Source organism: Pantoea jilinensis (genome assembly GCF_019104105.1).
Classification (GTDB): Bacteria; Pseudomonadota; Gammaproteobacteria; order Enterobacterales; family Enterobacteriaceae; genus Pantoea; species Pantoea eucalypti.
The window spans coordinates 1-114,129 of sequence record NZ_CP077748.1 but is presented as its reverse complement, the minus strand read 5'-3'; the positions used below and the strand labels follow the sequence as shown (position 1 = coordinate 114,129).

Annotated in this window: 109 protein-coding genes, 4 pseudogenes and 1 riboswitch (1 of these 114 only partly in view); of the genes and pseudogenes, 47 read left to right on the top strand and 66 right to left on the bottom strand. The window is 52.4% G+C overall.

What is annotated here, in order from left to right:
• From ascF to KTJ90_RS19980, 6 genes are all read left to right on the top strand, one after another.
• Window positions 1–1,083, top strand: partial view of a PTS cellobiose/arbutin/salicin transporter subunit IIBC gene (gene ascF / locus KTJ90_RS20005; protein WP_187513424.1) — the 3' portion only. 366 nt of this gene lie to the left of the window's left edge; only the last 1,083 of its 1,449 coding nucleotides appear in the window; its start codon lies off the left edge, out of view; the stop codon is at window positions 1,081–1,083.
• A gap of 35 nt (window positions 1,084–1,118) precedes the next feature.
• A complete protein-coding gene (locus KTJ90_RS20000) occupies window positions 1,119–2,549 on the top strand; it encodes a 6-phospho-beta-glucosidase (RefSeq protein ID WP_003854953.1) in 1,431 nt (476 codons plus the stop codon).
• A 105-nt stretch (window positions 2,550–2,654) separates the two neighbouring features.
• A riboswitch (TPP riboswitch) is annotated at window positions 2,655–2,757 on the top strand.
• 68 nt (window positions 2,758–2,825) lie between these two features.
• Window positions 2,826–3,527: a TenA family protein gene (tenA, locus tag KTJ90_RS19995; protein WP_499026996.1), complete on the top strand. Its 702-nt coding sequence runs from the start codon at window positions 2,826–2,828 to the stop codon at window positions 3,525–3,527.
• Window positions 3,524–4,264 (top strand): ABC transporter ATP-binding protein, encoded by a 741-nt coding sequence (locus KTJ90_RS19990; RefSeq protein ID WP_499026994.1) that lies wholly within the window; start codon window positions 3,524–3,526, stop codon window positions 4,262–4,264. Before tenA ends, KTJ90_RS19990 begins: the two co-directional genes overlap by 4 nt.
• On the top strand, window positions 4,261–5,016 hold the full coding sequence (locus KTJ90_RS19985) for an ABC transporter permease (protein WP_003854948.1): 756 nt from the start codon (window positions 4,261–4,263) through the stop codon (window positions 5,014–5,016). Before KTJ90_RS19990 ends, KTJ90_RS19985 begins: the two co-directional genes overlap by 4 nt.
• Before the next feature lie 23 nt (window positions 5,017–5,039).
• Window positions 5,040–5,975, top strand: a complete 936-nt coding sequence (locus KTJ90_RS19980) for an ABC transporter substrate-binding protein (protein ID WP_003854946.1) — start codon at window positions 5,040–5,042, stop codon at window positions 5,973–5,975.
• A 33-nt stretch (window positions 5,976–6,008) separates the two neighbouring features.
• On the opposite strand, the gene KTJ90_RS19975 is transcribed toward KTJ90_RS19980, so the two are convergent.
• A complete protein-coding gene (locus KTJ90_RS19975) occupies window positions 6,009–7,781 on the bottom strand; it encodes a sensor domain-containing phosphodiesterase (protein ID WP_110411923.1) in 1,773 nt (590 codons plus the stop codon).
• Window positions 7,782–7,932: 151 nt separating this feature from the next.
• On the bottom strand, window positions 7,933–9,159 hold the full coding sequence (locus KTJ90_RS19970; protein WP_140033912.1) for an FAD-dependent oxidoreductase: 1,227 nt from the start codon (window positions 9,157–9,159) through the stop codon (window positions 7,933–7,935).
• Between the two features lie 163 nt (window positions 9,160–9,322).
• Between KTJ90_RS19970 and KTJ90_RS19965 the strand changes: the two genes are divergently transcribed.
• The gene (locus KTJ90_RS19965; protein ID WP_003854940.1) at window positions 9,323–9,631 is read left to right on the top strand and encodes a YicS family protein; all 309 of its coding nucleotides are present in this window, start codon (window positions 9,323–9,325) and stop codon (window positions 9,629–9,631) included.
• A 93-nt stretch (window positions 9,632–9,724) separates the two neighbouring features.
• Window positions 9,725–11,116 carry a H(+)/Cl(-) exchange transporter ClcA gene (gene clcA, locus KTJ90_RS19960; RefSeq protein WP_457171601.1) on the top strand — a complete coding sequence of 464 codons (1,392 nt, stop codon included), beginning with the start codon at window positions 9,725–9,727 and terminating at the stop codon, window positions 11,114–11,116.
• 1,105 nt (window positions 11,117–12,221) lie between these two features.
• Here the strand turns inward: clcA and KTJ90_RS19955 are convergent.
• Entirely contained in the window at window positions 12,222–12,902 is a 681-nt protein-coding gene (locus KTJ90_RS19955) for a type 1 glutamine amidotransferase domain-containing protein (RefSeq protein WP_499026989.1), read from the bottom strand.
• 161 nt (window positions 12,903–13,063) lie between these two features.
• Here KTJ90_RS19955 and KTJ90_RS19950 point away from each other — a divergent pair, with 161 nt between their 5' ends.
• Both KTJ90_RS19950 and KTJ90_RS19945 read left to right on the top strand, forming a co-directional pair.
• Entirely contained in the window at window positions 13,064–13,981 is a 918-nt protein-coding gene (locus tag KTJ90_RS19950; protein WP_003848191.1) for a LysR family transcriptional regulator, read from the top strand.
• A 109-nt stretch (window positions 13,982–14,090) separates the two neighbouring features.
• Window positions 14,091–14,306, top strand: a complete 216-nt coding sequence (locus KTJ90_RS19945) for a YdgH/BhsA/McbA-like domain containing protein (protein WP_003848189.1) — start codon at window positions 14,091–14,093, stop codon at window positions 14,304–14,306.
• A 63-nt stretch (window positions 14,307–14,369) separates the two neighbouring features.
• Here the strand turns inward: KTJ90_RS19945 and KTJ90_RS19940 are convergent, their stop codons facing one another.
• The 7 genes and pseudogenes from KTJ90_RS19940 to KTJ90_RS19910 all read right to left on the bottom strand — a co-directional run bounded on the left by KTJ90_RS19940 (window position 14,370) and on the right by KTJ90_RS19910 (window position 20,981).
• Complete coding sequence (locus tag KTJ90_RS19940) at window positions 14,370–15,572, bottom strand: MFS transporter (RefSeq protein WP_003848188.1); 1,203 nt, start codon at window positions 15,570–15,572, stop codon at window positions 14,370–14,372.
• A 163-nt stretch (window positions 15,573–15,735) separates the two neighbouring features.
• A complete protein-coding gene (locus KTJ90_RS19935) occupies window positions 15,736–16,476 on the bottom strand; it encodes a nitroreductase family protein (RefSeq protein WP_008924582.1) in 741 nt (246 codons plus the stop codon).
• Between the two features lie 380 nt (window positions 16,477–16,856).
• Window positions 16,857–17,107: pseudogene (locus KTJ90_RS19930) on the bottom strand (DUF4113 domain-containing protein); the annotation flags it as partial.
• Window positions 17,073–17,270 (bottom strand): hypothetical protein, encoded by a 198-nt coding sequence (locus KTJ90_RS19925; RefSeq protein ID WP_499026987.1) that lies wholly within the window; start codon window positions 17,268–17,270, stop codon window positions 17,073–17,075. The pseudogene KTJ90_RS19930 and the gene KTJ90_RS19925, both read right to left, overlap by 35 nt.
• 1,603 nt (window positions 17,271–18,873) lie before the next feature.
• Window positions 18,874–19,290: a hypothetical protein gene (locus tag KTJ90_RS19920; RefSeq protein WP_008924579.1), complete on the bottom strand. Its 417-nt coding sequence runs from the start codon at window positions 19,288–19,290 to the stop codon at window positions 18,874–18,876.
• A 29-nt stretch (window positions 19,291–19,319) separates the two neighbouring features.
• Window positions 19,320–19,475: a hypothetical protein gene (locus KTJ90_RS19915; RefSeq protein ID WP_003848176.1), complete on the bottom strand. Its 156-nt coding sequence runs from the start codon at window positions 19,473–19,475 to the stop codon at window positions 19,320–19,322.
• An 18-nt stretch (window positions 19,476–19,493) separates the two neighbouring features.
• Complete coding sequence (locus KTJ90_RS19910; RefSeq protein ID WP_499026985.1) at window positions 19,494–20,981, bottom strand: hypothetical protein; 1,488 nt, start codon at window positions 20,979–20,981, stop codon at window positions 19,494–19,496.
• Between the two features lie 932 nt (window positions 20,982–21,913).
• Here KTJ90_RS19910 and KTJ90_RS19905 point away from each other — a divergent pair.
• From KTJ90_RS19905 to KTJ90_RS19885, 5 genes are all read left to right on the top strand, one after another.
• Window positions 21,914–22,177 carry a hypothetical protein gene (locus KTJ90_RS19905; protein WP_152333553.1) on the top strand — a complete coding sequence of 88 codons (264 nt, stop codon included), beginning with the start codon at window positions 21,914–21,916 and terminating at the stop codon, window positions 22,175–22,177.
• Window positions 22,178–22,250: 73 nt separating this feature from the next.
• Window positions 22,251–22,442, top strand: coding sequence for a hypothetical protein (locus KTJ90_RS19900; RefSeq protein ID WP_033761272.1), 192 nt, complete (start codon window positions 22,251–22,253; stop codon window positions 22,440–22,442).
• A 35-nt stretch (window positions 22,443–22,477) separates the two neighbouring features.
• Window positions 22,478–22,771, top strand: a complete 294-nt coding sequence (locus KTJ90_RS19895; RefSeq protein WP_337028624.1) for a hypothetical protein — start codon at window positions 22,478–22,480, stop codon at window positions 22,769–22,771.
• 442 nt (window positions 22,772–23,213) lie between these two features.
• Window positions 23,214–23,594: a SecDF P1 head subdomain-containing protein gene (locus KTJ90_RS19890; RefSeq protein ID WP_008924575.1), complete on the top strand. Its 381-nt coding sequence runs from the start codon at window positions 23,214–23,216 to the stop codon at window positions 23,592–23,594.
• A 134-nt stretch (window positions 23,595–23,728) separates the two neighbouring features.
• Entirely contained in the window at window positions 23,729–24,046 is a 318-nt protein-coding gene (locus KTJ90_RS19885) for a hypothetical protein (RefSeq protein WP_008924574.1), read from the top strand.
• A 1,024-nt stretch (window positions 24,047–25,070) separates the two neighbouring features.
• Here the strand turns inward: KTJ90_RS19885 and KTJ90_RS19880 are convergent.
• Window positions 25,071–26,447, bottom strand: a complete 1,377-nt coding sequence (locus KTJ90_RS19880) for a glycoside hydrolase family 10-like protein (protein ID WP_008924572.1) — start codon at window positions 26,445–26,447, stop codon at window positions 25,071–25,073.
• 94 nt (window positions 26,448–26,541) lie between these two features.
• Complete coding sequence (gene pdxR, locus KTJ90_RS19875; RefSeq protein WP_187513429.1) at window positions 26,542–28,032, bottom strand: MocR-like pyridoxine biosynthesis transcription factor PdxR; 1,491 nt, start codon at window positions 28,030–28,032, stop codon at window positions 26,542–26,544.
• A 110-nt stretch (window positions 28,033–28,142) separates the two neighbouring features.
• On the opposite strand from pdxR, the gene gabT reads away from it, so the two are divergent.
• A complete protein-coding gene (gene gabT, locus KTJ90_RS19870) occupies window positions 28,143–29,429 on the top strand; it encodes a 4-aminobutyrate--2-oxoglutarate transaminase (RefSeq protein WP_140915636.1) in 1,287 nt (428 codons plus the stop codon).
• 76 nt (window positions 29,430–29,505) lie between these two features.
• A complete protein-coding gene (gene gabP / locus KTJ90_RS19865) occupies window positions 29,506–30,921 on the top strand; it encodes a GABA permease (protein WP_003848167.1) in 1,416 nt (471 codons plus the stop codon).
• 91 nt (window positions 30,922–31,012) lie between these two features.
• Here the strand turns inward: gabP and KTJ90_RS19860 are convergent, their stop codons facing one another.
• Window positions 31,013–31,432, bottom strand: coding sequence for a bleomycin resistance protein (locus KTJ90_RS19860; protein ID WP_008924571.1), 420 nt, complete (start codon window positions 31,430–31,432; stop codon window positions 31,013–31,015).
• A gap of 21 nt (window positions 31,433–31,453) precedes the next feature.
• Entirely contained in the window at window positions 31,454–32,350 is an 897-nt protein-coding gene (locus tag KTJ90_RS19855; protein WP_192377924.1) for a LysR family transcriptional regulator, read from the bottom strand.
• A 146-nt stretch (window positions 32,351–32,496) separates the two neighbouring features.
• Between KTJ90_RS19855 and KTJ90_RS19850 the strand changes: the two genes are divergently transcribed.
• Window positions 32,497–33,348: an MBL fold metallo-hydrolase gene (locus KTJ90_RS19850; protein WP_499026981.1), complete on the top strand. Its 852-nt coding sequence runs from the start codon at window positions 32,497–32,499 to the stop codon at window positions 33,346–33,348.
• Window positions 33,349–33,429: 81 nt separating this feature from the next.
• Here the strand turns inward: KTJ90_RS19850 and KTJ90_RS19845 are convergent, their stop codons facing one another.
• Both KTJ90_RS19845 and KTJ90_RS19840 read right to left on the bottom strand, forming a co-directional pair.
• Window positions 33,430–34,101: a hypothetical protein gene (locus KTJ90_RS19845; RefSeq protein ID WP_140915634.1), complete on the bottom strand. Its 672-nt coding sequence runs from the start codon at window positions 34,099–34,101 to the stop codon at window positions 33,430–33,432.
• Between the two features lie 226 nt (window positions 34,102–34,327).
• Window positions 34,328–35,230 carry a LysR family transcriptional regulator gene (locus KTJ90_RS19840; RefSeq protein ID WP_003848157.1) on the bottom strand — a complete coding sequence of 301 codons (903 nt, stop codon included), beginning with the start codon at window positions 35,228–35,230 and terminating at the stop codon, window positions 34,328–34,330.
• A 97-nt stretch (window positions 35,231–35,327) separates the two neighbouring features.
• On the opposite strand from KTJ90_RS19840, the gene KTJ90_RS19835 reads away from it, so the two are divergent.
• Window positions 35,328–36,386, top strand: a complete 1,059-nt coding sequence (locus KTJ90_RS19835; RefSeq protein ID WP_003848155.1) for an SDR family oxidoreductase — start codon at window positions 35,328–35,330, stop codon at window positions 36,384–36,386.
• Window positions 36,387–36,439: 53 nt separating this feature from the next.
• On the opposite strand, the gene rluF is transcribed toward KTJ90_RS19835, so the two are convergent.
• The 4 genes from rluF to KTJ90_RS19815 form a co-directional block, all read right to left on the bottom strand.
• Complete coding sequence (rluF, locus tag KTJ90_RS19830) at window positions 36,440–37,318, bottom strand: 23S rRNA pseudouridine(2604) synthase RluF (RefSeq protein WP_476158116.1); 879 nt, start codon at window positions 37,316–37,318, stop codon at window positions 36,440–36,442.
• A gap of 103 nt (window positions 37,319–37,421) precedes the next feature.
• Entirely contained in the window at window positions 37,422–37,892 is a 471-nt protein-coding gene (locus KTJ90_RS19825) for a GNAT family N-acetyltransferase (RefSeq protein ID WP_499026977.1), read from the bottom strand.
• Window positions 37,893–38,029: 137 nt separating this feature from the next.
• Window positions 38,030–40,003: an autotransporter domain-containing esterase gene (locus tag KTJ90_RS19820; RefSeq protein ID WP_003848149.1), complete on the bottom strand. Its 1,974-nt coding sequence runs from the start codon at window positions 40,001–40,003 to the stop codon at window positions 38,030–38,032.
• Window positions 40,004–40,209: 206 nt separating this feature from the next.
• A complete protein-coding gene (locus KTJ90_RS19815) occupies window positions 40,210–41,100 on the bottom strand; it encodes a MurR/RpiR family transcriptional regulator (RefSeq protein WP_499026975.1) in 891 nt (296 codons plus the stop codon).
• Between the two features lie 472 nt (window positions 41,101–41,572).
• Here KTJ90_RS19815 and KTJ90_RS19810 point away from each other — a divergent pair, with 472 nt between their 5' ends.
• Together KTJ90_RS19810 and KTJ90_RS19805 are read left to right on the top strand one after the other, a co-directional pair.
• Window positions 41,573–43,693 carry a TonB-dependent siderophore receptor gene (locus KTJ90_RS19810; RefSeq protein ID WP_499026973.1) on the top strand — a complete coding sequence of 707 codons (2,121 nt, stop codon included), beginning with the start codon at window positions 41,573–41,575 and terminating at the stop codon, window positions 43,691–43,693.
• Window positions 43,694–43,727: 34 nt separating this feature from the next.
• Window positions 43,728–44,822 (top strand): ABC transporter substrate-binding protein, encoded by a 1,095-nt coding sequence (locus KTJ90_RS19805; protein ID WP_143756056.1) that lies wholly within the window; start codon window positions 43,728–43,730, stop codon window positions 44,820–44,822.
• Here the strand turns inward: KTJ90_RS19805 and KTJ90_RS19800 are convergent.
• The 11 genes from KTJ90_RS19800 to KTJ90_RS19750 all read right to left on the bottom strand — a co-directional run bounded on the left by KTJ90_RS19800 (window position 44,811) and on the right by KTJ90_RS19750 (window position 57,340).
• On the bottom strand, window positions 44,811–45,794 hold the full coding sequence (locus KTJ90_RS19800) for an XdhC family protein (RefSeq protein ID WP_003848140.1): 984 nt from the start codon (window positions 45,792–45,794) through the stop codon (window positions 44,811–44,813). The two genes, KTJ90_RS19805 and KTJ90_RS19800, sit on opposite strands and share 12 nt — an antisense overlap.
• Complete coding sequence (locus tag KTJ90_RS19795; RefSeq protein WP_499026971.1) at window positions 45,791–46,357, bottom strand: nucleotidyltransferase family protein; 567 nt, start codon at window positions 46,355–46,357, stop codon at window positions 45,791–45,793. The genes KTJ90_RS19800 and KTJ90_RS19795 overlap by 4 nt, the downstream gene beginning before the upstream one ends.
• 95 nt (window positions 46,358–46,452) lie before the next feature.
• The gene (locus tag KTJ90_RS19790) at window positions 46,453–48,762 is read right to left on the bottom strand and encodes a xanthine dehydrogenase family protein molybdopterin-binding subunit (protein ID WP_499026969.1); all 2,310 of its coding nucleotides are present in this window, start codon (window positions 48,760–48,762) and stop codon (window positions 46,453–46,455) included.
• Window positions 48,759–49,751, bottom strand: a complete 993-nt coding sequence (locus KTJ90_RS19785; protein ID WP_003848134.1) for an FAD binding domain-containing protein — start codon at window positions 49,749–49,751, stop codon at window positions 48,759–48,761. The genes KTJ90_RS19790 and KTJ90_RS19785 overlap by 4 nt, the downstream gene beginning before the upstream one ends.
• Entirely contained in the window at window positions 49,748–50,236 is a 489-nt protein-coding gene (locus tag KTJ90_RS19780; protein WP_008924558.1) for a (2Fe-2S)-binding protein, read from the bottom strand. The genes KTJ90_RS19785 and KTJ90_RS19780 overlap by 4 nt, the downstream gene beginning before the upstream one ends.
• A gap of 674 nt (window positions 50,237–50,910) precedes the next feature.
• Window positions 50,911–51,474 carry a hypothetical protein gene (locus KTJ90_RS19775; RefSeq protein ID WP_008924557.1) on the bottom strand — a complete coding sequence of 188 codons (564 nt, stop codon included), beginning with the start codon at window positions 51,472–51,474 and terminating at the stop codon, window positions 50,911–50,913.
• Between the two features lie 248 nt (window positions 51,475–51,722).
• Window positions 51,723–52,661 carry an omptin family outer membrane protease gene (locus KTJ90_RS19770; protein WP_499027087.1) on the bottom strand — a complete coding sequence of 313 codons (939 nt, stop codon included), beginning with the start codon at window positions 52,659–52,661 and terminating at the stop codon, window positions 51,723–51,725.
• Between the two features lie 539 nt (window positions 52,662–53,200).
• Window positions 53,201–54,451, bottom strand: a complete 1,251-nt coding sequence (locus tag KTJ90_RS19765) for an MFS transporter (RefSeq protein WP_110411911.1) — start codon at window positions 54,449–54,451, stop codon at window positions 53,201–53,203.
• A 415-nt stretch (window positions 54,452–54,866) separates the two neighbouring features.
• The gene (gene bhsA, locus KTJ90_RS19760; RefSeq protein WP_008924554.1) at window positions 54,867–55,124 is read right to left on the bottom strand and encodes a multiple stress resistance protein BhsA; all 258 of its coding nucleotides are present in this window, start codon (window positions 55,122–55,124) and stop codon (window positions 54,867–54,869) included.
• A gap of 162 nt (window positions 55,125–55,286) precedes the next feature.
• Window positions 55,287–56,603 carry an ATP-binding protein gene (locus tag KTJ90_RS19755; RefSeq protein WP_499026966.1) on the bottom strand — a complete coding sequence of 439 codons (1,317 nt, stop codon included), beginning with the start codon at window positions 56,601–56,603 and terminating at the stop codon, window positions 55,287–55,289.
• Window positions 56,600–57,340 carry a response regulator gene (locus tag KTJ90_RS19750; RefSeq protein ID WP_110411909.1) on the bottom strand — a complete coding sequence of 247 codons (741 nt, stop codon included), beginning with the start codon at window positions 57,338–57,340 and terminating at the stop codon, window positions 56,600–56,602. The genes KTJ90_RS19755 and KTJ90_RS19750 overlap by 4 nt, the downstream gene beginning before the upstream one ends.
• Window positions 57,341–57,616: 276 nt before the next feature.
• On the opposite strand from KTJ90_RS19750, the gene KTJ90_RS19745 reads away from it, so the two are divergent.
• Together KTJ90_RS19745 and KTJ90_RS19740 are read left to right on the top strand one after the other, a co-directional pair.
• A complete protein-coding gene (locus tag KTJ90_RS19745) occupies window positions 57,617–58,051 on the top strand; it encodes a DUF305 domain-containing protein (protein ID WP_110411908.1) in 435 nt (144 codons plus the stop codon).
• 49 nt (window positions 58,052–58,100) lie between these two features.
• Window positions 58,101–59,558, top strand: a complete 1,458-nt coding sequence (locus KTJ90_RS19740; protein WP_499026964.1) for a YncE family protein — start codon at window positions 58,101–58,103, stop codon at window positions 59,556–59,558.
• 62 nt (window positions 59,559–59,620) lie between these two features.
• Here the strand turns inward: KTJ90_RS19740 and KTJ90_RS19735 are convergent.
• A pseudogene (locus tag KTJ90_RS19735) lies at window positions 59,621–60,247 on the bottom strand (transposase); the annotation flags it as partial.
• A 504-nt stretch (window positions 60,248–60,751) separates the two neighbouring features.
• Here KTJ90_RS19735 and dapC point away from each other — a divergent pair.
• Window positions 60,752–61,954 carry a succinyldiaminopimelate transaminase gene (gene dapC / locus KTJ90_RS19730; protein WP_039661630.1) on the top strand — a complete coding sequence of 401 codons (1,203 nt, stop codon included), beginning with the start codon at window positions 60,752–60,754 and terminating at the stop codon, window positions 61,952–61,954.
• A gap of 282 nt (window positions 61,955–62,236) precedes the next feature.
• Here the strand turns inward: dapC and KTJ90_RS19725 are convergent, their stop codons facing one another.
• The 5 genes from KTJ90_RS19725 to KTJ90_RS19705 form a co-directional block, all read right to left on the bottom strand.
• Window positions 62,237–62,584, bottom strand: a complete 348-nt coding sequence (locus KTJ90_RS19725; protein WP_499026962.1) for a hypothetical protein — start codon at window positions 62,582–62,584, stop codon at window positions 62,237–62,239.
• Window positions 62,585–62,639: 55 nt separating this feature from the next.
• The gene (locus tag KTJ90_RS19720) at window positions 62,640–63,305 is read right to left on the bottom strand and encodes a flavin monoamine oxidase family protein (protein ID WP_499026960.1); all 666 of its coding nucleotides are present in this window, start codon (window positions 63,303–63,305) and stop codon (window positions 62,640–62,642) included.
• Window positions 63,298–63,981, bottom strand: a complete 684-nt coding sequence (locus KTJ90_RS19715) for a cupin domain-containing protein (RefSeq protein ID WP_499026958.1) — start codon at window positions 63,979–63,981, stop codon at window positions 63,298–63,300. Before KTJ90_RS19715 ends, KTJ90_RS19720 begins: the two co-directional genes overlap by 8 nt.
• A gap of 63 nt (window positions 63,982–64,044) precedes the next feature.
• Window positions 64,045–64,389 (bottom strand): carboxymuconolactone decarboxylase family protein, encoded by a 345-nt coding sequence (locus KTJ90_RS19710; RefSeq protein WP_039661650.1) that lies wholly within the window; start codon window positions 64,387–64,389, stop codon window positions 64,045–64,047.
• Between the two features lie 51 nt (window positions 64,390–64,440).
• Window positions 64,441–64,722, bottom strand: coding sequence for a hypothetical protein (locus KTJ90_RS19705; RefSeq protein WP_110411897.1), 282 nt, complete (start codon window positions 64,720–64,722; stop codon window positions 64,441–64,443).
• A 202-nt stretch (window positions 64,723–64,924) separates the two neighbouring features.
• Between KTJ90_RS19705 and KTJ90_RS19700 the strand changes: the two are divergent.
• A pseudogene (locus KTJ90_RS19700) lies at window positions 64,925–65,088 on the top strand (LysR family transcriptional regulator); the annotation flags it as partial.
• Window positions 65,089–65,091: 3 nt separating this feature from the next.
• Here KTJ90_RS19700 and KTJ90_RS19695 read toward each other — a convergent pair.
• Window positions 65,092–65,277, bottom strand: a pseudogene (locus KTJ90_RS19695) (hypothetical protein); the annotation flags it as partial.
• Window positions 65,277–65,801 (bottom strand): GNAT family N-acetyltransferase, encoded by a 525-nt coding sequence (locus tag KTJ90_RS19690; RefSeq protein ID WP_476158097.1) that lies wholly within the window; start codon window positions 65,799–65,801, stop codon window positions 65,277–65,279. The pseudogene KTJ90_RS19695 and the gene KTJ90_RS19690, both read right to left, overlap by 1 nt.
• Window positions 65,802–65,899: 98 nt before the next feature.
• On the opposite strand from KTJ90_RS19690, the gene KTJ90_RS19685 reads away from it, so the two are divergent.
• Both KTJ90_RS19685 and KTJ90_RS19680 read left to right on the top strand, forming a co-directional pair.
• Complete coding sequence (locus tag KTJ90_RS19685) at window positions 65,900–66,805, top strand: LysR family transcriptional regulator (protein ID WP_476158095.1); 906 nt, start codon at window positions 65,900–65,902, stop codon at window positions 66,803–66,805.
• Between the two features lie 401 nt (window positions 66,806–67,206).
• Window positions 67,207–67,503 carry a hypothetical protein gene (locus KTJ90_RS19680; RefSeq protein ID WP_008924502.1) on the top strand — a complete coding sequence of 99 codons (297 nt, stop codon included), beginning with the start codon at window positions 67,207–67,209 and terminating at the stop codon, window positions 67,501–67,503.
• Between the two features lie 209 nt (window positions 67,504–67,712).
• Here KTJ90_RS19680 and KTJ90_RS19675 read toward each other — a convergent pair whose 3' ends face one another.
• Window positions 67,713–68,294, bottom strand: coding sequence for a DUF6886 family protein (locus tag KTJ90_RS19675; RefSeq protein WP_499026955.1), 582 nt, complete (start codon window positions 68,292–68,294; stop codon window positions 67,713–67,715).
• Window positions 68,295–68,665: 371 nt separating this feature from the next.
• On the bottom strand, window positions 68,666–69,580 hold the full coding sequence (locus KTJ90_RS19670; RefSeq protein ID WP_499026953.1) for an alpha/beta hydrolase: 915 nt from the start codon (window positions 69,578–69,580) through the stop codon (window positions 68,666–68,668).
• 256 nt (window positions 69,581–69,836) lie between these two features.
• Here KTJ90_RS19670 and KTJ90_RS19665 point away from each other — a divergent pair, with 256 nt between their 5' ends.
• Window positions 69,837–70,325, top strand: a complete 489-nt coding sequence (locus tag KTJ90_RS19665) for a DinB family protein (RefSeq protein ID WP_003854327.1) — start codon at window positions 69,837–69,839, stop codon at window positions 70,323–70,325.
• 294 nt (window positions 70,326–70,619) lie between these two features.
• Here KTJ90_RS19665 and KTJ90_RS19660 read toward each other — a convergent pair whose 3' ends face one another.
• Window positions 70,620–71,528, bottom strand: a complete 909-nt coding sequence (locus tag KTJ90_RS19660; protein WP_003854328.1) for a LysR substrate-binding domain-containing protein — start codon at window positions 71,526–71,528, stop codon at window positions 70,620–70,622.
• A gap of 152 nt (window positions 71,529–71,680) precedes the next feature.
• Between KTJ90_RS19660 and KTJ90_RS19655 the strand changes: the two genes are divergently transcribed.
• The 3 genes from KTJ90_RS19655 to KTJ90_RS19645 are packed head-to-tail and all read left to right on the top strand — an operon-like array spanning window position 71,681 to window position 73,386.
• Window positions 71,681–72,214, top strand: coding sequence for a hypothetical protein (locus tag KTJ90_RS19655; RefSeq protein WP_008924499.1), 534 nt, complete (start codon window positions 71,681–71,683; stop codon window positions 72,212–72,214).
• Between the two features lie 4 nt (window positions 72,215–72,218).
• Window positions 72,219–72,545: a hypothetical protein gene (locus KTJ90_RS19650; RefSeq protein WP_008924498.1), complete on the top strand. Its 327-nt coding sequence runs from the start codon at window positions 72,219–72,221 to the stop codon at window positions 72,543–72,545.
• Between the two features lie 13 nt (window positions 72,546–72,558).
• Window positions 72,559–73,386, top strand: coding sequence for an MBL fold metallo-hydrolase (locus KTJ90_RS19645; RefSeq protein ID WP_105099600.1), 828 nt, complete (start codon window positions 72,559–72,561; stop codon window positions 73,384–73,386).
• Window positions 73,387–73,596: 210 nt separating this feature from the next.
• Here the strand turns inward: KTJ90_RS19645 and KTJ90_RS19640 are convergent, their stop codons facing one another.
• The 4 genes from KTJ90_RS19640 to KTJ90_RS19625 are packed head-to-tail and all read right to left on the bottom strand — an operon-like array spanning window position 73,597 to window position 77,037.
• Window positions 73,597–74,448 carry a metal ABC transporter permease gene (locus KTJ90_RS19640; protein ID WP_003854336.1) on the bottom strand — a complete coding sequence of 284 codons (852 nt, stop codon included), beginning with the start codon at window positions 74,446–74,448 and terminating at the stop codon, window positions 73,597–73,599.
• Window positions 74,448–75,308 carry an iron/manganese ABC transporter permease subunit SitC gene (sitC, locus tag KTJ90_RS19635; protein ID WP_003854338.1) on the bottom strand — a complete coding sequence of 287 codons (861 nt, stop codon included), beginning with the start codon at window positions 75,306–75,308 and terminating at the stop codon, window positions 74,448–74,450. Before sitC ends, KTJ90_RS19640 begins: the two co-directional genes overlap by 1 nt.
• 2 nt (window positions 75,309–75,310) lie before the next feature.
• A complete protein-coding gene (locus KTJ90_RS19630) occupies window positions 75,311–76,126 on the bottom strand; it encodes a manganese/iron ABC transporter ATP-binding protein (protein WP_008924494.1) in 816 nt (271 codons plus the stop codon).
• Window positions 76,123–77,037, bottom strand: a complete 915-nt coding sequence (locus KTJ90_RS19625) for a metal ABC transporter substrate-binding protein (protein ID WP_008924493.1) — start codon at window positions 77,035–77,037, stop codon at window positions 76,123–76,125. Before KTJ90_RS19625 ends, KTJ90_RS19630 begins: the two co-directional genes overlap by 4 nt.
• Before the next feature lie 399 nt (window positions 77,038–77,436).
• Here KTJ90_RS19625 and KTJ90_RS19620 point away from each other — a divergent pair, with 399 nt between their 5' ends.
• The 4 genes from KTJ90_RS19620 (at window position 77,437) to KTJ90_RS19605 (ending at window position 79,180) form a co-directional block, all read left to right on the top strand.
• Complete coding sequence (locus KTJ90_RS19620; protein WP_231001642.1) at window positions 77,437–77,775, top strand: hypothetical protein; 339 nt, start codon at window positions 77,437–77,439, stop codon at window positions 77,773–77,775.
• Between the two features lie 246 nt (window positions 77,776–78,021).
• Entirely contained in the window at window positions 78,022–78,276 is a 255-nt protein-coding gene (gene ycgZ, locus KTJ90_RS19615; RefSeq protein WP_140034269.1) for a regulatory protein YcgZ, read from the top strand.
• 195 nt (window positions 78,277–78,471) lie between these two features.
• The gene (locus tag KTJ90_RS19610) at window positions 78,472–78,765 is read left to right on the top strand and encodes a hypothetical protein (protein WP_003848275.1); all 294 of its coding nucleotides are present in this window, start codon (window positions 78,472–78,474) and stop codon (window positions 78,763–78,765) included.
• A gap of 160 nt (window positions 78,766–78,925) precedes the next feature.
• Window positions 78,926–79,180 (top strand): biofilm/acid-resistance regulator YmgB/AriR, encoded by a 255-nt coding sequence (locus tag KTJ90_RS19605; RefSeq protein WP_003848273.1) that lies wholly within the window; start codon window positions 78,926–78,928, stop codon window positions 79,178–79,180.
• Between the two features lie 472 nt (window positions 79,181–79,652).
• Here the strand turns inward: KTJ90_RS19605 and KTJ90_RS19600 are convergent, their stop codons facing one another.
• Complete coding sequence (locus tag KTJ90_RS19600; protein WP_003848268.1) at window positions 79,653–79,847, bottom strand: hypothetical protein; 195 nt, start codon at window positions 79,845–79,847, stop codon at window positions 79,653–79,655.
• A 403-nt stretch (window positions 79,848–80,250) separates the two neighbouring features.
• On the opposite strand from KTJ90_RS19600, the gene KTJ90_RS19595 reads away from it, so the two are divergent.
• Both KTJ90_RS19595 and KTJ90_RS19590 read left to right on the top strand, forming a co-directional pair.
• Window positions 80,251–81,267 carry a LacI family DNA-binding transcriptional regulator gene (locus KTJ90_RS19595; RefSeq protein ID WP_008924491.1) on the top strand — a complete coding sequence of 339 codons (1,017 nt, stop codon included), beginning with the start codon at window positions 80,251–80,253 and terminating at the stop codon, window positions 81,265–81,267.
• Window positions 81,268–81,382: 115 nt separating this feature from the next.
• Complete coding sequence (locus KTJ90_RS19590; RefSeq protein WP_008924490.1) at window positions 81,383–81,781, top strand: (R)-mandelonitrile lyase; 399 nt, start codon at window positions 81,383–81,385, stop codon at window positions 81,779–81,781.
• A 19-nt stretch (window positions 81,782–81,800) separates the two neighbouring features.
• Here the strand turns inward: KTJ90_RS19590 and KTJ90_RS19585 are convergent, their stop codons facing one another.
• Window positions 81,801–82,685 (bottom strand): LysR family transcriptional regulator, encoded by an 885-nt coding sequence (locus tag KTJ90_RS19585; protein ID WP_033761324.1) that lies wholly within the window; start codon window positions 82,683–82,685, stop codon window positions 81,801–81,803.
• Between the two features lie 99 nt (window positions 82,686–82,784).
• Here KTJ90_RS19585 and KTJ90_RS19580 point away from each other — a divergent pair, with 99 nt between their 5' ends.
• Window positions 82,785–83,510: an SDR family oxidoreductase gene (locus KTJ90_RS19580; RefSeq protein WP_499026947.1), complete on the top strand. Its 726-nt coding sequence runs from the start codon at window positions 82,785–82,787 to the stop codon at window positions 83,508–83,510.
• A gap of 39 nt (window positions 83,511–83,549) precedes the next feature.
• On the opposite strand, the gene KTJ90_RS19575 is transcribed toward KTJ90_RS19580, so the two are convergent.
• The 4 genes from KTJ90_RS19575 to KTJ90_RS19560 form a co-directional block, all read right to left on the bottom strand.
• Window positions 83,550–84,344: a YoaK family protein gene (locus KTJ90_RS19575; protein WP_008924487.1), complete on the bottom strand. Its 795-nt coding sequence runs from the start codon at window positions 84,342–84,344 to the stop codon at window positions 83,550–83,552.
• A 159-nt stretch (window positions 84,345–84,503) separates the two neighbouring features.
• Entirely contained in the window at window positions 84,504–84,833 is a 330-nt protein-coding gene (locus tag KTJ90_RS19570; protein ID WP_105099602.1) for a DHCW motif cupin fold protein, read from the bottom strand.
• 33 nt (window positions 84,834–84,866) lie between these two features.
• A complete protein-coding gene (locus KTJ90_RS19565; RefSeq protein WP_375150408.1) occupies window positions 84,867–85,559 on the bottom strand; it encodes an aspartate/glutamate racemase family protein in 693 nt (230 codons plus the stop codon).
• A 67-nt stretch (window positions 85,560–85,626) separates the two neighbouring features.
• Window positions 85,627–86,781 carry an MFS transporter gene (locus KTJ90_RS19560; RefSeq protein WP_140915908.1) on the bottom strand — a complete coding sequence of 385 codons (1,155 nt, stop codon included), beginning with the start codon at window positions 86,779–86,781 and terminating at the stop codon, window positions 85,627–85,629.
• 137 nt (window positions 86,782–86,918) lie between these two features.
• On the opposite strand from KTJ90_RS19560, the gene KTJ90_RS19555 reads away from it, so the two are divergent.
• Window positions 86,919–87,434 (top strand): MarR family winged helix-turn-helix transcriptional regulator, encoded by a 516-nt coding sequence (locus KTJ90_RS19555; RefSeq protein WP_033761321.1) that lies wholly within the window; start codon window positions 86,919–86,921, stop codon window positions 87,432–87,434.
• Here KTJ90_RS19555 and KTJ90_RS19550 read toward each other — a convergent pair.
• Window positions 87,431–88,033: an XRE family transcriptional regulator gene (locus KTJ90_RS19550; protein ID WP_033761318.1), complete on the bottom strand. Its 603-nt coding sequence runs from the start codon at window positions 88,031–88,033 to the stop codon at window positions 87,431–87,433. The two genes, KTJ90_RS19555 and KTJ90_RS19550, sit on opposite strands and share 4 nt — an antisense overlap.
• A 43-nt stretch (window positions 88,034–88,076) precedes the next feature.
• On the opposite strand from KTJ90_RS19550, the gene KTJ90_RS19545 reads away from it, so the two are divergent.
• The 3 genes from KTJ90_RS19545 (at window position 88,077) to KTJ90_RS19535 (ending at window position 89,633) form a co-directional block, all read left to right on the top strand.
• Window positions 88,077–88,772: a B3/B4 domain-containing protein gene (locus KTJ90_RS19545; RefSeq protein ID WP_499026943.1), complete on the top strand. Its 696-nt coding sequence runs from the start codon at window positions 88,077–88,079 to the stop codon at window positions 88,770–88,772.
• Between the two features lie 115 nt (window positions 88,773–88,887).
• Window positions 88,888–89,208 (top strand): hypothetical protein, encoded by a 321-nt coding sequence (locus KTJ90_RS19540; RefSeq protein ID WP_008924481.1) that lies wholly within the window; start codon window positions 88,888–88,890, stop codon window positions 89,206–89,208.
• A 47-nt stretch (window positions 89,209–89,255) separates the two neighbouring features.
• On the top strand, window positions 89,256–89,633 hold the full coding sequence (locus KTJ90_RS19535; protein WP_499026941.1) for a RidA family protein: 378 nt from the start codon (window positions 89,256–89,258) through the stop codon (window positions 89,631–89,633).
• 24 nt (window positions 89,634–89,657) lie between these two features.
• Here the strand turns inward: KTJ90_RS19535 and KTJ90_RS19530 are convergent, their stop codons facing one another.
• From KTJ90_RS19530 to KTJ90_RS19520, 3 genes are read right to left on the bottom strand one after another with little or no spacing between them, the layout of a single operon-like run.
• Window positions 89,658–90,185 (bottom strand): DUF4865 family protein, encoded by a 528-nt coding sequence (locus KTJ90_RS19530; RefSeq protein ID WP_110411873.1) that lies wholly within the window; start codon window positions 90,183–90,185, stop codon window positions 89,658–89,660.
• Window positions 90,182–90,571 (bottom strand): tautomerase family protein, encoded by a 390-nt coding sequence (locus KTJ90_RS19525; protein WP_003848242.1) that lies wholly within the window; start codon window positions 90,569–90,571, stop codon window positions 90,182–90,184. Before KTJ90_RS19525 ends, KTJ90_RS19530 begins: the two co-directional genes overlap by 4 nt.
• The gene (locus KTJ90_RS19520; protein WP_039661740.1) at window positions 90,571–90,876 is read right to left on the bottom strand and encodes a carboxymuconolactone decarboxylase family protein; all 306 of its coding nucleotides are present in this window, start codon (window positions 90,874–90,876) and stop codon (window positions 90,571–90,573) included. Before KTJ90_RS19520 ends, KTJ90_RS19525 begins: the two co-directional genes overlap by 1 nt.
• 96 nt (window positions 90,877–90,972) lie before the next feature.
• Here KTJ90_RS19520 and KTJ90_RS19515 point away from each other — a divergent pair, with 96 nt between their 5' ends.
• On the top strand, window positions 90,973–91,866 hold the full coding sequence (locus KTJ90_RS19515) for a LysR family transcription regulator (protein WP_499026938.1): 894 nt from the start codon (window positions 90,973–90,975) through the stop codon (window positions 91,864–91,866).
• Here the strand turns inward: KTJ90_RS19515 and KTJ90_RS19510 are convergent.
• The 3 genes from KTJ90_RS19510 to KTJ90_RS19500 all read right to left on the bottom strand — a co-directional run bounded on the left by KTJ90_RS19510 (window position 91,820) and on the right by KTJ90_RS19500 (window position 95,111).
• Window positions 91,820–92,407, bottom strand: a complete 588-nt coding sequence (locus KTJ90_RS19510) for a TetR/AcrR family transcriptional regulator (RefSeq protein WP_008924471.1) — start codon at window positions 92,405–92,407, stop codon at window positions 91,820–91,822. The two genes, KTJ90_RS19515 and KTJ90_RS19510, sit on opposite strands and share 47 nt — an antisense overlap.
• A 391-nt stretch (window positions 92,408–92,798) precedes the next feature.
• The gene (locus KTJ90_RS19505; protein WP_105099611.1) at window positions 92,799–93,353 is read right to left on the bottom strand and encodes a GNAT family N-acetyltransferase; all 555 of its coding nucleotides are present in this window, start codon (window positions 93,351–93,353) and stop codon (window positions 92,799–92,801) included.
• A 204-nt stretch (window positions 93,354–93,557) separates the two neighbouring features.
• On the bottom strand, window positions 93,558–95,111 hold the full coding sequence (locus tag KTJ90_RS19500) for a methyl-accepting chemotaxis protein (RefSeq protein WP_499026936.1): 1,554 nt from the start codon (window positions 95,109–95,111) through the stop codon (window positions 93,558–93,560).
• 245 nt (window positions 95,112–95,356) lie between these two features.
• Between KTJ90_RS19500 and KTJ90_RS19495 the strand changes: the two genes are divergently transcribed.
• Window positions 95,357–95,974 (top strand): pyridoxamine 5'-phosphate oxidase family protein, encoded by a 618-nt coding sequence (locus tag KTJ90_RS19495; RefSeq protein WP_499026934.1) that lies wholly within the window; start codon window positions 95,357–95,359, stop codon window positions 95,972–95,974.
• A 50-nt stretch (window positions 95,975–96,024) separates the two neighbouring features.
• On the opposite strand, the gene KTJ90_RS19490 is transcribed toward KTJ90_RS19495, so the two are convergent.
• Window positions 96,025–96,417, bottom strand: coding sequence for a VOC family protein (locus tag KTJ90_RS19490; RefSeq protein WP_003848232.1), 393 nt, complete (start codon window positions 96,415–96,417; stop codon window positions 96,025–96,027).
• A gap of 288 nt (window positions 96,418–96,705) precedes the next feature.
• On the opposite strand from KTJ90_RS19490, the gene KTJ90_RS19485 reads away from it, so the two are divergent.
• Window positions 96,706–97,899: an MFS transporter gene (locus KTJ90_RS19485; protein ID WP_499026932.1), complete on the top strand. Its 1,194-nt coding sequence runs from the start codon at window positions 96,706–96,708 to the stop codon at window positions 97,897–97,899.
• Window positions 97,900–98,002: 103 nt separating this feature from the next.
• Entirely contained in the window at window positions 98,003–102,535 is a 4,533-nt protein-coding gene (locus tag KTJ90_RS19480; protein WP_499027085.1) for an ATP-dependent helicase, read from the top strand.
• Here the strand turns inward: KTJ90_RS19480 and KTJ90_RS19475 are convergent.
• Window positions 102,487–103,446: a LysR substrate-binding domain-containing protein gene (locus tag KTJ90_RS19475; RefSeq protein ID WP_003848227.1), complete on the bottom strand. Its 960-nt coding sequence runs from the start codon at window positions 103,444–103,446 to the stop codon at window positions 102,487–102,489. The genes KTJ90_RS19480 and KTJ90_RS19475 overlap by 49 nt on opposite strands.
• A gap of 95 nt (window positions 103,447–103,541) precedes the next feature.
• Between KTJ90_RS19475 and KTJ90_RS19470 the strand changes: the two genes are divergently transcribed.
• Window positions 103,542–104,396: an aldo/keto reductase family oxidoreductase gene (locus tag KTJ90_RS19470; RefSeq protein WP_008924462.1), complete on the top strand. Its 855-nt coding sequence runs from the start codon at window positions 103,542–103,544 to the stop codon at window positions 104,394–104,396.
• A 39-nt stretch (window positions 104,397–104,435) separates the two neighbouring features.
• On the opposite strand, the gene KTJ90_RS19465 is transcribed toward KTJ90_RS19470, so the two are convergent.
• The 5 genes from KTJ90_RS19465 to KTJ90_RS19445 all read right to left on the bottom strand — a co-directional run bounded on the left by KTJ90_RS19465 (window position 104,436) and on the right by KTJ90_RS19445 (window position 114,129).
• Complete coding sequence (locus KTJ90_RS19465; protein ID WP_003848223.1) at window positions 104,436–105,935, bottom strand: alpha/beta hydrolase; 1,500 nt, start codon at window positions 105,933–105,935, stop codon at window positions 104,436–104,438.
• Window positions 105,936–106,263: 328 nt separating this feature from the next.
• Window positions 106,264–107,715, bottom strand: coding sequence for a sugar porter family MFS transporter (locus KTJ90_RS19460; RefSeq protein ID WP_003848221.1), 1,452 nt, complete (start codon window positions 107,713–107,715; stop codon window positions 106,264–106,266).
• A gap of 1,689 nt (window positions 107,716–109,404) precedes the next feature.
• Complete coding sequence (locus tag KTJ90_RS19455; protein WP_003855842.1) at window positions 109,405–110,376, bottom strand: ParB family protein; 972 nt, start codon at window positions 110,374–110,376, stop codon at window positions 109,405–109,407.
• Window positions 110,377–110,383: 7 nt separating this feature from the next.
• Window positions 110,384–111,583, bottom strand: coding sequence for an AAA family ATPase (locus tag KTJ90_RS19450; protein WP_003855844.1), 1,200 nt, complete (start codon window positions 111,581–111,583; stop codon window positions 110,384–110,386).
• A 1,616-nt stretch (window positions 111,584–113,199) separates the two neighbouring features.
• Entirely contained in the window at window positions 113,200–114,129 is a 930-nt protein-coding gene (locus KTJ90_RS19445; RefSeq protein WP_499026927.1) for a replication initiation protein, read from the bottom strand.

Below are 114,129 nucleotides of genomic sequence, written 5' to 3'. Positions count from 1 at the left end.
GGGTCCATGGTGAAACTGCTGGCGATGATTCTTGATATGGCGGGCGTGTTTGAAAAAGGTTCATCAACGCTGGTGATCCTCAACGTCATTGGCGACGGGGCATTCTTCTTCCTGCCGATCATGGTTGCCGCCTCAGCGGCGCTGAAGTTCAAAACTAATATGTCGCTGGCGATTGCCATTGCCGGCGTTCTGGTCCATCCCAATTTTGTTGAGCTGATGGCAAAAGCGGCGCAGGGCCAGCCGGTCGAGTTCGCTTTCATTCCGGTCACCGCGGTGAAATATACCTATACGGTGATCCCGGCGCTGGTGATGACGTGGATCCTGTCACACATTGAGCGAGGCGTGGATCGCATCACCCCTGCGGTCACTAAAAACTTCCTGAAACCGATGCTGATTGTGCTGATTGCAGCACCCATTGCGATTGTGCTGATTGGCCCGATTGGTATCTGGATCGGCAGCGGCATCTCCGCGCTGGTCTACACCGTGCATGGTTATCTTGGCTGGCTTTCTGTTGCGATTATGGGCGCTATCTGGCCGCTGCTGGTGATGACCGGTATGCACCGGGTTTTCACACCAACCATTATCCAGACCATTGCCGAAACCGGCAAAGAAGGCATGGTGATGCCGTCAGAGATCGGCGCCAATCTGTCGCTGGGCGGATCGTCGCTGGCGGTGGCGTTCCGCACTAAAAACCGTGAACTGCGCCAGACCGCACTGGCGGCAGCGGCATCAGCCATTATCGCAGGGATTTCAGAACCGGCGCTGTATGGCGTTGCAGTGCGCCTGAAACGCCCACTGATCGCCTGTCTGATCAGTGGTTTTATCTGTGGCGCGGTTGCGGGCATTGGCGGGCTGGCCAGCCACTCTATGGCCTCACCCGGCCTCTTTACCAGCGTACAGTTCTTCGATCCCACCAATCCCATGAGTATTGTCTGGGTCGGTGCGGTCATGGTGCTCTCGGTGGTGTTGTCATTCGTGCTGACGCTACTGTTAGGCTTCGAGGATATTCCTGAGACAGAACCCGAAAGCGCTGCGCAACCTGCGCCTGCTACCGAACGCGCTAACGCGATCAATAGCCATTAGGAAAAGGGTCAGGCTGACCCAAAAAAGAGGATTGCATGTCTGATTCAAGGTTCCCGCAAGGGTTTTTATGGGGCGGCGCGCTGGCCGCTAACCAGAGTGAAGGTGGTTTTCGTGAGGGCGGAAAGGGCTTAACCACCGTCGATATGATCCCCCATGGCCCAAACCGGATGCCGGTTAAACTGGGTCTGGAAAAACGTTTTGCCCTGCGTGACGACGAGTTCTACCCCAGTCATGACGCTATCGATTTCTATCACCGCTATCCGGAAGATATTGCGCTGATGGCCGAAATGGGGTTCAGCGTGTTCCGCACCTCAATTGCCTGGAGCCGGCTCTATCCTAACGGTGACGAACTGACGCCTAATCCGGAAGGCATTGCGTTTTATCGTGCGGTCTTCGAAGAGTGCCGGAAATACAATATCGAACCGCTGGTCACGCTTTGCCATTTTGATGTCCCGATGCATCTGGTCACGGAATATGGCTCATGGCGCAATCGCAAAATGGTCGATTTTTTTGCCCGTTACGCACGAAGCTGTTTCGAGGCGTTTGATGGACTGGTGAAATACTGGCTGACCTTCAACGAGATCAATATCCTGCTGCACAGTCCGTTTTCCGGGGCTGGCCTGGTCTTTGAACCCGGCGAGAATAGAGACCAGGTAAAATATCAGGCGGCACATCATGAACTGGTTGCCAGCGCGCTGGTTACGCGAATCGCGCATGAAGTGAATCCGGTCAATCAGGTCGGCTGCATGCTGGCCGGCGGCAATTTCTATCCCTGGTCGAGCAAACCGGAAGATGTCTGGGCTGCACTGGAGAAAGACCGCGAAAACCTCTTTTTTATAGATGTACAGGCGCGCGGTGCCTATCCGGCTTACGCTGCCCGCGTGTTCCGTGAAAAAGGTGTGACGCTGGAGATCGCTGACGGTGATGCCGACATTCTGAAAAACAGCGTCGATTTTGTCTCATTCAGTTACTACGCCTCACGCTGCGCGTCGGCAGAGATGAACGAGCAGAACAGTAGCGCCGCCAACGTGGTGAAATCCCTGACTAATCCCCATGTGCCACGCAGTGACTGGGGCTGGGGCATCGATCCGCTGGGGTTACGTATCACGATGAACATGATGTATGACCGCTATCAGAAGCCTCTCTTCCTGGTGGAGAATGGCCTGGGCGCACGCGATGAAGTCGACGCGAATGGCGAGATTAATGACGATTACCGCATCAGCTATCTGCGTGAACATATCCGCGCGATGGGCGACGCCATTGAAGATGGCGTGCCGGTGATGGGTTATACCAGCTGGGGCTGTATCGATCTGGTTGCCGCCTCGACCGGCGAAATGAGCAAGCGCTACGGTTTCGTCTACGTAGACCGCGACGATCTGGGTAACGGCACGCTGGCGCGTACGCGAAAAAAATCATTCTGGTGGTATAAGAAAGTGATTGCCAGTAATGGCGCAGATCTTGAGTGACACTGTCACTTAAAAAGCACATCTGAATGTACTGTTGCTTAGCAGACGTGCCTGAGCATAACACTGACGCATGCGTTGTACTCAGGCACTAATTATCGTATAACGAATGTCTCCGAGGGGTGTCCTGTCATGGGCTGAGATGGCGAAAGCCGAACCCTTTGAACCTGATCTGGGTCATGCCAGCGAAGGGACGGGTCGGCAGATTTTCTGTCACATTTCCTGCACTATCCCCTGTTCCAGACCGTATGCCCGGATCTCCCTTTTAATGGAGATCCCATGTCACATCCGCTTTTCGAGACCGGTTTCTATGGTCGTCTGCGCCAGCAGGCGGGCACGCAATGGCACGCCTATGTAAGGCACGATTTTGTGCAGCAACTCGGTCAGGGTACGCTGCCTCCTGCCGCCTTCCGTCACTATCTCACCCAGGATTATCTCTTCCTGCTCCACTTCGCCCGTGCCTGGGGTCTGCTGATCAGCAAACTCTCTGAGCCTGACGCTCTACGACGCGCTACGGCATCACTTAACGCGATTATCGGTGAACTGCCGCTGCACCTCGCTTACTGCCAGCAATGGGGCATCAGCGAGGCAACAATGGCACGTGAACCCGAAGCAGCGGAAACGCTCAATTACACCCGTTATGTGCTGGATGCCGGTCACACCGGCGATGCACTGGAGCTCATAACGGCGCTGATGCCCTGTGTTGCCGGTTACGCTGAAATCGGCCTGACTTTGCTGGATGATCCTGCGACGCGCATTGAGGGCAACCCTTACGCCGAATGGATTGAAAATTACGGCGATGAAGCCTATCTGGCCGGGGTAGGCTCGTCACTGATACTTTTTGAAACGCTGGCTCAGCAGCGCGCCGGAGAACAACGTTTTGATCGGCTGGCGGAGATTTTCACCACTGCGACCCGGCTGGAAGCGGCATTCTGGCAGATGGGGATAGATCACGCTGCCTATCTTCGGGTCAGACCATGAGCCAGCTGTGCAATGCCACACCGCCAGGTATTTCAGTTCGCCAGCTCAGCCTTACGCTGGGTCAGCAACAACTTTTCAGTCAGCTTGATCTGGAGATCGCCGGGGGTAAATTTACGGCGTTACTGGGTGCCAGCGGTGCAGGCAAAAGCAGCCTGATGCGTGTCATTGCCGGTCTTACGCCACCCAGTTCGGGACAGATTAGCGGCAGCGATGGCCTTCCGCTGACCGGACGCATCGCCTGGATGGGGCAACAGGATTTGCTCTATCCGTGGCTGACGATTGAGCAAAATGTCTGCCTGGCCAGTCGGCTGAAAGGCGAGAAAGCCGATCGCGACTGGGCGCAGTATCTGCTGGCAAGGGTTGGGCTGAGCCAGAGCGCCCGCGCGCGCCCCGCTATACTCTCCGGCGGGATGCGTCAGCGCGCTGCGCTGGCCCGCACTCTCTACACGCGTCAGCCTGTTGTGTTAATGGATGAGCCATTCTCCGCGCTGGATGCATTGACCCGTCATGAGATTCAGATGCTGGCGGCGGAGGTGCTGGTCGGTCACACGGTGCTGCTGATCACCCACGATGCCGCCGAAGCCTGTCGTCTCAGTCATCACCTGCTGGTGATCGGTGCGGCGGGAATCGAAGCCTCTCCACCACTACAGGGCCTGCCGCCAAGGGCAGCCGATGACGCCGGCTTAATACGAAGTCAGGCCGCACTGTTGAAACAGCTAAGCGGAATAGCCAGATGAGCACACGTTTCGTCCGTTTGCGTCGTGGAATTACGCTGTTTGCCGGTCTGATTGCAGCATGGTGGCTGGCCACGCTGACCTGCATTCCCGCCTTTCTGCTGCCCTCGCCCGCTGCAGTCGCTATTGCGCTGTGGCAGAACGCTGACTATCTCAGCTATCACACTCTGATTACCCTGACCGAGATCCTCAGCGGCATGGCGCTCGGCGTGCTGCTGGGTGGTGTGCTGGCGCTTGGCATGACCTATTCACCGTGGTTACAGCGCTGGATGATGCCGCTGGTGATCACCAGCCAGGCGATTCCGGTATTTGCGCTGGCTCCGCTGCTGGTTCTCTGGTTTGGCTTTGGCATGAGCGCCAAAGTCGCGATGGCCGTGCTGGTGATCTTCTTCCCGGTAACCTCCAGCTTTTTTGATGGCCTGCGCCGCGTTACGCCCGGCTACCTTGACCTGGCTCGCACTATGGGCGCTTCCCCTTCAGCACAACTGCGCCATGTCAGGCTGCCAGCGGCGCTGCCTGCGCTGGGTTCAGGGTTACGGATGGCGGCGGCCGTCGCGCCGATAGGGGCAATTATCGGCGAATGGGTCGGCTCAGCGGAAGGGCTGGGTTTCGTGATGCTGAATGCCAATGCCCGGATGCAGAGCGACCTCTGTTTCGCTGCCCTGTTCATTCTGGTGCTGATGACCCTCGCCCTGTGGCTGACTATCGATCGCCTGCTGCGCCGCCTGATTAGCTGGGCTCCTGAGACAATTTGATGACCCTTAAAATGAGAAATCCCATGACTAAACTGCCCCTGTTAACCCTGCTCTTCAGCGCCACCTTAACCACTCAGGTTCAGGCGATGGAAAAACTGACGCTGGTACTCGACTGGTATATCAATCCCGATCACGCGCCAATTATGGTGGCGCAGCAGACCGGCGCGTTTGCCGCTGAAGGACTGGAGGTAAATATCGTGCCGCCTTCCGATCCGGCCCTGCCGCCACGTCTGGTCGCGGCAAAGCAGGCGGACTTAGCCATTACCTATCAGCCTCAGCTGCATTTCTTCGCCGATCAGGGATTGCCACTGATGCGGGTCGGCACGTTGATTGACACGCCACTGAACACACTGATGACGTTAGACAAAACGGTAAAAAAACCGGCGGATTTAAAAGGTAAACGCATCGGCTATTCAGTGAGTGGTATTGAACAGGCGACGCTGGCGACCATGCTGGCCCATGACGGCGTCAAAGCCGATCAGGTCAAATTGATTAACGTTAATTTTCAGCTCACCAGTGCCCTGATGACCGGCCAGGTAGATGCGGTTATCGGCGGCTATCGCAATATTGAAGCGCTGGAGTTGAAACTTGCCGGCAAAGAACCCGTGGTGCTTAACGTCGAGGATTATGGTGTTCCCGCTTATGACGAGCTGATTATCGTCGCCAACCGTGACGAGGCGCACTCGGAGAAGATTCAGAAGTTTCTGCGGGCATTGAAGAAGGGAAATGCGGAGCTGCAGGCGCATCCTGAGGAGAACTGGCTGATCTTTGCCCGCGAGCATCCTGAGCTGAATACACCGCTAAACCATCAGGCATGGCGTGCCACGCTGCCGCTGTTCGCCGCCGATCCGGCAAAACTGGATCGTGCACGCTATCAGGCTTATGAGCAATTTCTGTTTGATAACAAGCTGATTAAAGGCATCACGCCGGTTCAGCGCTACGCTATCGGCAGTGAGTGATAAGCGCCCGCAGCGAGCGCTGCGGGCAGGTTATTAATGAGACTTCTGAAACAACCAGTGTTCAATGTCACTGGCGGGCAGAGGTTTTGAGAAGAAGTAACCCTGAATCTGATCGCAACCGTAGGTTTTCAGTAATCCCAGCGTCGCTTCCGTTTCGACGCCTTCAGCCAGCACGGTATAATTCAGCTCTTTCAGCATCTGGATAATGCATCTGACGATGATTTTCGATGCGTCATCCTCACCCATACGCGAGATCAGTGACCGGTCAATTTTAATCACATCCAGCGGGATATCCTGCAAATAGCTAATGTTGCTGTAACCGGTGCCGAAATCATCCAGTGAGATCACAAAACCGTGAGATTTCAGCGCTTCCAGCCCTTTTATCGCCACATCACTTTTGGTGATCAGTTCATTCTCCAGACACTCAATGCCCAGGATAGCGTTAGGCAACTGAGCGGCCGCGAGTTTAGCCACCAGCTCATCGGCAAAATCGGGCCTGGCGAAATCGCGCTCACTGACGTTGATTGAGACCGGAATCAGATCATATTCGCGATTCCAGCGCGCCAGTTGTTCAACGGTGTGATCGATAACCCAGTTGGTCAGATCGGAAATCAGGTTGGTTTTACCCGCTAACGGAATAAATTCGGATGGAAAGAGCTCACCTCGCTCAGGATGATTCCAGCGAATCAGCGCCTCCAGCCCGACCGTCTTACCAGTTCTGAGGCACACTTTAGGCTGCCAGGCCAGATAGAGCTCTTCATCTTTATTCAGCGCCTGAGCCAGATCGTTCATGATCATAAAATCATCGGTGCGCCGCGAGTCGTAACTCTCGTCAAACGACATTGCATTGATGTTTTCATCAATGGCCTCATGCAGCGCGCTCACGGCCTGACGTATGGTTTCATTCGCATTCATCTGGCCCGGAACAAACTCTGTTTCGCCAGTAAAGACATTCAGATCGAGCGTAATATTTTCCGCCAGGTCGGCCTTCATGCCTTTAAACAGGTCGGGCATATTGTGTGCTGTAAACCGATCCGAATAGGGCTGAACGATGGCGAAACGGCCAGGTGCAAACGAATAGAGTGTTTCATTCTCCGGCAGATTGAGCCGGTTTGCGACATCCTGCGCCATCTGCTTCAGGAGTTTTTCCATCGGCGCAACGCCTACCGCGCGCGTAAGTTCATAAGCGCGAATGATATCGAGACAGTCGATAAGAATCAGGCGAAAACGGCTATGAGGCGCGGTCAGGGTTAGCTGATGAATATCACGAATCAGGCGGGGACGATTCGGCAGATGCGTAATAACGTCGGCAAAACCCGCGTTATTCCAGGCATCCAGAAAAGAGGAAACCAGCGTAGCCAGTGAGCGCAGCGTGACGAGTTTGTCATCCGCAAAGGGATGTGGCTGCGTATCAGTTACACAGAGTGTGCCCAGCACGGCACCGTCGAGGTTCTGCAGCGAAACGCCGGCATAAAAGCGAATATGCGGGTCGCCTTTAACAAACGGGTGAGTAACAAAGCGCTCATCCAGTAAAGTGTCATACACGACCAGGTGCCCTTCACCATCAATAACATGGCGGCAGAGAGACTCATCGCGGGTCGATTGCTTAAGATCAAAGTTACGTGAGGCTTTAATATACTGATTGTGGTCGTCAACAATCGAAATGAAACTGCCTGAAATACCCAGCACCTGGCTGGCGAGATTAACAAATCTCTCCAGCACTTTGTCCCGTGCTTCATCTGGCGACAAAAGTGCCTTAATTGCACTAAGACGTTTTACGTCGCTGCCGTTTTGCTCGTTATGCACTGAAACCTCTCTTATGCAGGCGCAAAAATCGAAATAATTTAGCTTACAAATGCTCAATTAACGCCCAATTATCAGATAAATAACGGCTCAATCTGACAGTACTTTCACAGCGAAACAGTGTCGCACGATATATGATCGCTGTCGAAACCATTTAACGCTCTTCTTTCACGCGCGCAACCTGTGGCGACTCCGGTCTGAAGCCAAGACCAATCAGGCGTCCCAGCACGAAACGCAAGAATGGCAGGCGACGGATAATCGCAGGAATCTTGCTACTGCCCGAGGGTTTTCTATTTGCTTTGTTGCGACTCATTTTAATCTGAAGAAACTGCGTGGCGACGGTAGGGAACTGACGTCGTTTCTGCACATTTTCCAGATCGCGCAGTTGCAGTTCACCCCGCTTCAGGGATTCCGTCAGGAGGTTGGCCGTCGCAACTGCATCCTGAATCGCCAGATTTACACCCACCCCGCCAATTGGCGACATGGCATGAGCCGCATCACCAATACAGAGCACGCCGGGTCTGGCCCACTTATCCAGCCGGTCAATACGTATCGACAGCAGCTTAAACGCCTCCCAGCTCTCGATTTCTGCCATGCGCGTCGCTTCAAAAGGTGATAGTGCCACAACCTCTGCTTTAAACGCGTCGAGTCCGGCAGCCTGTTTCGCTTCAAACTCTCCTTTCGGAATGGTCAGCCCGCACTGCCAGTAATCACCGCGATCGATAACGATAAAGTTCTGACGGGGTCCTTTATGTCCCATCCCAATGTCGGGATCCTGTGGCTGCTTACTTAAGCGGAACCATATAACATCGCGCGCTGCGCCAAATTCCTGTCCCGTCAGCCCGGCCGCTTCGCGCACACGGGAATGGCGGCCATCGGCACCGACCACCAGTTTACATGTGATATGCAGCTGCTGATTCCCACGAGAAGCCGTCACGCCACTGACCGTGCCATTCTCATATTTCAGCGACTCAAACGACGTTGATTGCAGCAGACTGAAGCCGGGATAGCGGATGCTCTGTTCTGCCATGTAGTTCAGGAAATCCCACTGAGGCATAAAGGCAATAAAGCGACACTGAACCGGCAAACGTGAGAAATCAGCCATTGTAATGCTCTGTCCTGCTATCTCCGCCTCCAGCTTTTCAGCACGCTGATGCGGTAGCCTCAGGAAAGCGTCCAGGAGTTCGAGCTGATGCATAATTTCCAGCGTCGAGGGGTGGATGGTATCACCACGAAAATCGTGCAGAAAATCGGCGTGCTTTTCGATCACTATGACACGCAGTCCCGCGCGGGCAAAAAGATAGCCCAGCATTAATCCCGCAGGACCACCACCCACAATACAGCAGTCAGTGGTGAGAATTTCAGTGGAATGTGGCTGCATATCAGCTCCCTGTTGCGCCAGTATTGCTATGATTATTGCGTCAGCCGTGGCGATATGACCGCCACCGGTTGATGGTGCTGTGCTCAGACTAATCACTCAATGCGATTTATTCCAATCGAAGCTGCTGAACGGCCATTATTGATTCAGCAGTGAGGAGATCATCATGAACGTGATCCGCAATACACTTTTTATTCTGCCGCTGTTAAGCCCACTGGTTGTGGTCGCCGCGCCGTATGACACCCTGAAGTTTGCTCTGCGGCAGCAGCAAATAACGGATGATCTGCGCCAGAAGTGTCAGATATTGCCCGCCGTATCTGATGAAAAATTGCGGCAGACGTTTATCAACGATAAACAGAACATGGAACAGAATCAGGCAACATTAAAAGCAGCGGTGCAGGCCCTGAAAAATCATGACAATCCAGCCTATCGCGAACGCGTGGCACAAGTGGTTTGTCCACCACAAACCGAGTAACACTTTTCCTCAGGCGAAATTGATCCTGGCGTTTGTTTTCACTTTACCACTCAGTAAACTGGCACGCTGGTTTGTTTAAACAAGAATGTCTTAATGAACGAAGAATCACCGCAGCCGGTTTATGTTCCTCGCTCCATTGCAGCGCGTAGCCGGATGTTCCGCGCCCTTCTCTATCGTGATAAAACGCCGCTGGCGATGCTGTTTTGTGCTGCGCTGGTCGGTTCGCTGGTTGGCCTGGCAGGCGTGGCATTTGCACGCGCCGTTGAAACCATCCAGCAGTGGCGTGCCGACACGCTGACTTCAGGGCAGTTACAAGGCTGGATGCTCTACGCCACTGCCTTTGCCATCTCGGCTCTGCTGGCGATGGTCGGCTATTTTCTCGTCAGACGTTATGCTCCCGAAGCGGGTGGCTCGGGCATTCCTGAAATTGAAGGGGCGCTTGAAGAGCTAAGACCTGTGCGGTGGTGGCGGGTCATTCCCGTGAAATTCTTTGGCGGCATGGGCACGCTGGGTGCCGGAATGGTGCTGGGCCGGGAAGGCCCAACGGTACAGCTGGGCGGGAACATAGGACGCATGGTCATTGATATTCTGGGAATGCGCAGTAATGAAGCCCGACATACGCTGCTGGCTACCGGTGCGGCCGCCGGTCTGGCTGCTGCTTTCAATGCACCGCTGGCGGGCATCCTGTTTATCATCGAGGAGATGCGCCCGCAGTTTCGTTATAACCTGATTTCGATTAAAGCTGTGTTTACCGGCGTCATTATGGCGAGCATCGTGTTTCGCTATTTCAACGGCGAACAGGCAGTCATCTCCGTTGGCAAGCTGGCTGATGCGCCAGTGCAGACGCTGTGGCTCTATCTGATACTGGGTATGGTTATCGGTATGGTCGGCGTCTTATTTAACCGTCTGATATTCATCACGCAGGATCTTTTTGCCCGCTTGTACGCGGGTAAAACGGCACGTGTGGTACTGGCAGGCGCATTGCTGGGCGGGGGTTGCGGCATTCTGGCTCTTCTGTTCGCTCCAGGCGCAGGCGGCGGTTCTGAACTGATTCCCCAGGCGGTTCATGGTCTCTTCCCGTTCACCCTGCTGTTGGTTATCTTCCTGGTCAGGCTGATAACGACTCTGCTCTGTTTTGGGTCAGGTGCACCCGGCGGTATCTTTGCCCCGATGCTGGCATTAGGGACACTACTCGGTACAGCATTTGGGGTGGCAATGACGGATCTGTTTCCGTTTTACCATCTTGATGCGGGTACTTTTGCTATCGCAGGGATGGGCGCACTGTTCGCGGCTTCGGTAAGAGCACCACTCACCGGCATTGTGCTGGTACTGGAAATGACAGATAACTATCAGCTGATATTGCCGATGATCATTACCTGTCTGGGCGCTACGCTACTGGCACAGTTCCTGGGAGGAAAACCACTCTACTCATCTATTCTGGCCCGCACGCTGGCGCGTCAGGCAGACGCTACCCAAACGCGATGAGCGGATAGACGGCTTAGTTACTTATTATGAGAATAATCAGACGGCATCTGTCCAGGTGCCGGATTGATCCTGTGATTGATCTCATGCCCATCATTTTTATGCAGTTGATTTTCGCGCTGCCTGTCAGGCAGCCCTGCCACACTCGGCCACAGCAACCAGCCCGGCACTGAGCAGGATATTTATCCCCTCGGGCATCTTTTTAATTCAGGCCGCGGAGTCTGCAGGAGTTATTTAAATGTTACAAATATAAACAACCACAAAAGTATAAATATACTTTGTATATTTCAGGCCCGGATGCGCATCTTAAAATGATAAAAGCCCTGACTGAAATAGCCAGGGCTTTTAAGGTACGACAGATTTAACGTTTACCATTAACTAACTTAATTGAAAGGTACTGCTTCGATACTACTATTTATGAACAGATCCTGCGGATAATAATGATCACGAAACAAAAATGTCATTACCATTAGCGGTTTTCACCACCTGATAGTCTTTCAGGAGACAAAGACAGGTCAGGCCCGTATAAATCTGTACACCCCCATCGCGATATATACTCTTTGATGCGTTGCCTTACTTTCATTACGACGTTTAAACCGCAATCGTATCCTGTCGTAACGTAACGTTCAGAACTACGAGGCCTTACATCATCGCGACGCGATACTGCAAACTACATATTACAACACCTTAAAACTTACTTCGACTCCATTTAACAGGGTTATCATTAACTAATGTTTAGTTTCAAAGAACAATGTTTAACAGAACCGCCGACGATGTTAAACCAATATTCGTCGACACCTTTTACGCTTAACACCGTAGGTTTCTGGTGTATCAGGGCTGCTTCATGCCGCTGATGAGTTCTACTTTACGCATATAAAAAACGATGTCAACACTGTTATTAAAGACATGTTTATATCTGCAGTAGAAGGGTTTACTAATTATTTAATCTCTGCACAAGCCCGCAGATTTCCTCTAAAGGTTAAGAATAATTGAAGCCTAATCTATTCGATATAAATAATTCAGCAGGTCACTATTTATTTTCCACGCACGGCGGTAATAAAAAAGGCGCCCGCAGGCGCCCCTCAACCAGTGTATGCCAAAACCTGCTTTATTTTTTCAGGTTTGCCAGCAACACTTTTGCGGTCTCAGCCGATGAACTCGGATTCTGACCAGTAATCAGCAGGCCATCCTGAACCGTGTAGGACTGCCAGTCATCGCCACGTGAGTAGATACCGCCATTCTGTTTTAATGCATCTTCTACCAGGAACGGTACTACGTCCGTCAGGCCAACGCCCTCTTCTTCACTGTTTGTGAAGCCAGTAACTTTTTTGCCTTTAACCAGAGGCGTGCCATCCGCATTTTTCACATCACGCAGGACACCGGGAGCATGACAAACCAGTGCAACCGGTTTGCCAGCCTGCAGCGTTTGTTCGATCAATGAAATGGAGTGTTTGTCATTTGCCAGATCCCACAACGGTCCATGACCGCCAGGATAGAAGACGGCATCAAATGCATCCTGGTTCACCGTATCAAGTCTGACAGTCGAAGCCAGCGCAGCCTGAGCAGCAGAATCAGCATGGAAGCGACGGGTCTCATCGGTCTGAGAATCGGGCTCATCACTTTTTGGATCAAGTGGCGGCTGTCCGCCTTTTGGCGACGCCAGCGTAATGTCAGCACCCGCATCAAGAAAGGCATAGTAAGGCGCGGCAAGTTCTTCCAGCCAGAAACCGGTCTTCTTGCCGGTGGTACCCAACTCATCATGCGAGGTCAAAACCATTAAAATTTTCATTTACGCTCCATATAACAGTCAGTCGGTTTCAGGTGTAAGAATATTCAAAATCTGCGTGTAAGCCGCCAGTCACGGCGTTGACCCATTAATCATGGCGGGCTTAAGAATATTTATGAAATTTATCTCTTCAATTTCAGCTATTCACATAGCATTATAGCTCAATGAAATACGATTTGAATTTACTGCCAGTTTTGCTGGTCATGATGGAAGAGCGTAACGTTACTCGCGCAGCAGAACGACTGGGTATCACCCAGCCGGCGCTATCTAATGCATTGAACCGGCTTCGTGAGACACTCAACGATCCGCTATTCATTCGTGAACGTTATGGGATGCGCCCGACGCCAAAAGCCGAACAGCTGGCTCAGGTGGTTGGATCGGCGTTGTCATCCATCGATAAAGTGATTCTGGGCCAGCAGGATTTTGATCCCCTGCATGCCACACGGCTATTTACTCTCGCACCGAATAGCTACGTTGAATTCATCATGATGCCTGCCATTGTGGCTCGCCTGCGGACTTCAGCACCTAATGTCAGGCTTCGCCTCACCCCTTTTGGCAATGACGTCACCGAAACCGGCGTAATTTCCGGCAACACCGATATGGTGCTGGGTCGAATCGTTGATCCTCCCGATAATCTGGTGGTGCAGCACCTGATGAATGAGAGTCTGGCCTGTGTATTACGCGCAGATCATCCGTTTGCAGGCGATAGCTTCAGTGCCGAACAGTATGAGCAGCTTAAACACGTCAATGTTCTGCCACCTGGCCGTATGCGTGCAGGATTGTATCAGGCGCTTGAACAGCGCGGTCTGCGTCGTCAGGTTGCCGTATCCGTGACACATTTTCTCGCCGTGCCAGAAATGATTGCAGTCACAGACTATTGCGCCACCCTGCCACGTCTGATCTGTCAGCACCTTTCCCGGGATCCGCGACTCAAAATTGTTCCCGCACCTGTCGATCTCGGCACGTTTCCTGTGGAAATGGGCTGGCATACACGTTATCGCAGCGATCCAGCCCATCGCTGGTTCAGGACGTTAATCATGGAAACGGCACGGGAGCTTTCTGACTCACAGACAAACAATTAGCATGATCACCATTTCCGCACTAATAGTTAATAACGATATGATAACCTGAGTTATTATTATTCCCATCGGAGGCAGACAACCTCCCCATTCATCACTCAGGAATATGACCATGAAAAACGTAAAAGCACTCTCTATCGCCGCTATCGCTGCACTCTCAATGATCTCGTTTGGCAGCTTTGCTGAGACTGTTTCTGTGACCTCATCCACACTGGATGGCGCAGAATCTAAAATCGCTGCTCAGGCTCAGGAACAGGGCGCGCAGTACAAAATTACGGAAGCGAACACCAATAACCGTGTTCACATGACCGCAGAACTGTATAAATAACGGATGGTCGCAAACGGATTTGCCAGGAGAGGCTGCCCAACGGGCAGCCTTTTTTGTGCCCGATCAGGCAAGACGGGTGGCGGGTGAACTGCCGGTACGCCACCATAAAATCAGCGCGGCCAGCGCTATCGCTCCTAGTACCGCAAACGCCGTGCTATAGGAATAACGTGCGGCGATCATGCCGGTCATGGCAGGACTCAACGCAGCACCTACACCCTGCATCAGCATAATGACGCTCTGCCCGGCGTTAACATGCCCCGTGCCGCGCATCAACGTAACAATGTAGCCAGGCACCGCCACACCGAGAATTCCAGCCGCAATACCATCCAGCACCTGAACCGGAATAACAAAAATCGGCTCGGCAAAACCTGCCGCAATTACCGCGCGCAGCGGTAAAATCATCAGCGCAACCATAATGAAAAGACGATAACCCTGCGTTTCAACGCGCTTTGACACCCACAGCGCAACCGGGATCATTACCAGTTGTGAAATCACCACCGTTGCCGCCGCATACAGCCCCGGACTTACTGCCGCCTGGCCCCCAGCCGAAGCAACGCGCATGCTCAGCATTGGCAGCAACGCGGCATTGGCAAGATGAAACAGCAGTAACGTCACGCCAGCTATCATGAGCGCGGGTTTACGTATCAGCATCGATAAGTTGAGCGCAGGCTGTCGCTCTTCCTGTTTTTCATATCCACGCGCCACATCGTTATCGATTTCGTCACCGCGAATCGCCAGCGTTGCGAAGGCTGCGAAAACCGCCATCACGGTCATCAGAATAAAAACCGCCCCCATTCCCCAGTACCACGCTGAGAAACCCGCCAGCAGTGCAGCAATGGTATTACCGCCATGGTTAAAGGCTTCGTTGCGTCCCATCTGATGGTTAAAACCACGCTGACCGGTCAGACCCAGGGTAATTCCCGCAACGGTCGGGCCGATGAAGGCCGCCGCAATACCTGCCACGATTTGTGAGACCATCGCCGTCCATGTCTGATTGCTGTACCACAGCAGCAGCGTGGCAACGGTGATGACAAGGCAGCCAAGCAGCACAATCATTTTTTTATGGCGGGTTGCATCGGCAGCGATGCCCGCAGGCAGGGTGGCAAGTAATCCGGCTATTCCGCCACAGGTCATCACCAGACCAATTTCGTCTGGTCGCCAGTGTCGTTCCGTTAAAAATATCCCCAGAAAGGGCCCCAGACCATCGCGGACATCGGCCAGAAAAAAGCTCATTAAACAGAGCGCATAAAGTGAACGCTGAGACATGTAATTTCCCTGGAAAGTAAGTGTTAAAGGCAGTTGCGCTTCGGTTAACAGGGAAATTATGTGTTACAACCTGGAAAGTCACATTTCGTTATAGTAACAAAATGAAAAAGGCCACCCGCAACGGTGTGCGAGTGGCCCTGCGTTTCACTCAACAAAGAGTAAATTATTTATCTGTGCCGAAACCCTGCTTCAGCAGTGCGGGCAGTACAGCCGGGAAATAGATGTTCTTGTAATAACCGCTGACGCTCTCGCTCCAGCTCTCACCGTCATCACGTCCGATGTTTTTCCAGTGCTGAACCATTTCTTCATTATAAGCCGCAATCTGCTGCTCCAGACCCTGAGTCTGGTAGGTCTCATCGTGGCGGAAAGTGGCCAGCGGCAGACGTGGTTTCTGGTGAGCGGGCTGGTCAACGTGACCGATTACCACGCCGGCAACCGGGAAGGTCATCGGTGGAAGATTGAGCAGTGAGATCATTGCCTGCGGATCGCGACGGATACCACCAATCGGCACAATGCCCAGACCTTCTGCACGTGCCGCGGCCATCACTGACCCCAGCGCAATGCCGATATCGGTTGAACCCGATACGATACTCTCAATACTCTGATGAGCGATCTGCTGCTGATCGACAGCGGCCATGCCGACCGCTGATTTATGCATATCCAGCACAAAGGTGATAAACACGGGTGCTTTGGCGATCCACGGCTGACCGCCCGCGATGGCAGCGATCTCGGCACGACGTCCGGCATCACGGGTAATGACAACAGAAACCTGCTGCGAGTTTACTGATGTGGGTGCGCGGTAAGCGGTACTAATTATACGATCCAGTACCGCTTCATCGACAGGTTGCTCAGTGAAACTGCGTTCACTTTTATGACTTGTAAAAATATCAATCAGTTCGCTCATGGTTCCTCCCATATAAAGCGCAACTATAACAGCACAGCGCATACATGCTTGGTAATTCGAGGGTTTTTGGGCGGGCTTTTGTAACTGATTTTTATCATGTACATGTCTATGTACACTTTTGAAATCTATGGCGAAGTCACCAGATTTAGATTGTAAACCTTACGGATCATTTGCCGTTTCAATCGTGGCAGTAATGTTTCCCGGCAAAATGATCCCCTTACGCCCCGGTCCGTCGACTGTCTCATGATGCGCGATAATTGGACCAGTGAACCAAGCATGACAGAGGGCGAAAGCCACAAACAGATTGAGCCACCCTGTTTTGGCAGTAATAAACTATTGCGTATCTCCATGCCACTACACGTGAAAATGCGAAATAATCATCACACCACCGGCAGGTCCGAAACCCTTGTGATATATGCCGGTGAAAGCATATCCCGCTTCATTGACCAGGATTTCTGGATACCCTGCCCTGCAAAAAAAAGACTGGCCTTGCCGCTCTGGTTGAGCCCATCAATCACCCGCATCAGAGCTTCGCTATTCGCCTGCGGCTGATATTCGTCAAACAGACTTAGCTGAGCCACCCCTGGCTGAAGAAGTCACCAAGCATCACGCCCAGTTTCATATGCCGGTGTCGTGTGTGTCTCTATCCACTTATTCGCAGAGTTAAGTGTGTAATGCCAGTTCATCTGGCCAGGCTCTTTTACAAAGTCGAGTGTGCTGATGGTGAATCGGCCTTCAGCATCGCGCTTAATCGCCTGCCTGAAAGCCATCATGATTTCGTAGTCGCGTGGCATGATAATTCCCCCTTTGATTAATACTGTATGGATAAACAGTAATTGCAGTTGGCAGGTTTGATCAAGGCGAAGCTTACAACAGATTTGTAAAGGGTCTGATGGCGCTGAATTTTTATCTGACGGTCGTTATGAGGCCATCCTAAAGGCATGATATCCGAAGCTGACTTTGCAACCTGAGTCAATCGAAATAAATTGTTGAACGTCTATTTCCTAATAATGGCGTTATGTGTATCCTCCGTGTTATCAGCCAGGGCTGATAGATGGTTTGCCCCAATTGAACAACTTTACGCCCGTGTAACGCGGGTTTTTTTATGCCTTCCGTTAAATTGCCGCTCCAATGATGGCTTACCAACGCAAAACCCACCCCGCAGAATCAATAGATGGCTTGCAGGTTATTTATTCCGTCGCAAATTTTACTACTGCTTTAGTCTGCAAAGAGCGAGAAGCGGACAATTTACCTTACCCATAAATTTTTTCTCTGCGCATCTACAAAATCATTAGAGGTGATTCGGCGGGAGTAATCGTTTTGTATGGCCGCTTTTTGGAAAAGCCGTCATTTGCAGCGAATCCAAAAGTATTCATTCAGCCTGCTGTTGATCGGCTTTGGTATAATCGTTTCAATTAGCCATGTATGACATAAGTCTTTTGAAAGCGCATGATTGCAGTCTGTAAGAGCAACAAAACTTCACTTCGGAAACGCTCGCTTTTGATTTAGAGCGGACATTCATAGTTCCTGAAAGATTCAGTTAATATGAACCGCATTTGATAATCTCCCGTCATCATGATTACAAAAAATATTGTGACACTTTCCAGAAAGACGGGGCCAGCCTGGAATTAAATTTAATAAATAACCATAAAAATCAACGCTGTAAAAGATTTTTCACTAAGCTTTCCAAAAAATACCGTTAACATTTTGTATGCATTTCTTTCAAAACGTCGCCATATTGTCAACTAATTACTCTTTATATGTAATCTTTTTGTTAATACTATTTACGCGAATATGAGGACTTGACTATGAAATCAGTTATCTAAGAGAGATACTTACTTTAATTTTTTGCGTTGCGATTACAGCTGTAATTGTTAAGTTCATTTCGAAAAGTGCTTTTTACGTTTCACATCCTTCTTTATCCATTTCATTAATAGTTGCTGTAGCAGTAATTATCTCAAACGTGATAGTAACAAAATTAGTTTCAAGAAGAGGATAAATGACATGCTTAGAGAACTGACCGAAAATGAAAGTAATATCGTCTCTGGCGGTAATGCTAACTCAGGTTACGAAGGCTCAAACTGCACCAACGCCGCGATTAAAGGGGGGTGTTAACGGTGCAACGGGTGGTGCTGTGGCCGGTGCTATCCGTGGCGGTGTCACGGGCCTCGCTGGCGGCCCTGGAGGGGTAGTAGCAGGCGCGGGTGCCGGGGCTGCTGAAGGGGCTGTTTATGGCGGAGTTCCAGGTGCTATTGGAGGGTATGTAGGTTGCCAGAATAGCGGCTCTGCTAACAATGGTGGAAACAGTAGCAATCTCGGCGTAGATTCCAGCGATAACAGCGTGAACTGACAGTGCCATTGGTAGCAGGTTACGAAAGACTGAACCCTAACAGTCTACTATTGTATTTTCGATACCTCAGCTTTAGCCCATTTAACCGCATCATCAGCAAAGTATTGATTACCAGTTAAATAATCAACTACAAGCCCTCCTGCAAGACTTGCAATACAGGATGCCGTCGCTAAGGCAGAGACCCACTCAAGTTCATATCTGCCTGTTGATAAAACAATTGCTAAATCCGGAACGAAGGTAGCATTTAACTCATTAAGTTCACCATCATTATCCACTACATGTACATAATACTCGAAACCTGAAATTGAACCATTAACAGGGCAAGGTAAGAAGCCGCTGAACGTTAAAGGATCAAATTCATCATCCAGTACGCAGGGAAACCCTGCATGAATGATTGAATCCCTAAGAAGAGAAGTAGGAGGGAAGTTTTTTTTAGCTATGTAAATACCGATATCGCGTGACAAGTCTTACTCCTTCTTAGTCAATTTCTGGCTTATAACAATACATGGAAAACCAGATAATCAGCATCGTTATCCAGCCCCTGTGTGAAGGTGTCCAGCATGCCGCCATCCCTGCCCATCACCAGCTGCAGGTTCTCCCACTTTTTCTGAAAGTCGATTTTCTTACCGTTATAGGTGCCGCCGACCACACCATAAGCGTCATTCAGTCACCGTACGATGCCATAGGCGTCGGTACGGTGATGGATAGTCTCAAGCTGTTTGTCAATAAGGTTAAACATCTTGCCGCCAGTCCGCCCAAATATCAGGGCATTCTCACGCTGCTTCTGTTCTTCTGTGCAATGATTACGGCGATAGATGGGCAGGATGACGTTTTCATAGTATTCAACCGGCGACTGGCTGAAGAGCTGAGCATTGATAAGCGGGTTGCCACGGAAGCGCTTTATGCCTTCCAGGCCGTTGAGCTCAATTTTGCTGGCATCCCATATACCCATTTTCATGAGGTCATGCGTGACCTGATTAGGTAATTTGATAATGCCGTTTAACCGGTTGTAAGCGGTCATCAGCGCATCACCCGCTGAGCTGCCCTTAAGCTCGCCGATAATCGGCTCAAGCTCGGCAAACAACGCTTTATTGCTCAGACCGAACGCAGCAGTGCCGGCTTTGGCCATAAACTGACGGTACTGGGTGAAATCGACATTGCCCCCGGAGGACTGGATTGCGCGGAAGGCAGCGTCAATGAGTCGGTTAATCCGCTCAGGGCTTTTCAGGCCGCCCGCGGTCTCAGTAAAGCGCAGCATATCCATCTGCTTCGCAACCGTGGCTTCGCGCTGGTGCTCATCCAGAACGCGTGAGGCGAATGTGATACGGGCCAGCACGGGGGCAGCCAGTTTCGCCGCGCGCAGCTGCTCCTCCACAGACTTCATGCCGGATTCGCTGAATACGCCCTGCGCCTCCACCAGATACTTCAGCATGTCAGTAGCCGATGAGCCACGGACCCACGTGGTTTCGGCAAAATGCATTGCTTCCTCTGTGGTCGCCTGACTCATGCCGAACTGTCTGAACTTCTTAGTCATGGTCTGGTACCGGGCAGCCTCGTCAACAAAACCCTTCAGCATGCTGAAGCCCAGATAGCCGGTGGCCAGATTGGTCATACCGGCTGAATATGAGCCTCCACCTGGTGGCCGGCCATTACCACCGCCGTGGCCAGAGCCACCCCATCCACCAGGAGGGACGCCGTTATTCCAGCCATGCCACCAGCGACTGTTTCCTGCAGGAGGAGGCAGCGCAGGTCCTCCGCCATGGTTCCCATATCCACTGCTGCCCCCTGCAGCCGCGGCACCAGCAGCAGCCCGAACGGGCAACGTTATGGCTGCACCGTAGCTGCCCGCCAGCAGTGGCACATTACGGGAGGCCCGGTTGATGCGCTGTGTCTGGTCAGCAATCTCGCGGATGGCACCGGCATACTCACGCGCGCCGCGTGACGCACCAGAGAACATATTATTGAGGGAGCGATTGAGTGCCCGCAGCGCAGATGTCGCCTCGCGTGCCGCACTGGTCAGTGCTTTAATGTTCCTGGTGATGGTGAGGAACTTCTTTTTCAGTTCAATCGCATCACGGCTCACCTGCAGCAGGTTGCGCGTAATCTGGTCATCCAGCGCCAGCCGCACGGCTACACGGTAAGCATTAACATCCATAGGAACCTCAATTTACGGGCATAAAAAACCTGCCGGAGCGGGTCGGGTTTTAAGAAAATAACATCAAAATTCGGTGCGACAGGGACTCTATAAGAGCCTCATACCACTCCTTCACTGTTGGATCGAATTGCAAAAACCATAGACTGAAGTAAACCCCTCCAACACCAGCGAGCATATGCAAGCTAAGATTGAACCAGTATGCGTGAGGCCGGTCAGCCCTCTTGATAAGCTCGCATCTGGACGTGCCTTTGAAAGTCTTGGTGTAGACACCAGTTCGGTAATAACTGATTGCTTGCATAACCATTACAAGCCCAGTGACAAAAATTGCAATTACAGTGAACCAATAGCCGTAATCCATGCCAAATAATTCCTTTTATAACTAAGTCTTTAATTGAACCAGCCAGCTATCTGCGTTTAATTATCATACGCATTTTTCGGCTCTGCATTTCCGTTTTATCTGCCAGAACCAGACACTTTACACCATCGATTCCGGCTCATCATTTGAGCATTCACAAATTCCAGTCACTGCGAAAAGACCTGTTTTTTTATCAGGATTCCTATTCCAAAACTTAAGCGTATATTGCCAATGGGGTATTCCCATATGGCAAGGTTTAAAAATCATAAATGAAAAAAACAATCGTGGCTCTAATCTCTCTGGCTCTCCTGGCACCATCTGTCAGTTTTGCACGCGGTGGTCATTATGCAGGCGGACATGGCTCTTCTCATAAATATGGTAAGTATATAAATGCTCGTACCGGCAACCATTATGAGAAGCGACACTGATTAATAGTATGGAATCCGTACTCAAAGCCCACTCCGCTGGGCTTTTTTTATTATGCTGAAAGAGTGAATATGCAAAAGAAAAGTTAAAGTTTGCAGCCAGTATGCCGATAATCAATAACATGCCTGAGTGACTCTTGTGAATGATGATCATGTCAGTTGATACTATTTACCGGCACTTTAAAAAAGCCTGGGCTGAAACGCCACATGGAACACTTAGTGATGCTCAACTCCGTTTAATAGCTGAAAACTGCCGCCGGGACGAAATAGCTGCAATTCACTTTGTCATAAAACTGTGCAATGCCGATCTTGCTACATGCCCTGACTGGGATGTTGAAATGCAATACCTGCTTCACAAAAACATTCACACATTACAGCGCCTGCTTGCTCAGATTGATTTGATGCGCAAGCAATAAGCGGTGTTCATTCCCAGTGAATGATTAGGCCGGCAGTCGATACCATAAGTATGTAACTCAAGGAGAACGCTCAATGGAACAACCAAACCCTCTCGCAGCCCTATCATTGATCATCTGGTTTCTGATGTTTATCCCATGCTTCCGCATGGCTCAGAAAGCTGGTTTCGGATGGAAGATGGCGCTGTTGCTTTCCTTCCCAGGTATCCATTTCATCATGCTCTACGTTTTCGCTTACAAGAAGTGGCCAAGTCTTCCACGCGCATGATAGAAGCACCAATTAATCTAAATGGATTTTAAGTAATGAAAAGATTAACGCCAGCTTTAACTTTTATTTCAATGATGATTACTTCTTTGACTGTTATTGGTGCAGAAAAAAGCACTGATAAAGTTGGTGCTTCAGGTAAATGCCTTGGCTACTTATCTATGTTTAATGAGGAAGATCTCAAGGCTAAATCAACCCTAACTCAAGATCTTCTTGATTTATACAGGTCATCTTTGTCTGAGGCCATGCAGACGTCTTCAATCAACGGGGAGCAGGTCATACCTGCTGATATTTACACACTAAGTATAGATGCATCAGCATTTGTTTCTTAATAAATCCTCTGCCGGTACCATTATGTCCTCAATGGTACCGGACCAATCGTTCATACCAATGTAAACTGCTTAGTCTCATAAGAAAGAAAAACGTTTGCTGCCCCCGTCCGAACTCCTTTTCTGGTTAAATTCTGGCTGGCAAAATCGCACAACTCGGAGCCTGTGGTGGCCTGAGCGTAAGACCTGCAGCAGCTTTTTAATCGCGGGCACGGACAGGTATTTAAACGACATCAGGCCTGATACTGGTCACACTCATGGTGGCGGAAATGATGGACATTTTTAACAGGCAAGGGCGCGGTCGGAATAAGACCGGTTATGACTGATTCAGCTGACAGATGAGCCGGACTTTTTGCTACCTGATATCAGCCAGAATGCATGGCAGGTGCACATTAAGCTTCATGGTTTTATAATGATTTTTTAATGCTACGAATGGGGATATTGCATGCTTAAATCCGCGCTTTTTCTCGCTGCCCTGCTCTCTCCTTTTGCCTCTGTCGCCGGGCCCGGTAGTTTTATATTTGAAGTAAATGGTACAAAGGAAACATACTCACCAGGATGTATAAAATCAATAAGTTACGTGCCGAATGATGAGGTTGATTCTGAAAATGTTGATTTCACACTAAGAAATGAGTGTGGAAAAAAACTCTTTGTCAACACAAAGCAGAACATTGGTAAGAAGTTGTCTATTTATTACAAAGGCAATCTGCTTTCCAGCGCTACTATTGTCTCTGTACTCAGGAATACTTTCAGAATATCCAGTAAAGAGATGCCGCGCATAGTTCTGATGCAGCTTCTTTATGACTATGGGGTTAAGCGTAATTAGTGGAAATGTAGGGGAATGAAGTATAGACGAACGCGACAGGATTAACTTAGATTCAGACGTGTAGTAAGTATTACACGAGTGTTGGGCTGTAGTATCCGGGTGGCACTTGCACAATCTATCAAAGGAGAAAAACAGTGAGATGGCTTTTCTTATCCGGAATGTTACTTTCCATGATGGTAATAGCGGATGACCGGTCGTTCGAAACGCCAGAAGTAAAATGCCTGAATGAACACACTATCCCATTCATTAAGTCGGAAGTTCCGCCAAAAGAAATCGTTGATGAGGCCTATGTTACCTGTAAGCCAGAACTGGATGAGTGGAAGAAGTCGCAGGAGCCATTACCTGATGAAATGAAGCAGCACATGCGCAAAGAGCTTTATGACTTCTACATTAGGATGATTGGAAAAAGACGAAATTACGAAACAGGTAAATCATCAAAGGCTGCTCACTGAGACACTTTTTAACGTCTGCGCGGCTAAATTTTCGGGGTTATCAGAAGATGAACTTCCCTGGAAAACCAGACTCTGTATAACAGAAGGAGTAATGAAAATAGCCTACAAACCGAGAACATGTCCTTTCTGCAACTATCCGGGCCCCCAAAAAGAGCCGGATCGGAAATGGTCCTGCAGAAAGTGCGGCCTTGAATGGAAGCAGGAGCAGGATAATCGCGATAAAGATAAACAATGAATCCCGCCCTGCGGGGTTTTTTATTATCTGAAGACGGGTTCAGATATTCCCGGTACCGGTACGCCGCAGCCGTCTGACGTTTCGCACCTGCGACATCCTGCACTATCACGAAGATTGCGCCCGCATCGAGAGTCACCCTCACCGTAACTCGTATCCACCATAACAAGTCAGTGCGGCGCAGATCATTTAAGTTCCAGTACGTCTGACCACATACTGACTGGCGCATTCTCATGGGGAACACAGCATGGTTGTGGAAAAAGGTGCAGTTCAAATGATCGCAATGCCTGCTGATAATCACTCTTGTTTTCGACGACCTATTTTCCCGCCACGAACTGATCACGTATTCGATGGGCATAGGTGCCGATATCGACACGTTCATCCTGCCCATTCCAGCGATAACGGTATTGAATCATCATTCGGCCTTTACGTGATATCCGGACAGATAATCCGTCGCGATCCGTTTTCACCTGAACTTTTTCATATTCCTTGCCCGGCATTGAACTCAGGGCAGCATCTGAGAGTGCTATAGATTCTTTGGAGGTTGGGAATTATGTACATCATTATGTACACGTAAAAAGAGTAAGTGAAGAGAAACACCTGGAATACTGCGGAATACAAAAACTCATCAATTACCTGTTTTTTATGCGATTCGCCAGCTATCACGTGAATATACGGAATAGCCGGGAATCGAAAGAAAACAGATGGAATAGAAACTGTTATATAGCGCAGGAATAGCAGTCAGTCACAGGGAAAAACATAACCGCACTGGTCATGCTGATGTGGCCTTTTTCAGCCTCCCCAGCGGCTTTTAAGATAGCTCACCGCCTGCTGAGTCTGTGGCTGATTCAGATAGTTCTCTCTGAACAGAATGGTGCCGTTGATATTTGGGTTCGATTCATTGAGATTGAGCTGTTTTTTCAGCTCTGGCACACCACCCTGAAGCGTCCAGTCAGGCTCAATTTTTGAAGGTTCCCCCACTTTGTAGAGCGCCAGACCAATATAGAGCCGGGTTTTAGTGGGTTTCACCACCTCTGCCCACCAGTTTGCCAGCACGTCGTAACGGGCAGCCTGACGGGAAAATGGCCAGTACAGCTGGGGCGCAATGTAATCCAGCAAACCCTGCTGAACCCAGCGGCGGGTATCCGCAAAGGCTTCGTCATAAGCCGCCGCGCCGCGGGTATCGGAACCGGCGGGATCGTGTGAAAGATTGCGCCAGACGCCCGCCGGGCTGACACCAAACTCAACCTCCGGCTTCAGCTGCTTAATGGTGCGAGATACCTGCTCAATCAGCTGCTGCGTATTGTGACGCCGCCAGTCTGCTTTACTGGCAAAACCCTGGCCATAACGGCTGAAAGTCTGATTATCATTGAGCAGCGAACCCGCAGATTCGGAATAGAAGTAGTCATCGAACTGCACACCGTCGATGGGATAGCGCGCGACAACCTCGGCCACAATGCTGGTAATCCAGTCACGCACCTCAGGAATACCCGGATCGAGCACATAGCGATCGCCAGCGGTGCGGATCCAGTCGCGATGCAATACAAAAACACTGGCCGGATTAAGTGACAGTGTGCGGTTCAGTTCGCTCACGGTGGAGGGTTTAGTGTTCACCGATACCCGGTAAGGGTTGAACCAGGCATGGACTTTGATACCGCGCTTATGTGCCTCATCCAGCATAAACTGCAGCGGATCATAGCCAGGATCGTCACCGATTTTGCCGGTCAGCATATCGGACCAGGGCAGGATTTTTGAGGGCCAGAGCGCGGTAGCATCGGGCTTGACCTGGAAAAACACCGTGTTAATCCCCAGGCTTTTCAGCTTATCCAGCTTGTCGGTCAGTGATTGCTGCTGCAGGCGAATACGCTCTGCCGCCGGACGGCTGCCATTCACCGACGCTACCGGTGGCCAGTCAAGACGCGATACCGTGGCTAACCAGACGCCCCGTACCGGTTCATGCACCTCAGGACGGTCTGGCTTGCCTGCAGGTAGCGGCTGTTTTGTTACGGGCGGAAAAGGCGTCACCAGCGATTTCGGCGGCTCAGATGCGCAACTGACCAGCAACAACGCCGCAGCGAGCGCGGCGCCTCGCTTAACAGCGGTTCTGGCCTGTGCAGAAAAGAGATTAAAGACGATGATGAACTCCAGTATTGTCTGGTCGGGACGCAAAGAGATGTATTCTCGGTGAGTCTGATTAAATGTCAATGCGTTAGCACAGCGGCAACGGTAAAATCGCCGCCATTAAAATCAGGCCCTGAACCCGCTAGCGCTGTGGAGTGAATTCAATACCGGCAGACGCCAGACAGGCTTTAAGGGTGCCAAACGCATCCTGACACTGCCGCTCATTAACACAGGCGTAGCCCAGCAGTAATCCACGCTCCTCCTGTGGGTGCATATAATATTGCGAAAGCGGCCTCACCTTGACCCCGCGCTTAAGTGCCTCTGCGGCTATCGCCACGTCATCAGCACCGGCTGGCAGCGGCATCACCAGATGCAAACCTGCTTCATGGTTGAATGCCGGTAAAAAAGCAGGCCCCAGATAGCGCTCGATAAGCCGGCAGAGGAACTGTCGGCGCTGACGATAAAGCAGCCGCATGCGGCGGATATGCTCCATGTAATGACCCAGCCGGATAAACTCCGCCAGCGCCCGCTGAATCAACAGATGCCCACCGCGATAGAGCTCCGCCGCCGCAATGCGCAATGGCTGCGCCAGCGGTTTCGGCACCACCAGATAGCCGATACGCAGCGCGGGATAGAGCGTTTTGCTGAACGTACCCATGTAAATAACCGGTGCATCTGCTTCCAGACCCTGCAGTGAAGGGTGTGGCTGTCCCGAAAATCGAAATTCACTGTCGTAATCATCTTCAACAATCCAGCTCTGATGACGGCGTGCCAGAGAGAGCAATGCCTGACGACGGGCCAGACTGAGATGAACGCCCAGTGGATACTGGTGCGACGGGGTCACAAACACCATTTTGGGTGGCGGCCCGCTGTCCGGCACCAGGCCCTGCTCGTCCACGGGCATCGCGCGAATTTTCAGGCCATTCATACGCAACAGATTCCGTGTTCCCCAGTAGCCCGGCTCCTCCATCCAGACCCGATCGCCCGGATCGCAGAGCACCCGCGTCACCAGATCAACCGCCTGATGAACGCCTTCCGTAATCAGAATCTGATCAGCATCGGCTCGCACTGATCGTGCAACCCTCAGATAATCCACCAGCGCATGGCGCAAATCGGGACAGCCACCGCCGCTGCTGTAAACCAGACGGTGAACGTCAGGTTCGCGGTTCAGTCGCGCCTGAATCTGACTGAATAGCTTGTGGGGGAATTCAGTGACATCCGGTGCGCCAGGAACAAATGCGCCCCATTGATACGGTGATGCGGTTGCATGACCGAGTAGCGTGGCACCCCGCTTTGACAACGTCGCCGGTCGTTGCGCTTTCACAGCATGAAGATCGGCAATCGCATCGCTCTGCAGACAGTTTTCCGGCAGCGTCTCGGCAATCCAGGTGCCGCTGCCGGTTCGCGCCGTGACATAACCCTGCGCCATCAGGCTCTCATAGACATGCATAACGGTATTTCGCGACACACCCAGTTCCCGCGCCAGATCGCGTGTTGGCGGCAAGCGGCTTCCGCGCGGGAATACCTCTTCTATGATCGCGGCCTGCATACAATTCAGCAGCCTCTGATGTAATGAGCCCGTTCTTAGAAACTGTAACCGTGCTAATAGATGATCTGCGTACAACAGTCGCAATTGGCTCCACCTTTCCTCTCACAATTGGCTCTGGCAACTCACCGCGCCTCAGGCATAAATAAACGTGTTTGTCGGGAATTGTAAACACGCATATTAACGAGGTGGAATAAATGAGCGAAAAAAATAACCTGATGCAGCAGCGCAAAGCACAGGCTCTTCCCAAAGGTATCGGTACGCTATGCGACTGGTACGTTGCCCGGGCAGAGAACGCCACCTTATGGGATCAGGACGGTAACAGCTGGATCGACTTTGCGGGCGGCATCGCAGTGCTGAACACCGGCCACCGCCATCCACGCATTGAACAGGCGATTGCCGAACAGTTAACAAAGTTTACTCATACGGCCTTCCAGATCACGCCTTATGAAAGTTACATCGCACTTGCCGAGCGCATTAATCAGCGGGTGCCAATCGCTGGGCCGGCGAAAACCGCCTTCTTCACAACCGGCGCGGAAGCCGTAGAAAATGCGGTGAAAGTGGCGCGTGCCTTTACCCGCCGTCACGGCATCATCACCTTTGGTAACGCGTTCCATGGCCGTACCTTTATGACCATGGCGATGACCGGGAAAGTGGCGCCTTATAAACGCGATTTCGGCCCGATGCCGCCGTCGGTGTTTCATGCACGCTATCCCAGCGCGGTTCAGGGAATCAGCATTGAGGCCGCGCTGACCAGCCTCGACGAAATTTTCTCTCAGGACATTGCACCGCATGACGTCGCCGCAATCGTGCTGGAGCCGGTACAGGGCGAAGGTGGTTTCCATGCGGCACCGGCAGAGTTTATGGTGCAGCTGCGCGAACTGGCTGACCGTCACGGCATTCTGCTGATTGCAGATGAAGTGCAGAGCGGATTTGCCCGCACCGGCAAGCTATTTGCCATGGAACACTATCCGGTGAAGGCCGATATCATCACGATGGCCAAAAGCCTGGCTGGCGGGATGCCGCTCTCTGCCATCGCAGGTCGTGCAGAAGTCATGGATGCGCCTGCGCCTGGTGGGCTGGGCGGAACCTATGCCGGAAACCCGCTGGCTATCGCTTCAGCGCACGCGGTTCTGGATGTGATTGAAGAGGAGCAGCTCTGTCAGCGTGCCGTTGAACTCGGTGCCCGGCTTGAAGCTGAGCTGCAGGAGCACCAGCGCAAGCATCCGGATATTGCTGACGTGCGTGCGCTGGGTTCGATGGTAGCCATGGAGTTTTATCAGGCCAGCACCGCGCAGGCCGTTCAGAAGATGGCAATGGAACAGGGCCTGCTGCTGCTGACCTGTGGAGCCAAAGGCAATGTCATCCGCTTCCTTTACCCGCTCACCATTCCGGATGCCCAGTTCAGCCAGGCGCTGACCATTCTCTCCACGGTGATCAATCACTGTGTCGCATCTGCCGGACATCCCGTCGTCCCAGCCTGATTTCGCTGGCGCGTTAACGCAAGTTTATCCCCGTTCGTCCGGTCTCACAGGCCGGACGCCGTCTGGAGACGTTTACATGACGATGACTCAGAATGCGAATGAAGATTCGCTCGCCCAAAACCTGAAACCGCGCCACGTGCGTATGCTCTCAATTGCTGGTGTGATTGGCGCAGGACTGTTTGTTGGCTCCGGCCACGCAATTTCTGAAGCGGGCCCGGCGGTCCTGATCTCTTACGCAGCGGCGGGTGCCCTGGTCGTATTGATCATGCGGATGCTGGCTGAGATGGCTGTTGCCTCGCCCGACTCCGGCTCGTTCTCAACCTATGCGGATAAAGCTCTCGGACGCTGGGCCGGTTTTACCATCGGCTGGCTTTACTGGTGGTTCTGGGTGCTGGTGATTCCGCTGGAGGCTAATGCGGCAGGCACCATTCTGCATGCCTGGTTCCCCGATATCGCCATCTGGCAGTTCACTTTCGCCATTACATTACTGCTGACTATCACCAACCTGCTCAGTGTGAAAAATTATGGCGAGTTCGAATTCTGGTTTGCCCTGATCAAGGTCGTTGCCATCATCCTGTTCCTGGGCGTGGCGGGTGCGGCAGTATTTGGTCTGCTGCCGGACAGTAACACCAGTGGCCTGTCGCATCTTTATGACACACATGGTTTTATGCCGAATGGTATCGGCGCCGTTGTCGCGGCCATTCTGACCACCATGTTCTCATTTATGGGCACAGAAATTGTCACGATAGCGGCTGCCGAGTCGAAGAATCCTGGCAAGCAGATCACCCAGGCAACCAATTCGGTTATCTGGCGTATCGCGCTGTTCTACCTGCTCTCCATTTTCTTTGTGGTGGCGCTGGTACCGTGGAACACGCCAGGACTGGTTGAACAGGGTTCATGGCAGACGGCATTACAGGCGATGAACATTCCGCACGCACGATTGATTGTCGATCTGGTGGTGCTGATGGCGGTGTGCAGCTGTCTCAACTCCGCACTCTATACCTCTTCACGTATGCTTTACTCGCTGTCACGCCGTAAAGATGCGCCTGCCGCTGCTTCACGCACCAATCGCAGTGGCACACCCTGGGTTGCCGTACTGCTCTCTACGGCGGCTGCGTTTCTGGCGGTCATCGCGAATTATCTGGCGCCCAGCGCCGTGTTTGAATTTTTGCTGGCGACATCAGGCGCGATTGCACTGCTGGTCTATCTGGTGATTGCTGCGTCACATCTGGTGTTGCGCAAAAAACGTGAGAAAGCGGGAGAAGTCCTGAGCTACCGCATGTGGCTATTCCCGGGCCTGACCTGGGTCACTATTCTCTTTATTGTGACAGTGCTGATTATTATGTTGTGTGATCCGAAACATCAGTCTGAGCTTCTGGCAACCGGCGGGTTAACGCTGGTGATTATCGCCACCAGCCTGGTTCTGCGTCGTAAAAAAGAGGTTCGCCAGCGAACGAAATACTTTACTCAGCGTTCTTCCGACCCCTCATAATCTCTGGTAATTCTTTAACAGTAAATGATGCCCACCTTTCACAGCAAAGGTGGGCATTTCTGCTTTTATATGCAGAATAAAATCTGAAAGCTTATTCCAGATACTGGCTGAAGCGCAGCAGATACCCATCCGGATCCTGTACCAAAAACTCCCTCTGACAGGCGATCGTCTCGCCAGTGTCATAATGGTTATCCCGCATCTCACGAAACAGTGGCACGGCATGCTGCTGCAAACGCGTTAATACAGCGTCAATGTCGTCCACCTCGATCTGGAAATTAATGCCCCGGCCAAGCGGCCAGTGCAGCCCGGCGGTGTTCCAGCCCTGCGGATGGAACTGCTCAATCATCAATTGTGCTTCTCCATAGCAAAGGTATGCGAAGTCAGGCTGCTGACGCTGAATCCTTACCTCAAAGCCCAGCACCACAGTGTAAAAGTGCATCGAAGCGGCGAAGTCAGTGACGGTGAGTTCTGGCACCATGCGATTCCAGTACATATTGTTGTTATCACTCATAAAGGCATCCGTTTTTGTCTGTTACGATCGCTGTTCATTCTCACCGCCAATACTTCTTTGCAGTTCATCCAGCATCAGCCGCAGGGCGGCAGACTGATGCTCGCGCGACAGATACAGTCCCCAGATGCCAATGCGCCGGGGCTCATAATCGGGCAGTAAGCTCACCAGCTTACCCGCTTCCAGTGCGCGCCGGGCTTCCTGCTCAGGTACCATTGCTATCCCACAATGTGCAATGGCTGCATCACACAACAGTAGTGAGATGCCAGCACTGAAGTTTCCCTTAACAGCAGCCGTGATTTTCTCTCCATCCGCCGCCGTGAAATGCCAGCTTTGTCCGGCGAACTGGCTGTAGTAAAGACAGTTGTGCTGTGTCAGATCATCCGGGGTTTGCGGTATGCCATGCTTCTGCAGATATTCCGGTGAGGCGCAGAGCACAGAGCGACATTCCCCGAGGCGGCGCGCGATAGCACCCGGCTCTGGCGCATCCGTAATACGAATCGCGAGATCGATACGCTCACTGATCAGACTCACGGGCTGATTATTAATGTCCAGCTCAATGCGCAGTGCAGGATAGCGTGCCAGAAAGTCAGGGATCACCGGCCCGACAAGATGCAGCGCCGTGAAGTGGGCGCAGGCGATGCGAAGCGTTCCCGCCGGCACGCCCTGCGTGGTCTCCTGCTGGATCGCTTCTGAGAGCAGGGCCAGCTGACGGGTCTTTTGCAGGGTCGCCTCACCGGCAGGCGTCAGGGTCAGCCGACGCGAAGAGCGATGCAGCAGACGTGTTCCCGCCCACCTTTCCATCTCCTCCAGATATCGGCTGACCATCGGACGAGAGATCCCCAGCGCACGTGAGGCGGCACTCAGGCTACCCAGTTCACAGATTCGGTTGAAAACAGCGGCTGCCGTCACTCTGTCCATCTCGTTCACCTGTCCGGATTATGAAACTCAGCATCTCTGATTGCGGGAATTCTATCAGATGGCGAGAGGCGTAGAATAGCGCCATCGACACTGAACAACGCCCGATGCAGATGCCTGAAGCGGGCCTTTACTTCTGAGGATTCACAATGAAAACCACACTGTTACCTGTGATGTTAATTCTGGCTTCGGCTTCCGCTAGCGCCGCCACTCTGCAACTGGAAACCTATAATCCGCAGGAGAAAGGCATTTTCCCTGTCTCTTCCACACTGGTTTCCGGGCCAACCGAAGCAATTCTTTTTGATGCACAGTTCAGCACCCAGGACGGTGAGAAACTGGTGGAGATGATTAAAAAGAGCGGTAAAAAGCTGAAGGAAGTGGTGATCACCTCTGGCGATCCTGATTTTTACTTTGGTCTGGAACCGATTGTTAAGGCCTGGCCGGATGTGAAAGTGGTTGCCGCGCCTGCGGTCGTGAAGCATATCCAGCAGACGCATGATGCCAAACTGAAATACTGGGTTCCTCAGATGAAGCAGGGCGCGCCGGATAAAGTGTTTGTTCCTGAAGTGACTCAACAGACACGCTTTAGCGTCGACGGCGAGGTGCTGGAACTGCGTCATCCTGAGCAGTACGCTGCCTACGTATGGATCCCTTCTGTGCGCACCATTCTGGGCGGTACGGGCCTTGCTTCCGGTATTCATGTCTGGACCGCTGACACCCAGAACGTTAAGAGCCGTGCAGAATGGCGTCATATCCTGACAGAAATGAAGACGCTGAACGCAACGAATGTCATTCCTGGTCACTACCTCGGGGCACGTCCTGAGGGCTCCCAGGCTGTGGATTTCACACTGAATTACCTGAAGAGTTTTGAAACGGCATTGTCACAGCACAAAACCTCAGCTGGCGTGATTGCCGCCATGAATACGGCCTGGCCGAAACTGGCTGAGCCGGCATCACTGGAACTCAGCGCCAAAGTGAATACTGGCGAAATGAAGTGGTAAATCTGTGACAGGTCAGTTAACCGCAGCGTGCGCAGCCGTCTAGCGGTTAACGCCCTGGAATAAAGCAGAGAGGTCCAGGCGCTATTTCTTTGTGAGATAGCGCCTGTCATCACGCGCCTGCAACCGCGCTTCCGCCGGAGTCGGGAAGATATAGTGAAACAGATCGCGGTAAAAACTCAGATGCTTCAGTAATCCTTCCTGAATAGCCCGGCTGATGTCCTTAATCAGGAACGCCTGGGTAGTATTGAAGTTAGCGATACTGAAAAAGGTTTTGTCATAGACGTTCACCACCCCTTCCCATTTCATCACCTTCTCATCCGGAGATATCCCTTCTGAGGCAACAAACATGCCTTTATGGGATTTCACGCCCTGTTTACTGATATAGGTAGTTAACGCGTCATAGCCACGCTTATTGCGCCAGCGACAGAATTCATACGGCACATCGTAATGCGGCAGCACAAAGTCAGGCGTGCGAAAATGTTCATCCCCAATCAATCCATCCAGCGTGACAGTGAAATGCAGAAAATCCTGCAGGAAATCGAACTGGCGGGTTTTGGTCAGAGTAACATTGATGGTGAAGTGACCCGCCTGTACAAACCAGTAATTGGTGAAGCCGGTGACCAGAATACAGAATGCCTGCCAGTCACTGAGTTTTCGATCTCCCGCCAGTCCCCTGAAACGGCTGATCATCATCCGCGATTTTGGGTGCTGATACGCTTTCAGCAGCGGATCGTTCATACCCTTCAGTAACATCAGGCACACTCCTTGATAGATTGCGCTTATCCTGCCACGCCCTGATCAGGGTGAAAAGTGTCGTTGTTCTGAAACAGTCTGAACTGATCGTCACTATGATAGGGAGCCCGGTGCTTCTGGTAGCCGGAAGGCTCAACAAATAATCAGTCCATGTCTATCACCATCCCACTCAGGTGACAGGCTATCCTTAGGTTGAGGGCAGAACTTATTCCTTTTCTTAATGCTGTTAACTGATGCTCTGGCCTGCTGTACGTATCAGCTCACTCACTTCCGCCACCAGCTTACGAACCTTATCAGGGATAAAACGGGCGTCCGGGAAAACGGCATAAAGATAGCGGTCGGGAAGCCGCCAGTCCGGTAAAACCCGTACCAGCCTGCCGGAGGCCAGCGCATCTGCGCCAATCAGCAGCTGTAACCCGCCAATCCCCAGCCCCGCCTCAAGGGCCTGCATTAACGCCTCACTGTTGTTAGAACGAAACACGCTTTTCACGGGAACAGACACACCTGTCATCCCGGACACCAGCTGCAGCGGCGCATCAGGCGAAATACCGCTAAAACGTATGTGAGGATGCCGCTGTAAGTCATCGGGCGTTTCCGGCATACCGTTTTGCGCTATCCACTCAGGGGAAGCCACCAGTACGGTTTCAACCGTGATCAGCGAACGGGCCGCCAGCGTGGCAGGCGGTGACTCGCTAAGGCGGATCGCCACATCAACGCCCTCCGCAATGAGGTCTGAAAGACGATCCTCAAGCGCGATATTCAGATGCAGCGCAGGATGCGCCTGCTGAAAGGCGATCAGATGCGGCATCAACCGGTGCCCTATGCCGCTCGGCAGCTGAATATGCAGTTTGCCGTGAAGCGGCTGCGTGCCAGGCCGCAATTGCTGTTCAAGTTCCTCCATCGCACTGAGCAGTTGCCTGACCTGCTGCAGATAGTGCTGACCCTGCTCCGTGAGCGCCATTTTTCTCGTCGTTCGGTGTAGCAGCACTACGCCCAAGGCCTCCTCAAGTGCAGCGATCTGCTGGCTCACCGCCGACTGCTTCATGCCATTTTGCCGTGCCGCCGCTGAGAAGGATCCCGCTTCCGCTACACGGACGAAGGTCTGAATCGCAGTCAGTTTGTTCTGCATTTATTGATTTTCCTGATAAGTGATATCCGGTTCAGGGGATTTAATCAGAATAACGCGCAGGTGAGAATGCGGCTTCTCTCTTAACAGGGTAATGATCATGAAAATGACGCAGGATAAAAAGGTTGCGCTGGTAGCAGGGGCCAGCGGGATTATCGGCCAGCAACTCAGCCAGGCGCTGGTGGCCGATCAATGGCAGGTGACCGCGCTGACGCATCAGTCAGACCTGGCGATAAGCGGAACCGAGGTTATCGCGGTGGATTTGCGCGACGTGCAGCAGAGCCATGAACGGCTGGCCTCACTGACTGATGTGACCCATATCTTTTACAGCGCATGGCTGAATGCCGCCGACTGGGAGTCGATGGTCGGTCCAAATCTCGCCATGCTGCAAAATCTGGTGCAAACCCTTGAAAATATCGCTCCGCTTGAGCATGTCAGCCTGATGCAGGGATACAAAGTGTATGGCGCCCATCTCGGACGATTTAAGACGCCGGCGCGGGAAAGCGATCCCGGCGTGCCCGGTGCCGAATTCAACGCCGCTCAGTTGAACTGGCTGAGCGCACAACAGCAGGGTAAAGCCTGGCACTGGAGCGCACCACGGCCCGGCGTGGTCGGCAGTGACCGGTCAGGCAACGTCATGAATCTGGCGCTGAGTCTGGCAATCTATGCTTCAATCTGTCGTGCAGCTCAGCTGCCTTTACGCTTCCCGGGTTCGCTGGAAACCTGGAACAGTATGGTGGATTTTACCGATGCGGCATTGCTGGCTGACGCCACGATCTGGGCAGCGCGCAACGCTGACGCACGCAATCAGGCGTTTAATATTAACAACGGCGATCTCTGGCGCTGGAGCGAGCTGTGGCCTGTCATTGCAGAATGGTTTGCGCTGGATATCGCGCCGCCCGTTTCACTCTCTTTCCGCCAGATGTTCAGGGACTATCGTACGCTGTGGCGAGACATCGCTGCAGATAACACACTCGTCGAGGCCGATATTCTGGCGCTGAGTGACGGGACTTTCGCTGATTTTGTCTTTGGCTGGAATTACGACATGTTTGGCGACGGCAGCAAGCTGCGTCGGGCAGGTTTTAACGGTTATCGTGCAACGGATGAGATGTTCTGCGATCTGTTTGCCCACTTCCGGTCATCGCGAATGATTCCGTGATAAAACGGTAAAGCGCAGAGAGCGGGAATATCGCTCTCTGCCTCAGGAAGATTTTAGCGCCCTTTCTTCTTACGTCCCGGCTGCACAAAGCGCTTGCGTGAAGCACCATTCGCATCGGCTTTTTCAGCCGGTTTAGCGGCACGCTTCTGTGGCTTACTCGCGGCGGCAGCTTTCGCCGGGGCTTTGGCTTTCTTCGCCGGTTTGTCTTCTGACGAGGAGTTCTCCAGCAGTTTAAACAGCTCTACGAGTTCGTCGTCGGTGAGATCGCGCCATTCACCCAGCGGTAACCCTTTGAGATTGACGTTCATGATGCGGGTACGCTCAAGCTTCATCACTTCAAAGCCGAAATGCTTACACATACGACGGATCTGGCGATTCAGCCCCTGAACCAGGGTAATGCGGAAGACAAACGGGGCTTCCTTTTTCACTTTGCATTTTTTGGTCACCGTGCCCAGCATCGGCACGCCTGCGCTCATCCCGGCAATAAATTCATCGGTGATCGGCTTGTCGACAGTCACGACATACTCTTTTTCGTGATTGTTACCGGCCCGCAGTATCTTGTTGACCAGATCGCCATGATTGGTGAGGAAAATCAGGCCCTGAGAATCTTTATCGAGTCGGCCAATCGGGAAGACGCGCTTGCTGTGATTGACGAAGTCGCTGATGTTATCGCGCTCGCCTTCTTCCATCGTGGTGATGATCCCGACGGGCTTGTTCAGGGCAATCAGCACCAAATCGTCTTCGTCGCGCGGCTCGATCAGCTGACCATTCACTTTCACCACATCGCCTGCAAATACCTGCGCGCCCACAGAGGCGCGTTTGCCGTTAATGAAAACGTTGCCCTGCTCGATATAACGATCGGCGTCACGACGAGAGCAGATGCCGCTCTCGCTGATGTATTTATTGAGACGAGTTGATGAGTCAGTCAGCATGATTCCTCCAAAAAACGCGGACTATACCTTACCGGCGGGGGGTTGCGAAGCCTTTGTACGGGAAACTTTTGCCACTTTTTGCCCGCCTGGCCGTGGTCCGCATTTACAGGTCAATCGACATCTCCATACAACGCAACGCGCAGCCCGCCAGCTTTGACGGATAAAGACTTTCTCCCAGCGGCCGGAAACCATGCTGCTCATAAAAGCTCACGGCGTTTGGCGTCGACTCAAGCGTTAAGCGGCGATATCCACGCTGCAGCGCCTCCGCTTTGATAGTGTCAATGATCCGGCCCGCCATTCCCTGTCCGGCGAAGCCTGGCAGCGTAAAAATGGCTTCGACGCTGGCGGCAGCGAGATCAAGCGATCCTGTCGCCACCGGCACGCCGTCCGGGCCATCAATCACGAAGAAGGGATTCACGCGAATCATCGCAGTAAAGCTGGCGGGCATGCGGTCCGGCGTCCAGGCGGCAAGGACATCGGGAGGATAAACGTGCTGGCAGCCGTGGCGAATAGCCAGATTACGGATATTCCATAACGTGTGCGCCTCTTCGGGCGATGCCTGTCTGACAATCATGATGCCCTCCGGCTCCTGAACAGAGCCGTTACGTTAGCACACCGCGATGCGGGGATCTCCAATCCCTGACAGGTTCAGATGTCGTCAGCCATTACCTCTTTGCGTAATGACAGACGACAGAGTTTAAAGCAGAGCAGTTAAAAGCGGGCGTTAAGTCCGACGTTCCATGTCACCTGATGCGTGTCGCTGTTGCCTGCCACTGCTGAGACGCCCGCAAAGGCATTGACCGATGCGCCAATCGGCACACTCGCCCCGACCGCCATATCGATCCAGTTATCGTCACGCGAGCCGCTGTTGCGGGTAAAGGCGGTGCGTGTCGATTTCAGTCCGGCGGTGACGGCAGAGTCGGTATCACCAAACTGGTGGTTATAGCTGACCTGCGCCCAGGGATTGATTAACAAATCCTTACTGTCGATACGCCAGCCGACGGAGCCGATTTGGGAATGCAGTGTCTGGTCGCCAAAGCGCATAGAAGTACTGCTGTTCCCCTCTTCTTTATACCCATCGACCTGGGTGTAATCCAGCGCATAGCTTGCCATCGGGCCGGTGGAGACATAGCGACCCAGCGGCAAATCCCAGCCGGTCTGTACCCGCATTCCCAGCACTTTGCCATCACTGCTGCCCTTTTCAGTACGTGTCGCGGGTCCCAGCCTGATCTGACGCTCAATATCATCAAAGTTGAGATCGGCATAATGGGCATCCGCATTAATCCATCCGCCATCGAGATAATTGAACTGACTCCAGAGCGCCACCAGATTGCCGCGTAAACGGTAATCAAAGCGCGACGAAGGATCCTGGCGTTGCGAGGTGGCGGAAAGCATCGCGCCGGCCTGCCAGTGATCGGTCAGCTGATAGCCCACACCTACGGTGCCAGTGGCGCTGGTGGCATCGCCATCAGGCAGGCTGTCACCGCGAAAATCTCGCTGTTGCCCGGCATAACCGCCGAACACAGTAAACTCGCCAGCGCTGGCGGGCTGCTGACGCTGCTGCTGCAGATGACCGTCGAGCGTGTTATGCGCATCGCCCACCAGCATCGACGGTGCCTGAGCTAGCGCCGCCACCTGCAGCGGCGCATTCAGCACCGACTCAATATAATCAGCGATCAGCGCATGCACTGCCGGGCTGGGATGCAGCCGGTCGGCGAACAGATATTGCTGTGACTGAGAAAATCCAGGCGTCGAGGAGGTGCAGTCCATTGATGAGACACCTGGCGGGCAAGCCATGCCCGCCGTATTGCTGAGTCCATACAGACGCGGATTATCAATCACCTCATTAAACAGGCCATTGATATCCACCCGCGCGATGTTCCCGCGTGCTGTCAGCAGACCCTGCTCTTCAGCCTGATTGTAACGATCGGTCAGTGTCGCAGCCTCCTGACTCAGTAATTGCCAGGCAGCAATCAGCTGTTGCGCAAGAGCATCCCGGATAAGTGGAATCGAAGAGACCTGTCCTGCCGCCTCGTTTAGCGCGGTTTCAATCGCCTGCTCTCTTGCGGCCCGATCAGGCGTGGTGGTGGTGCTCAGCGACTGAAACAGCGCCGCCGTCGCGGGTTGCGCAGCCGGGCCAAGTACCTGCAATATCGCCTGCAACAAAGCAGGCGTTGCTCCCACATTCGGCACCGTCGGCACAATCACCGTTCCGGCCCCGGCATTCAGCAACCGGCTGACCTGAGAGGCCGCTGCACTGGCACTGTTATCCACGATCTGCTGTGCAGCCAGCGGCGCCAGGGCTGCCGCCGCCAGATCATTACCACCAATCCAGTGAATGTAGAGACCGTTCGGGTCAGCCCGTCCCCCACGCGCCGCAAGATAGCTATCAAGTTGATCCTGAGTATTAAACAGCGGATTAATCGCCGGCACTGCAACCGCGCCACCCTCGGCATAGTTGTTACCACCCAGGGATGAGGGACGCAGGGTATCGCCCAGCGACTGCGCCAGAATCTCGTCATAAAGCGGATGAGTCGCGCCATCGTAGGTAAAGCGGCCTACGTTGCCGCCATCACTCAGGCTATCGCCAAACACGGTGAGATCGCTCCATGCCGCAGCAGGTAACGGGGACAACAGGCTCAGGGTCGCACAGCAGAAAAGGTATTGCGCGTGAAGGGGTTTCATCAGCAGCTCCGCACAAATCAAAATTTTGAGAAAAAAAGCGTCGTAACCGCACCCACTGGCGCAGCAAGCTGTAAGCGTAGTCGTCTCAGAAAATGGGCGGCAGAAAAGACGCGATCGCGGTCGCAAAGCCGAAAAATTTGGCTTAAAGATGAGCCGGAAAATCGGGTTAACCTGAAAGGCATACCGCTTCGGCTCAGTAATGATGACTACTTTTTGCTGACGGGTTTCAACCCGCGATTGAGATCCTGTAAACGCTTCATAGTTTTCACCGTGCGCTGCGGCAGCGTGGAAGCCACCGACAGGATTAGCATCTCCAGGCAAACCATAATCGTGCCGTGCAGGGGAATGCGTCCCTTCTCACCGCCACGGGGCACATTGATCACCACATCCGCTTCTCTCGCAAAAAAGGAGTCGGTGGCATTAGTCAGCAGAATAACCGGGATGTCGAGCCGCTTTGCTTCTCGCACCACGGCCGTGCCTTCGCGGTGTGCAGACTGCTGGGCCATCATCACCAGCACATCGCCGCGCTGAAGCGCCAGCATTTGTTCTGCCAGTGCAATACCGGCGCGATTCAGGGAGAAGGCGGGGAGACCAATACGGTTTAGCAGCCGCACGCTGTAGTCCGCAAGAATCCCCGAGGCATTAATGCCAAAGATAGCGACTTCCCGCGCTTCGCCCAGCAGCGCGACGGCATCCGCTACCGCCACCCGATTATGCGGTTGCGACAGCACCTCACAGGCATAACGATGACCATCCAGCACAAAGTCGATGGCGCTGTTCACATCGCTGGTCACCTCACTGACGGTGGTGATCATCTTATCTTCTGAAGTCAGCGAGGGACCAAACCAGGCCTTAAGCGTCTGTTTGAGGTCGCGCAGACCGCTAAAACCCAGAGCCTGAATAGTGCGGATCACAGTGGCATCAGAGGTGTGATTCGCTACGGCGATCTCAAGCGCGGTGCTCTCCAGTACCGTTTCCCGCTGTTGATCGATATAGCGCGCTACGGCCAGCAGACGCGGAGAAAGCTGTTTTTCGCGGGCACGAAGGCGTTCAGCGACCACATCCACTCTGTTTTTAACGGGTCTGTTCTGTTTCATGCTGCTCCTGCTGCTGACCTTACAAATCTGTAATGCTCACTCCCGGTCTGATCCAGGCGTGACAATTTCAGGCCTCAAAAATGTAGTGAATGCCTCATTACGCTTTACATTTCACCTGAAAAAGCCAGGGATTAAACGCTATTTTCACATCCCATAACAAATAAATAATCATTATTATCAACAATATAAAATCATATCTGAACTGTTTTTTTATAAAAAGTGACGCGATAAAAATGTAGTAAAAACTCTTCAAATTTTGTTTACTACTACATTACCTGATGTTTGAATGATTCTCAATTACAGATGAGAAGTGTTGTCGTCCGGGCAACGTCATGATGTCTGAACGCTGATGTGCTTCTCCTCTGCTTAAAGCGCTGCATATTGCAGACCACCTCCAGGGAAGCCCTGCATGACCGACAGCCATCAGGGCGTATTAGCTTCAGAAACTGCCAGTAACAGACACGAAAAAAAAATGAAAAACAAAGACACACGATATCCGGCCCGACACCCTGCTCTGGTCATGGCGATTTTCGGCAGCATGATGCTGCCACAGGTCAGTGCAGCAACCGACAGCGCACCGGATATGACCGTGACCGCGGATGCCAGTCCAGAGGGAAATTACAGCGCCAGCGAGACCAGCGTTGCCAGCAAAATGCCCACCGCGCGACTTGATGAGGTGCAGTCGGTCAGCGTGGTCACGCAGCAGCAACTGGAAGATTTTCAGGCCAGCTCACTGGCGGATGCGATGCGCTTTGTCAGTGGCGTCTCGGAGGCGAACACGCTGGCAGGCACCGAAGATGGCTTTGTACGGCGCGGTTTTGGCAGCAACGCCGATGGGTCGGTTTACCGGGATGGTATCCGCAGCAGCCAGGGTCTCAATTTTGATGCGACGACTGAAAGGGTTGAGGTGCTGAAAGGTTCCTCTTCCCTGCTGTATGGCATTCAGAATCCGGGTGGCGTTATCAATGTGGTCAGTAAAAAGCCGCAGTATAACTGGCACTCCAGCGTCACCGGACGGTATGCCAGTGAGGGTGGCGGTGCTGGCACGGTGGATGTCACCGGTCCGTTGGGCAACGGTTTTGCCTTCCGGCTAATCGCCGAAAAGCAGAATCAGGATTACTGGCGCAACTTTGGCATTGAAGAGCACACACTACTTGCGCCATCGCTGCAGTGGTTCGGCGAGCAGGCCAGCTTTCTGATCAGCTATGCGGACTATCGCTATGATATTCCCTACGATCGTGGCACCGCGTTTATCGACGGCAAGCCGATTGATATTGGCTACAAAGATCGTCTGGATGATAAAGCTAACCATGCCTGGGGCCATAACAGAACCCTGAATGCCCATTATGACTGGCAGTTTAATGATGAGTGGCGCACCCGGTTAACGCTTGGCTGGAACCAGCGGCAATATGATAATAATGAAGTGCGCGTAACGGCGGTGAATGCCACCAGCGGCGTGGTGACACGTCGGGCCGATGCCAATCGCGGGTTTAACCACAAAACCAAATATGTAAGCTGGGATCTGATGGGCAACCCGGAAATCCTGGGGATGCAGCACGCGCTGGTGGCGGGCACCGACTATGAGATGAACCAGACTTATCGTGCTCATCAGTATCAGGGCAAGGTCAATCGCCAGTTCAATTACTTCAATCCCGACTATGACATGCTGTCGCCGGTCACAGACGCCAGCACAGAGAACACCGCTGCGGCTAATAACCTGAACCGTATCCATAGCCGGTCGCTTTACGCTAAAGACAGCATTTCACTGACACAGGACTGGATTGTGGTACTGGGTGGTCGTTATCAGCATTATGAGCAGCGTGCCTCTCGTGGCTTCAATCCGCAGATTGAAACCCTGAACGATGAGGGCAATAAGTTTCTGCCGCAGGCGGGAGTCATCTACAAACTTACCCCTGACCTCTCTTTCTACACCAGCGTCAGCAAATCTTTCACGCCTTCAACGGATGTGGATGATGAGGGTAACGTCGGCAAACCTGAGCAGGGAACCAGCTGGGAAGTGGGCAGCAAATGGCAGCTGTCGCCGAAACTCCTCGCCACCGTGGCGCTCTACCGTATCGATGAAAGGTTGATGTCGCTGAATATTAATGGCAGCACGCGAGCCATTGATAAAGCCCGTTCGACCGGTGCTGAGTTTGAGCTGAATGGCGAAATTGCGCCTGGCTGGGATTTGAGTGCGAACTACAGCTATGATCAGGCAGAAATTGTCAGTGACCGGGTTAATCCGGATAACAACGGTAACCGTCTGCAGAATGCCCCGCGTCATGCCGGTGCGCTTTACCTGAGTCATGAAATGCAGGTCAGCGGCCTGCCCGGCTCGCTGCGGCTCGGCGGCGGTGCGCGATATGTCGGCAGTCGTGCAGGCGATCCCGACAACAGCTTCACCCTGCCCGACTACGTAGTGGCTGACAGCTTCGTCGCATGGAAAAACCGCCTGTTCGGCGAAAAAACGGAGCTGCGTCTGAACATTAATAACCTGTTTAACCAGCACTATTACACCTCAAGCGGCGGCAATCTGCGCGTCCGTGAAGGCGAAACCCGCAATCTGATGGTACAGGCCCGTGTTGAATTTTAAATCACTTCGTTCTGCATTGCTGATGCTCGGCGTGATGCTGGTCAGCGCGGGCGTACACGCCCGCACGCTGACCGATATTACCGGTCGCCAGGTCACCATTCCTGACCATCCGCAGCGTATTGTGCTGGGTGAAAGCCGGATGCTATACAGCGTTGCGCTGCTGACACCCGGCAATCCTCTGCAAAATATCGCTGGCTGGCCGCAGGATCTGAAAAAGTATGATCCTCAGACCTGGCAGATTTTTGCCCGCCAGTTCCCGCAGATGGACGCTATTCCGGTACTGGGCCTGGATGGCGTTAATGACATGAATCCCGAACAGGTTATCGCGCTAAAGCCTGACGTGGTCATCCTGCCACAGCTGGCACGCGGCAGTGAAAGCGGCCTGGTACTGGAGAAAATGCTCGCGGCGGCGAATATCCCGGTGGTGAAGATCGATCTGCGGGTTGATTTGCTAAAAAATACTGAGCGCAGCATCATGCTACTGGGCGAAGTACTGAATCAACCCCAGCGTGCGGCTGACTTTAATCGCTTCTACCGCAGCCACATGCAGCGCATTGCGAGTCGTCTGGCGGGTTATCACGGCCCGAAGCCATCCGTGCTGTTGCAGTTGCACCTGGGACGGCGCAGTGAATGTTGTGTCACCTCGGTAAACGGCAATCTGGGTGAGCTTCTGACGTTTGCGGGTGGCAAAAATATAGCCAGTGAGCAGATCAAAGGTGTGTTCGGGCGGCTGAGTGAGGAAAGTGTGATCGCTGCTCAGCCGGATTACTACTTTGCTACCGGCACTGGCAGCGCAGATGAAGTGGGTGCGTTAAAACTTGGCCCCGCTGTCACCGCAGCGCAGACCCGACAGAGCCTGCTGGCACTGACAGGTAAGCAGAATGCCCTGAAGCAGCTCACCGCACTGCGCGACGGTCATGCCGGTGCTATCTGGCACAACTTTTACCTCAGTCCCTGGCACGTAGTAGCAACCGAATTCTTTGCGACCACGCTCTACCCGCAGCTGTTTCATGACGTCGATCCTGAACAGACTCTACGGCAGCTGTTCCGTGATTTCCTGCCAATCCCCTATTCGGGCAGCTACCTCTACAGACTGGCACCCGAAGTGAAACCGGAATCAGGCCGCTGACAGTCCGCGATTTTTTACCCGAACGATATCTGCCATCACCGACAACGCAATTTCCGCCGGCGTTTTGCTGCCGATGGGCAGACCAATGGGCGCATGGATGCGGTCCAGTTCCGTCCGATCCAGACCGGCGATCTGCTGGAGTCGCGCGCGCCGTTTCTCGCTGTTTTTCACCGAGCCCATAATACCGATATAGAACGCGGGTGTGGCAATCGCTTCCATCATCGTCAGGTCATCAATGCGCGGATCGTGGGTCAGTGCCACAATCGCCACCGCAGCGTGCGCCCCGTTCAGCTCCAGCCAGCGCGCCGGATGCTGTGACACCAGCGTCACGTTGTCCGCGCCGCTGAAGTGGCTCTCCAGCTCTGAGAGCATCTCCGGGCGGTGCTCACAGACCCGCACATGAAAACCCAGGATCTGCCCAAGCCGGATGCACTCATAGGCTACGGTTGAGTAGCCCGCGATCAGCAATTCCGGTATCGCGCCAACAGGCAGCAACATCTGCGCCTCGCTGGCATCCAGCTCAGGCAGCACACGATCGCTGGCGATAACTTCCCATTGTGCGCGTTCACCAGGCCGTATCATTTTCACCATCGGCTGTTGCCCGCTCAATGCGCGTTGCATTGCCTTCAGCAATGCCAGCGTCGCGTCATCAGGCGGCAAATATTCAATGGCGATCTCCAGACTACCGCCGCACGGCAAATTAACGTCAGGCCGAATTCCGCCCTCACCATAGCGCACACGCTGACTGCTGGCTCGATAAGCACCCGCCGCCAGTTGCGCCAGAAAATCCTCTTCTATGCAGCCGCCCGACAGTGAGCCGCAGTACGCTCCGGCTTCATTGACTGCCATCAGCGTGCCCGGCGCGCGCGGCGAAGAGCCATAGGTACGCAGCACCGTACAGAGCCAGACATTCTGACCTGCCTGGCAACTACTCAATGCCGCATTAATCACGCGTTGATCCAGCGTTATCATGAAAATTCCTTTATTAACTGCAGATCAGCGGGGAGATCGATATCGCACAGGCAACCGCGATCCTGAAGTGGCAGCCTGACCGCCTGTGACTTCACCATCGCCTGCGGACCGGCATCGCCCTGCAACACGCTCAGCATGGGATAGCATTGCTGCTGAAAACCGACCGGATGGCCTGGCCTGCCGTCAATCCACGGCCTGACGATAGGCGCATCCGCCAGCGCGGCGCTGACGGCGCGATAGCTTTCCGCCGTGACAAATGGCATGTCGCCCAGCGCAATCAGCCAGCCGTCGTAGTCGCGGCTGGCGTGAACACCGGCAGCGATCGATTCGCCCAGTCCGCCGCTGTTACACAGCACTAAAGTTGCCTGCGTGCAGAGCGTGTGAATTGCCGATGCGTCGGGGCGCGTGACGACGAACAGGTCAAGCCCGCTGGCAGCGGCATGCTCCAGTGTATGTTGCAACACCGGTTTGCCTTCCAGATCAGCCAGAAGCTTATGCTCGCCTGCCTGCTGGCGAAAACGGCGACTCAGCCCGGCGGCCAGTACGACCAGCGCTATCCTCACTCTCTTTCTCCGCTCAGCGTGCAAAACGGGCGCAGGCTCCAGCCCACGCCCGTAAAATGACAATTCGACCGGCTGTCAGCCGGTCAGAATCAGGCTCAGATAATTTTGTCGAGCGTAATCGGCAGGTCGCGAACGCGCTTGCCCGTAGCATGGAACACCGCATTGCTGATCGCTGCTGCCACGCCGACGATACCCAGTTCACCCACGGGTTTACCGCCCATCGTAGTCGCCTCGAAATCGGGCTCGCCCACATTGATGGTGGTAATGTCAGGAATATCGCCATTGACCGGCACCAGATAATCCGCCAGGTTGTTATTGATTACCCGGCCATTACGCGGATCGACAATGCCCTCTTCCATCAGCGCCTGGCCGACACCCATGATCATGCCGCCAATCCACTGACTGCGCGCCAGTTTAGGGTTGTAGAGACGACCGCTGTCGAGTGCCGCGACCATCCGTTTTACCCGAATCGTGCCAAAGTCTTCATCAACCCGCACTTCAACAAAATGCGCGCTCCAGCTGTGAGCAGAGAATTTTTCAGGACGGGTACCATCATTGAGGTTGCGGACCATCTTATCGCGCTCACTTTCTGGCATATCATCCGGGAAGGTCCCGCCTTTCACCGTGAGACTCTCCGACGGTGCCAGGCTCGCCAGCTGCGCGAATGAGACGGCCAGGTTGCTGTGCTGAGTATGCTGCACGCCGTCGCCTTTCAGGGTGAGCTGAGAAGCCGGTGTCCCTTTCAGCGGCGACTGAGCCAGCTCGCTTGCCAGCTTCAGTAACTGGTCGCGCATGCGTTTAGCGGTGTCGTCCACTGCGGCAGTCACGTTGCCGGCCAGCTGCGAACCGCCCGCTACGCCTGTACGCGGCAACTCGGTATCTCCCAGTTGCACCTCAATGGTACTGGAGGCCACGCCCAGAATGTCGGCAGCAGTCTGCGCCAGAATGGTATAGGTTCCGGTGCCGATATCCGCACCACCGCACTGCACCACAAATTTGCCCTGCGGCGTCAGGATGATTTTCGCTTCTGCGGGCAGCTTATTGACCGGATAGGTGCCGGAGGCCATACCCCAGCCAATCAGCTCACGCCCCTCACGCATTGAACGCGGCGTCATAATCCGCTGGTCCCAGCCAAAGGCTTCAGCCCCTTTCTGATAGGCTTCTTTCAGTCGGCGTGAACTCCACGGCAGATCGAGCTGATAATCTTTGTCTGCCCAGTTGCGCAGACGCAGTTCCAGCGGATCGATGTTCAGGGCATAAGCCATCTCATCCATCGCCACTTCCAGTCCAAAGGCGCTGGGGTTTTCGCCTGGCGCGCGCATCCATCCCGGTGTAACGGTGTTGATCGGCCTGATCTGATGTTGAGTGGAGACGTTCTCCACCGCATACATACGCGCTGTAACTTTGCTGCAGTTCTCGGCAAATTCGTCGATCAGTGACGTTTCACTGAAGCTGCGCTGGATAATCGCCTGGATTTTGCCGTCACGCGAGGCACCCAGCTCCAGCTGCTGAGAGGTAGCAGCACGTCCGCCGAGACCCGTAAAGGTCTGCGGACGGGTCAGCGACACCTTGATCGGGCGGTTAAGCGCCCGCGACGCCACACTCGCCAGCGCGACGTGGGTATAGGGCACTGGCTTTGAACCAAATCCGCCGCCGACATAAGGCGAGATGATGCGCACGTCTTCAACCTCAATGCCCAGCCACTCGGCGATCTCCACCTGTGCGCCCGCGACCCACTGGCTTGGCTCCCAGACAGTGATGCGTCCATCCTGCCACTGCGCCACACAGGCGTGCGGTTCCATTGGCATATTGTATTCGCGCGGCGTGGTGTAGCGCTGACTCAGACGCACCTCAGCCTGTTGCATCGCTGCCTGCGCATCGCCCATGTTGATATCCTGCTTCGAGACCGGTTTCGGCTCAACGCCCTCATCAGTTGCAAAAATCAGCGCGGGCGAGGTTTCATACTCAATTTCAACCAGCGAGGCGGCATAGGTCGCCTGCTCAAAGGTCTCTGCCACTACCAGACCGATATTCTGCCCGTTGTGAATAATCACATCGTCCTGAATCGGGGTGTAGGTTGACTGCGCCGCGCCCCCATCTGCAATGGCAGTAGGTTTGTTGATCTTCAGGCTGTTCAGATGGGTATAAACCGCCACCACACCCGACGCCTGCTGCGCCTTGTCGGTTGACATGCGGCTGATACGACCGCTGGCAACGGTAGACTGGATCACCACACCATAAAGCGGATTTTCCGGCTGATGTTCAACCGCATAACGCGCTTCACCAGTGACTTTCACTTTGCCGTCGCCCCGCGTGCGAGCGGCGCCCAGCCCTTCAATCGGGTTGTCTGCAGCTGAGTTCGTCTTCACTGCATCCTGAGGCGCGTGGTCGTTTACGTCACTCATGCGATTTCTCCTGCTGCCATCAGCGCGCGTGCAATGACACGCGGCGCCAGTTTTGCTTTATAGGCGTTATGTGCCAGCGCCTGCGCTTCCTGGGTAATCAGTTCTGCGGCCCGGAACACTGTCTCTTCATTAAACGGCTGGCCTTCCAGTGCCTGCTCCACGGACCTGACGCGCCAGGGTTTGGTCGCCACGCCGCCCAGTGCGATATGCACCTGACGCATCACGCCGTTCTCCAGCGTAAAGCCTGCGGCGGCACTGGCTGCAGCAAACTCATAGGAGCTGCGGTCGCGGACTTTAAGGTAGTGAGAGTGCCGGAGAGAGTCGGTTTGCGGCACTTCAATCGCCACAATAATTTCGTCATCACGCAGATCGTGCTCACGATCAGGCGTGTCACCTGGCAGCAGGAAGAAATCATCCATTGCGATGCGGCGGGTTTCGCCCTGCTGATTCTGCAGGACCACAATGGCGTCAAATGCCACCAATGCGACCGCCAGATCGCCGGGATAAACCGCAATGCAACTGTCGCTGGCACCCAGAATGGCATGATTGCTGTTAACGCCATCCAGTGCGGCACAGCCAGAACCCGGATTGCGTTTGTTACAGGCAGTAAAGGTCGCCGGATCGCGGTAATAGGCGCAACGGGTACGCTGACGTAAATTGCCGCCCAGCGTCGCCATATTACGAATCTGAGGAGACGCAGCCTGCCACAGGCTGCCGTAGATTGCCGGTGCATTCTGCTCGCAGTCGTGATGATCGGCCAACTGACTCATCGTGACCAGCGCACCGGCCGTAATTTTATCGTCGTCAAACTGCAGATTTTTAAGCTCGCTTAATCCGCTGATACCAATTAACTGGGGTGGCGTGAAGACGCCACACTTCATCAGATCGAGCTGCGTGGTGCCGCCCGCCAGCAACTGACTGCCTGACTGCTGTTTAAGGGATGCGGCGTCCTGAGGCGTCTGCGCGATTTTCCAGCTGAATTCATTCATGCGGACTCCTTCGCCATCTCAGCAGCGGCCTGTTTAATCGCATCGACGATGTGCGGATAAGCCCCGCAACGGCAGAGATTGCCGCTCATATATTCACGGATCTCATCATCTGAACCGGCGTGGCCCTCTTTGATACAGGCGACAGCGGACATAATCTGGCCCGGCGTGCAGTAGCCACACTGGAAGGCATCATTTTCCATAAAGCAGCGCTGAACCGGATGCAATTCACCTTCGGTGGAGGCCAGGCCTTCAATGCTGGTGACTTCAGCGCCGTTTGCCTGCACCGCCAGCGTCAGGCAACTCAGCACCCGCTGACCATTAATCAGCACCGTGCAGGCACCGCATTGTCCCTGGTCGCACCCTTTTTTAGTACCGGTCAGGTTAAGATGCTCGCGCAGTGCATCGAGCAGGGTGACTCGCGGATCGACCTGCATCTGCTGCGACTGGCCATTGACCTGCATTGTTAGCGATATTTGTTCCGACATTGTCTGCTTCCCATTGTTGTGGGCTAAAAGATGGTTTTTATTGGTATTTTTATGACGGGAGTGAAATCGGGGAAATGGTGATAACCCTAATCTTTACACGCGTATCTCTGCTTTTAGGTTTAGCAGCTTTTTGGCGATTCGGGGAAGATCAGGGTAAAAGACAGCGTTATCTGAGGTGAAAAGAAGATCAAAGCGTTATAAAAGTTAAAACATAACGATTTCATCTCTATGATTTTATGGGCTTTAAAGTCTAACTTGTTGCTATGTGTCGTTCAGAAGACTTCTGGAACTGCCTTGTTAACTTTCCCAAAAAGTTAAACACTCAGGAATTGCCTGAATCCTCAATCCTGTTTAAGCCAGAATCCGCTGACGGAATATGCAACGTTGAGTCTGCTACGAGATGGCCATTTTCTCGGTTCAGTGAGGCAATGAGGTGCCTGAACGCCTGGCACACACATCAGGCTCCTCTTCTGGCCCCCTGGTGGCTTAGAGTATTTGTGGTGGGATAAAATGGGTCATTACCAGTATGAAAAACGAAATGTACACGCGTCATCTCAAGGTTATCCATATTATCTGTTAAGCGTGCAGAAATGCTCTATCCTTTCGGATAGTAATACTACAGGCTGATTACTCACCATTTCGTTGACGTAAAAGAATCACAGACTTTTTTCTGATTAGCTTCCACCGATAAGATGTTGACAACGATTTCTGGCGTCCCAGTTATATTGAGGATTTTTTATAAAATCAGAAGCAATTTTGGCACGATCTGAATTAACCGTGATGACATAATCAGCCGAAATTTCCCGGACACCATATTCAGTATCAATAAAGTAGTGTTTTCCTGGCTGCGGAATAAATGGCACCCATTGAGAGAGTAAATACGTTTCCTGATGCTTAGTTTTTTTTCCTTTTTCGTCATAATCGCTTTTAATCGTATTGAGTTGCTGAAGAGCCATAAGCCTGCCCGGTTTTACCTTGCCAGTCATAACGTGACCTGCAGAGGGTATTAAATTTGACTCCAGTTGATAGCGCTCAGTTCTGTCATAACAACTGCCTTTCTTCTCATAGACAGAAAGATAAAATGTGCCCACAAATCCTTTAGGATTTATGGCCACTACGGTCGCTGCATCTTTACCTTCGTAATTTTTATAATCGAGGGGAAGAAGCGTAGAACAACCCACCAGGATTATAGCAGGGCATATTAACACTATTCTCTTAAATTTCTTGATGGCATGCATTTATTTTATCTTCCTGATATTCAGATACTGGACGCCTGCCGCGAATAAAAAACTAAAGGTATTTATAAAAAAATCTACTAATCGCGCAATTAAACGTAATCGCAGACTGAGTGAGTTTAAATTTTACTCAGCCAGCTATTTTTAGCCATAAAAGCCATGCAGACAGTCTCTATATGATGGCCTTATTATCAGGACGATTAAAAAGCCCGAAAGAGCTTTTTAATCGTTTTATGGCGTGTAAAGCCGAATCAGAATCGGTATTGCAGACCCGCGGTGATTGTGTAGTTTTTATTCGAGATACCCGCGGCATCTCCACCAATTGATGCTGAATCACCGGAGAATCGGTCAATAATCTCTGTGCTGCCTATGCCTTCTTCATATTTGCTGTAAGTAAATTCGGCAAAAATTTTGGCGTCAGGTGTCACATAATATCCTGCGTCGACTGATGCGCCGTAGTACCGGGAATCAGTCGCTTTCTCGCGAAAGGTGAGATCGCGCATGTAGTGCTCGTCGTTATCGTGTGCACGGACCCAGTCACTGAATTTAAACAATGCGTTAAATTCGAAGTCGTTAATACGATACTGTCCCGCAAGACCAACGTAAGGCATTGAAAAACGCTGGCTATACCCAATGCCACGTTCACCTCTCGGGAAATCACCCGTCGATGCGCCATTATCGTAATTGTATGAGCCACCAAAGGCGGTCCAGCTGAAGCGGGTTTCCTGATAACCAGCCGTCAGCCCGGCCTTGTAGTTATCGCCTTGCAACACCCAGCCCTTAACATTGAGATCGTATTCGTTGGCGTAATTAACATCCGTGCGGGGATGAGATGAATGGTCTGTCCAGGCTGACTGATTGTCATCAAGCCAGTCATAGTCATCCATATGACCGGAACCGGACGCCAGGGAAGTCCAGCCTCGCGCATTCAGCGTCAGAAATGAGTATGCATCCCAGGATAGTTCGCCTTTCAGAATAGCCACATTCTTTATTTTCCAGTCCAGTTTGCTGACTTTGCGGCCTGTTTCTGTGTCGTAAACCAACTCATGAGATTTGCCACTCAGCATCCCGGCTGACGTCGAGACAGTAAAACTTTCCGGAGAAAAATTCGGTGAAAACCGATCTGAATCTGCGCAGGCTCCGCCTGACAGCGTCGCCATCATCATCACTGCAACGGTACTTTTTTTCATTTTAATCCCATCTCCTTGAAGGTAATCCTTGTACAGCAGCGCCATTCTTCTCATTCAATGGCAGCTGCACTTCTATACTCACCTGTGGGGCAGAAGCCCCGAAAAAACGAAATCCTGCGCGATGGTGCATGTGAAGTCGGAGATTTGTTAACAACTCACATTATCGCTCGCAGGTTTGAACAGTTAAGGCAAATTCCTTAATCGGCATGTCATCAGGAAACATTAATTATTTTTGCCATTTCGCACTTTTCTGGCGGCCTGGGTTATGGCCAAGCTGCGGAAGCCAGGTTCATCAGGCGTTCATGCCGAAAGATGTCATTCACAATGCTGTCTCCTGACCTCCCGCCAAAAGAGTGATTAATGATCGGCCAGGCGGCTTGATTCTCAGCGTTACCGTTCAGGTTGGGACACTGCTGAAGAGCGAATCTTGATATAAAGCGCAATAAGGATTCCCTGTTTCCATGCTTCTCTTACGGCAGACTATTAAATTGCAGTAGCCTCTGAAAGCCACGTATTCCCGGCGCCCTGCTCGCCTTCTATCAGGCATCCTTAAGGCGCGCGAGCATGCGGTTTCTGTAAGCGTAGATGATTGCGCAGAGTAAAAGGCTGAGCAACGCAGTACAGATAAAAACGCCCGCCCCGGTCATCGCCAGCATTATCCCACCGATCAAGGGTCCGACAGCGATCCCTAGCGTCGACAACATTGAGGCGCCAAGATATGCACCGCGATGCTCTGGTGGTGCCAGCTGATCAAGTAAAATGTTCACATTTGGCATCAGAATCGCTTCGCCCACACTAAAGACACTGGTCACAGTAAGCCAAAGCCATATCTCCGTTGAGCGTGTACTAAAAAAGCAGATCTGAGATAGCGCGAAAATAAACCCACCAAGAAGAATGCGCTTCGGCAGGGAAACGGTAGCCAGAAACCGCATGATGAACGTCTGGAAGACCAGAACGGTGCAGGCATTTGTCACCAGTATCAGGGTAATCAGCTTAATGGCGGCGTCGCTATTCAGTAACAGGAGATACTGCGGCAGAATAGCTTCGTAATGGATAAAAACAACACTGCATAAAATGCTGCACAGCAGCCCCGCAATATAAATGTTATCCCTCGCGATGATACCGATAACCTGATGCAGTTTAACCGTTACCCCGTCTCCATCCTGCTCCTTCACAAGTTTTCCTGCGGGGATAAACAGCAGCACATAAATGAAAAAGGGAATATAGGTAAGCCCGGTTATTAAAAAGGTGCCCTTTTGCGATGTCAGGCCAAATGCAATTCCGACCAGCGGGCCGAATACCGCTGCGACGTTGATAAGGTAATAGCGCATTTGCAGGGCAAGCGCACGACGACGACGATCCACCAGCAAATCACTCATCAGTGCGCGCAGCGGCGGATCAACCCACGCAAAGGAGACGCCGATAATCATCAGGCCAATAATAAACAGCCCCATCCCGGCGGCCTGCGCCAGAAGGCTATACCCCAGTGCTGAAAACCCGCAGCCCAGCAGCAGAATAACGCGTCGCCCCAGCCTGTCTGAAATCTGCCCACCGTACATGCCGAGCACCACCGAGAACAGCGCACTGCTGGTCATTGCCACACCAATGGCGATCGGCGACATATGATAATTCTGCGTCATGATGACGGCGATAAACGGCCATGCCATGAAATAGCTAAAGCGTATAACCAGCGTAAAAAAGAGAAGCGCATGAACTGTCGCCGGAAAAGATTTCAGCGTCCGGAATAATCCTTTTTCCGTACATTCCTCAGCCGCAGGTCTGGTCGTCATAAAATATCCTTATTTTGTTTCTGTAAGTGCTACGCAACGCAGTGTGCATAAAGCCTTAATATTAATAAGATTATTCTCCAGGACACGCAATCCAAATGTTAACTGATTGTTTATTTCCCCAGCTTATAGGGTAAAGGCTCCTGTTCGGAGAGCAATGTAAGGAAAAAAGTAATGCAGGGAATTAAATGCGGACATTACTGCTGGTCATGAAGGTGACCCGTTACCGAAGCCGTTCCGGTGAGCGCGTTGGCTGGCTTTAAGCGTTTAAATGTGGAGAAGAAATGAAAAACAGGGTGGCCAAAAATAGCCTGGGCAGGATTCAAAACTCATATTGCGGATAGCATTAAACGATTCGCGCAGTAAGCGCAACGCGGCGCTGATATCCACTGAATTGCGTTACTGCGCATCAACATGTTTATTTGTAAATATCAGCGGTGCCAAACAGGACGTTATTGCCTCCCGCCGCCACGATACGGTAGCTGCTTGCTCCCGCCGCCTGCGCTTTTGCTGCCAGATTGTCTTTTAATTCGGAAAGCGAAGTTGAGCCGCTGCTGTCAGAGACGCTACCGATAAGGGTCTTACCTTGTGGCATGGTGGTTTCCATTGCAGCAAAGCTGGATACAGAAACAGAGCCCAGAATTACAGCGGCCAGAATCATTTTTACGTTTTTCATATGTCACCTCAGAAAGTGGAATTCGCCAGGGGAAGCAAACGCTAAACTGTTGCTGCCCGATGTGAGAATTACACCATCGCAATGTATCGGTAACATATCGACCAGGGGTGAAAAGTGTACCGGAATTTCGCTCTTTGCCGTTATTACACACTGCGATACAAATCAGTGAAGGGTATCCGGCAATGTCACCGTCACCCGCAAACCGCCGTGTCGGCGGTTCGTCAGTGTCAGCTCACCGCTTAATGACGCCACCAGCTGCTGGGCAATGGCTAAACCCAGCCCGGTTCCACCGGTGGCCCGGTTACGCGAGTGCTCGATGCGATAAAAAGGCTGCATCACCGCATACATCTCTTCCGGTGGGATGCCGGGTCCGCGATCCAGCACCGCTATAGTGATCTGACCTGCATCCTGTTCCACCACCACTTCTGCGCTGCCCGCGAACTTCAGCGCATTATCGATCAGATTACTGAGCGTTCTGCGCAGCGCGTGCGGTCTGGTACTAATCGAACCGTGGAGTGTTCCCTTCAGCGTTACCTGCTGCCCCGTGTCCTGATAATCGCAGACCAGGCTGTCTATAAAAGCATGCGGCTGTATGCGGCACGGTTTTTCATCGCTGCTTTCACTGGTGCGCGCATAGGCCACGCCTTCGCGAATCAGCCGGGTCATCTCCTCAAGATCCTGCAGCAGTTTGCTCCTGACGTCTGTCTCATTCATCATTTCCGAACGTAGCCGGATACGGGTTATCGGCGTTTGCAGATCGTGGGAGATCGCCGCAAGAATTTGCATGCGCTCTTTGAGATAGGCACTTATTCGTTGCTGCATGGCATTAAAAGCCCGTGCCGCATTGCGCACTTCAACCGGCCCCTCTTCCGACAGGCGCACCGTTTTATTTGAATCGGGATGCAACTGTTCTGCAGCCCGTGTCAGATCTGCCAGAGGCCTGACCGCGCTGCGCACCGCAAACCAGGCGGAGCCAAACAGCAGCACAAACTGCGCAACGAGTACAATCGGTAACCAGCGGGCAAACGGCATATTACACGGGGCCAGATCAATGCTGAGCGGGCTGCCATCACGTAAACGCAGATGCGCCATCATCTGAGCACTGTTATCAGGATTAACGCTGAAGCTCAGGGGATAGCGCGGGCCAAGCGCCCGCGTCAATGCCCTGGCCGTGTCCTGCAGGCGTTTTGTCTTTGGCGGCTGGCCCAATGGCGTAGCGTGCAACAGATAGTGATGATTACTGCGATCGAGACGTGTTGCCCATGCAGCGCGTTCACTGGCAGGAAGGCGATCAAGAATCGCAACGCTGGTGGCCACGTCATATTCCAGATTGCCCATCATCATGGCTTTGGCACTTTGCGCCCGCTCCAGCAGCAGCAGTCCCAGAGTTAATCCATTCGCCAGCAGTAACCCAAGCAGCAGAATCAGCATCAGCCGTGAGGCGAGGTGTTTAGGCCACCATTGCATCAGACGTTTCACGCGTTGGCCTCACGCAGTTCCACCGGCATCGCAAATACATAGCCTTCGCTGCGCACCGTTTTGATATAAAAAGGTTCGCGGGCGTCATCGTTTAAGCGTTGACGTAAACGGCTGACCAGCAAATCAATGGAGCGTTCGAATAACTCGGCGTCTCGCCCCTGCGTCAGATTCAGCAACTGATCGCGATTAAGCACACGTTGTGGATGATCAACAAATACCCGCAGCAGGCGATACTCCGCGCCGCTGAGTGCCACCATCACGCCCTCTTTGTCCACCAGGTTACGCGACGTGGTATCCAGCACCCATTCGCCAAATGCCACAATTCGCGCCGCTTCTGAAATAACAAGATTGGGCGGCATCATGCGCGTACGGCGTAAGACCGCTTTTATTCTGGCAAGCAGTTCACGCGGCACGAACGGTTTGACCAGATAATCATCGGCGCCCATTTCAAGCCCGATGATGCGGTCAGTCTCTTCGCTTCGCGCTGTTAACATCAGCACTGGCGTGCCTTTATGTTTTCCACTGCGCAGTTCACGACAAAGCGTAAGGCCGTCATCGCCCGGCATCATCACATCCAGCACAATCAAATCAACCGGCATGTTATCGAGAAAGCTACGCATTTGCCGCCCGTCGACGACCTCTGTCGTACGCAGACCGTTCTTTTTCAGGTATTCCGCAATCAGGCTACGAATTTCACGATCGTCATCCACGATCAAAATGTGATCGACATGTTCCACAGCGCAATCCTTATTTTCAGAGGGTGTGCAAACCGCTGTCAGCTTATCGCAGTTATATCGTTAGCGTTGCGGGCTTTGTACCGGAGTGTATCTCCCTTCCTCATCGATCCTGCGTCACCATCATGACGGGCGCGGCATTTGGCCAGAAACATTCCGTCATCCTGCTACATATAAATACAAATCTCTTTCTCCGGGAAACAGTACCGATACAGGGCTTTGCTTTTATAGGCCAATGAAAGGCCAGTCCGGCCTTTGCTATCCGGTAAAGGGCTTGCTATGAACCGTACTCTTCGCTGTTTCCTGATTGCTAACAGCCTGCTGGTTTTGAGCCAGAGTGCAGGCGCACATGATCACCCCAGTGCCAATGCCAATGCACCTGCCGTTCTCCAGGAGCAAGGCTTCTGGAAAGAAAATGAACAGGCTATGGACACCATGATGTCTCGCATGGCTATCGAACCTACCGGCAATGTTGATGAAGACTTTGTTGCCATGATGACACCGCACCATCAGGGCGCCATGGATATGGCCGTGGCTGAGTTGCGATACGGCAAAAACGAGCAGCTCAGGCGTATTGCGCAGGAGATCATTGTGACCCAGCAACAGGAGATCGTCGCGATGTATCAGGCGCTGGGTAAACCTCTGCCTCCGGCCGCCCCCGCTCCCGATCAAGTCCAGCCAGATTCTGCGCCTGCGGCTCCGCAGGGAAACTAAGCCACACCCTGTGGCCTTTGAAACAACCGACAGTAAAAAGGGATACACCATGACAAGACCATTTGTATGCTCAATCCTTGCGGCAACAGTGGCGCTGGCGTCGTCGTTCACCTGGGCGGGACAAGCGCCTTATGCTGCCTCTGCAGCGGACATCAGCGTGAGTCATCATGACCGCGTTTACGCAGCAGAGCAGTTCTCCAACACCGTTTCTGTTACCGACCCCGCCAGCAATACCCTGCTCGGGGTGATTAAACTGGGTGATGCGCAACCCGCCAACCTTAGTCCACTCTATAAAGGCCAGGTGCTGGTACATGGACTAGGTTTTTCGCCAGATGGCAAAACCCTTGCTGTTGTTTCAATTGGTTCCAACTCTGTCAGCCTGATTGATACCGCGACCAACGCAGTGAAGCATGTGACTTATGTGGGTCGATCACCGCATGAAGCGTTCTTTACTCCCGATGGCAAAGAAATCTGGGTCACCGTACGCGGTGAAAATTATATTGCGGTACTGGATGGCAACAGCGGGGAAGAGAAAACGCGTATTACCGTGCCTGGCGGTCCGGGCATGCAGATTTTCTCACCGGACGGTCAATACGGTTACGTTTGCTCCTCCTTCAACCCCGAAACCGTGGTGGTGGACGCAAAAGCGCATAAAATTATCGGCAGCATTAAACAGGTCAGTCCGTTCTGTCCCAATATAGCCGCCACGCCTGATGGCCGGCAGGTCTGGTTCACGCTCAAAGATGTCGGTAAAGTGCAGGTGTTCGATGCGCGCCCACCGTTTAAACTGCTGAAAACCATCGACAGCGGTCCGATTACTAACCACGTCAATATCGTGCATAACGCTAAAGGCACCTTTGCTTACGTCACTATTGGTGGCCTGAACAAAGTAAACGTTTACCGTACCGATGATTTCCGTCAGGTCGCAACCATTCCGGTAGGCAATCTGCCACACGGCGTCTGGCCATCGGGTGACGGAAGTCGTGTTTATGTCGGTCTGGAAAACGCTGACGCCCTGACGGCGATTGATACCCTGAGCAATAAAGTGATCGCGACCATTCCAATTGGTCAGGCACCGCAGGCGGTGGTCTATGTGCCCAATGCCGTGCCGCAGGGCGATGGTAAGCAGAACCTGGTGCCGTTGGGCCTGGCAGGTAAGGCAGCACACATGACACTGAAAGAGGTAAATGCTGCGCAAGGGGCGCAGCCTGCAACCACGCTGACCCTGTTCGATCAGGGGTTGACCCAGGTGTTGCAGGCGTCTGCAACCGGGCTGGAACCAAAGCAGGCCTATCTGCTGACGCTGTCGTCTGATGCTGAAGGAAAAGGTGAGCTGGAGCCACTGGCACAATTTATGACCAACCCGGCCGGTGCAGCGATCGTTAATGCCGTCGGTCCGATTCGTCAGGTGGTGAATAGCCATCATGCAGATGAACGACGTTATCTGGTGATTGTAAAAGGCACCGCCGATCAGCACGGTAAGCCTGTGCAGATTCAGGTGCGTTAATCCCCTCTTTGCTGCTGTCAGCCAGGTCTCCATGGGGATCTGGCTTTTTTATTGTTGCGGCAGTCAACAGACCAGCTCTGGTTCAGCGCTTCAGGTGTGGTCAGCGGCGATGGGCTACGTACCGGCAGACGCTGTTTGCCTTTACGACGAAAATTCAGTTTCAGCAGGCTGTAAATGCGATGGATCCGCTTATGGTTCCACTGATATCCCTGCCGCTTCAGAACCTGAAAAAGCTTGGGGAAGCCGTATCGTGGATATCTTTCAGCCGCCGTCTGCAACGCGAAATAACGGGATCGTCAGCGTGCTGTCAGGACGGTAGTAGTAAACCGTTCTGCTCAGGTTCAGAGTCCTGCAGGCCTGACGGGTACTCCGTCCGAATGTCGTTATCAGATGCGTCACCCGCTCACGCTTAAAGGCTGGCTTCAGAGCTTTTTTTCGATAACGTCTTTCAGTGCCCGATTTTCAAGACTGAGGTCGGCAAACAGCTGCTTAAGCCGTCGGTTCTCGTCCTCAGGATCTTTTATCTTTTTAATATCAGATGCTTCCATGCCACCCTATTTAGACTTCCAGTTATAGTATGTGGCTTCAGAGATCCCGGCCTCCCGGCAGACGTCTTTCACTGTTCGTGCGGCTTCAACCGACTTAATTACCGTGATGATCTGATGCTCAGTAAAACGGGCTTTACGCATAGCGATCTCTTTCGCTGGCGAAATGAGTATGCCGGAAGGTCTTTAAATGTGAATGGCACGATTATGCGGGATACTTACACTATCTAATACTGGAGGCAGAGCAGAATATTTGATTGCAGAATGTAAATAGCATAATGCTCGATTTTGGGTTGTTGAGTAGAGAATCGCAGAAAAAACACCACGATTAAGGACGGATTTTCAGTTTACATGCCTGAATAGAAAAGAATTGCAAAAAATATATATTATTATATTACAAGCACATATATCAATTTATAAAGCATTAAGACACTCTAAATCTATTCTGTTTATATTCAGTTTATAAGATCTGAGCAAAATATATACCGTGCCGCGCTCAAGCAAAAGAAGAGACTTCATAATTATCAAGACCCATTCAGACAAATCAGATAAGTAGAACGATCATGATACAGAGTGGTCTTTGATAAGGATTTGCGGCTTGCGTCACGATATTTCTCTCAACTCAGAAATGCTGGAGTGTTGACCGATATGAACCCTGCGCTGAAACAACTTCACCCCTACCCATTTGAAAAACTTCGAGCCTTACTTGCTGGAATTCAACCTGATAAAAATCTTACGCCTATATCACTGTCGATCGGAGAGCCTAAACATTCGGCCCCGGAAATGGTCAAACAAATGCTTATTTCCAGTCTCGATAAAATGTCGGTGTATCCCGCAACTCTGGGTATCCCTGAATTGCGCGAGGCAATCATAAACTGGTGTGAAAGGAGGTTTGGCGTCCCAAAGGGATGGCTTGATGCCAGTCGTCATGTTCTACCGGTAAACGGAACACGAGAAGCATTATTTGCCTTTACCCAGGCAGTTGTTGAACCTAATGTCGAAGGTTTGGTGGTCAGCCCAAACCCTTTCTATCAGATATATGAAGGTGCTGCGATCCTGGCGGGGGCGGCTCCGCATTACCTGCCATGCCTTGAGAGTAACGGTTTCATTCCTGACTTTGAGGCTGTTTCAGCGGATATCTGGACACGTTGTCAAATTGTATTCCTGTGTTCCCCAGGCAATCCTACCGGTGCACTTATCCCTCTTGAAACGCTAAAATCACTCATTAGCCTTGCGGATAAATACGATTTTATTATTGCAGCCGATGAATGTTACAGCGAATTGTACTTTGACGAGTTGTCGCCCCCTCCGGGTTTACTGACCGCATGCGCAGAGATGGGCCGTATCGATTTTAAGCGCTGTGTTGTTTTCCACAGTCTTTCAAAACGATCGAACCTGCCAGGCCTTCGGTCTGGATTTGTGGCTGGTGATGCAGAGATTCTCAAATCATTTTTGCTCTATCGCACATATCATGGCTGCGCAATGCCGGTGCATAGCCAGCTCGCAAGCGCCACGGCCTGGCGGGATGAGGCACATGTTCGCGACAACCGTTCTCTTTATCGGGAAAAGTTTGATGCGGTTCTTGAAATTCTGACCCCTGTTCTTAAGGTGAAGAAGCCTGACGGAGGCTTTTATCTTTGGGCCGAAGTCCCTGGTGACGATACCGACTTTTGCCGGCAACTCTTTAGTCATACAAATGTTACAGTCATCCCAGGCTCATATCTTTCCCGGGAGGTTGACGGCATCAATCCGGGCGCAGGCTGGATTCGAATGGCATTAGTTGCACCTGTTGCAGAGTGTGTGGAGGCGGCCACACGAATAAGGGATTTTCTGTCTACCTATCGTAGGTAAACGGTTACAGCATTTATGATAAACGCTAACCAGCCGGTGGTCTCAGATCATCTTCGACTTTGTTAACACCGGCTATTCTTAATTTTATCTGGTCAGGTTTTCATGCATACGGCGATCCATGCCAGCTGCAAGCTTTACTCCGCTTCACCGCGTGCCGTCGCATTAATCTGACTAAAAAGCCCTTTCGTCCAGGATGCATGACGTGCTTCGCATCCGATGAGAGTTGCTTTGACCCGCCCCAAATCAAGAAAATTGCAGGCAGTAAGGAAAGATGTTTTTCAGTTAAGACTTTTTTGCTAAACGATCTTTTTTGGGCGCTGCGCTTTCAGCGCAAAAATAACTGATTATTTTTGTCTTAAAGGCAGGGTCTGTCCTGTCGCCATATGCCTCACTTTTAATGCGCTCACGAAACTTACCTGCTAATTTCTCTGCGTTGATACCGCTTGCCGGGGCTCTCTCAGTGACATCAGGCAGAGCGTTGTGATCGCTGATAGAGAGTTCGCTTAATGATGGAAAGACTGAAGTGACCTCCTCAGGCGTTGAGGACGCCTGAAACGCACAGGTAACCCTGGCCGCAGACAGCCCTTCTACAGCAGCAAAATTTGACTGATTCATATCCGCAGGATGCATCAGCTTTAATCGTTAACCGGGTTCACGCAGCGTATGCTCTATGGCCGTCTGAATGTCAGTGGCTAGCCACATATTTGGCATGAGGGGCCATCCAGGTGCCGGTACCGGCCCACTCCCCGGTCAGCCGGGCAGGAAGTGCCGGAAGGTATTCGATACCGGCGGCGAGAGCAGGAGGCAAGGCCAGCAGAACGGCCTGCGCCGTAAACATACGACCGCGTTGGTCAGACGAAACGGTATGTACCTGAACCTTACCGACGGTCCGTTCAATGCGTATGACGCGGGCGTCGGTGACAACCTGTTCAGCTGCTATCCGCGCCTCCAGGCGCTCCGTGAGCTGGCGCATCCCGCCGGCGATCCGCATAGACGGAGGAGACGAAACATAGCCGGGATGACGGGAGGGGGACTGATGGTGAGCGCGTTCATAGAGCATGTCGCCGTCTTCAGCCTGTGGTATCAGCGCAATATCCAGCTCGGCCGTCAGGGCTGCCAGTTGGGGCTGAAAAGAGGGCCAGATCCAGGTTGCGCCAAGGTCAACCCGCCCTTCCGCTTCCGCCCCGCTTAGGGAGGGAGCCGGTCCGCCTGCGCAGGAAATGATCCTGCCTCCGGTCTGCGCCCGTGCTTCCAGTACCACATAGCTGATACCGGCCTTTTCAAGCTGGTAAGCGGCATAAAGTCCGCTGAGACCCGCGCCGATAATGGCGACCTGCACATGTTCATTCATGCCGGGAACCCGTAAGCGCCGCCTGACCCAGATGGCCGGTTTTAAGATAAATTAAGGTACTGGTGTCTCCGGAAGTCAGGCAGGGAATGTCACCCGCGGGAAACCGTAGCCAGCTGCCGGCAGGCCATGCCTCTCCGTTTTCATAAAGGGTGCCGCTGAGCACGAGAATTTCCGCTCCCCTGTTCAGGGCATCCGGCAGGATCGGGCTGTGAGGGTGGAACCGGCGGAGCGTCGCCTTTTCATACGCATTGCTGAAAAGCGGGCATTCCTCGCCGTTAACCGCGTTATGCCAGTTATCACGGTCGTTCGTGTCCAGCCTTAAACGGGCATGCTCGCCCTGCTGCATCTGCCGCAGTTTCACAAAGATCGTGGCGCCACTGACACTTGACGGCCTGTGCGCAGAGTCAGGCGGATTCCGCATATACCAGCCAGCAGGATAGTGATCCTCACCCTCTGAAAATACGCCGGAAAGCACCAGAATTTCTTCTCCGTCCGGATGATGATGTTCAGGAAAATGAGAATCAGGCAGGTATTTAACGATGCTGGTTGCGCGCGCTTTTTCTGCGCCGGTCCGATCAAGCATGACACGATCGACTCCCGTCCGGGGGGAAGAGACCCAGTCATAATCTGCGGGCCTGACAGAGGCCCGGCGGGCGAAATCGTGATTAACTAACATTGTTTTATCCATTTCAGCACGACGGCGCTCAGCACGCGGGTGCGAGGCGCCGTCGTCAGTTGCTTACGGTTTTGGTAATGCATCAAACGCATCAAGCGCGTGTGCCGTATAGGTAAGAGCCGCACCGGTATTCAGTGAAATTGCGACGGCGAGGGCTTCGGCGATTTCTTCCCGGGTAGCGCCATGTTTCGCCGCCGCTTTAACATGAACGGACAGACATCCGTCACAGCGGGTAGTGATAGCCACGGCCAGCGCAATCAGCTCGTGCGTTTTCTTATCCAGATGCCCCATCGCCGACGCACCGGCATCCATTTTCATCAGGCCTTTCATGAACTCTGGCTGCAGTTTTGCATACTCGCCCACTACGCCAAGCAGTTCATCGCGATGGCCATTCCAGTCTAAAAGCATAATAATCTCCGGTAGTTATTGCAGAGTTAAGGCGAAGCGTTCGCCAACACGTCAGGCAACGGTGTAAATACGGACGTCCGGTGCGCTGTTAAGATAGGGTTTCAGCGCGGCTACCACGTCCTGTGTGAACAGCGGGGATGTCAGGTAGGCTTCCGCCTGAACTGCAGACGTAAAGCCATGTAAAACCTGAACATCTTTATCCCGCACGAGCAGTTCTTTGGACTCAGCACCGTCAATATTTTTCAGAAAAGACGCTTTATATTTCTGATAAATACCGGCGGCGGCTTCACGATGTTCTTCACTGATATTCAGCGTAATTTGCAGATAAGCCATACGGTACTCCTTGTCGGAAGTTGTGGCGGATCCGGTCTCCGTAACCTGGAGCCGGAATAAATTGATGCGACTTAACATTTTCAGGGAGGGATTTGTTCTGCCTCATCATGCATTACCCTGTCTCTGTTGCGCATTATGGGAAGGTTACCTAAGGTGGACAACCCAGATAATCTTGACTGCCGGAAAAGAATTTCTTTCTCATATCAAAATCTCTGTCCATCTCAATGCATTGCGTGCATACGAAGACAGCGCGCGCCACCAGAGTTTTTCAATGGCGGCTGAAGAATTACATGTCACGCCTGCAGAGCCGTCGGACAACTGGTCAGAACGCTCGAGGATACGGTGGGCTACCTTCTCTTTCAGAGGCACGGTAACCAGCCCCATGACCAGCATGGCAACGGTAAGGCCAGAGAAAGTCACCACCGGAGACCAGCCCGTCTCTGCCAAGATGGCGGTTCCGAAAACGCCGGGCATGTAGAACGTAATTCCCCAGTTGATAAGCTGTGCCATACCAACGCAGAAAATATTGCGCCCGGTCAGATGTCCGTCTGTCATCAATTGCTCTCCGCAAGCGTGGCCTCGCCCTGTCCGAGCGCGCGCTGCAGAATGACCGTATCGAGCCAGCGCCCATGCTTAAATCCTACCGACCGGAGTGTGCCGGTGATGCTGAAGCCTGCGGCACTATGCAGAGCAAGAGAGCCCCTGTTTTCGCTATTACCCACCACGGCTACGAGCTGGCGAAAGCCACGGGCTTCTGCCCAGGCTATCGCATGGGATAACAACATTTTGCCGGTGCCTCGTCCCTGATAATTGACATCCATATAGACGGAATCTTCCAGGGTAAAACGGTAGGCGCGACGTTCCCTGTAAAAGGAGAGGTAGCAATACCCCCGGACCTGTCCGTCCTCAACCGCCACAAACCAGGGCAGTCCTGCTGAACGCACCTTTTCCAGTCGGGCTGCTATTTCAGCTGCATCCGGCGGTTCGGTTTCAAAAGTAGCGGTGCCCTGTAATACGTGGTAAGCATAAATCTGCTGGATAGCAGGAATATGTCTTTTATCTGCTTCTGTTATTTCCATCGGTAAGGCTCTTTTTCTTCTGAGAAACAAAGACTAACCCGGGTAAATAATTTCAGTCAGACTGCGGGACTTATCAGCGGTATAAGGAAAACTTTGACATGGCAAACCTGAACCTGGATCACCTTGCGACTTTCAGGATGGTCATCAGCCGGGGCAGTTTCTCCGGCGCAGCAGACGCTCTCGGACTCTCACAACCTGCTGTCAGCCTGCAGATAAGACAGCTGGAGCAGACACTCCAGGTCCGCCTGATTGAGCGAACCAGCCGGGGAATAAGACCCACTCCAGCGGGGCTGACTTTTTCTGAGCACTGTATAAAAATTGATTCAGTAATCAATACAGCCATTGAGTCAGTGTCTCTGCACTCAGACGACATAACCGGCACCGTTACTGTCGGCATGGGGGCAACGGCCTGTATTCATCTTCTGCCTCCCGTACTGCAGCAGCTGCGACAGGCACATCCTCTGCTAAAAGTAGACGTCCGCACGGGCAATACTTCCGATATTGTCCGGAGCGTGGAGGAGAATCGTATAGATATTGGGCTTGTAACACTTCCAGCTAACGGCAAATGCCTGAGCGTAAGCCCGCTGGGCACTGATGAGTTTGTTGTGATCATGGAAAAGGATGCACCAGATCAGAGCGTGAAACCGCTGTCTCCCGATGCCCTTTTGTCACTGCCGCTGATTGTTTTTGAACCTGGGAGCGGGACACGCGCCTTGATCGACGAATGGTTTCATAATGCCGGGCTAACTGTCAGCCCCATGATGGAGCTTGGCAGTATTGAAGCCATTAAAAAGATGGTACGTTGCGGCCTGGGCTACAGCATCGTTCCCCGTATGTCTGTTGCAAATATTGATGAAAGGCAGGGTCTGAGTCTTTACTCTGTGACGCCCTCGCTTCATCGAACTCTGGGGACAGTAATGCGAGAGGATCGGATTGTCAGCAGGGGCATGAGTGTCATACTGAAAAGACTACAGGCTGGTTTTGCAAAAGATGAAATCAGCTAAGTATTTCCGGATAAAGTTGTCTGGCAGCGGCGGCTGGTTTGCTCCAGACAATATCCCTGCAGCTTAAGCCACCGGTGGCCTCTTCCGGCACACCGCGGCGGTCAGAATAGATCTCCCGCCACCTTAAGTTCTCCGGCATACCGGGACGTTGGCCTGATTACGCTAACTGGCAGACAGCTTAACTTCGCCGAACCGCCAGAAGCGGCGTTTCGGGTCTTATGGCCTGGGTCTGTTAGAAAGTAAGTAGTGACATTCGATATGTAACGAAGGATGGCGTTTGCATCACGTGCGGGAACAATGTCGGGTAAGGGCGAAATGCAGTCTTTTGCTAATTACTCAGCAACAGAGTTGGTATGCTTTGGCTTTCCTCTAAATGAAACTCTCACAGCGGGACGGATATCATGAAGCAGGTCAGAATCTATACACTCAAAGACAGACAGTCAGCAGAAATTTATTTTCACAGACACTGGCCCCGACACATGGTCTCTCTTCCGGCCTTTGGTATATATGTCAATCATGTTTATCTGGGGAAAGAATGTCAGGTCATTGCAACAGTGACGTATCAGGAAGGGGCCGAAATAGAAGCCTTAAATCAGAAATATATGACCAGCAAGGAGTTCATGTCTGACATGGACGGCTTTGATATGTCTTCAATCCTTCGCGTGGATGAAATCAGCATTAAAGAATCGCTTTTCTGACTTCGTAACGTTCTGAAGCAGCACGAGTGTTCCGGTCTCAGTCATTTAAATTAATACGCAGCCACCAACCAGCCCTTAAGGCGTGGCTCAGATACAAAGCATTTTACCGGTCCGCTTACGGTATCAAGCGGACTGACGTCAGGCTAACGTCTGCTATTAACGATGATCAGGCATCACCGATGTAAGGGCCTTACCTGTCGGTAACACGTTTATACAAAAATCTGGCGACCCGGCCTGGAATGCGTCCAGCCAGGCTTGCCCCAGTCTTGTGCGTTTCTCAATCTTATCCCACTGGCGTGAAGTGATGTCAGCCATACGCTTTTGAGTGGCGTTAGCCTTTCCATTACCCGAAGCGTTATATTGCGCAATGCAAGTTCAGTATCAAGGTTGGAAAACGCTTTCAAGTCAGTTGGGATAACATTATTTTGAGATACCCACATACCGACCTCTCCTGTTGGTTCAAAGCCATCTACTGGCAATTCATATCTGTAAATTTTCCCGCTTTGAAAACGTGATAGCCATGCATGTTCAATACAGGCAATCGCCGTAGCCTGGGAGTCACTGCCCATCCATTTTTCAATGTCCACTCTGCTTGTGTCAGGTCGTGGCCAGTAAATGATACGTGGGCACTCACGAGGAAAAAGATAAAGTAATTCATGCGCTTCATCCGTAGCCCATATCAGTGAGCCGTTTAACCACTCCAGCCCGGCAGGTCGATCAACATGAACCCTTAACTGGCGGGGTTTAAATATAGTAATATCAGAATTATCACTGAAATGAAAAAGACGCATTAAGACTCCGTTTAAAATGAATCGAGCACGCCAAACAACTAATATTGAATAAATAAAGTTTCGTCTTTATGAATGATTTCTTAAATTAATTTTTCAGGCAGGCAGATATTGATCATCTTTGAAACTGGATGTGTGAAGCGTCCATTTCTGGCACATAACTGCTGATGCAAAATGAGGTTTGTAAAAAAAATGCCCCTCTGTACATAAAGTCACCCTGGATGGGGGCTGGTCAGATGAGAATGAGCAGCACGTCAGGAGATTGTCATGTAAAAATTTCAAGGCGTCAGGAGAGACGATTATAGTTATCCGAGACGAGGAAAAACATGAGTTAGCCTCATGACGATCAGGCAATTCTGCCCTTTAAAAGATAACTACTCATGTTTGTAATCCGTCATTGAAGACAGCCGTCTGAAGTGTTCTCTCAGGATATCTGTTAACTCAAAAATACACTCGAGATGTGTGCTGCCCTCAACAATTCGCCTGGTTAAATGCGGATTGCCGCAGCTCCTGAAAAACTCATCCATTCTGCTTACATCAAACAGTTCGTCATGCTCAGCAAGCAGGATTGTTAGTGGAATCGAAATCGCTTTGAGTTGCCTTGCTGGATTACGAGGGGTAAGGGCATTAGCCATATTAACGCTATAAGTCTGAACGAAGTCCGGCCTCGAATTGATCACCTCACAGGGAAATTTAAGCCTTACTCCCGTAGAATGACCACAAAGAAAACCCCCACTCATTGCATTGATTATGAAGCTCCAACGGTTTATCGATGCAAAGGGAATGGAAGAATCCCGGTTCAGATTCGGGGGTAAAAAAGGGCCTAACGCTGGGGCTAGCAAAATCAGGCTTTCAACTTTCCGCGATAGAGAATATTGCGTAAAGTAGTTGATCAGCATGCCACCGCCACTGGAATGACCAAGCAAATGAACCCTGGCATCGCTAAAAGAAGCGCGAGCATAATCGATGACTTTATCAACATCCTGCCAGATTTGCTCAGGGCTTGAAGCATCCCCTCGGATTCCCGTTGAGCGACCGTGCCCACGGATATCAATGAGATAAACACAGACGGGTAGAGCGGAGCTCAACTGTCTTGCAAGAATGTCGTAACCAGCATCAGAGTTAACACCACCACCGTGATATACGATGAGAACCTCATCCACGATCGTTTTTGGCTCATATCTCCTTATATACAACCCATTGAGTTGTCTTTCGATGACTTTAGCAGGAGGAAGTAACTGAGCATTGAGCTGTTCAAAGCGCTCGATAAAACGGGTGAAATCAATCACGTTTGAATTCCTTATTAACAAGATTCACTGCCTGTGAAGTTCTAACATCAAGCATGCACATTGTACTGTATGTGAGGGAAAGCTTTTATCATAAGCGTTCTTTGACGCTCCCCTACTGAGACTCATGGAGCATTTCTGCGGACTGACGTCTGCGAGGAGCGAGCATTGTTTATACGTATGCCTTAGAATCAGAGGCTCGGCTACATTACGTGCATAATTGATATGCTATCGGAACAGGCAAATCACGGAAAAACTCATGGACAACACTTCGCTGGTTACACTCTTAAAATTTAAACGCTGGATTGATGCTGAAACGCTAAAGGTGATTAAAGGCATCAGTGAATCTGCCTATGCAGAAAAGCGTCATCTGATGCTTAGACTGATGAACCATATTTATGTGGTTGATATGATCTTTAGAGCAAATATTTCGGGGCATAAGCATGGCTACACTGCCCTCAACACCCCTGAAACACCCTCAGCAGATGAACTTGAAGTTAAAATGAACGACTGTATAAACTGGTATATCCAGCGCGTAAGTTCGATGTCTCCTGCCGATTTAAAAGAAACAATTAAGTTCAGCTTTGTCGATGGTAGTGAAGGAGAAATGACTGCTGCAGATATGATAAATCACATGCTCTTTCATGGTTCTTACCATCGCGGGGCGGTGGGCTGGTTAATTTCTGAGTGCAAGGGTACTCCGCCAAAAGATGTGCTGACAGTTTTCCTGAGAGATCATAATCACTGACAGATATTTTCTTCAGCTCTTTAACGATCTGGCGATTTCGATGGCCGCTTTGGCAGGAAGCCAGCCTTAATAACAATAATTTTTGGGTAAAGACGTTAGAAACAATGCTTAGAGTTTTCTCAACATTATGGCGGAATTGCCAGCATACAATCTGTTCAACAGCACAGACTTTATACCCACACTGCCTGTGCGAATCGCCGTCCCACAGCAAATGTTGATTATTAGATCGTTGATCTGGTACTCACATAACGTCTTCGCTGAGACCGGAGATCCAAACTGAGCGGGAAGCGGACATCACCAAATTTTTGTGTTACTTGTGTGCGTATTCATTTCAGCCAGCAACCAGCGCTCAAAACTGTTTAGAGCTGGCTCACTTATATGCGTGTCCGTGGGTTTTATTAAACAGAATCTTTTGCTCAGGCTATCTGATGCAGGCCACGGTGAAACAAGTGTGCCGCAACTTAATTCATTCTCAATATACATACGAGGAACTAATGCGACTCCCTGCCCCGCCATTACGGCCGCGATGGCCATTTCATGCAGATCGTACCGCGCCCCCTGCGCCGGGTTATCAAGCTCTATTCCACTCTCCTGCGCATAGCGATGCCATGCATCAGGATTCTGCCGCCGATGAATGCGCGGAAGTTTATTTAATTGCTGATTGACGTCATCATCAGTTAACAAAGCAGGATGGCAGACAGGCAGCAGATTTTCCTGAAACAGAAATTGCACACGCATACCTGCCCACGCGGAATGCTCAAAATGAATCACCGCATCATAACCACTGCCAGGCAAAATAAAAGGATCCGTTCTGGCGGCAATATTTAACGTTATTGCCGGAAACAATGCGTTGAAGCTGTTCAAACGGGGAATAAGCCAGCGGCTGGCAAAGGTCGGCAGGACGGCGATATCAAGGCTTTGACTGCCTTGTGGCAGGCCCAATATGTATTGCGTATCTCTTTCAAGGCGCTCAAGGATTTCACGCACGTGATGCGCGTAGCGCGCGCCGACCGGATTAAGTTTTACCCGGCTTCCCACACGGTCAAACAGTTTACAGTTCAGCAACGCTTCCAGGCGCGCAATCTGACGGCTAATCGCCCCTTCTGTTAAGGATAACTCTTCTGACGCCCGGGCAAAGTTTCCGTGTCGCGCTGCAGCATCAAAAGCCTGAAGCGACGCACTACTGGGTATTTTTCTGCGCATATAAAAGCTCTTTGCTCTTGCCTTTAGTGACTAAATATCACTGACACATGACATATTATCGATTTTAAGCGATTAAACCAGCTTGTAGCATGATGAAAAATCATTGAGCAAACCTGTTTGCTTGCGTTGATAACTCATGTGGAGATGGGCTGATGTTCTATACCGTAGAGTGTTCATATAACGATGCTGAAAGCGAGGCTGACTGGAATGCGTTTTACAGCCAACAAAAGTTACCCGCATTAATCTCTGTTACTGGCTTTACTACCTCTCAACGTTTTCGTGCTCTCAAATCTGGCTGCCCTGCTTATCTTGCTATTCACACCGTCAATGATGCGGAGGTGCTCAGCAGTGAGGAGTACCGTTTAAAAGGAGGCGGTAATTTCTCCCGCTGGCAGGCCTTCATTACTGACTGGCATCGTAACCTGTATGCCGGCGAAGGCCTGATCCCAGGGCTCTCTGCCGATGAGATTCTGCTTATCAGCACTAAGACAATTGACGTCCTGGAGACCGAACTGGGCTATCACGGACTTGAAATGGATGCGGTGGCGCTGGATAAATCACCTGTACATCGCGTTATCTATGCCCTGCCTTATGAAATTGCTTCGCCCTTCATGGATATGCCCGGAGTGTACCTCTACGAGTCCCTTATTCCGCAATTACAGAGCACTGAAAAAGGGATGCGATAACATCATGCCTAATCTGACTTTTTATTTTTCTGAAAACCACGCTGACCGGTTCAAAAATCTCTGCGATTTTACCGACGCATGCAGCGCCCTCTGCTGTGACATCCTCGGCGCAGACCGCGAAAATGTGCATATCATTTTTATTGATGTAAAACCGGGCTGTGGGCAGCCGGTATACGCCGAGCTCTTTTATCGGCTGACAACATTGAGAACCCCTGAAGTGATGGAGAATTTTATGCGAGAACTGGATGTTGTCACCCAACACACCTCTGGTCTGACGGCCCGAATACGCTGCTTTGGCTCACAAGCAGAACACCTTTTCGCCCGCAACTGACCCCGAGGTCGTGATGATCAATCCTTTTCCGTTCCGCCAGGTTGGCGATTTTCAGATAACCGCGCTAAGTGACGGCACGATAAATGCCAGTCTGGAGCTGCTATCAGGTATTGAAAACGCTGATGCGGGCGCTATTCAGTACCGTGCCGGAATCGATAAACCCGGTGATATCCATATTAACTGTTACCTTATTCGCGGCCGTGGACGGGTGATGCTGGTTGATGCTGGCCCCGGCGCGCCGGGACACCTTATGGCAAATCTTGCTGCATTGGGCGTCCGCCCTGATGACGTGGATACCGTTTTATTAACGCACTGCCATCCGGATCATATTGGAGGCCTGCTCGATGCTGAAAAAGAGCCGGTTTTTAAATGCGCTGAAATTATTCTGCACCCTCTCGAAGCGCAGTACTGGCGGGATGATAAAAAACGCGAAATGGCGAATGAGCGCGGGCAGCGTAATTTTTTGCTGGTACGGCAAACCTTAAATGTTTATGCCCCAAACATCCGCTTTTTCAACGGTGGGAAAATAGCTGAAGAGATTCTTCCAGTATTTTTACCAGGCCACACGCCTGGGCATACCGGTTTTCGCATCGATTCCGGGAATGAGAGATTATTAATATGGGGTGATATTGTCCACTACCCGCATATTCAGTCAGCACAACCGGCTGTTTCAATTTTATTCGACGTCGATCCTGCTCAGGCCGGGGAGACACGTAAAAAAATAATGGAACAAGCGGTCAGCGAGAAACTGCTCATTGCAGGCATGCATTTAAATCAGGCAGGATTTGCCCGTGTTCACAGGGATGGGAGTACATACCGCATCTTCTATTCCGATGAATAAGCAGATATGCCTGAGGAGCACACCCATGTTTGAGACCGTTCAATATCATCAATGTCCGCTTCTGGCACAGGGTAGGTCGCCCCCAAAAGTTTCTCCAAAATAAAAAGTGACCTTATTCACATAAAGTCACTTCAGATAGATTTTAGCCTGATGAGAACGGGAAGCCTGCACTCAAATCAGTGCCTTACTCCTTTCTTCGTGGTCAGCATCTTACCCAGCCCGGCCGCCTTCGCGAAGTGTAAGACGTGCCAGCTGCCGGGATTTTCGCCCCGCTACCACCATCGCCACAACAAACACCAGCGCAAACAACACAACGATGGTTGGCGCTGGGGCGCTGTCGATAAAGAACGAGAGGTAAACCCCACTCAGCGACACCAACACCGAAACCACGACCGCCACCAGTAACGCATGCGAAAAACGACGGGTGAGAAGCACCGCAATAGCGCCAGGTGCTATCAGCAGAGAAATTGACAGGATAATCCCCACCGCTTTCAGCGTCGCCACAATGGTCAATGAAACCATGCAGAGCAGCCCGTAATGCAGCCAGCGCGCCGGTAAGCCAGAGACCTGAGCCTGCTGCGGGTCGAAGCTGAACAACATGAAGTCACGCCACTTCACCGCAATCACCATTACGATGACCGCTGCGATAACAAATGTCTGAAAAATATCTGCGCCAGTAATGCCCAGCATGTCACCAAACAGAATGTGATCGAGATGCACTTCAGGTTTCACGGCGATATACAGGATCAGCCCCACGGCGAACATGCCAGAAAAGACGATGCCCAGCACCGTATCCTGTTTGATGCGGCTGTTGTCCTGCAAAAAACCACTGGCAACAGCGCAGAAGAGACCCGCGACGAACGCGCCCACCCCCAGCGGCAGCCCCACCATCCAGGCGAGCACAATGCCGGGAAACACCGCATGGCTCATGGCATCGCCCATCAACGCCCAGCCTTTCAGCACCAGAAATACTGACAGCAACGAACAGGGGATGGCTACCACCAGCGCGATGAGTAACGCACTGTTCATAAAAGCGAACTGGAAAGGTTCTAAAATCCACATCAGCCAGGCTCCTTATCAGGTTGCTGGCAACTGCGACGCCGGTTAGCCAGCAAGCCATGTTTCGGCGCAAACACAAACGCCAGCAGGAACAGCAACGTCTGCGCCACCACAATGATGCCGCCCGTTGCGCCATCTAAGTAGTAACTCACCCAGGCACCGAGGAAACTGGTGATGCTGCCAATCGCGACGGCAATCATCAGCAGACGCGGAAAGCGATCGGTGAGCAGCCACGCCGTTGCGCCCGGTGTTACCACCAGACAGATCACCAGGAACGCGCCGACCGTTTGCAGCGCCGCCACGGTTGAGACTGCCAGCAGCGTAAAAAACAGAACTTTCAGGCGTTCAGGCCGTAATCCGATGGCGCGTGCATGATTTTCATCAAAAAAGGTGACCATCAGGTCTTTCCACTTAAACAGCAGTATGATGATCGACAGTCCGCCAATCAGCGCCAGCTGAAGAATATCCGCGGGCGCAATCGCCAGAATATTGCCCAGCACAATTGTCTGAATGTTCACGGCTGTCGGATTGAGCGACACCATAAACAGCCCGAGACCAAAGAATGAAGAGAAGATGAGACCGATGATCGCATCTTCTTTTAATCGGGTGCGCTGATTAAGCAGCAGCATGCTGCCCGCCGCCAGACCACCTGAGAGAAATGCCCCCAGCGCAAACGGCAGCCCCAGCATGTAAGCGCCTGCAACACCCGGCACGATAGAGTGAGAAAGGGCATCACCAATCAGCGACCAGCCTTTCAGCATGAGGTAGCAGGAGAGAAATGCGCAGAGTCCGCCAACCATAGCGGAGACCCACATCGCGTTGAGCATGTAGTGATAGCCAAAAGGCTCCAGTAGCAGTTCCATGGTCAGTTCCCATCTTCACGTGTCGTGCGAGGCGCAATAAAAGGCCGTTCGTCATCAGTGATGATCTGATCGTCCAGCCCTTTCACCATGACATGACGCAGTACGCCGCTGAATGCGCGCTCAAGGTTTGCGGCAGTAAAGGTGGTCCGGGTCGGGCCGCTGGCCAGAACAGTGCCTTTAACCATGACGGTGTAATCGCAGAACTCGGTAACGGACCCCAGATTATGTGTGGAAACCAGCATGGTCTTGCCTTCATCGCGCAACTCACCCAGCAGACTGATGATTCTGGCCTCTGTCTGAACGTCCACGCCGGTAAACGGCTCATCCAGCAGGATAACGCTGCCCTGCTGGGCAATGGCGCGTGCCAGGAATACCCTTTTCTTTTGCCCGCCAGAAAGCTCACCGATCTGACGATGGCGGTAGTCAAGCATATCGACCCGCGCCAGCGCCTCGCTGACAATCTGCTGGTCGTGCGGTTTAGGCCGGCGTAGCAGGCCCATATGACCGTAGCGCCCCATCATGACGACATCCTCAACCAGCACCGGAAAAGACCAATCCACGTCTTCCGACTGTGGCACATAGGCTACAAGACTTTTGCGCAGTGCCTGGCGCGTCGGCATACCCAGCACCGAGATGCTGCCGCTGGCAAGCCGGACAAAACCCATCAGCGCTTTAAACAACGTTGACTTACCTGAGCCATTCACGCCTACCAATGCCGCAATCGATCCGCCGGGTACGCGGAAACTGGCGCCATGCAATGCGGTGTGACCGTTACGATAGGTCACGGTGACATCAGAAACCACGATGGTATCGGTCATTTTGCTCTCTCCCCCGCTTTAATGCCCTTGACCAGTGTCTCTGTGGTGACGCTAAGCAGATCAAGATAAGTCGGCACCGGTCCCTGAGCGGTGCTCAGTGAGTCAACGTAGAGCACGCCACCGTAATACGCACCGGTTTCCCTGGCGACCTGTCGGGCGGGCTTATCCGATACCGTGCTTTCGCTGAACACCGCCGGAATTGCATTTTTTTTCACCTGATCAATGACGTTTCTTACCTGTTGCGGCGTGCCTTGCTGGTCAGCATTAACAGGCCAGAGATAGAGTTCTTTCATACCCAGATCACGTGCCAGATAGGAAAAAGCGCCTTCGCTGGTGACCATCCAGCGCTTATCCGCTGGAATCCCGGCAATCTGTTGCCGTAATGGATCCAGCGCTGCGGTGATTTTTTGCTTATAGGCTGCTGCGTTCTGACGATAGATATCCCCATTAGCGGGGTCATATTTCATCAGTGCGTCGCGAATGTTATCGACATAGATCAGTGCATTGTCCGGGGACATCCACGCGTGAGGATTTGGTTTTCCGTTGTAGGGCCCCTCGCTAATTCCCATTGGTTTTACACCAGCAGAGACCACGACTTCCGGAACACCATCCAGATGCTGGTAGAAGCGCTGAAACCAGCGTTCGAGATTCAGCCCATTTGCCATGATGAGCTGCGCACCCTGGGCACGCTTAATATCGCCGGGCGTAGGCTGATATTCATGTATCTCAGCACCCGGTTTAGTAATGGAAGTGACTTCAGCAGCCTCGCCCGCCACGTTTTTCGCCATGTCAGCAATGACCGTAAACGTTGTCACAACCTTAAATTTTTCTGCTGCATTACAACTGGCAGCCGTCACCAGAGTCAGCAAAGCACTCAGTAACAAGGTGGCTATTGGTTTTATTGTCGTCATCAGAGCGGTCTCCAGAGTTGATTAAGAAAAGAGCATAATTAGCATAGGCTATTCTTTATAGCACAGGCTATACCGTTGATGTAGCGCGTGGATGTGAAGTTTCTTCAGTTGTGAAGCCTGAATGTCAATTTCTGTAAGAAGTTGCTTTATTTTATTGATATACAATAATTTTTTTATTTCATGAACGCGTGCACAGTGAATTTATCTGGCGACTCTCTGCTTTTTCACGCCAGCAAAAATAAATGCAGAAGCGATTAACGTGTCAGGATAAAAGCAATCACCCTGCGCATTTAACAGAGGCAGGTGTATTAGCGAATTGCACAGGCATGACACATGCAACCCTCAACGATTAAAATAATATTATTGATAGGTAGAATTGATTAAGTTACGTGAATTTTTTTGCTACAGTTAATGTTACTCACCGCAATCACACAGGAGGATATTTTGTATTTTTCCAGCGACGAAAAAGCGAATGTCATCATTGGCGAAGCTGCAATGAACCTGTTTAATGCCGGTCAGGAAGTGAACGTTGAACTTTTGATTAATGAGCTAAAAGTGATGGCTGGATCTGAAGTTAATGATAATCGTCTTGAGCAGATACAGCATGCGCGTCAATGGCTGATGGGGTTCAAAACTATCGGTTCCCGCAGCACCAGCCCCGCGAACTGGTTATCAACAACATTTGGTAAAGAACCTGCTGACCCGCTCTCCGCGGATGACATTTTCCTGAAGCATTAACCTTACCCACGCCTGTTTACCGACCTGCCTGTACAGGTCGGAGCACTTTAGCAGTGAAAATCGTACAGGTATTTGGTACAATTTTCCCCTCACCACACACTCTCTTAACTTATTGATTTAAATCAATTAGCACTTTTTGCACAAAAAAACTAACCTCAAAAACCCAAAATTCTGTACAAGAATTCTAAAGATGTATAATTTGCACAACCTGTGTGCGATACATTTTAACCACCTGAGGACACCCACATGCGCCAGAACGGACAAGCCCCTGAAGCAATTGAAGCAATTAGCGATATTGCCCATTACTTCAATCAGGCTAACTCCCCTTCGCAACAGGAGACGCTGGGCTCAGTTGTTGTGGAAATTCTGCGTGCAGGGCATAGCCTGAGTCGTAAAGCGATTTGCAGTAAACTGTTGCGACGCCTTGAACTTGCCCCAACACCTGAAGAAGAGCGTCATCTGCACGAGCTCATTGCATTGCTTTTCCGTCGTGAAAGCTAATGCAAACACGGATTGATAGTCGCCAGTGATAGTCATTACAGTTTTTCAGGATGCCCGATTTAGTCACGCCGCCAGGATGGTTTACCCTAGTTAAAAAGCCCAGTACTGCCTTCCCGTATCAGGTGCATCTCTTCGCACCTGCAGAGAGATACGGACCCGCAGCATGGCCATTGATTCGCAATCAGAGAAGCCAGTATGTACAGAAGTGAAGATGAGAAACTGACAGATGTCATGATAGGTGAAGCCGTCCTGACATTACTCAAGTCAGACAAATCGGTATCCAGTAATGCCCTGATAGAACAGCTTGAACTCATGGCTGCGGATGCTGATGACAATGAAAAAGTGACCGTTATTCGCAAAGCCATCACTGAAGTCCGTAATGGCATGGTTGCTGCGCGCAAACGCGTTAAGGGTGACAGCGCTGAGCGTGATAATAAGTCACATCGCATGAACAGCGATGGCCCGCCCGATGGTTCGAAAAAACACTGATTGAAGGGTTAGATACCTGAATTACGCGGCTAGTTTAACCGAAGCGGCAGCCTGAAAAAGAAATGTTTTACGGCTGGTTGGGCAAAACGAAAACAGCGTCTACACTCGTTTTGACTATTCACATTGCTTCTGACTAATTTTCTTCAGAGAATGAAAAATCATGCAACACTCTTCATCAGATTCAACCATCATTGATTATTTTCGTAGCGAAGGCGATTTACTTGCTCCCGAAACAGAACTGCTGGGCGGTGTCATTCGTGACATTGTGGCCGACCAGGGGCGCGTAACGAATAAAGCGATTATCCTTTATTTGATTGCTGAACTTGAATGCACCTCCGATGTGGTCAGAATGGATGTGCTGCGTAAAACGCTGGAAATCGTTGTTGGCCGAACACCTGACGATACCGGCTTCTGATTCTCTGACCTGCGGTAACGCAGGTCAGGTTAACTGCTTGTCGAACCGCTAATTCTCATTCATTTCCCTGCGTCATTCTCCTTCTCCCTTCTCACGATTTTATTTCCCATAATCGATCTGTAAAAAGAGTGCGTCCAGTGATGTTGCAGGAACTTCATATTAATGATTACCGTTAAACCTATTTCCTGACGAAAATAAGCATTCCGAAAATAATAACGATAACAGAGCAGATTACCGCTTCAGTAATTAAACCCTTGCCATTTTCTCTGGCCAGCAATCTCAATAGCCTTTTTGATTTATATTTTTCAGAAGGTGAGAAAGCGTTTTATATGATCCTGAAGATCAAAACCAGGGGCAGCCATAATCATCAGAAAACGGATTTCGGGCACCTTATTCTCGCTGAAGTGAATCGATGCCGGTGAATGAACAGGACAGGCGTCAGGGATGGCGCCAAAAACCGGCGCCATCAACCTCAATGCATCTTGCGGGTGAAAAAGGCTATCGCTTCCTGACACAGTGATTTAAGCCTGCTGTCACGGGTTTCTTCGCTCAGTCTGAACAGAGCGTCCGTAATATCGTGAAAATGAACTGGCTCTCCCGCCTTGATCAAATCACTAACTACCGCGCCAACCAGCGCACGGATTTCATTATCGTTGTCGTACTTCACACGACCTCCCGACGGTGTATGCATATACAGTCTATCACTAGCAGGAGGTAAAAAACAAAAAAGTGGTTTTTGTAAAAATATAAGCGAAGCGGCAAAGAGGTTACTATTTATACACTCACGGGATATTATCTTGCTTTATATTTGCCCGCTGTAACCCTTAACTTATAAATTGCTAAAATGGGGTTATGATCGCCGTAATCTAATTTCACTGTGACTGACCTTAACCAAAGCGCCCTATCCCGAAAACAGAATCCTGGCAGAATCTGATTATAAAAAATGTTCTCTCGAATCGCCGCAGGCTTGAGGGTCTGGAATATCCTGAACTGCGATTGTCAAATCACCATCCGAAAACAGCCCGCAGTGTGATAAAACTACTTTCATTCGCCGGCATCCCGAGTAGCACATGGCTAAATTTACCCTGAAACAGATTGCTGCCCAGTCGGGACTTAGCCTCGCAACTCTTGACCGTGCTCTCCATCAGCGCGGTAACGTTCATGCCCGAACGCTGCACCGAATTCAACAGGCAATAGCGGACCTGGAGTTGATGCAAAAGGCGGGGCTGGCAAAAGGCAGAACACTCTTTTTCGACGTGATCATGCATACGCCTGATCGCTTTCAGCCATTGATACGAGAAGCGCTCAGCAGTCAGATCGCCAGCTTTGCTGCCTTTAAAATTCAGCTGCGCTTCCACTTTGGTGCGAATCTTACGGCACAAGCGATTAACGCGCTGCTAAATAAAAAAGCGCTTTACAGCCACGGTGTCATTCTGAAAGCGGCCTGCTCTGGCGAGCTTAATCCCACTATTGAATTGATGCTGAAGCAGCGTATTCCGGTAGTCACCATGATGAGTGACTTACCCGACAGCGCGCGTCTGCGTTACATCGGCATGGACAACTTTGATGCTGGCAAGGTGGCAGCTTTTCTGATGTCAAAATGGTTGCGAGTCAGTCGCTCGCATATCGTGGCAGTGACCGGTAGTCACGATTTCATTGGTGAACAGGAAAGAATTCTGGGTTTTCAGCGAGCGATGCAACAGTTTGCGCCTCAGCATCAGGTGAGCGTGCTGGCTGGCGGGTATGGTATTGATGACAGGATGCATCAGTCAGTAACGGCGTTTTTGCGGAGCCATGCGGACGCGGATGCCGTTTACACCGTGGGCGGCGGCAATCCCGGCATACTGCGCGCGTTTGAAGAACAGAAGCGCCCTGTAAATGCGTTTATCGGTCACGATCTCGATCAGGAAAATTGCGACCTGCTTCAGGCAGGTAAAATTGATGCGCTGATTGAGCATAATTTACAGCTCGATGCGCTGCACGCCTTCCGAACCCTGCTGGCCTTTCATGGCTTTATACCCGAAACCGAACCGCCTGCACCCTACTCAAAAATCAATATTATCACCCGATATAACATGACAACCTGACATCTGCTCTGGCTATTAATAACGTCTGCTTATAGCCACATACGTGCTGAACAGGGTAATCAGGCACCGGCCAGGCGGTTACACTTAAGCTTTCCCTTAATAGCAGGAGTCAGTTATGAAAATTATTGCCAACGGATCGCAGCCTTCACGGAAAGGACCTGCAGAATATTTTACCGGCAGCGTTCGTATTGATGCCCCTTTCCAGGCAACCGAACCGGCCCGTGTGGGCGGTGCGACGGTGACCTTTGAGCCGGGCGCCCGCACTGCATGGCATACTCATCCACTGGGGCAGACCCTGATTATCACGCATGGACAAGGCTGGATTCAGTGTGAAGGTGAAGATATTCAGGTGATGAACGCCGGAGATATCGTCTGGATCCCGGAAAATGTGAAGCACTGGCATGGCGCAACGCCGGTCAATGCCATGACGCATATTGCTATCGCCGAGTCACTGAATGGCTCGCCGGTTGACTGGCTGGAGCAGGTCAGCGACCAGCAATACCAGCGCGACTAAACATAGCCGCTCACCCTGTTCAGAGCCTGACGTGATCGATTAGCGCCCTCATCTTGGGGGCCAGATTTTTGCGGCTGGGGAAATAAAGATAGAACCCGGCAAAACCGGGCAACCATTCATCCAGGATAGTAATGAGTTCGCCACGCGCGATGTAAGGCTGGAAAGTCTCTTCCATGCCAAAGCTGATGCCGCCTCCGGCGCAGGCGGTGCGAATCATCACCCCCATGTCGTTGGTGGTGAGCTGCGGATTGACGGCAACATCAAAATTACGCCCCTGCTCAGCGAACTCCCAACGATAAGGGGCTAATCCTGGGCCTTTTCGCCAGCCTATGCAGCGATGATTGACCAGTTCCTCGGGGTGTTGTGGTGTGCCTTCACGCGCGAGATAAGTGGGTGATGCCACCGCAACCTGACGTTGTGCGGTGGAGACAGGCACGGCAATCATATCCTGAGCAATCACCTCCCCCAGCCGTACACCCGCGTCATAGCCCTGCCCGACAATATCGAACTCCTCATCAGTAACGGTGATATCCAGCTCAACCTGCGGGTAAGCGGTGATAAAGCTCGCCAGCAGCTCTCCTCCCAGCATCCGCTCCGCAATTGATGAGATCGCCAGCCGAAGCTGACCGCGCGGCTCCGTGGCCAGTTCGGTGAGATCAGTGACGGCACGGTTAAGCTGGTTGATCGCCGGAGCCACCTCGGCATAGAGCCGTTGGCCAGCTTCGGTCAGCTGAACCGAACGCGTGGTGCGTTGCATCAGCGTGATATTAAGCCTGTCTTCCAGCCGTCGCAGACTCTGACTGATTGCCGGACGCGTGACGCCAAGCTTTTCTGCTGCGAGTCGAAAATTTCGGGTCTGCGCCACAATCACAAAGACTTCGAGAGCATTTTTATCGGCATTCATAGGTTAGATTGCGTTACCAGAGTGTGAAGTGTTTGGTGGATTATCTTTATAATCCAGCCACCGTATGATCGCCAGTGACAACCTTACTGGAGAAATACGATGACTCAGAAAGTGATTTTAATTACCGGCGCTTCAAGCGGTATCGGTGCCGGCATCGCACGAGAACTGGCGAAAACGAATGCGATTCTGTTGCTGGGTGCACGACGAGAAAACCGTCTGGCCGCGCTGGCTGAAGAGCTAAGGTTCAATGGTGCCGAGGTGGCGATCAAAGCGCTTGATGTGACACGCCGTGAAGACGTTACGCAGTTTGTTGATTATGCACTGGAGAAATGGGGCCGCGTTGATGTGATGATCAATAACGCCGGTATTATGCCTCTCTCACCGATTGCATCGCTGAAGGTGGAAGAGTGGGATCAGATGATCGATGTGAACATCAAAGGGGTGCTGTATGGCATCGCGGCGGTGCTGCCGACCATGTTGACCCAACAGCGGGGTCACATCATCAATATCGCTTCAATTGGCGCTCTGGCGGTGTCACCCACTGCGGCGGTCTACTGCGCCACTAAGTTTGCGGTACGGGCGATTTCCGATGGATTACGGCAGGAGAACAGCCAGCTGCGGGTGACCTGTGTTCATCCCGGCGTGGTCGAGAGTGAGCTGGCATCAACGATTACCGATCCAGAAGCCGCTGAGGCGATGCGACACTATCGTGCTATCGCGTTGCAGCCGGACGCCATTGGTCGCGCCGTGCGCTATGCCATTGAGCAGCCTGAAGAGGTAGATGTGAATGAAATTGTGGTGCGGCCAACCCAAACCCAGCATTAAGCCATTGGCCCGATGCGCTGAGTGCATCGGGCCGTATTATCAGTAAAGGCTTCGACGGGTACGCTGGACAGTAACGGCGATCGCCGTTAAGGCCACCAGCATCAGAAAGATCCCCAGACCCACCATTGCATTAAAGCCATAAGCTTTGAACAGCAGCAGACCGGCGATACAACCGCTCAGGAAGGAGAACACCGTCGTCAGATGAGTATGCAGCACCTTCTGGAAGAATCGACGGTCGTCGGTTTCGAGATGCACCGCGTGTGACGTATGAGCAAAAATCCAGGAACCCAGTGCAATACCGGCATCAGTCAGCGTGCCGGTAATGTGAGTCGATCTGACGCGGCCATTGGAAAGCTGCGTCGAGGTGGCATTATGAATCCCCATTAAAAAGCCCAGCATCACCAGCACTTCCCCGTTAAAACTTGGCCGGTAGAACACGATCTCAAAGAACGATGCCGCTGTCAGTGCTGCCCCTTCCGCCAGAATAATCAAACAGAAAATGGTGCGTAACTTATGTCTGATACCTACCACCACTGCCAGCCGGGCGACGGTACAGCCCAGCACAAAGGCCACAATCAGTGCCATTAAAAATAGCATGGTGTGCAGGTCGCTGGTCGTTACCTCCTGGGAGATCTGCGAGGTGTTGCCAGTCATATGTGACGGGAAAAATCCAAAGGCGCCCAGCGCCATGGCATTAAGGATACCGGCAGTGGTGGCCAGCACCAGCGCCAGTAAGCGGTCTTCGGTATGCGAACGAACTTTCTTCTTTTTTATCAGCACAGGCTTCCCCACATCAGGTGAATGCAAAAAACGTTCTAATACGGTTTCAAGCATACAACCTGATAAAAATTATTCCCGTCAGAACCAGATAACTCTGAAGAAATAAGCCATTAATTTTGCTGATTTTTATAAAGCAGATTCAGTTTACTTTTAAAAGTGTCAACGACGCGATGATTCACCAGTTGATGACCACAAAAGAGGCAGATAGCCAACTCAGTCAACGATAAAGAGCTTCGCGCCGGTGGAGGTAAACGAACGATGCGGTTCAGCATCGTCTGCTACCTGATAACTGACGCCCGGTGTCAGTACGAAACGGCGTCCATCGGACAGTTCTGTGTGAAGCTCGCCCGCCATACAGAGTAAAATATGGCCCTTGGTGCACCAGTGATCGGCCACATAGCCCGGCGAATAATCGACCATGCGAACCCGGATATCGTTAAACGTCACAGTTCGCCATCTCGCCTCTCCCTGGTCGCCGGGATGAACCGTCTCTTCAACCTGATCCCATTCCGTCAGCCCAAACGGCAAATTATCTATTTTCATGCGATGTCCCTGAGACTGCGTTGAAGATGAGCGTTAAGAGAGAGCCTGGAAAACGGCCTCTTCAGCATGGATGAGCGTGGTATCAAATAGCGGCACGCTGGCATCGGTAGCGTCAACCAGCAAGGTAATTTCGGTGCAGCCCAGAATAATGGCCTCGGCCCCTTGTGCCACCAGCTGCTGCATGATCTCCCTGTAACGACGACGCGAGGCGGGATTGATTTCACCCAGGCAAAGCTCATGGTAAATCACCTCGTGCACAAACAGGCGATCCGCTTCATCAGGCGTGATCACTTCAAGACCGAACTGCTCATGCAGTCGCCCGCGATAGAAATCCTGTTCCATGGTGAATCGCGTTGCCAGTAACCCGACCTTATGCACGCCAGCCTGCTGAATACGCCGTCCGGTGGCGTCAGCAATATGCAGTAGCGGGATGTCTGTGGCGGCGCTGATTTGCGCGGCCACTTTATGCATGGTGTTGGTACAGAGTACGATGAATTGCGCACCCGCCCTTTCCAGATTACGTGCTGCATCAGCCAGTATCTCGCCCGCCTGCTGCCACTCGCCCGCAGCCTGAAGTTGCTCGATATGCTGGAAATCAACACTATAAAGTACCAGCTCCGCCGAGTGCAGACCGCCCAGCCGCTGTTTAACCTGCTGATTGAGTATGCGGTAATAGAGTGCAGTTGACTCCCATGACATACCGCCTAACAAACCAATAACTTTCATGCTGCACTCCTGATTCAACGTTTTACTCTCAGCATGCCAGATTGCCATTGTTCGGCAACGGATTTAATCAGGCTGAGCTGTTCTGCGGCCTGAATCGCCGGGCAATCAGCATTAACACCACCACGCCAGCACTCATGATCACCCAGGCCTGCGTCAGTGATGCACCACTGTCACGCACCCAGCCGGCCACCAGCGGCATCAGTGCTGCAATCAGGTATCCGCCACCCTGAACGCGTGACAGCAGAATGCCTGCCTCTCTGGCGTTGCGCGCATGATCCAGTGTGACAATCAGTGACAGCGGAAAGAGTGCGCCGATTCCTGTACCCAGCAGCAACACAGAGAGTACCGGCATCGTGTTCGGGTAGAACACCAGACTCAGCAGCCCCGCCAGTAACAATGTCAGCACGCCAAGCAGCAAAGGACGGCGGTCGGAAAAGCGATGTAACGTCGCTGAGACAATAAATCCTGCCACCACTTCGGTTAAGGTCAGCGCGGCGAGCAGATATCCGCTATGACGCGCACTCCAGCCCAGCTGTATATAGAATGGCGGCAGCCAGGCCAGTACCAGCGTGTAGGCCCCGGTGCCAATGCCAAAAAAGAGCATCAGTAGCAGTGTGCGCCGCACAGGCAGTATCGCTTCATCAACCGCTACACTCACCGGCGACGACCGCCTGACCGAGGACAGCCAGATTAGCAGCGTCACCAGCGCTAATCCTCCGGAGAGTGCCAGCGCGGGTTGCAGGCCCAGCAGGGTAAAAAGCGGCTCAGCACTCGCCGCAGTCAGTGCCGCACCCGCCATAATGCCTGTGCTGAACAGCGCCATCAGCGTCGCCGCGGCTGCTGTAAAGCGTTGCCGAATCAGGGCAGGCATCAGCGCCTGAATGACACCAATTCCTGCGCCACCCGCCAGCGCAGTGAGCATCAGCTGAGCAGAGGTCAGGTTAACCCCGCGCCACAGACAGGCCGCCGTCAGAAGAAGCAAACCCGAGGCGATGCCCATCACCGGCCCAATACGGACGATCAGCCACGGCCCGGAAAGTGCCGCCAGACCCATCATCGCCACCGGCAACGTGGTCAGAAGACTGAACGAGGTAGCTGACAGTCCAGCCTGCTGTTGCAACACCGGAAACAGCGGGCCGATAATAGCCAGCATCGGACGCAGGTTTAGCCCGATAAGAAAGACGATCACAGCAAACAGAATGGGGAAGAGATTATTTTTCATCGTTGACACTCTGACAGAGGATGGACGATGACAGCATTGGGCTGCCACCATTTATCTTAACGTTAAGATAAATATCCCGCCTTGTTAAGAGGTGCAGCACAACCCGACAACATAACCCCAGCATTTACAGGTGATTTATGCATGACCATATTGATTTCGTTGTCAGCCAATGGGACAACGCGATGCCTGATCTTGATGCTTCTTCCATGCGCATCTTCGGCAGAGTGTTGCGTCTGATGAAACATCTGGCGAAAGCGCGCAGTCAGGCACTGGAGCCGTTTAGTTTTCAGGAGGGGGAGTTTGATGTACTGGCAACGCTGCGGCGGGCGGGCTCGCCTTATCGCCTGTCGCCCACGCAACTTTATCAGGCGCTGCTGGTAACCTCCGGCGCGATGACAAATCGGCTGAACCGGCTGGAACAGCAGCATCTGATTGAACGTGTGGCTGCACCGGATGATAAGCGCAGCATGCTGGTTGGGCTGACCCCGCACGGGCAGCAGCAGATTGAGGATGCACTTCGTGTCCACACCGCCACGCAGGCGGCGGTGCTGGCGCCGCTGGACGCATCAGAGCGTGCCGAACTGGAGAGGCTGCTGAAAACGCTGCTGCTGGCGTTTCCCGGCGAAGCTATCACTACAGACGAGCGTTTTTAGCGCTGCAGTTCGGCCACCGTCATGGTGAAAATAACCGGCTGCTGATCGGCACTGGCATAAGAATGCGGCATATCTGTACGCGCCACCGCCGCACACCCCTGTTGCACGACCATTGTCTGCTCACCCACGGTTAATGCCAGTTTGCCCTGTTCAACGTGCAGCAGTTCAAGCGTGCCCGACGAGTGACCCGTGGAGCTGAAAACCTCGCCCGCAAACATTTTCCAGCGCCATAGCTCGATCATATCGGGTCCGCGTGTCCCCGCCAGCAGCTGCGCAGTTCCGCCCTGCTCACCCTGCCACAGCACGGGCATTTCGCTGTTCTCAATCAGCCAGGCGTCAGGTGCATGCGAGACATTGACGATATCCGCCACCGAGACACCCAGTGCGGCAGCCACTTTGCAGAGGATGGCAATGCTGGGATTGGCGGCGCCTTTTTCAATTTCAACCAGCATCCCTTTACTGATCCCTGCACGATGGGATAACGCATCCAGTGAGAGTTTCTGGCTTTTACGCCATCTTTTGATGCTCTCTGAGACAGCCTGATTAACACTGGCAACATCAGCGCCCGCATCGGTCGTTATATTGACTTTTTTGGTCATCGGTCATTACTATGGAATAAATTAGTCAATGAGAGAGTATCCGATGTTATCTGTTCATCCGTCAATCGATCCCGCGGTTCTCGCGCTCGCCCCCGGCTTTCGTGCCATGAGCATTGTGGTAGACGCTACGCCGATAACACGACCTGAGGTCGCCAGCGAAGCATTGAAGAGTGCCTGCCAGCAGGTGTTGCAGGAGGATGTGGCCTGGGCAGATGCGCATCTGGCAGCCTGGGCCGAGGTTTTCAAAGCCTTTGGTGCTAAAGCGAAACGCACACCCTGTTCTGCTGAAGCATTGCGCAAGCGCGTGCTGCGGGATGGCGCATTGCCTGCTATCGATCCGGTTGTCGATCTCTACAATGCCATCAGCATTCGCTACGCCCTGCCAGTTGGAGGCGAAAATATTGCGGCTTATATTGGTGTGCCACGTCTGGTGATTGCTGACGGCAGTGAACGGTTCGATACCGTCAAAGAGGGCGAGGTGGTTGATGAGTCACCAGAACCCGGCGAAGTGATCTGGCGAGACGATCAGGGCGTAACCTGCCGCCGCTGGAACTGGCGTCAGGGTGTGCGGACCAGACTGGATGCCAGTGCACGCCAGATGTGGTTTATCCTGGAAAGTCTTCCGGCTATGCCGCTCATTGCGCTGCAACAGGCCAGTGACGATCTGATCTCGGGATTAGAGCAGATGATGCCAGGGGCACAGGTCAGTGCAACGCTGATCGACGCGCCAGCCATCTGAACATTGCCCCAACACCGGTGATGCAGGGTTAACGTTGGCCAGAATCTGTGGCAGGATACGCGCCCTGCGTCTGGCCATACCCGGCTGACTGAACTGCATACAACCGGTGACTCTAATGGCTAAAGTAAAATATATTCTCCCGCTGCTGCTGATCCTGGCTCTGGCTGGCTGGTGGTTGATCCCGCACGACAGTGAGGAGGATAAAGCGTATTACGTCGCGGTATTCTGCGCGATTGATCATCACAGTGCACAGCCGCTCGATACGCAGATGCGCAACGTGATAGAAGGCGGCAATTCTGACTATGCGCTGCAAAAAGTGACTTATAAGCCCTCGCTGGGAAATCGTGTGATTGGCCGCTGGCAGCAACTGACGACGGATGATCAACAGCGCGCCGCCCAGGATAATGCAGCGTGCCAGCAACTGCTGACGCGCTGATTTCCGGCGGGTGTAATTATGTGATGATCGAATCATTGAGGAAAAAGATGAGTCTGCCAGAACGCAAAAATTACGCAGAACTGGGCGAAGTAAAAGCACCTTATGTGCATGTCGTTAAGCATGGCAACACGCTTTATGTTTCAGGGCTCACTGCGGCTGGCACACCCGCTCAGCAGGGCGATATGGCTGAACAGGCAGAAGCTATTTTTGATCAGCTCAGGCATATTACCGCCGCAGAGCATACCTCGCTTGCCGCACTGCTCAAGGTCACAATATTTATCACCTCTTTCACTGAGATCACCGCGCTGAGGGAAGTACTTTATCGTAATTATGGTGGACATCTGCCTGCCAGTTCGCTGGTCCAGGTCAACGGCCTTTTCTCCGCTGACCTGCGCATTGAGATCGAGGCCATTTTTGCCCTCTGAGCTCAGGCATCAGGCACCCGAGTTTTACAGCTGAAGATCAGCAGCAGCGGAACCCCGCGCCAGATAACCGATGCGGTAGACCTCCTGTTGGTCTGCGGAACGCTGCTGTGACGCGTCAATGCTTAATCCCTGCCAGCGGGTCACATCCCAGGCACTTAATCCTGCCGTCAGTGGCACTGTAGTCAGGTCCGAATGCCGGGGGATCGTCCAGCGATTCAGCGTCATAAACCGGGCGTCGGCCAGATTCGGAAGATGGTTCTGTCCTTCCAGTGCCAGCCAGCTTTCGATGATCGGCCAGCCAAAATCTCTGACCAGCGTCGCGAAGCCAGGACTTTGCAGGAAACGCTGCATACCACTCGCCTCCCGCCAGAAATAGATGGGTGCATAACGGTTTTCATTCAGTCCGCCATCATCACGGCAGGCCCAGAGATACGCCTTCGCCACCAGCCCCGGAAAGCCATCCAGCCGGGCACCGTTTAGCCTGATGCGCTGTTCAATGATGCCCATATCGTAGTCCGCAGGCAGGGTAAAACGGTAGTGCATGATAATCATAACGCCTCCTGTGCCAGCATCCGGCCACCGCTGAAGCTCCACTCTTCGGTGCTGTTGAACTGAATAATGATCATGACATCATCGGGATCGATCGCCATTTCCACCTGCAGCGCCGCACAAAGGGCATGATAAAACCGTTGCTTCTGATCCCGGGATCGCGGTCGGCCTGCTGTCACCTGAAACAGCACGAAATTGTCGCTGCGCCCGCCACTGAGATAGTGAATATCAAATACCCGCTGACAGGCTGGCAACATCTCAATCACCTGAAAGCAATCATGCTCAGGCACGTCAAACTCCGTCACCAGTGCTTTCTGGAGTAATGTTGAAATCGTATTCAGTGCCGCATCGCTGTAGCCCTGACGCAACGTGATTCGGGTGAATGGCATCAGCAGTTATCCTCCAGATAGCCCAGCGCGGTGACGGCGGCGGGCCAGCCAGCGTAAAACGCCAGATGTGTAAAGCTCTCCACCAGCTCATCCTGTGTCAGCCCGTTCTGACGGGCAAAATCGATATGCCACGGCAGCTGCTGAACGCGCCCCATCGCGGTTAACGTTGCCAGCGTCAGCAGGCTGCGCTCACGTGGTGACAACAGATGACGTTGCCAGATATCACCAAACAGCAGCTGCTGTGTCAGTTCGGCCAGTTTTGGCGCGCGTTGCGCCAGTGTTTCCCGATCCAGTGAATTTTTCATTGCACACTCCTCAGTGGTCAGAGAGAGTGTTATTCATAGTCTCAATCCTGAAAATCAAATTAATCAGCATTCACCATCCGCATTTACAGGACGATAATGAATAAACTACCAGAGTCACTGGATATGGATGCGCTGCGCAGTTTCGTTGCTGGAATCGATGCTGGCAGCTTCGCGCTGGCAGCACAGCATCTCTGTCGATCAACGTCGGCTGTCAGTGCGCAACTCAAGAAACTGGAGCAGCAATGCGGCACGGCACTGGTGCTGAAAAAAGGGCGGCATCTCCAACTGACACGAAGTGGTGAACAGCTTATGAGTTACGCCAGACGGCTGCTGTCACTGAACGATGAGGCATTGCGGGCGGTGAAGGGCGAGGCGTTACAGGGTGAAATACGTATTGGCATGCAGGAGGATTTTGGCGAGGCGTTGATGCCTGCCATTCTCGGCGCATTTAATCGCCAGCATCCGGAAGTGAGGCTGACCTCTCGCGTCGACAGAAATCAGCCGCTACACACGGCGCTGGCGCGTCATGAGCTGGATTTGGCGCTGCTCTGGCAGGCGGAGCAGCAGACTGGCACACAGTTAATTGGTCAATGTCCGTTAGCCTGGATTCAGCATCCGGCATTTGATCTGGCAGGGTTTCTGTGGCGCGGCGAAGCGCTGCCGCTGGTGGCATTTGATGCGCCCTGTGTGATGCGAACGCGCGCCACCCAGGCACTGGATAAGGCAGGCATTCCTTGGCGGATCGTGTTCACCAGTCACAGTCTTAGCGGGATCTGGGCGGCAGTTCAGGCCGGGCTGGGTATAACCCTGCGCACCCGCGCAGGTATGCCAGAAAAGCTGGTAACGGAGTCACACCGGTTGCCACAACCCGGCTATCTGGGAATCGCGCTGGCCCGCTCAGATCAGGGCAACGATCCGGCGCGTATGCTGCTGGAGCATCTCATCACGGAAGCTGCCCTGCCCTTTGTTCAGCGCCAGAGGCCTGACTAAATGCCTGCTGAATCAGCGAAGAACAGTAGGCTGATGAAATATCGCGATCACCGAACAGAATGTGGAACATAACGGGAGCCACGGCCACATCAACCATGCGATCAACATCAAAGCCGGGTTCGCCACGTTCACGTGCGCGGATGTTCAAAGTTTCCAGATGCTGATAGGTGAATCCACAGCACTTCTGGCTGGCTTCTTCAGCATGACTGCCGATCACATCGGCTAATAGTTCACGACCGACTTTAGACGACATCTCTTCAGCGTATTGCTGGAGGAACAGAGTAAGGTCGCTGATCATCGATCCGGTATCTTCCGGTTCGGCGATTGGCCGCATCCGCGCTACTGCGACATCTGCCAGCAACTGGGCCAGATCACCCCAGCGTCGATAAATTGTAGAGGGCGTTACGCCTGCCTGTTCGGCGATCATCGGAACGGTAATAGCCGAACGGTCAACGGTTTCCAGTAATCGATTGACGGTGTTATGCACCTCAGCCTGAATACGTGCGCTGCGCCCACCCTGACGAATCATTTCCCGTGCCATCTTTCTCCCGCTTTTGTCAGTGATAACGTCACAGTTAAAGCAACAAAATTGCGTTAACGGAATTTGACAGTGTACCGCATCTCAGGCTGAACAGGCGTTAAAGTATGCTATCAGGCGAGGTCTTATCAGGGCTGAATTTTACTCAGGACTGAACTGACCGGCTCTGTAGTGAGATGGGACGATGAATTATCCGATGCTCCTATCCATAAAAGACCGACTGCCATTACCGCTGAAATAAAAATTGTTCGAATATCCATAAATCCTCCCCGGAATAAGGTGAATAAAATAATTCATGCTGCGGAGAGTCAATCGCGGGATTAGCGGTGCTTTAAAGACGCCAGATACGAAAAGATGGCGCAGATTTGACCACGCCCGGTGATATAAAGAAGAATCAGACAGGTTTGGCGACAGTGTTGCCCGCCGCAATCCAGTCGGATCGGCTGAGGGTATACATCAGGCTGGCAGGCAAGCCCTCTGCATCCTCGACTCTTTTCAAAAAGGTTAAGCCCGCTTTCTCCAACACCCGCTGTGAAGCCAGGTGGTTTTCGCGCGTTACACCGGTGATAATGCTGAGTCCGGCTTCCTCGAAGCCATAACGAATAGCTCTGCGGGAAAGCTCTGTGGCATACCCTTTTCCCCAGGCCGCGGGCTCAAACCGGTATCCGAGATTATTGGTCTGACGGCCATCGAACTGGCTTCGGAATACCCCACCAAAACCAATGATTTTTTCCGGATGCGCTTTTTCGAATATCGTCCAGTCGCCAAAACCCTGGTCCCGATAACTCTCCTGTATGCGCTCCATAGCCTGCACAGCATATTCCCTGTCAGGCCAGGGACCTCGTGGATTAAACTTATGCGTTTCAGGGTCACCATAGATTCTGAAGAGGTCGTCAAGATCCTCACGAAGGGTAAATCTGTAAAGCAATCGCTCTGATTCCCAGACCATCCTGCGCTCCTTTTGGGTACTGATCAGATACCCTTTTATAGCAGCAGCCCTTTCTGACACCAACTTTTACGACGCTTCTGTGCCCGATAAAAACGTTGAGTTGTGGCCCGACTGAGGCGAGCACGCTGGATCGAGGCCGTTAATCTGCGATAAAAAAAAGGACGCGCCTGTTGCTCGCGTCCGTTTATTTGTTACGCCTGACAATTAAGCTGCACTGTGAACACGAAACGAATCGACCATGCCACGCAGCGCATGGGCCTGTTCAGAGAGCGATTGAGACGCTGACGAAGACTCTTCCACCAGCGCGGCGTTATTTTGCGTCACGCCATCCATCTGACTCACGGCGATGCTGACCTGAGAAATGCCCTGCATTTGCTCAGATGAGGAGAGGGAAATATTATCCATCGCTTCAGCCAGTTCACTTACCATGCCGACAATCTTCAGAATGCTCTGGCCGGTTCCGGCTGCCACCGAGACGCCCTGCTCTACCTGACCAACAGTCTGCTCAATCAGTGATTTGATATCCCGTGCTGCGGTCGCGCTTCGCTGCGCAAGGGAACGGACTTCACCCGCCACAACCGCAAATCCACGTCCATCTTCTCCCGCCCTTGCGGCTTCAACGGCCGCGTTCAGTGCCAGGATGTTAGTCTGGAAAGCGATACCTTCGATTACGCTGGTGATATCGCGAATTTTTGCAGCACTGAGTGAGATACCATTCATGGTCTCGGACATCTGATGAACATCATTTTCACCGCTGCGTGCCAGTGATGCGGTTTCACGGGCCGAGCCTGCTGTCTGCTGTGCACCCAGCGTATTACTCTTCACCGTGGCGGTAAGCTGCTCCATGCTGGCAGCCGTTTCCTGCAATGCCGCCGCCTGCTCTTCAGTGCGCGAAGACAACTCGCTATTGCCACGGGAAATCTCATCCGCCGCCAGCGCAACAGAGCCTGCAGATTCTTTGATGCGGGAGACCAGTTCACGCAGATTGGTCTGCATACTATCCAGTGAAGCCAGCAGGCTTTGGGTATCACCGCGACGCAATGCCACCGTCGTCGTAAGATCGCCAGAGGCGATAGCGGCAGCAAGCACCTGAGCCTGAGCGGGTTCACCGCCCAGTTGACGCATGAGCGTGCGGACAGTGAACAGACAGGTCGCCAGAGCCAGCAGGATGGAAATGCCCGCCAGAACCATCAGCGTGAAGCCGGTACGCGCCGAGGAGTCGCTGCTCATTACCACCGCTTTCTGCCCCTCCTCACTCTGGATCGTTGAAAGGGTATTAAGTGCATCAAGCAGAGTACGCTGTGCGGGGCGTGTCACCGTCAGAAGATAGGCAGTAGCTTCCTGCGACTTATTCTCCAGCCCCAACCGGCCAGCATGCTCAAGTGAGTCGAGTGTCGCTTTTTCGGCAGAGAGACTTTTATCGAAAGCCTGGCGCGCAGCGGGAGTCGCATCATCCATCATGCGGGCCAGCTTCTCACGGTTAGTGATATAAATTTCCTTTTGGGCCAGTAACCGTTTCCATTCCGGCTCCATTGCTTTGGTATCGTTCAGTAGCGCCATGTTGCGCACCGCAATGCCCATGTCACGCAAGCTGCCGCGCATGTCGAGTACCATCTGATAGCGTTTCATCTTTACATTGACCACATCATTCATGCCATTACGGGCACTGCTGAGGGCATGTAACGCAATTCCGCTGCAAAGAATAAACAGCAAAATGAGCAGGCCAAAGCCGGTATACAGTCGAGTTGAAATTTTCACTGGCGAGTCTCATGAACGGTTGTAATAAGGTTGTAATGTATTCCTGGTATCGGCAGAGAAGGGAAAACATGTAGACACGACCGGTATTAAATTATTTCGTCGCTGACACTACGGCACGTATCGGTTTATTATTCCTCGGCGATAACCGGACTCTGTGACGCGTTTCAGACGTTAGCTTCATGCTTAAGATCTGTGTCGTATCGTCGTGAGTATTCTGGAAATTTATCAATGAAAGGACGATGAAAATGGCTGAGCAGCACAACATCATCACTGAACTGACTGAACTTGAGCATCTTTATGGGTCGGTTGCCAGGCCCTCAATTGCTAAGGTGACCGATCATATTCACCCCGCCTATCGGCCTTTTATTGCTGCCTCGCCTTTTGTCGCGCTGGCAACGTCCGGGCCGGAGGGTCTGGATGTTTCTCCACGCGGCGATCCGGCAGGATTTATTGAAATCGACGATGAAAAAACCCTGCTGTTACCCGACAGGCGCGGCAACAACCGCATCGACAGCCTGCGTAATATTCTGCATGACCCTCGGGTCGCGCTGCTTTTTCTGATTCCTGGTATTGGTGAGACATTACGTATTAACGGCACTGCGGTGATCAGCACCGATCCGGCGCTACTTGAGCGCTTCGCCGTCAACAACCAGCGCCCCAAAACGGTGTTACGCATTAGCGTGCAGAGTGTTTTCTTTCAGTGTAGCCGGGCGATTATCCGCTCCGGATTATGGGATGCCGAAACGCAAATATCCCGCCAGTCACTGCCCAGCACCGGCTCAATTCTTAAACAGATTGCAGAAATTGATGGCGATGCCTATGACAAAGCACTGCCTGAACGCCTGAAGAACACACTTTATTGAATGCTGTTCAGGATCAGTAGATCCTGTCAGTAAGCCAGGCAGCGATGGCGTCATACCAGGTCCTCAAGGATCTGCTTTGCATCAACGTAGTCGTATGAGGTGATTTCAATTTTATTATCACTGGGATCGCTAAAATAGACGGACATCGACACAGCGTGGTCACTGACGGTGAATGGGATCTTATTGTCTCTGAGAACAGGGATGAGTTCGCTAAATGAGGATGCTGCCACGCCAAAGGCCACGGTGTGACCGGGTAGCTGAGTGCTTCTGAGAAAAAGAGAGAGTGATGCCCGGTTATTCCTTATAACCAGCGGTCCACCCTGTTCGAACCAGAAATAAAGTGCATTGTCGCGGGAAAAGCCCAGGATCTTGTTATACCACGTCTCTGCCTGCTCAATATTTTCAACGTAAAGATGAATATGGTCGATCTCAGCTATTTTCATTACTCTGACTCCCTGATTATTATTCACAGAGAGACTCACCGAAATGTTGTTGTAAAACAACCCGCAAAACAAAAAATGACTCATTGATGAGCGTCATGAAACTGGATTTTTCGACTCTATATTGCTGCTGGCAATACAATGTGCGCTCTCAACACGTCCTCTTCCTCAAAAGCACACAGGCACACCCTGGTAACGATCGCAGGAATCGTTAAAGCAAAGATATTGCATTAAGACGCGGGTAGTCGTATACCTTAGCAAAAGCTAATATTTTGCATTAAGGTGATTTCCATGAATCCTGCATTGACACCTCAGGCCGCAACCCGGACCACGCTTTTTAGTTTTACCGGTGCGGCATTGATTTCAGCCACCAGCAGTGCGACAACGCCACTTTACCCGCTTTATCGCAGCCTGTTTGACCTCACGCCGACCATGCTGACGCTGATATTTGGCGCTTATGCTTTCGCGTTGCTGGCAGCGCTACTGACGGTGGGTAAAGTGTCAGACTTTACCGGCCGCCGTCCGCTAATGCTGATGGCGCTGGGGATCAATGCGGTTGCGCTAGTGATCTTCATGACTGCCAGCTCTGCCACAACCTTAATTGCTGCCCGGCTGGTGCAGGGCTTTGCTACCGGTATCGCCTTGCCGACCTTTGGAGCCAGCCTGATTGATGCCAGTAAAACCCGCGGTCCACTTCTGAACTCAATTACCGCCTTTCTGGGAATGACGCTGGGCACGCTTGCAGGGGGAATCCTGGTCACTTTTGCGCCCTATCCTACCGTGACGCTCTATGCGCTGCTGCTATTACTGATGCTGGCCGCAATTGCACTGTTACCGCTGATACCTGAAACGATTGCACCCCAGCCTGGCGTCCTGGCCGCACTGCGCCCTCAGGTCAGCATTCCGCGACGCGCGCTGGGGCCGTTGCTAAAAGTGACGCCGGTTAACATTGCGACCTGGATGCTGGGCGGATTTTATCTGTCACTGATGCCCACGATGGTCGCGAACGCAACAGGCCTGACATCGCCGTTTATTGGTGGCTCGATTGTGGCGACATTGATGCTGAGCGCGACGGCTGCGGTGTTCATTTTTCGTCTTTTACCCGCCGCACGAGCTTTAGTCATTGGTACAGTGATGCTGATGGCGGGTGTCAGCGTAACCCTGACGGGCCTTTCTCTGCATAGCGTGGTCTGGCTTTATGCGGGCACCGCCATTGCGGGTCAGGGTTTTGGATCGATTTTCGCCAGTGTGCTGAAGATCATTTTGCCGTTAGCCGAAAGCCATGAGCGTGCCGGGCTGTTCGCCGCCTTTTTAATAAAAAGCTATCTTGCCTTTGCCCTGCCTGCTATTGCCGCAGGCATTGCTGCACCCCATATCGGCTTGAATCAGACCGCATGGTGCTATGGCATGACGATTATTGTGCTGGCGCTGGTGTCGCTGCTGGCTGTCAGAGGTCGCGATCCGGCCGGCGCGGCCAGTTCCTGACGCCCGCGGCGGTAAGATGTCTGCCTTGTCGTCCTGAAACCGTGATTTTCACTTACACTCAACGGATAAATTTCAGGCGCAGTGGTTGCGTAATACCGTGAGTATGATGTCGAAATCCCAATCAGATACCGTTTTAGCCAGGTTTTCTCCCGCCACCCGACGCTGGTTTTCAGGAGCGTTTGCTGCGCCGACACCGGTACAGCAGGCGGCCTGGCAGGCGATTGCCCGTGGTGAACATGCACTGGTCATCGCGCCTACCGGCTCAGGAAAAACACTGGCGGCTTTCCTCACCGCCATCGACACGCTGTTTCAGGTCAGAACCAGCCAGCCAGGACCCACGCGTGAAACCACTACCCGCATACTCTATATCTCTCCGGTTAAAGCGCTGGCCGCCGACGTGCAGCGCAATCTGAATCTGCCGCTGGCAGGCGTTTACGCCGAGCGGCAGGCACTGAATGAGCCCGAAATCACACTGAATATTGGCATGCGGTCGGGCGATACGCCAAGCACTGAGCGCGCCAGATTATTGCGTCGCCCGCCTGATATCCTGATCACCACACCTGAATCACTGTTTCTGATGCTGACGTCAAAAGCGCGCACGACACTGAAGGGCGTGACCACGGTGATAGTCGATGAAGTGCATGCAGTCGCGGGATCAAAGCGCGGTTCTCAGCTGGCACTGAGCCTGGAACGGCTGGATGCGCTGTTGCCGAAGCCCGCCCAGCGCATTGGCCTGTCCGCCACTGTGCAGCCGGTAGAACGGATCGCGGCCTTCCTGGGCGGCTGTCAGCCGGTGCAGGTGGTGAACCCAGCGGCCAATCGCACGCTGCATCTGACGATTGAGGTGCCGGTTGAGGATATGACTGATATTGCCAGCGCTGATAATCTGACAGATGACGTCACCTCTGCCAGCGGATCGATCTGGCCGCACATTGAAGCGCGCATTCTGCAGCAGGTCATGGTCCATCGCGCTACGCTGGTGTTCGTGAATTCACGAGGACTGGCAGAGAAACTGACTGCACGGCTCAATGCGCGCTATCTGGCGCAGCAGGCAACTGCTGAGGTTCAGGATGCAGAGCGCACAGTTGACGACGATCTTATTGCCCGCTCGCACCATGGTTCTGTCTCGAAAGAACAGCGAGGCGAGATTGAAGCCGCGCTGAAACAGGGAAGACTGCGCTGCGTGGTGGCGACGTCTAGCCTGGAACTTGGCATTGATATGGGGCCGGTGGATCTGGTAGTCCAGGTGGGCTCACCTTTGTCAGTGGCCAGTGCACTGCAGCGTGTGGGTCGCGCCGGACATCAGGTAGGCGGCGTATCAACCGGCATTCTGTTTCCGCGCACACGACGCGATCTGCTGGATTCCGCCGTCATAATAGAGTCGATGCGGGCGGGTCAGCTTGATGCGCTGGCGCCGCCGCGTAACCCGCTCGATATCCTGGCGCAGCAGACGCTGGCCGCTGTCGCTATGGATCCCCTGCAGGCCGACGAATGGTATGCGCAGGTCTGCCGTGCTGATCCGTTCCGCACGCTGTCACGACGTCTCTTTGATGCCACTCTCGATATGCTGGCGGGCAAATTTCCATCAGATGCCTTTGCTCAGCTGCGCCCGCAACTGGTATGGGATCGCCTGAGTGGAATGCTCACGGCACGACCTGGCGCGCAGCATCTGGCCGTAACCAGCGGCGGCACCATTCCCGATCGCGGGATGTTCAGCGTCATTCTGCCAGAAGGTGAAGAACAGGCGGGATCCCGCCGGGTTGGCGAACTGGATGAAGAGATGGTTTATGAGTCGCGGGTCAACGACATCATTACCCTGGGCGCGACGTCATGGCGAATCCAGAAGATTACTCATGATCAGGTGCAGGTAGTGCCCGCACCTGGTCGTCCCGCTCGTCTGCCCTTCTGGAGAGGAGAAGGCGTGGGTCGCTCGGCGGATTCGGGGGCAAGTCTGGGAATGTTTTTGCGTCAGCTAAACGCGGCATCACCGGACGATGCACAGCAACAGCTTCACGCGCTGGGACTCGATGCCCGTGCAGTAACGAATCTGCTGACTTTACTGGCTGAACAGCGCGCAGCTACCGGTGTCGTGCCGGATGATCGCACGTTGCTGATAGAACGCTGCCGTGATGAAATCGGCGACTGGCGGGTCATCCTGCATTCGCCGTGGGGAAAACGGGTTAATGCGCCCTGGGCGCTGGCGATTGCTGCTCGTATCCAGCAACGTATGGGTATCGATGCCTCTGTTGCGGCCAGCGATGACGGCATTGTAGCCCGCTTTCCTGCCAGTGAGGGGCATTTACCCGCCGCTGACCTGTTCCGGTTCGATGCCGACTCGCTTACTCAGGAGGTCACTCAGAGTGTCGGCCAGTCGGCGCTGTTTGCCGCCCGCTTCCGGGAATGTGCCTCACGCGCGCTGTTGCTGCCGAGGCGTAATCCGGGCAAGCGTTCGCCGCTCTGGCAGCAGCGGTTGCGTGCAGGTCAGTTGCTGGAAGTCGCCCGTCAGTTTGACGACTTCCCGATCCTGATCGAAACCGCCCGCGAATGCCTGCAGGATGTCTACGATCTGCCTGCATTGCACCAGCTCATGGAAAAGCTGGCTCTGGACCAGATAAAAATGGTAGAGGTGACGACCGAACACCCCTCCCCTTTCGCTGCGCCACTGCTTTTCGGCTATGTCGCCGAGTTTATCTATGCCAGCGATGCACCTCAGGCAGAACGGCGCGCGTCATTGCTGGCGCTGGACAGTAATCTACTGGGTGAACTGCTTGGCCAGACCAGCAAGCGTGATTTACTGGCACCAGACGTTGTTGAACAGGTTGAAAAGGAATTGCAGCGTCTTGACACCCGCTATCACGCACAGCATGCCGAAAGCCTCATCGACCTGCTCCGCGACCTCGGTCCTCTCTCCCTTGCTGATATCGCGGCACGTTTTAGCGGCAACGATACGCAGATCAAAGAAGCACTGGCGCAGTTTTCTGCGGCCCGGCGAATCATTCCGGTTATCCTCGCGGGTGAACTGCGCTGGGCGGTGATTGAAGATGCGGCTCGCCTGCGTGATGCGCTTTCCGTGGTATTGCCTGATGACCTGCCCGCGACATTTCTGGTGCCACAAGCTGCTCCACTACCCGATCTGATTAACCGCTACGCACGGACCCATACGCTCTTTAACGCTCAACAGCTGGCTACACATTTTGGACTGGGAGTGGCCGTAGTGAATGAGGTGCTGTTTACCCTGCTTCAGCAGGGCAGCCTGCTGAATATGGGCACAGTAGCGGACAAATCGGAAACAGAGTGGGTCTCCTCAGACATCTTCAAACGGCTGCGCTTACGTTCATTGCAGTCAGCACGCGAAGCAACCCGACCTGTTTCACCCACCGCCTGGGGCAGTCTGCTGCTGGAGCGTCACGGCTTGCTTAGCGCGCAGCGTGAAGAGCTATCGGGCACCAACGGGCTATTACGGGTGATCGAGCAACTGGCGGGTGTGCCGTTGCCTGCCTCGTTGTGGGAGTCACAAATTTTGCGCGCCCGGATAGTCGACTATCAGCCTGCGATGCTCGACGAACTGTTAGCCAATGGCGAAGTAATCTGGTGCGGACATAAAGCGCTGGGCCAGAGTGATGGTCTGATCTCGTTTCACCTGACTGAATTTGCTGATGAAACGCTGCCGGTCATTGACACAACCCAGCCCCTTACATCGATACAACAAGCAACTATCGACGCATTAAGCCGCGGTGGCTCGTGGTTTGTTCATGAGATCATGGCGCAGATGGAAAATGAGGAGACCCATCCCACTGAAATCAATGATGCCCTGTGGCAGTTGGTGTGGCAGGGCTACGTCAGTTCCGACAGCTGGATTGCGGTACGTGGATTACTGACCACACCAGTCATGACCCGTTCGCGCCCAACGCGTTCTCTGCGCACCCGATTTGGACAGCGCTTATCTCCAGGCGCGCTTCCCGCCCGCCGGCCTGCGGTTAATATGCTGGCGGGTCGCTGGTCGCGGATTCGCAGACAGGAAATTACGCCTGCCCGGCTTGGCCTGTCACTGGCAGAAAACCTGCTCGACCGTTACGGGGTGATCACCCGTGGCTGCGCGGTATCGGAACAGATCCCCGGGGGATTTCCGGCTTTGCAGCCGGTTTTACGTGGCATGGAAGATGCCGGTCGGCTGCTGCGCGGTCAGTTTGTCGCCGGGGCAGGCGGTGCGCAGTTTGCCGACCAACCGACCATTGAGCGGCTTCGGGTGCTGGCCGATAACCCGGAAACGCTGACAGAGGCTGTAGCACTCAGCGCACTCGACCCGGCTAATCCGTTTGGGGCAATGCTGAGCTGGCCGGTCCATGCCAGCGGTATTCGCCCGACCCGTCGTCAGGGTGGCCGGGTTGTGATCGCAGGCGGTGCGCTGATACTTTATCTGACCCCAGCAGGTAAAGAGTTACTGACGTTCAGTGAAGAGCCCGCGCGGCTTCAGACGGCGGTGGCGGTGCTGGGCATGGCGCTGAAACGGGATAAGTCGGCGAGTTTTACCCTGGAAACGGTAGATGGGGAACCGGTGATGCAGTCATCGCTGCTTAACGCACTGCGTCACGCCGGATTTTCACGCGTGCCGCAAGGCTTCAGCTGGTATAGCTGAGTTTTTTCGCGCTCGTTTGTTTCGCGTACAAAGTCGATGAAAGCCTTAAGCGGCGCCGGAATCAGACGCCGATCGCTGTAGTAGAGCCACGGGCCGGAAAAGGTCAGCCACCAGGACTGCAGCAGCGGTTCCAGTTTGCCGCTGTCCAGGGTTGGACGGAGCCACTCATCAAACAGATAAATTATGCCGCTTCCGGCAATGGCCGCGTCTACCGCCAGATCCATAGCACCCCCGACGGTGACCACCAGCGGCCCGCTGGTTTCAACACTGATTTCCTCACCCTCGCGGCTGAAGGTCCACTCCGCCATGATGCCGCTGGCGTAGCGACCCCGCAGACAGCGATGATGGATAAGATCGCGTGGATGTTCCGGGCGGCCATATTCAGCAAGATAGGCCGGTGAGGCTGCCAGCGCGAAACGCTGCAGACGCGGGCCTATGGGTATCACCACCGTATCCTGCTCCAGCCGCTCATCGTAGCGAATCCCGGCGTCACAGCCGTCACGAAAAACATCCTGTACATTGCTTTCCGCAACGATTTCCAGCCGGATATCAGGATAACGCTGCAGAAATTCCGGTACCAGCGCGGGCAGTATCAGCCGGGTGGCACTAACCGGGACATTCAGACGCAGCGTCCCACCAGGCGTATTACGGTAGCGATTGACCGCATCCAGTGCAGCATTAACTTCGTTCATCGCAGGCAGCAGACGTTCCATCAGCGCCCTGCCCGCTTCGGTTAACACGACGGTGCGGGTGGTGCGGTGAAACAGTCGGATACCCAGTTGCTGTTCTGCCCGGCGCACCGCATCGCTGAGCCGTGAGGCATTGCTTCCGGTCACGCGCGCCGCTTCCCGAAATCCTCCTGCTTTTGCTACCGCGACTACAGCATCAAGCAGCGCCATATCGATCGCCATTGTGCACCACCCCGTACAGTCCGTCCTGATTTCACCCGATAGTTGCACAGCTAAATCACCGTTACAATTGATCTACATTCACGCAGGAGGTTTTCATGTCAAATACCACCATGACTTATCCGTTAGGCGATCGTGAAGTCAACCGTCTTGGTTACGGCGCGATGCAATTAGCCGGGCCAGGTGTCTTCGGCCCAGTGAAAGATGAAGCCAGGGCAATACAGGTTCTGCGCGACGCTATCGCGGCTGGTGTCAATCATATCGACACCAGCGACTTTTACGGGCCGCATGAAACCAATCAGTTAATCAAAAAGGCGCTCTATCCTTATCCTCAGGATCTCTGCATTGTCACCAAAGTAGGCGCCCGTCGCGATGCGAAAGGTGGCTGGCAGGCGGCGATGGAACCCGAGGCGCTGACGCAGGCAGTGGAAGATAACCTGCGCAACCTTGGGCTGGACGTGATTGAGGTCGTGAACCTGCGCAGTATGTTGCATCCGGCTAAACCTAAAGAGGGCTCCCTGATGCCACAGCTGGAGGCGTTGCTGGCGTTACAGGCTCGGGGACTGATTCGGCACATTGGCCTGAGCAACGTCACTGCCACACAAATTGCAGAAGCGCAGGCCATCACACCGATTGTCTGCGTGCAGAATATGTATAACCTCGCGCATCGACAGGATGATGAACTGGTGGATCAGCTGGCGCAACAGGGCATCGCTTACGTGCCGTTTTTTCCACTGGGCGGTTTCTCCCCGCTGCAATCGGATCGGCTTAATGAGGTCGCAGTATCCCTGAAGGCTACGCCGATGCAGGTCGCACTCGCGTGGCTACTGCGGCGCTCGCCCAATATTCTGCTGATTCCGGGTACGTCATCGCCGGAACACCTTAAAGAAAACCTCGCCAGTGCCAGTCTGCAACTGTCAGATGAGGTGATGGAAAAGCTGAACGCGATATAACGTCTGGCCCGCAATTTGCGGGCCTGATTCTCTGGTGGTTCAGAAATGGCTCAGGCAGGCTGCCAGTGGCGGCTTGTCGCTGCAACTGATGTGGTGATCAATTTGTTCAATCATGTAAGGGTAAAACGGGTTGGAGGTAGCACGCATGATCGAGTCCAGCCCGACAATCAGCACGGCACTCTCTCCGCGTAGTGACAGCGTCCCAAAACTAATACCAAACTCATTCTTCTTAGCGGGTGCACTGCCATATAAACCATCCTCAGCAGGGAATGGAATGGCAACATGTGACAGCGAGTAGAGACCTGCCGGATAATCAATTGCCAGCGGTTTAATCTGTTCCTGAATCTCACCGGCAGGCACGCTTTTCGTTACCATTTCCAGCGACGTCGCTGAGGCATTAGTGATAACTGTTGAGGCATAACGGCGACGGGCAGCGGGCAAAAGCTGATTTACCGCGGTGTATGAGGAGTGACGAAATAGCGGACTGACGCTGACCGCCTGATTGATATCGAATAGCACCAGCTCACTGCCATTCTCCGGCAGGAAATTGTACAACGAGCGGATCACCGAGGATGTGCTGACAGTAGAATCCATAACCGACTGGAAAGTGAGTACCGGCGGGAAGGCAGACAGCTGTTTATTCCGTGCGTAATGCTGGATCTCTTTCTGCAGCGCCTGCGTCAGCAAATAGGTCTGACGGGCAGCGTGAACCGGGAAAGAGTTATATTTAAAGGGATTAAACTCCGGCACGATGTTCAGCCACGCGGTTTTTGAAAACGCCGGAAATACAGCGGGCAGCCCGGCAATACCGGCAAAGCGGGCAAAACGCGTTACACCAATCATCGGCGATAACAGTATGAGCTGCTGCGGACGACGCAGTGTGTGATCATCCAGGCTGTCGAGCGCGTATTTTACCGCCAGCGCCCCACCGTTAGAGAAACCGACCAGATGCAGCGGCGTCTGCGTGCCTGCCAGACGGGTCGCTTCTCTCACTGCGAGACGTGTGGCGGCCATCCAGTCCTGCCAGTCTACATCCGTCAAACCGGCAGGCACCGTACCGTGACCCGGTAACCTTATCGCGACGACCGCATAACCCTGTTGATAATAAACGTCTGCCACATGACGCAGGCTATAGGGACTGTCGGTCAGACCATGTAACAGGACAACGGCACCACGCGGGGTGCCTGTTGGTCGCAGGATATAAGAACGATTCCAGTCCTGCACGAAACGGCCAGGATAGATCATGCTGCCGGCGTAATATCGATTAAGTGGCGTTTTGTCTTCAGCTTCAAGTTTGTTGCTGACCTGCTGCTTCATCTCATTAAAAAGATGGTCTTCGGCATTGAGATAATCAGCATAAGTTGCGTTATCCAGCTGGCTCGCGGTCAGCTCATGGGGAATCCAGGTGTGCCAGCGCTTTAACTCCGGTCCGCGCTCGGCTTCATAAATGCGGATAATCAGAAGTAGCAGTAATACCAGCCCGGTCACTATCCCCAGCCGCCAGAGTCTGCGTTTAGCCGTTTTCCACTTCCGGTTCATACATCCTTTCCTGAAAAATTAAAACACATAATGACACCACGCGAATAAAAAGCTGCGATTATAGCGGAGAGTGGGATGCGATCATTGTCAGTAGTCATGCTAGCTTAATCCGGATTTACAGAAAGACTTAGCGGAAAAATGCAGAGAGAGACGCTGGCGATTTCAGCCTGAAATCGCCAGCGCTGTATAAAAATAGAACAGAATATTTGCTGATTACAGTGAATGCTTTGGCGGCCTGGAGATGAAGGAAAGCGATTAGGGATGAATTAGCGGGGAATGGTAACGGCGTAAAACCGGATCCGACCGTCAGGCCGAATCCGTTGAGGGCTTATAACGCTTCAGCCTCTCTGCGCTTTTCACCGAACTTCTCTTTCATGTGGGACTCAATCTCTTCAAGGCTCTTGCCGCGCGTCTCGGGAACCATCGCCATCACAAAGAATAGCGACCCGACATTAATTGCAGCAAAGATAAAGAAGGTTGTGCTGCCTGCATATTCCATAACAGGTGGGAAACCAAATGCCACCACAGCATTAAATATCCACTGTAGTGAGACGGCACCACCGGTTAATACGCCACGCAGTTGCATCGGGAACAGCTCCGACATCATCAGCCAGTAAACCGGCGAGATGCACATCTGCATACAGAACAGGAACATCAGAATGCATGCCAGGGCGAGATAGCTCTGCATCACACTGGAGCTCATAAAGGTCAGCACGCTGCCCAGCATGATCTGTGCCGTGATGACCAGACATAAACCCGTAATCAGCATGGTGCGACGCGGGAAGCGACTAATGGCCCAGATACCGACAAACGTGGCCAGAACAGAAACCACGCCATTACCGATGGTGGCGGCGATTGAGGCACTGGTCCCCAGACCAGTCGACTTCAGAATGATCGGTGTGTAGTACATGAAGCCGTTGACGCCAGTAAACTGCGCGACAAAGCCCAGTCCGACACCAATAATCATCAGACGGATAACCCACTTCTCACGGATCAGTGTTTTCGCATCCGGCCCGCGTTCTGCCGCCCTCGCCTGCTTCTTCATCTGCGCCATCTCATGACGCACTTCGCGCGGCGTTTCACGCAGATACTTCAGAATCTTTTTCGCCTCTTTTAAGCGCCCTTCCGCCACCAGCCAGTGTGGGGACGCAGGAACGAAGAACGTGCCGATGAACAGCAGGAATCCCGGTACCATCGCAATCGCCAGCATGTAACGCCACAGATGTTCATCATGCAGCAGATAACTCAGAAGCGTACTGGCGACATAGGCAATAAGCTGTCCGGTCACGATCATCAGCTCATTGCGGCTTACCAGAGGTGCACGCAGGCGCGGTCCGGCAATCTCGGCAATAAACACCGGTACAGTTGAAGAGCCACCGCCGACAGCAATCCCCAGCAGGAAGCGCATCGCCACCATAATATTCACCGAGGGCGCCAGCGCCGTTCCCAGTGAACCCAGAACAAAAATGACTGCAAGGCTGCGTAACGTAATACGGCGGCCAAAACGATCAGAAAAGAAACCACTCAGGAAAGAACCGATGGCCGCGCCGAACACAAGCGAAGAAGCTACCAGGCCCTCAGTGAATGAATTCAGTCCCAGGCCGCCCTGACCGGGTGGTGAGCTCATATAAGGTAACGCACCCGAAATAATCCCGGTGTCATAGCCAAAAGCCAGCGCGCCCATAGTGGCGACCAGCACCACGAGAAAAATGCGCTGGCGTACCGTATCCGCAGGCGCATGATCGCCTGCTTCACCAGAGTCTGGTGTATTCGTACTCATAATATTCCTGCCATTAATAAGTTAAACATCCGTTTGATTACATTTCATACGGAATAGAAATGGAACATATTTACCGATTGGGCAACGAAGTGTAGACGGTATTTGAAAGTTAGCTTTAGCAATACGCCTTTCAGGGGGAGATAAATAATTAAAGAAAGAGACTGGAGTAACCGTGACCACCTGAACGTCTTTTCTGACTTCGAATCCCTGACGTACCGACTGGAATGCGCCACAGACTCGCCATGCTGTGAAGCAGTACAGGTCTGTGTTCACAGCTCTATTGAATGTGCTGACCATACCGTTTCTTGTTTGCTGAGTGCCGGTGCGCAGCTCATTCTCAGGCAACCATCCACTACTGAAGACGTGACGGTTGTCTGGTTCGCTGCTTAATCAGTGGTGAAGTCCCTAGCGACAAGCGAATCAAATCAACAATCCTGATTGCTGATTGCTGATTGCTGATTACTGCTTGCTGACTGGGATAAGGTCGCGAGGTGAGCTCAAAGCGGGTAAAGGAATAGACATATTGGTGGGATATGGACGTCAGATGTTTTTGAGATGCCGGGCATTAAGATCTATTCGCCACTTCAAAGCCTGCTTTATGAAATATCACAGGATGATAAAAAGCGCTGTGGTGCAACGCTGCATAACACTCTGTTTACTGATTGCAGTGGTCAGCGGGTTTATCTGCCGCCTGATTCTGATAGTGCGGGTAAACTGGCACTGATAAAGGGGATGGTTACGTTGAGAACGGCGTAATGCCAGATTCACTGTAAACAGCGATTGTTTATAGTTTTTGTCTTCATGCTGCTTAATGACATCTGCATAGGGTTTAGCTGGCGACGCTCAGTGAGTCTACACAACATAGTGAATCTGATGCTTAACGGGTTTCAGGTTGTGATTCAACACTGACACTTTCGTTACTCTAACCCCATTCCTGATACCTTTACGCTGAGATCCACACCGTGAACATGCTATTGCTCAGAAAATAAGTTTGTTACGAGAAAAAAAGTTATCCACTTTTTCTGTGGATAAGTGAGGGATATTTTATGAGTATCTTTTTTCATGCACTATCCATGACCTCTCTGACCGTAATGTGAGATTCATAGAGGCTCTCATTTTTCCAGGCATGTGCAGTTTCAACAAAGAATAGCCATTAACCAAGTGGCGATTTCAGGCTGAAATTAACTGCAATTTACATTTAAAAACAATGATTTAATAGAACATTATACTGGCGGAGGCTTTTGCAGACAAAAGTTTCGCAGAGGGAGCTACGCATTATCCTCAGGGAGCGAGTTATGGAGAAGTTAAATCTCAGGTTACTGGTTACTAATGAACCAGCAGAAAAATACGTGCTTGCATTAACACTATTTTTTCAGTGAAGGCTGACATCGATGCAAGTTGATTATTGTTGTATCAGATTAAATTCGCTTTTGTTATTCATTGTATTCCAGCCGGCTAACTCATAATTTTCAGCTCTGACTACATGACAACATAATATGGCGATTTCAGGCGCCAGCAAGACTGGGAAAACTCTATAAAACCAATAATAATCATAAGCTTAAACAAGAACCACCTTGCTCCGGGCTGGCGATTTCAGCCTGAAATTCATGATTCTGCATCCCCTTTAGTTGCTCTCAGGCCCAATAAAAAAGCCAGCGTTAAGCGCTGGCTGATTGGTGTGAGGTTGATTCAACGGTTAAGGTATTTCTTGAGCGTTTCAGCGATGACTTTATCAAGCTCTTCCTGCAACTCTTTTGATTGCCGGTTAAATTCATAACTAAACATACGACCGCGTACCTTTTTACGGGCAAAGCGATCTTTATCAGCAAATGACCATAGCGCAGTCGCCTGCGTTTTGTCTTTTTCCGGTTCTTTCATCAGCGTCTGACTTCCCTGTCGAATCAAACGCAGAATGTGATTTTTAAGCTCATCCTCAGCCAGCCCGTCACGGGCGCAGACGACATCAATTTCTCGCGAGATCGATTTAATCAGGGCTTCTGTGCTTTGTCCGGACTCACTCAATTTGTCAGCAGCCTGAAGCAGTGCTTTGTAGTCGGGATAGGTAAGCTCAGCCTGATTAGGAAAGAGTGCAATTAAATCTGACGGCACACTGGCGGCCTGAAGCGCACGTGTGACTTTCGCTTGTGATAAGCCCTGGTTTTCAGCGATTTCTTTCTGCGACAGACCGCCATCTTTAAGCGTTAACAGTCGCATTCCCACTTCACGCAAATTGTGTTCGCGAGCAGTCTGAATATCCTGTGCCAGTCTGCGTGCTTCATCCGGTGTAATTGCAGCATCAGTAACCAGCACGTCCAGCCCGGTTTTACAGATAAGCGCGGCTGCACGTCTGCGAGAGCCATCCAGGATTTCTATGCGCTCATCACGCATTACGCCAATAGCCGGGAAAAACTGCTGCAGCTTGATGGTACGAATAATGTCGCGCAGTGAGTCAGGTGTCAGTCCTGTTTGATCGCGGCCATTCGTTTCCATCGTGACGAATGTCTTACTTTCAACATCACTTGCCGCAATACGTTCAAAACGAAACTGGGCGCGCTTGCCCGTTGCCAGTACAAATGTCTGGTTATGCTGGCTGTCATTCGTGTCATTTTCCAGTGGAGTCTGGCTGAAGGTTCTGCCAATCGTAATTCTTTTTGCGCTCATACAAACCTCAGTTCAGGCGAATAAATTCGATACGGTCGAAGACGGCTTTTGCAAAATCCTCTGCCGCGGAACGTGCATTCTTCAACGCTTCGCTGCTACCGACATAGGTTGACGGATTGGCTGAGATAACCGTATCAAACGATTCACCGCAACGTTCGAACCCATCCAGGCGGGGTAGGGCGGCATCGAGCATATCCCCGCCAAAAATCTCTTTTGCCAGGCTATGGCAGAGTTTGTGGTCAGCTTTATTAGAGAGCTTTGACATAAAGCCAATGTTGCCCTGCAGGCGACAGGTGGCGCCGGAGTCTTCGATAATCGCAATCAGTTCCGGCAAACGTGTCAGGTATTTTAATGTTGAATGGAAGTCAACCTGAGCGGGTGGCACCGGCGTCATCAGGAGATCTGAAGCGGCAATCGCATTTTTCAGAAAAGCATCAAGATGTGGGCCGCTGTCGATAAAGATGAAGTCATAATCTTTTTTAAGTTTGGCAATCACATTGTCGTACAGCACGGCATGGACGTTCTGTTCTGGCAGATGCTCAGCACAAAGCTGGTCCCAGCTTGAGGCGATGAAAGCATCATCAATTGACGCGGGCAGCACATCCACGCCAGGGATGATCGACGGAACAATAAATTCATTAACCAGTTCATCACGGGAGACGTTTTGCAACATCGCCTGTGCGGCAGTGGCTTCTACCAGCCCAACGGAACGCTCGTGATTCAAAAACATGGTTGCCGATGACTGCGGGTCGAGGTCAATAACCAGAATGCGTAAATCTTCATATAAGAGATGAGGATGGGCACGAAGCGCATGGGCCAGTGAAACCGTAGAGACGGTTTTGGAAACGCCGCCCTTGAGATTACCCACAAAAATAGTGAAAGCATCACTATGACGATCCCGGTATTTCGGCACGCCACGATGATGGTAGATATCGATAATATTCTGAATCGACATGGCATATTTAACAGAAGAACCGGCAGCCCGTTTATCAAACTGATAACCGCTCTCTTCCATCTCATTCACCGCGTAATCGACGCTGGCACGGGTCAGTTTGGGCAACTTTGCTAACGCCGCTTTGGCATAGACCTGATAGTACGTATTTTCATGCAGTTCCTGCTTCTGCGCCTGAATCTGGTCGGTAAGGCTAAGAAGCATGCGTTCTGAACGCTGTGCAACTTTCATCACCTGTTTGTCATCGTTAGCCATGGTTGCTCCAAACATGTAGGATTTATGACTTTATACAGAAATCCTGCACGTGAGGCAATAAATTATCATCTCAACATGATATGCGTTTTTATGTGAGTACACGGATTTTGGTGAGCTTCATCACATTATTGATACTGTATGAATAGCCTTTGCAGATAAAATTTGCAGAGCATTCACTGTAATCAGCAGATCATTCACTGTAGTGAGCAGATAAACAGGGAGTGGAATACGAAAACCTGATGCAAAACGAGAGCAGACGAGTTCAGGGTATCTCTCAATACTCATTAAGCGTTCACTGTAATCAGCAAATCCACGTCATATCAGATGATTTGTGAGTCAGTCATGAGCTGTATTTTAAAGAGATTAGTGGGTACGTAGTCAGTTGCTCCACCCACTATGCTGAATTTGAACGTTGTCTGTATAAACGTTCACTGTAATCAGTAGAATTGCTCCGGGTGGCGTCTTGCCAGGAAGAACGTTCACTGTAGTCAGTAGATGCGTCCTTCAGGTGTCAGCGTGAAAGAGTAGGGCGACATAAACGTTCACTGTAGTCAGCAATATCCGGCTATTTAAATGTGAGTGAGTCATAAAAGCATTGGGACCAAATGAAAGGCCAGACATCGCCAAATTCCAGGCCAGAGTAGGTCGGTGGTGAAGAGGATAAGGGTTCGTCTGCGTTCACTGTAATCAGTAAATCCTGACTGAAGCGAACGACATTCACTATAGTCAGTAGACACAGGAAGGACTTCACAAACATTCACTGTAGTCAGTCGAGAGTGCGCGTTCTTACAGCGCCAACCGGTGCCCAGCCGTGACAAACAAACTATGACTTTCAACGTGTACGCTATGACTGACAAGCCTGGAGCAGGCGGTCCTCTGCTTTTGTACATCAATAAGGGCATGACTCTTGTGACGTAACATTCACTGTTATCAGTAGCCGACGCAACAACTCGTCTATTCTCTCAACAAAGATTCACTGTATTCAGTAGAACGTTCACTGTAATCAGCAGGACGTCGCTGCTCAATCATAGCAACCTGGACTGCCCTGAATGGGGCTTCAGGTATAAACGTTCACTGCAATCAGTAGACCAGATGGCAAACGGGATGGCAGCAATGCGCAGGAAAGAGGACGATGTCAGCCTGCATACATTCACTGTAATCAGTAACAGTGTCACGTTGATCAACAGCCTGGCCTGTCCGTCATCACTGACTGGGAGGCACGATCCCGCGATGAGCCTGAGTGGCACAACAGAGTACTAACATTCACTGTAATCAGTAGCGTTCACTGTAATCGGTAAAAGAGAGACGTGCCCTTAGCCTGAATCCATACATTCACTGTAATCAGTAAACAGGGCAGAGACAGATACTAGCAATAAAGTATGTAAGTACATACTTACTCTAAAAGCCTTATAAATAACCGAGTAGAGAGTTGCAGGCTAACATCGGGGCGCGGGTCATCACATAGCCTTTACTGATTACAGTGAACAATACTGATTACAGTGAATGCCTGAGGAGTACTGATTACAGTGAAGGGTGAAGTCATGGAAGCAATGTCATCCTGCTCAGAGGAAGTGACACTGCCACGCAGGAATGCTGATTACAGTGAACGTCAGGCGTTAATCTTCAAACTCGATCTCATCCAGCGAATCAATGCTCTCCAGATTACCGATACCATCAAGCTTAGGCGTGCGACTGTGAATAATGAAAAACACAGAGCGGCCGCGCTTCACTTCTGAATAATCCAGATAACCGATCTCTTTTAGCTGCTCCATCGCGCGCCTTACCACGTGGTTCTGCGTAGTGGTCTTTGAACCGAGGTTAAGACGCATGCGCAAACGTGCAAGGGAGATGGGTGCCGGATTGGTCGGCAGACTCTCCAGGAAGGTGTAGAGCGCCTGCGCAGACTCTTTACGCTTGAGGCGGGAGATGGCCCGGAGCTGAAGCAGTACTTTGTGGTCGAAATTATAAAGTTCGAACAGCTTAGGATCAGCCTGAATGCGGACGATATCTTTTTCACGGTCGTAATAAGCAGACTGCACCAGGTGGGTATGATACGCCTTGCCATTGCCTTCAAAGGAGAGGGTATTGGTCGCAATACGTCGTAGCGAGGCATCAAGGCGTTTTCGTAGCGCAGCAGAAGAGTTAGCAGAGGGAATGCCGCACATCTTCACAAAATCAATAAACGGCAGGGTGACCGTGTCGCCTTTGGTCGGATAACGCGAGAATGACTGAATAATACCTGCCCAGGTTTTGAAATCGTTATCCATATCCAGCCGCGCGCCGGTAATGGTAATCTTTTCGTAACCCTCCGCTTTCACCAGCGTCAGGTTCTTTAGCTCTTTCGTCGCATCTGTTGAGGCCATCGCCCCGGATTTCCCGCGAGCGGTCGATTTCAGCGTTGGCACAAAGAGCCCGAGACGCATTAATGCGACGGGCTGAACGGTATTATTCTTGTTGGGATGAAGCTGGATAACTTCACCACTGTTTTTTGTCACAGACAGATAAGGTTCTAGTAACGCTTTGTTTTCGTTGTCTTTATCTGCCAT

What these genes read in the sequence shown, in the direction of transcription:
- KTJ90_RS20000 (WP_003854953.1), top strand. Translation starts at nt 1,119, where the DNA reads ATGTCTGATTCAAGGTTCCCGCAAGGGTTTTTATGGGGCGGCGCGCTG.
- tenA (WP_499026996.1), top strand. Translation starts at nt 2,826, where the DNA reads ATGTCACATCCGCTTTTCGAGACCGGTTTCTATGGTCGTCTGCGCCAG.
- KTJ90_RS19990 (WP_499026994.1), top strand. Translation starts at nt 3,524, where the DNA reads ATGAGCCAGCTGTGCAATGCCACACCGCCAGGTATTTCAGTTCGCCAG.
- KTJ90_RS19985 (WP_003854948.1), top strand. Translation starts at nt 4,261, where the DNA reads ATGAGCACACGTTTCGTCCGTTTGCGTCGTGGAATTACGCTGTTTGCC.
- KTJ90_RS19980 (WP_003854946.1), top strand. Translation starts at nt 5,040, where the DNA reads ATGACTAAACTGCCCCTGTTAACCCTGCTCTTCAGCGCCACCTTAACC.
- KTJ90_RS19970 (WP_140033912.1), bottom strand. Translation starts at nt 9,159, where the DNA reads ATGCAGCCACATTCCACTGAAATTCTCACCACTGACTGCTGTATTGTG.
- KTJ90_RS19965 (WP_003854940.1), top strand. Translation starts at nt 9,323, where the DNA reads ATGAACGTGATCCGCAATACACTTTTTATTCTGCCGCTGTTAAGCCCA.
- clcA (WP_457171601.1), top strand. Translation starts at nt 9,725, where the DNA reads ATGAACGAAGAATCACCGCAGCCGGTTTATGTTCCTCGCTCCATTGCA.
- KTJ90_RS19955 (WP_499026989.1), bottom strand. Translation starts at nt 12,902, where the DNA reads ATGAAAATTTTAATGGTTTTGACCTCGCATGATGAGTTGGGTACCACC.
- KTJ90_RS19950 (WP_003848191.1), top strand. Translation starts at nt 13,064, where the DNA reads ATGAAATACGATTTGAATTTACTGCCAGTTTTGCTGGTCATGATGGAA.
- KTJ90_RS19945 (WP_003848189.1), top strand. Translation starts at nt 14,091, where the DNA reads ATGAAAAACGTAAAAGCACTCTCTATCGCCGCTATCGCTGCACTCTCA.
- KTJ90_RS19940 (WP_003848188.1), bottom strand. Translation starts at nt 15,572, where the DNA reads ATGTCTCAGCGTTCACTTTATGCGCTCTGTTTAATGAGCTTTTTTCTG.
- KTJ90_RS19935 (WP_008924582.1), bottom strand. Translation starts at nt 16,476, where the DNA reads ATGAGCGAACTGATTGATATTTTTACAAGTCATAAAAGTGAACGCAGT.
- KTJ90_RS19925 (WP_499026987.1), bottom strand. Translation starts at nt 17,270, where the DNA reads ATGCCACGCGACTACGAAATCATGATGGCTTTCAGGCAGGCGATTAAG.
- KTJ90_RS19910 (WP_499026985.1), bottom strand. Translation starts at nt 20,981, where the DNA reads ATGGATGTTAATGCTTACCGTGTAGCCGTGCGGCTGGCGCTGGATGAC.
- KTJ90_RS19905 (WP_152333553.1), top strand. Translation starts at nt 21,914, where the DNA reads ATGTCAGTTGATACTATTTACCGGCACTTTAAAAAAGCCTGGGCTGAA.
- KTJ90_RS19900 (WP_033761272.1), top strand. Translation starts at nt 22,251, where the DNA reads ATGGAACAACCAAACCCTCTCGCAGCCCTATCATTGATCATCTGGTTT.
- KTJ90_RS19895 (WP_337028624.1), top strand. Translation starts at nt 22,478, where the DNA reads ATGAAAAGATTAACGCCAGCTTTAACTTTTATTTCAATGATGATTACT.
- KTJ90_RS19890 (WP_008924575.1), top strand. Translation starts at nt 23,214, where the DNA reads ATGCTTAAATCCGCGCTTTTTCTCGCTGCCCTGCTCTCTCCTTTTGCC.
- gabT (WP_140915636.1), top strand. Translation starts at nt 28,143, where the DNA reads ATGAGCGAAAAAAATAACCTGATGCAGCAGCGCAAAGCACAGGCTCTT.
- gabP (WP_003848167.1), top strand. Translation starts at nt 29,506, where the DNA reads ATGACGATGACTCAGAATGCGAATGAAGATTCGCTCGCCCAAAACCTG.
- KTJ90_RS19860 (WP_008924571.1), bottom strand. Translation starts at nt 31,432, where the DNA reads ATGAGTGATAACAACAATATGTACTGGAATCGCATGGTGCCAGAACTC.
- KTJ90_RS19855 (WP_192377924.1), bottom strand. Translation starts at nt 32,350, where the DNA reads ATGGACAGAGTGACGGCAGCCGCTGTTTTCAACCGAATCTGTGAACTG.
- KTJ90_RS19850 (WP_499026981.1), top strand. Translation starts at nt 32,497, where the DNA reads ATGAAAACCACACTGTTACCTGTGATGTTAATTCTGGCTTCGGCTTCC.
- KTJ90_RS19845 (WP_140915634.1), bottom strand. Translation starts at nt 34,101, where the DNA reads ATGTTACTGAAGGGTATGAACGATCCGCTGCTGAAAGCGTATCAGCAC.
- KTJ90_RS19840 (WP_003848157.1), bottom strand. Translation starts at nt 35,230, where the DNA reads ATGCAGAACAAACTGACTGCGATTCAGACCTTCGTCCGTGTAGCGGAA.
- KTJ90_RS19835 (WP_003848155.1), top strand. Translation starts at nt 35,328, where the DNA reads ATGAAAATGACGCAGGATAAAAAGGTTGCGCTGGTAGCAGGGGCCAGC.
- rluF (WP_476158116.1), bottom strand. Translation starts at nt 37,318, where the DNA reads ATGCTGACTGACTCATCAACTCGTCTCAATAAATACATCAGCGAGAGC.
- KTJ90_RS19825 (WP_499026977.1), bottom strand. Translation starts at nt 37,892, where the DNA reads ATGATTGTCAGACAGGCATCGCCCGAAGAGGCGCACACGTTATGGAAT.
- KTJ90_RS19820 (WP_003848149.1), bottom strand. Translation starts at nt 40,003, where the DNA reads ATGAAACCCCTTCACGCGCAATACCTTTTCTGCTGTGCGACCCTGAGC.
- KTJ90_RS19815 (WP_499026975.1), bottom strand. Translation starts at nt 41,100, where the DNA reads ATGAAACAGAACAGACCCGTTAAAAACAGAGTGGATGTGGTCGCTGAA.
- KTJ90_RS19810 (WP_499026973.1), top strand. Translation starts at nt 41,573, where the DNA reads ATGAAAAACAAAGACACACGATATCCGGCCCGACACCCTGCTCTGGTC.
- KTJ90_RS19805 (WP_143756056.1), top strand. Translation starts at nt 43,728, where the DNA reads ATGCTGGTCAGCGCGGGCGTACACGCCCGCACGCTGACCGATATTACC.
- KTJ90_RS19800 (WP_003848140.1), bottom strand. Translation starts at nt 45,794, where the DNA reads ATGATAACGCTGGATCAACGCGTGATTAATGCGGCATTGAGTAGTTGC.
- KTJ90_RS19790 (WP_499026969.1), bottom strand. Translation starts at nt 48,762, where the DNA reads ATGAGTGACGTAAACGACCACGCGCCTCAGGATGCAGTGAAGACGAAC.
- KTJ90_RS19785 (WP_003848134.1), bottom strand. Translation starts at nt 49,751, where the DNA reads ATGAATGAATTCAGCTGGAAAATCGCGCAGACGCCTCAGGACGCCGCA.
- KTJ90_RS19780 (WP_008924558.1), bottom strand. Translation starts at nt 50,236, where the DNA reads ATGTCGGAACAAATATCGCTAACAATGCAGGTCAATGGCCAGTCGCAG.
- KTJ90_RS19775 (WP_008924557.1), bottom strand. Translation starts at nt 51,474, where the DNA reads ATGCATGCCATCAAGAAATTTAAGAGAATAGTGTTAATATGCCCTGCT.
- KTJ90_RS19770 (WP_499027087.1), bottom strand. Translation starts at nt 52,661, where the DNA reads ATGAAAAAAAGTACCGTTGCAGTGATGATGATGGCGACGCTGTCAGGC.
- KTJ90_RS19765 (WP_110411911.1), bottom strand. Translation starts at nt 54,451, where the DNA reads ATGACGACCAGACCTGCGGCTGAGGAATGTACGGAAAAAGGATTATTC.
- bhsA (WP_008924554.1), bottom strand. Translation starts at nt 55,124, where the DNA reads ATGAAAAACGTAAAAATGATTCTGGCCGCTGTAATTCTGGGCTCTGTT.
- KTJ90_RS19745 (WP_110411908.1), top strand. Translation starts at nt 57,617, where the DNA reads ATGAACCGTACTCTTCGCTGTTTCCTGATTGCTAACAGCCTGCTGGTT.
- KTJ90_RS19740 (WP_499026964.1), top strand. Translation starts at nt 58,101, where the DNA reads ATGACAAGACCATTTGTATGCTCAATCCTTGCGGCAACAGTGGCGCTG.
- dapC (WP_039661630.1), top strand. Translation starts at nt 60,752, where the DNA reads ATGAACCCTGCGCTGAAACAACTTCACCCCTACCCATTTGAAAAACTT.
- KTJ90_RS19725 (WP_499026962.1), bottom strand. Translation starts at nt 62,584, where the DNA reads ATGCATCCTGCGGATATGAATCAGTCAAATTTTGCTGCTGTAGAAGGG.
- KTJ90_RS19720 (WP_499026960.1), bottom strand. Translation starts at nt 63,305, where the DNA reads ATGAATGAACATGTGCAGGTCGCCATTATCGGCGCGGGTCTCAGCGGA.
- KTJ90_RS19715 (WP_499026958.1), bottom strand. Translation starts at nt 63,981, where the DNA reads ATGTTAGTTAATCACGATTTCGCCCGCCGGGCCTCTGTCAGGCCCGCA.
- KTJ90_RS19710 (WP_039661650.1), bottom strand. Translation starts at nt 64,389, where the DNA reads ATGCTTTTAGACTGGAATGGCCATCGCGATGAACTGCTTGGCGTAGTG.
- KTJ90_RS19705 (WP_110411897.1), bottom strand. Translation starts at nt 64,722, where the DNA reads ATGGCTTATCTGCAAATTACGCTGAATATCAGTGAAGAACATCGTGAA.
- KTJ90_RS19690 (WP_476158097.1), bottom strand. Translation starts at nt 65,801, where the DNA reads ATGGAAATAACAGAAGCAGATAAAAGACATATTCCTGCTATCCAGCAG.
- KTJ90_RS19685 (WP_476158095.1), top strand. Translation starts at nt 65,900, where the DNA reads ATGGCAAACCTGAACCTGGATCACCTTGCGACTTTCAGGATGGTCATC.
- KTJ90_RS19680 (WP_008924502.1), top strand. Translation starts at nt 67,207, where the DNA reads ATGAAGCAGGTCAGAATCTATACACTCAAAGACAGACAGTCAGCAGAA.
- KTJ90_RS19675 (WP_499026955.1), bottom strand. Translation starts at nt 68,294, where the DNA reads ATGCGTCTTTTTCATTTCAGTGATAATTCTGATATTACTATATTTAAA.
- KTJ90_RS19665 (WP_003854327.1), top strand. Translation starts at nt 69,837, where the DNA reads ATGGACAACACTTCGCTGGTTACACTCTTAAAATTTAAACGCTGGATT.
- KTJ90_RS19660 (WP_003854328.1), bottom strand. Translation starts at nt 71,528, where the DNA reads ATGCGCAGAAAAATACCCAGTAGTGCGTCGCTTCAGGCTTTTGATGCT.
- KTJ90_RS19655 (WP_008924499.1), top strand. Translation starts at nt 71,681, where the DNA reads ATGTTCTATACCGTAGAGTGTTCATATAACGATGCTGAAAGCGAGGCT.
- KTJ90_RS19650 (WP_008924498.1), top strand. Translation starts at nt 72,219, where the DNA reads ATGCCTAATCTGACTTTTTATTTTTCTGAAAACCACGCTGACCGGTTC.
- KTJ90_RS19645 (WP_105099600.1), top strand. Translation starts at nt 72,559, where the DNA reads ATGATCAATCCTTTTCCGTTCCGCCAGGTTGGCGATTTTCAGATAACC.
- KTJ90_RS19640 (WP_003854336.1), bottom strand. Translation starts at nt 74,448, where the DNA reads ATGTGGATTTTAGAACCTTTCCAGTTCGCTTTTATGAACAGTGCGTTA.
- sitC (WP_003854338.1), bottom strand. Translation starts at nt 75,308, where the DNA reads ATGGAACTGCTACTGGAGCCTTTTGGCTATCACTACATGCTCAACGCG.
- KTJ90_RS19630 (WP_008924494.1), bottom strand. Translation starts at nt 76,126, where the DNA reads ATGACCGATACCATCGTGGTTTCTGATGTCACCGTGACCTATCGTAAC.
- KTJ90_RS19625 (WP_008924493.1), bottom strand. Translation starts at nt 77,037, where the DNA reads ATGACGACAATAAAACCAATAGCCACCTTGTTACTGAGTGCTTTGCTG.
- ycgZ (WP_140034269.1), top strand. Translation starts at nt 78,022, where the DNA reads ATGCGCCAGAACGGACAAGCCCCTGAAGCAATTGAAGCAATTAGCGAT.
- KTJ90_RS19610 (WP_003848275.1), top strand. Translation starts at nt 78,472, where the DNA reads ATGTACAGAAGTGAAGATGAGAAACTGACAGATGTCATGATAGGTGAA.
- KTJ90_RS19605 (WP_003848273.1), top strand. Translation starts at nt 78,926, where the DNA reads ATGCAACACTCTTCATCAGATTCAACCATCATTGATTATTTTCGTAGC.
- KTJ90_RS19595 (WP_008924491.1), top strand. Translation starts at nt 80,251, where the DNA reads ATGGCTAAATTTACCCTGAAACAGATTGCTGCCCAGTCGGGACTTAGC.
- KTJ90_RS19590 (WP_008924490.1), top strand. Translation starts at nt 81,383, where the DNA reads ATGAAAATTATTGCCAACGGATCGCAGCCTTCACGGAAAGGACCTGCA.
- KTJ90_RS19585 (WP_033761324.1), bottom strand. Translation starts at nt 82,685, where the DNA reads ATGAATGCCGATAAAAATGCTCTCGAAGTCTTTGTGATTGTGGCGCAG.
- KTJ90_RS19580 (WP_499026947.1), top strand. Translation starts at nt 82,785, where the DNA reads ATGACTCAGAAAGTGATTTTAATTACCGGCGCTTCAAGCGGTATCGGT.
- KTJ90_RS19575 (WP_008924487.1), bottom strand. Translation starts at nt 84,344, where the DNA reads ATGCTTGAAACCGTATTAGAACGTTTTTTGCATTCACCTGATGTGGGG.
- KTJ90_RS19570 (WP_105099602.1), bottom strand. Translation starts at nt 84,833, where the DNA reads ATGAAAATAGATAATTTGCCGTTTGGGCTGACGGAATGGGATCAGGTT.
- KTJ90_RS19565 (WP_375150408.1), bottom strand. Translation starts at nt 85,559, where the DNA reads ATGAAAGTTATTGGTTTGTTAGGCGGTATGTCATGGGAGTCAACTGCA.
- KTJ90_RS19560 (WP_140915908.1), bottom strand. Translation starts at nt 86,781, where the DNA reads ATGAAAAATAATCTCTTCCCCATTCTGTTTGCTGTGATCGTCTTTCTT.
- KTJ90_RS19555 (WP_033761321.1), top strand. Translation starts at nt 86,919, where the DNA reads ATGCATGACCATATTGATTTCGTTGTCAGCCAATGGGACAACGCGATG.
- KTJ90_RS19550 (WP_033761318.1), bottom strand. Translation starts at nt 88,033, where the DNA reads ATGACCAAAAAAGTCAATATAACGACCGATGCGGGCGCTGATGTTGCC.
- KTJ90_RS19545 (WP_499026943.1), top strand. Translation starts at nt 88,077, where the DNA reads ATGTTATCTGTTCATCCGTCAATCGATCCCGCGGTTCTCGCGCTCGCC.
- KTJ90_RS19540 (WP_008924481.1), top strand. Translation starts at nt 88,888, where the DNA reads ATGGCTAAAGTAAAATATATTCTCCCGCTGCTGCTGATCCTGGCTCTG.
- KTJ90_RS19535 (WP_499026941.1), top strand. Translation starts at nt 89,256, where the DNA reads ATGAGTCTGCCAGAACGCAAAAATTACGCAGAACTGGGCGAAGTAAAA.
- KTJ90_RS19530 (WP_110411873.1), bottom strand. Translation starts at nt 90,185, where the DNA reads ATGATTATCATGCACTACCGTTTTACCCTGCCTGCGGACTACGATATG.
- KTJ90_RS19525 (WP_003848242.1), bottom strand. Translation starts at nt 90,571, where the DNA reads ATGCCATTCACCCGAATCACGTTGCGTCAGGGCTACAGCGATGCGGCA.
- KTJ90_RS19520 (WP_039661740.1), bottom strand. Translation starts at nt 90,876, where the DNA reads ATGAAAAATTCACTGGATCGGGAAACACTGGCGCAACGCGCGCCAAAA.
- KTJ90_RS19515 (WP_499026938.1), top strand. Translation starts at nt 90,973, where the DNA reads ATGAATAAACTACCAGAGTCACTGGATATGGATGCGCTGCGCAGTTTC.
- KTJ90_RS19510 (WP_008924471.1), bottom strand. Translation starts at nt 92,407, where the DNA reads ATGGCACGGGAAATGATTCGTCAGGGTGGGCGCAGCGCACGTATTCAG.
- KTJ90_RS19505 (WP_105099611.1), bottom strand. Translation starts at nt 93,353, where the DNA reads ATGGTCTGGGAATCAGAGCGATTGCTTTACAGATTTACCCTTCGTGAG.
- KTJ90_RS19495 (WP_499026934.1), top strand. Translation starts at nt 95,357, where the DNA reads ATGGCTGAGCAGCACAACATCATCACTGAACTGACTGAACTTGAGCAT.
- KTJ90_RS19490 (WP_003848232.1), bottom strand. Translation starts at nt 96,417, where the DNA reads ATGAAAATAGCTGAGATCGACCATATTCATCTTTACGTTGAAAATATT.
- KTJ90_RS19485 (WP_499026932.1), top strand. Translation starts at nt 96,706, where the DNA reads ATGAATCCTGCATTGACACCTCAGGCCGCAACCCGGACCACGCTTTTT.
- KTJ90_RS19480 (WP_499027085.1), top strand. Translation starts at nt 98,003, where the DNA reads ATGATGTCGAAATCCCAATCAGATACCGTTTTAGCCAGGTTTTCTCCC.
- KTJ90_RS19475 (WP_003848227.1), bottom strand. Translation starts at nt 103,446, where the DNA reads ATGGCGATCGATATGGCGCTGCTTGATGCTGTAGTCGCGGTAGCAAAA.
- KTJ90_RS19470 (WP_008924462.1), top strand. Translation starts at nt 103,542, where the DNA reads ATGTCAAATACCACCATGACTTATCCGTTAGGCGATCGTGAAGTCAAC.
- KTJ90_RS19465 (WP_003848223.1), bottom strand. Translation starts at nt 105,935, where the DNA reads ATGAACCGGAAGTGGAAAACGGCTAAACGCAGACTCTGGCGGCTGGGG.
- KTJ90_RS19460 (WP_003848221.1), bottom strand. Translation starts at nt 107,715, where the DNA reads ATGAGTACGAATACACCAGACTCTGGTGAAGCAGGCGATCATGCGCCT.
- KTJ90_RS19455 (WP_003855842.1), bottom strand. Translation starts at nt 110,376, where the DNA reads ATGAGCGCAAAAAGAATTACGATTGGCAGAACCTTCAGCCAGACTCCA.
- KTJ90_RS19450 (WP_003855844.1), bottom strand. Translation starts at nt 111,583, where the DNA reads ATGGCTAACGATGACAAACAGGTGATGAAAGTTGCACAGCGTTCAGAA.
- KTJ90_RS19445 (WP_499026927.1), bottom strand. Translation starts at nt 114,129, where the DNA reads ATGGCAGATAAAGACAACGAAAACAAAGCGTTACTAGAACCTTATCTG.